Below are 113,277 nucleotides of genomic sequence, written 5' to 3'. Positions count from 1 at the left end.
GTGCGCGAGCGTATTCCGGAGCTGGCGGTGCTCAAGACCATCGGCTTCAGCGACCGCAGCGTGCTGGCGCTGGTGCTGACCGAATCGATCCTGCTGATCGTGATCGGCGGCACCCTCGGCCTGGGCATCGCCGCCCTGCTGATGCCGGGCGTGAGCGCGGCCAGCGGCGGCATCATCCAGCTGCCGACCGTGCTGCCGCAGACCTGGTTGGTCGGACTGGGGCTCATGATCGTGATCGGCGTGGCGGTCGGCTTGATGCCGGCGCTGCGCGGTATGCGCTTGAAGATCGTCGATGCATTGGCCGGCCGCTAAGGAGAAATCACGATGATTAAGTTCCTGATCAATGTCGGAATCGTGGTTCTGCTGCTCGCCGCGCTCGGCGTGTGGGTGTTCCTGCCCTGGTACGCCGTGCTCGCCATCGTCGCGGCACTGCTGCTGTGGCTGTTCCTGAGCAAGCGCGGCCAACAGACGCTGGCCGTGGCGGGCGTGGGCATCTCCAGCCTGCCGCAGCGCTGGGGTGCGTCCTCGGTGATCGTGATCGGCATCGCCGGCGTGGTCGGCGTGCTGGTGGCGATGCTGGCGATGGGCGAAGGCTTTCAGAACACGCTCAAGCAGACCGGCAGCGACGACACCGCGATCATCCTGCGCGGCGGTTCGCAGGCCGAGACCAACTCGGTCATCACCCGCGACCAGGTCCCGCTGATCTCGGCCCTGGCCGGCATCGCCAAGGACGGCAACGGCCGCGCCCAGGTCTCGCCGGAGCTGTCGCAAGTGATCAACCTGCCCACCGTCAGCGACGGCAGCGACGCCAATGCGCAGCTGCGCGGCGTCGGCAGCGAAGCCTGGTCGCTGCGGCCCAACGTCAAGATGGTGAAGGGCCGCAAGTTCGGCGCGGGCTTGCGCGAACTGATCGCGGGCCAGGGCGCGGCCAAGCAGTTCCGCGGGCTGGAAGTCGGCAAACAGATCGAGCTGGCCAACCAGAACTGGACCGTGGTCGGCATCTTCGCCGCCGGCGATTCGCACGACTCCGAACTGTGGGCGGACGGCGAAGTGCTGGCTTCGACCTACCAACGCACCGCGTTCCAATCGGTGACCGTAAAGTTGGCCGGCAAGGACGGCTTCAAGCAGCTCAAGGCCGCACTGGCCGCCGATCCGCGCCTGAAGCTGGACGTGCAGACCACCCACGATTACTACGCCAAGCAATCCGAGGGCCTGACCAAGCTGATCAAGATCCTGGGCACGGTGATCGGCACCATCATGGCGATCGGCGCGGTGTTCGGCGCGCTCAACACCATGTACGCCGCCGTCGCCGGACGCGCGCGCGAGATCGCGACCCTGCGCGCGCTGGGCTTCCGCGGCGTTCCGGTGGTGATCGCGGTGATGCTGGAAACCATGCTGCTGGCGCTGCTGGGCGGCCTGCTAGGCGCGGCCCTGGCCTGGCTGATCTTCAATGGCTATCAGGTGTCCACCCTGGGCGCGAACTTCAGCCAGGTGGTGTTCCAGTTCAAAGTCTCGCCGGAGCTGCTGTGGAGCGGCCTGAAGTGGGCGCTGGGCATCGGCCTGGTCGGCGGCCTGTTCCCGGCCCTGCGCGCGGCGCGACTGCCGGTGACCACGGCCTTGCGCGCGGCCTGAGCGCGCCGCCAACGGGTGACACGACGAGGCGCCGTTCGCGGCGCCTCGTTCGTTTTTGTGGGTCAGGTTCGCCGTTCCGCAGGCGCTTGCGCCGGGCCGGTATCGGCGGCGGCGGGAGGATCGGCTAGGCTGGCGCCACTCGATACACCCCGGGACCGCCGCGCATGGAAGCCGATCGCGACCTCACCCACGCGCTGCGCGTCCGACAGCTGCGCGGCCGGTTTCGACGCGGACCGTTTCTGGTCGGCACGATTCTTATCCTGGCCATGCTGGTCTTGTTCGTACCCGAACTGCTGAAAGGCCATTGGCGCACCGGCTGGCCGGCTCTGGTGTTCGCGTCGATCGGACTGTCGTTCCTGCCCCTGCTGCGTGCCAGCCTGCGACCCAGCCCCCATCTGACACTGGACGAACACGGCCTGAGCACGGTGTTCACCGGCGCGATCGTCTGGTCCGACATCGTCGGCCTGCACTTGTACACCTGCTACTCGCGGGCGAACTTCACGCTGAGGCCGCGCCACCACCTGCAGCTGTGCCTGCGCCGCCCCGAGCGCTATCGCGCCCCGTTCTGGATGAGACCGCCGATGCGCTCCACGCGCTCCGACTACGGCCTGATCTGGGTGCCGTTGAGCCTGTTCGACGTGGAGGCGCGAACGCTCTACACGCTGGCGGTGACCTTGCGCCGCGCCGATCCGGCGCCCTTCGTGGAAGGCTGGAACCCCGACATGCCGCTGGACGAGGTCGCCGCGCATCTGCGCGATCGCGGTCTCGCGCCTGTCGCGCTCAGCGGCGCAGCGCCCAGCGACGCGCCGCAACCCGCTGGACAGGACGCGGCCGCCTACGCGCAACGATTGCGCGAGTCGCAGGACTCGGGCGAACGCCGCGCCGCCTCCTACGAGCGCCAACATGTTCAAGGCCTACGCCGTGAGCGGGCCTGGCGCGCGGACGACATCGCGCGCCGGCGATCGCTAACCCGGGCCATGGTCGTCGCCTATCTGCTGCTGATCGTGGCCGGTTACTTCCTGATCGACTACATCGAATGACCCAACATGCCAGCCGCGGGATCGGCTAGGCTGGCGCCGATCGGGCAGCGGGGAGCGCCGCGCGTGCAAGAGCAAGCCGAACTCACGCAGATCCCATGCACGCAACGGCTGGATGCGCAGATGCACCGGACCAGCGCGCTGCTGGCCGCAGCCGTCCTGGGCATGCTGTCCACCTCGTTGCCGGGCGCGATGTTGGAAGGCAGATGGGGCGTGGTGCTGGTGCTGCTGCCGGTGTTGGCCGGGGCCTGGGCCCTGCTGCTGCCCTGGCTGATCGCGGTGCTGCACTCGGGGCCGCACCTGAGCCTGGACGAGCGCGGTTTACGCACAGTCCTGATCGGCGACATCCCATGGTCGGACGTGGTCGGCCTGAATTTGCGCACGGAACGCTCCACCGACGACGATGGCCCGCGCGTCCGCCACTACCTGGACCTGTGTCTGCGCCATCCGCAGCGCTATTCCGTCCCGTTCTGGATGCGGCAGTCCACGCCTGCGCCACACACCGACTACGGCCTGTACGCGCTGCCGCTGCATATGTTCGAGACCGATCCGCAAGCGGTCCTCGCGCTGGCGCTGCGGCTGCGCCGCGCCGATCCGGCGCCGTTCGTCGCGGACTGGTGTCGGGACCTGCCCTTGGACGAGGTCGCACGCGACCTGGACGAGGGGCGCGAGCGCGCCGAAGCGCGCGCTGCCGCGCACACCGTTCCGACCATCAGTGACGATCCCGCCATCGACTACGCGCAGCGCCTGCGCCTATTGCAGGACGCCGGCGAGCGCGAAGCCGAATCCGGTGCGCGCCGACGCGAGCGCGCGATGCAACGCGAACAAGCGCGTCGCAAAACCGCGGCGGCGCGACAACGCAGGGACTTTTGGATCGGCGGCACGATCGCGTTGGCGGCGATCGCGATCTGGTACTGGATGAAGGCCTGACCCCTCGCCCTCAGGCCACCTGCGCCGCCTGCCGCCGCGAGCGCCACGCGCCCTCGCCGGCGAAGATCAGCAAACCGATCCAGATGAACACGAAGCCGATCAGGCGCGAGCGGTCGAAAGGCTCGTGCAGTACCAGCACGCCGATCAGGAACTGCAGGGTCGGCGCGATGTACTGCATCAGGCCGACCACCGACAGCGGCACCCGCCGCACCGCATAGGCGAAGCCGATCAGCGGCAGCGCGGTGAGCGCGCCGGCCAGCACCAGCATCAAGCCGATGCCCAGGCCCCAGCCGTCGAGGAAACCGCCTTGGCCATGGCTTTCGCCCCACAGCAACACCGCCAACGCGGGCAGGAACAGATAGACGCTTTCGATGCCAAGGCCGGTCACCGCTTCCACCGCGACCAGTTTGCGGATCAATCCGTAGGCGGCGAACGAAAGCGCCAATCCGATCGCGATCCACGGCGCCTGTCCGTACTGCCAGGTCAACCAGCCCACGCCAGCCGCGGCCATCGCCACCGACAGCCACTGCACGCGGTTCATGCGCTCATGCAGCAGGGCCACGCCCAGCACCACGTTGACCAAGGGATTGATGAAATAGCCCAGGCTGGTTTCGATCACGTGGCCGGCGTTGACCGCCCAGATGTACAGGCCCCAGTTGAATGCGATCAGCACGCCGCTGAGCGCCAGCATCGCGGCTTTGCGCGGTTGCGCGAGCACATCGCGCAGCCAGGCGCCGCCCTGCTTCCACGACAGCCAGGCCGCGACCATGACCGCTCTCCAGACGATGCGGTGGCCGACGATTTGCAGCGAGGGCACCGCCTTGAGCAGGTGCCAGTACAGCGGCATCAGCCCCCACAGCACGAACGAGGCGGCCGCGATCCACAGCCCGCGCCGCCCTTCCGCCTGCGCGGCGTTCATGCCGGCGGCTCGTTCGGCGTCGGCGCGACCGGCGTGCGCGCGGCGCGCGCCTTGGCCAGGGTGATGATGACCACGCCGACCAGGATCACCGCCATCGCGCCCAGATCGTGCGAGCTGAAACGCTCGCCCGCGAGCAGCACGCCGAACAGCACCGCGATCGGCGGATTGACGTAGGCGTAGCTGGTGGCCAGCGCCGGACGCACGTGGTGCAGCAGCCAGATGTAGGCGGTGAAGCCGAAGATCGAACCGGCCACCACCAGGTACAGCAGGGCCCCGGTCGCGCCGGCGCTGGGCATCGCGCTCATGCGTTCGCCGGTGACCGCGGCCGCGCCCAGCATCCACACGCTGCCGGTCAGCATCTGCGCGCTGGCGGCCATGAACGGCGACGGCAGGTCCTGGTCGCGGCTCCAGATCGAGCCCCAGGCCCAGGCGATCGGCGCGACGATCAGGCAGACCAGCCCCAGGGTGGAACCCGACAGCGCGCTGCCGGCGTTGAGCCAGATCACGCCGAGGAAACCGATCACCAGGCCGATCCATTCGATCTTGGACGGATGCCGGCCGCGCAGCATCGCGAACACGCCCGCGAACAGCGGCATCGACGCCACCGCGATCGCGGCCAGGCCGGAACCGACCTCGGTCTCGGCCAGGTTCACCAGGCCGTTGGACAGCAGCACCATCCAGATCGACAGCACCCATAGCGTGCGCCATTGCTTGCGCGTGGGCGGGGTCGCGCCGCGCCAACGCAGCACGGCGTACATCAGCGCGCCGGCGATGAACATGCGCAGCGCGCCGAGGATGAAGGGCGGGTAGCTCTCCAAGGCGAAACGAATGGCGAGATAAGTCGAGCCCCACAGGATGTAGACCGAGGCCAGGGCCAGCGCGACCGCTATCGCGCCCGGGGCCAGTCTTGCTGCGGTGGGTGATGCGACGCTCATGCGGTGGTGATTCCGAGGGGAGGAAGGGAGAGGGGCGTATCGGTGGCGGGCGAGAAGCGGCGTCAGTCGGATCGGTGCACGCAGACCGCGGTGCGGCAGCTGCCGACGTTGCGGCGCACGGGGTCGTGGAAGGTATCGACGACGACGAAGCCGGCCTTGCGCATCATGCCAGCCGACCCCGCGTTCTCTTCGTGTCGTTCGGCATAGCACTCGCGCAGACCGCGCGCGCGCAACTGCGCCATCGCCTCGCGCAGCAGGCGCGCGCCGAGGCCGGCGCCGCGATGGTCGCGATGCACGACCGCCTCGCCGATGCAGCCGTGGCGCGCGCGTTCGCGGCCGGCGCTTTGGTAGCAGGCGAAGTCGTCGCTGTCGGCGTAGGTGATCGCCGCCACCAGCGCCCCGTCCAGACGGGCCAGCACCGCATCCACGCCGTCGCCGATCGCGCGCAGGTGCTGGGACAGCGCCGGCTCGGCGAGGTAGTTCCACGGATTGGGACCGTGCTCGCGGATCAGGGCATGGATGGCGGCGATATCCGCGCGCGCGGCCACGCTTACGGCGTAGCGCGCGAGGCCGGCGCGGACTGGGGGCAAGTGGGGGGCGAGGCGCTGCATGCGGCTCTTCGGGTGGTTCGACCCATTCAGACTAGCCGCGGGCGCAGACAGGCGATTGAAAATTCGCCCGCTTGAACGCAAAATTTTTGCATGGCCCGCGCCCCCCTCGCGCTCGACGAACTCGACCACAAATTGCTGGGGCTGTTGCAGCGCGACGCCTCGGCCACCCTGACCGCGCTCGGCGACGAGATCGGCCTGTCGCCCAGCGCGGTGCAGCGCCGCCTCACCCGCTATCGCAAACACGGTCTGTTGCGCCAGGTCGCGCTGCTGGACCCGATCGCCCTGGGCAGCACCCTGGCCGCGGTGTGGGTGACGATGGAGCGCGAATCGGCGAGCCGCCACGCCGCGTTCTACGCGCGCATGCGCGCCGCCCCCGAAGTGCAGCAGTGCTACGTGCTGGCCGGGCAGTGGGACTATCTGGTGATCCTGGCCACCACCGGCGTCGCCCATTGCCGCCAGGTCGCCGACCGGCTGTTCCTGGACGAGGGCAATATCCGGCGTTACGAAACCCATCTGGTGTTCGATGTGGTCAAGCATGGTCTGGAGCTGCCGACGCGCGATGCGCCGAAGGCGACGCGTCGGCGCAAGTAGGCTGGGGATGCGCAGGACGCGGTAGCCGGGTGGCTGCCAGTTGCGGTGTCTGCGGCGGCGAGTGGGTGACGCGATCGCGGCTCACGCCGCTCCCACAGAAGGCCCAAGCTGGGTTAGACGCGTCGTACTTGCTCCCTGTGGGAGCGGCGTGAGCCGCGATCGCCCTGCCCGCGCCAGTCCGGCTACGCCGCGCGTTCGCGCTGCAACAGCTTTTCCTTGAGCGGCAGACCCCAGCGGTAGCCGCCCAGCGAGCCGTCGCCGCGCACCACCCGATGGCAGGGCACCACCACCGCGACACGGTTGCCGGCACAGGCGCGCGCCACCGCGCGCGCGCTGCCGGGCGCGCCGATCGCCTCGGCGACCTGCGCGTAACTGCGGGTCTGCCCGGCCGGGATCTTCATCAGCGCGTCCCACACCTTCTTCTGGAAGGCCGTGCCCAGCAGGTCCACCGACACCGCATGGGCCTGACCGCCGAGGGTGTCGGCGACCGCGCGCAGGCGCGGCGCCAGGAACTCGTCGCGGCCGGCATCGACACGCTCGAGTTGGGCCTGCGGGAACTCGGCGCGCAGCTTGGTTTCCAGCGCCGCCGCATCGTCGCCCAGCTCCACCATGCACACGCCGCGTTCGGTGGTCGCCACCAGGGCCGTGCCCAGCGCGGTGCGCGCCAGGCTCCAGCGGATTTGCTCGCCGGCGCCGCCGGCGCGGTAACGCGCGGGGGTCATGCCCAGGCGCGCCGCGCCGCCCTCGTACACGCGCGAGGGCGAGCCGTAGCCGGCGTCGTAGAGCGCGGCGCTGACGTCGCTGCCTTCGCGCAACGCCGACTTCAGCGTGCCCAGCTTGCGTTGGGCCAGGTACTCGGCCGGGCTGATGCCGAAGCGCGCGCTGAAGCGGCGCTGCAGGTGCGAGGCGCTGATGCCGACGGCGCTGGCCAGATCGGCCAGGGTCGGCTCGCCGGCGTCGAGCAAGGCGCGGGCCTGGTCCAGCTTGTCCAGGGGCGTGAGATCGCGGATCGGGGTCATGGCGTTCATGGCCTGCAGGTTAGGGCCGCCGGCACGGGCGCGATATCCGATTCTTGCACCCCGCCCGCATCCGCGTCAGCGCGGGTTTCTGGGCCGTTCACCGACCCCGAAACGACGAAGGCGCGCCCTTGCGGGGCGCGCCTTCGCGATGCATCGCCGTCGCGGCGGGCTCAGTCGGCCCAGTGCCCCGGCTTGTTCGCGGTCGGCAGCACCTGCGCCGACAGCTGACGGTCGTCGTTGAGCAGACGCACCGCGTCGGCCAGGATCGTCGCGGACTCGCGCAGCAGCGGGTCAGGACGCTTCTCGGCGGCCTTCTCGCGCGCCACTTCCTGGGCCAGGTTGCGCTCGCTCGACTGCAGGCCGTCGTCGCCGTTGTCGTCGGCCAGCGGATCCAGGTCCAGGCCCATGGTCTTGCGCTCGGCCTGACGCTGCCGGCGCTTGGCGTCGTCGCGATCGCGCTCGGCGCGGCGCTCGGCCTCGTTGAGCGTGATCGACTTCTTGGCGCGCTCGGTGCGGAACTCGGTCACGTCCTGCGACCACCACTGGAATTCCTTGTCGGCGGCGACGCGGCTGTCGTGCAGCGCCGACAGCTTGGGCAGCAGCGGCGCGAAGTTGCCGTAGCGCACGTGCGGCACCGGCGCGATCTTGGTCCAGGGCAGCGCGTTGTCGTAGGTGCTCTCGCCGTACTCGCTGGCGTCGACCGAGGCCGGGAAGGCCAGGTCGGGCACCACGCCCTTGTTCTGGGTCGAGCCGCCGCTGACGCGGAAGAACTGGGCGATGGTCAGCTTGACCTGACCGAAACGCGGGCCTTCGTTGGCCGGCCAACGGTCCAGGTCCAGCATGTTCTGCACGGTGCCCTTGCCGAAGGTGGTCTCGCCGATGACCAGGCCGCGACCGTAATCCTGGATAGCGCCGGCGAAGATTTCCGAAGCCGAGGCCGAGCCGCGGTTGATCAGCACCGCCAGCGGACCTTCCCAGGCGATGCCGGAATCGTCGTCGCCGTTGACCTCGATGCGGCCGCCCGACTGGCGCACCTGCACCACCGGGCCGCGGTCGATGAACAGACCGGTGAGCTCGATCGCTTCGTCCAGCGAACCGCCGCCGTTGTAGCGCAGGTCCAGGACCACGCCGTCGACCTTGTCGGCGCGCAGCTTGGTCAGCAGCTTGCTGACGTCGCGCGTGGCCGAGGCGTAGTCGGCGTTGTTCTTGCGACGGCCTTCGAAATCCTGATAGAAGCCCGGCAGCTTGATCACGCCGATGCGCTTGGCCGGAGCGTCGCCCGCGGCCGGAATGGTGATGATCTCGGACTTGGCGGCCTGGTCTTCCAGACGCACCTTGTCGCGCACCAGCACCAGACGGTTGGGCTTGCTGTCCAGGCCGGCCTCGGCCGGGATCACGTCCAGGCGCACCTTGGTGCCCTTGGCGCCGCGGATCTTGGCGACCACGTCGTCGATGCGCCAGCCGATCACGTCTTCCATCGCGCCGCTGTCGCCCTGGCCGACCGCGACCACGCGGTCGCCGGCCTTGATCTTGCCGGAATTGCCGGCCGGACCGCCGGGCACGATCTCGCGGATCGCGACCACGTCGTCCTGCTTCTGCAGCACCGCACCGATGCCTTCGAGCGACAACGACATGGTCATGTTGAAGTTGTCGGCCGACTTCGGAGTGAAGTAGTCGGTATGCGGATCGATCGCGTTGGCGTAGCTGTTGACGAAGGTCTGGAACACGTCCTCGCTCTTGAGCTCGGAGAAGCCCTTGGCGAGATTCTGGTAACGCTTGTCCAGGGTCTTGCGGATGTCCTCGGGCTTCTTGCCGGCCAGCTTCAGGCGCAGCCAGTCGTTGCGCACCGACTGCCGCCACAGCGTGTCCAGCGCGGCGGTGTCGGCGGCCCAGGGCGCCTTCTCGCGGTCGTATTCGAAGCGGTCGCTGCCGTCGAAGCTGAAGATGTCCTGCTTGAGCAGCGCGCGTGCGTAGTTCACGCGTTCGTCGACGCGCTGCTTGAAGGTGGCGAAGATCGCGTACGCCGGGCTCAGGTCGCCGCCGCGGATGGCGTCGTCCAGCTTGGTCTTGTAGGCGTCGAACTTGGCGATGTCCTGGGCGGTGAAGTACTGCTTGCCCGCGTCCAGCGATTCCAGATAGCGCTTGTGCATGTCCGCCGACAGCGCGTCGTCGAGCGCGCGCGGACGGTAGGCGTAGCGACTGTCGGACAACACGCCGTAGACCAGCTTGGCGGCGGTGGCCTGGTCGGCGGTCGGCGCGTTGGTCAGGGCGTTCGGGGCGCCGCCCGCATCGGCACGCGCGAGCAGCGCGAGCGGGGCGGTCAGCATGAAGGCGAACAAAGTGGTCTTGGCGGTCATCGCGGGTGTCTTCATGGCCGAGCTTGGCCTAGGCGTCGAGGATGTAGCGGAATTGGACAAGCCCACAGTGCCGAAAGTTGCCGTGCCTGTCACGCGCGGCGGTAACGGTTTCGGGCATCCGGGGGCGGATGGCGTTCAGGTTCGCGAGCACAAGCGTTAGACGACCGTTACGAAGCCGCGCCGGCGCTCATCGAAATGAACGCAGGACGGGCCGGAATGGGGCTGACGGTCAGGGCGCGGCAGCGTCGTCGGCCAGCACCGCGGCCGCCTCGGCCAGCTCGGCATCGGCCTGCGGCGGCGGCCCCAGGCGCGCCAGTTCGGCGCGGCGCGCGGCCAGGTTCAGCGACACCGGACCGCGCGCGTGCGCGGCCAGGGCCTGCTGACGCTGCTGCCAATGTCGGAAGTCGCCGCCGGCTGCGGCACGCGTTTGGTGCGCCGACAGCAGGTTTTGGCGCGAAGCCGCGAGCGCCGGCCGGTAGCCGGGTATGGCGACGCCCTATCGTCGCCGGCGATCATACCCGGCGCGCCGAGCGCCGGACCGCGCGATCAGGCGGCGGCGAAGCCGGCTTCGATGGCCTGACGGTCGGCGTGGTAGGACGAGCGCACCAGCGGGCCGGAGGCGACATGGGTGAAGCCCAGCGCCATGCCGTAGAGCTCGAGTTCCTTGAACTCTTCCGGGGTCCAGTAACGCAGCACCGGGTGGTGGTGCGGAGTCGGCTGCAGGTACTGGCCGATGGTGATCATGTCGACGTCGTGCGCGCGCAGGTCGCGCAGCGTGGCCTGGACCTGCTCCATGGTCTCGCCCAGGCCCAGCATGATGCCGGACTTGGTCGCGACCTCGGGATGCTGGGCCTTGAACTTCTGCAGCAGGGTCAGCGACCACTGGTAGTCGGCGCCCGGACGCACGTTGCCGTACAGGTCCGGCACGGTCTCGACGTTGTGGTTGAACACGTCCGGCGGATTGCTGTTGAGGATCTCCAGCGCGCGCTCCATGCGGCCCTTGCCGCGGAAGTCGGGCGTGAGGATCTCGATCTTGGTGCGCGGGCTTTCGCTGCGCACCGCTTTGATGCAGTCGACGAAGTGCTGGGCGCCGCCGTCGCGCAGGTCGTCGCGGTCGACGCTGGTGATGACCACGTACTTCAGGCCCATGTCGGCGACGGTGCGGGCCAGGTTGGCCGGCTCGCTTGCGTCCGGCGGCTTGGGGCGGCCGTGGGCGACGTCGCAGAACGAGCAACGCCGCGTGCAGACCTCGCCCAGGATCATGAAGGTCGCGGTGCCGTGGCTGAAGCACTCGTGGATGTTCGGGCAGCTGGCCTCTTCGCAGACCGTGACCAGGCGGTTCTCGCGCAGCTTGGCCTTGAGCTGGGCGACCGAATTGCCGGAGGGAATGCGCACCCGGATCCAGGACGGCTTGCGCAGCACCGGCGCGTCGACGAACTGCACCGGCGAGCGCTGGATCTTGTCGCCGCCCAACTGCTTGGCGCCCGGGGTCATGGTGGTGGACTGCAGCACCGCCGGCGCGTCGGGCGCGCCACCGCTGACGACCGTGAGCGGGATGGTCTTGGAGGCGGGATCGGTCATGGCGCTGCGTGAACTCTTGTCGTTTGGCCCCCTCTTCCTGGGGCGGAAGAGGGCTGAGGTGAGGGCAGGCACCGCGACGATCGCGGCGGCTGGCGGATTCGCGCGCCCTCATCCGCCCTTCGGGCACCTTCTCCCGCATGCGGGAGAAGGGAAATCAAGCATTGGTTCCACTAGCGGAACTAATGACGTAAAGCGTGCTCCCGCGAACGGAAGCAGGGAAATCAGAAGCTCAACGGCTCGGCGGTTTCCACCGTCAGGCCGAATTGCCGGGCCAGCTGGTCCACCAGCACCGGCTTGACCGCGTCCAGCCCGGACGGGCCACCCAAGTCTACCACCGAGGTCACCTGCAACCCCTGGTAACCGCAGGGATTGATGCGCTGATAGGGCGACAGGTCCATGGCGATATTGAAGGCCAGGCCGTGGAAAGTGCAGCCGCGCCGGACCCGGATGCCCAGGGCCATGACCTTGGCCCCGGCCACGTAGACACCCGGCGCGCCGTCCTTGCGGGCGCCCTCGATGTTCCACTCGGCCAGGGTGTCGATCACCGCCTGCTCGATCCGGTCCACGTACTCGCGCACCCCGACCTTGAGCCGGCGCAGGTCCAGCAGCGGGTACAGCACGATCTGGCCGGGGCCGTGGTAGGTCACCTGGCCGCCGCGGTCGACGTGGATCACCGGGATATCGCCCGGCATCAGCACGTGCTCGTCCTTGCCGGCCTGACCCAGGGTGAACACCGGGTCGTGCTCGACCAGCCACAGCTCGTCGGGGGTGTCGGCATCGCGGGCGTCGGTGAAGGCCTGCATCGCGCGCCAGACCGGCTCGTAGGGCTGACGGCCCAGGTCGCGCAGCTGCGCCACCGGCGGGCCACGATCGCCGCCCAACACCGCCGCCACCGCGTCGATTACAGGGTCCACTTCACTTCCGGATGGTCGCGCAGCACCTGGTGGGCCAGGTCGTATTGGGCGCGGTCGGCGGCGCGGAAGCTGATCCGCACCGACACGTACTTGCCGCTGCTGGAATGCTTCCACTGGATGGTTTCGGCCTCGACCTCGATGCCGGCGTCCATCAGCAGACGCGGCAGTTCGCGCTCCAGCCCGGCCTCGGCCGTGCCCATGGCGCTGAGCTCGAAGGTGCCGGGGAACTGGAAGCCGTGATCGGGATTGTCGGAATGAATGTCCATGCGCGAATTATGGGTCCGTAGGGGGCCGAACCCAAGCAGGCGTAGGATGCCCTTTGAGGCCGGTTCCGGGAGGCTCGTCGGATGAATACAGCGTCGCTGTGGTGGGGCTTGCTGTTCGGCTCGATAGGCCTGGGCTATTTCATGTACGGCAAGCGCCAGGGCGCCCCGGTGCCGCTGCTGTGCGGGCTGGGCCTGATGGCCTTTCCGTACTTCGTCTCCAACAACTGGGCGATGGTGCTGATCGGGGCGGTACTGGCGGCGATTCCGTATTTCCTGCGGTTCTGACGATCGGGCCAAGCGCCGCATCGCGCACTCGGATACCCAGATTCCCAGCGGCATGGTCATTGCGCTCGCGCCGGCTGGCCGGCCGCCGCGCTCCTGTGCTCGCGGCAAGCACGCATGAGGCTTGTTAGGCTGGCGCCGACCCTTCTGGACCTGCGCATGGACCCGATCGAACAAGCTTATGCCGCCCCACGCAGCGCCATCGTCGTACCGGGCGCGCTGCAGCGGCCCAGCACCGCGTGGTGGCTGCTCTTCGCGCTGGTGGCGCTGACGGCGCTGGTGCTGGGATCGCTGGCGCTGCGGCTGGTGCTGTCGGGTTCGACCACCTCGCCTTATCGGCTGGTCGCGTTCACGTTTCCGTTGCTGCTGGGCTTGGGCGCGGTGGGCATGTACGGCTATATCCGCGTGCGGCGCATCGGGCCACGCTGGCTATGGATCAGCCATCTGGCGGTGTCATGGCCCCTGATGCTGATCACGGCCGGCTTGCAATTAACGATCCTGGTGGGCCAGGTCAGGGTGGGGGCCGTCTCCGGACTCTGGTCGGCCCTACCTCAACTGGTTTGGATCGTCGGCACGCTATCGCTCGGGTTGCCCTTGTTGCTCGCACTCGGCCGCTACATCTCGCGTTTCCCGCATCTGTGGGCACGCCGACCGATCGATTGACCGTTTCAGCATCGTTGCGGCGCCGGAGGGCCGACCGGCTGGGTAGCGCGCGCGCCGCGGTTTGCTAGGCTCGCCTGAACCGCCTGATACGTCGCCCATCGCGGGCGGCTCCTCAATGACGCCTGCCCATCTGCTCGTGTTGGACCTCGACGAAACGCTGCTCCACGCCAGCGCGACCGAGCTCGATCGCACGGCCGATTTTCGCGCCTGCGGCTATCACATCTACCGTCGCCCGCATCTGGCGGAGTTCATCGCCTATGCCCTGGCCCGCTTCGAGGTGGGTGTGTGGACCTCGTCCGGGCGCCGCTACGCCGATGCGATCGTGGCCGAACTGTTCCCGGCCCAGTCGCTGAGCTTCGTCTGGGCCCGCGAACGTTGCTCGATCACGCGCGACTGGACCACCGGCGAATACCTCAGCCGCAAACGCCTGAAGAAGCTCAAGCGCCGCGGCTATCGTCTGGAACGCATCATCGCGGTGGACGACACGCCGTCCAAGCATGCCTACAACTACGGCAATCTGATCCGCGTCGAGGAGTACCTGGGTCGCAACGACGGCGACGACGAGTTGCTGTGGCTGATGCGCTACCTAGATCGGCTGTCCCTGGAGCCGAATGTGCGCCGGATCGAGAAGCGACGTTGGCGGGAGCGGCTGCGGCAGGAAATGCCGGGCGGCGACGACTCCGGTCCGCAGCCGCATCGCGACGCTGGGATCGCGATCGCGGCTCACGCCGCTCCTGCAGAAAGCGGCTGAGCGCATCAACGCACATGCCGCGGTGCGGTCGCTTACTCCGAGTTCCGCCCTATCCTGAGATGTTGATTTCATACGCACGCAAAGTGCCATCAGATCCGCAGCTGAGACTGGCGCGCTACAACCCGTTAAAATGATCCGCGCGTATTTCAGAGTTCAGGGGAAATTTCATGTTTCGTCCGGTCGCGACGGGTGCCGTCGGTGCGCTCGCGCTTTGCTTGTCGTTCGCAACCATCGCCGCCGAAGGAGATACGTGGTCGGAGGTCAATATCGGCGCGGTTACTCAATCGAATCCTGACGAGTACGCGGTGACGATTCTGGCGATCGACGGCAGTCAGAACTTCAAGTCCAAACGCTCGTACAAAGTGGCGCCCGGTTTTCACTTGCTCCACATCGCCAGCACCAAGGCCGGACGGCGTGGCGATGTCACTTATCAGCCCTTCGCCATCGAAATGGCACCGTGCATCCGCTACGAATTGGTGGCTCTGCATGACAGCCAGATGAGCAACCGGCGCTGGCAGGTGGTGGTCAAGAACGAAAAGCCCATCGCCTCGTGCCGCCACGCAGAGGCAGCGCAGGCAGACGCCACGCCGCAGGAACGCTGACCCCACCCTTGCCGCATCCCACACAACAAAGCCGGCTGACGCCGGCTTCGTTGTTGATGCGTTAGAGCCGGATCACTCCGACTCCCACCACATCCAGAATTCGTCCCACAGGCGCTTGAAGAAGCCGCCCTCTTCGACCGCGCTGAGCGCGACCAGCGGGCGCTGAGCGATGACCTTGCCGTCCAGCACGACCTTGACGGTGCCCACGGCCTGACCCTGCTTGATCGGGGCGACCAGGGTCTTGTTGACGTCCATGCTGGGCTTGAGCTGGGCGTACTTGCCGCGCGGCACGGTCACCAGCAGCGGCTCGGCGACGCCGAGCTGGGCTTCGTCGGCGGTGCCCTTCCAGACCTTCTGCTTGGCGATGGACTTGCCGGCGTCGTAGAGGCGGTGGGTTTCGTAGAAGCGGAAGCCCCAGTTCAGCAGCGCCTGGCTATCGACGGTGCGCTGGTCGTCGGAGGTCGAACCCATCACCACCGAGATCAGGCGCTGGTCGCCGCGCAGGGCCGAGCCCATCAGGCAGTAGCCGGCGCCGGAATGGTGGCCGGTCTTGATGCCGTCGACCGACGGGTCGCGCCACAGCAGGCGGTTGCGGTTGGACTGCAGGATCGGACCGACCTTGAGTTCCTTGATCTTGTTGTACGAGTACGCGACCGGGAAATCGTGGATCAGCGCGCGCCCGAGCAGGGCCAGGTCGCGCGCGCTGGAGTAGTGGTTTTCCTGCGACAGGCCGTGCGGATTCATGAAGTGCGAGTTCTTCATGCCGATGCGCGCGGCGTACTGGTTCATCAGCGCGGCGAAGGCGTCCTCGCTGCCGGCGACGTGCTCGGCCAGGGCGATCGCGGCATCGTTGCCGGACTGCACCACCATGCCCTTTTCCATGTCCACCAGGGGCGCGGTCTTGTTGACCTCGAAGCCGGAGTAGCTGCCGTCGGTGGCCGCGCCGCCCTTGCGCCAGGCGTTCTCGGTCATCATCACCTGGTCGCTGTCCTTGATCTTGCCGCCCTTGAGCTCGGCGGCGATCACGTAGCTGGTCATGACCTTGGTGATGCTGGCCGGCTCGACGCGGGTGTCGATGTTCTCGCCGGCCAGCACGTTGCCGCTGGCCGCGTCCATCAGCACCCAGGCGCTGGCCTTGATCGCCGGCGGCGGCGGCACGGGCAGCGAATCGCTGGCCGGCGGCAGGGCCGCGGCGGGCTTCGGGACGGGCGACTGCGCGAAGACCAGGCCGGCGGTCGTGGTGACCAGGCAGGCCGCGGCGAACGCGGCAAGCGCGGCGGCGCGAGGGGTGAAGCGGGCTTTCATCGTTCAACTACTCCGGGGAGCCGGTCTCGTGCCGGCTTGGGCTGGGAATTCTAGGCTGGAGCCGCGCGTCCGGGGCGCTCCAGTTCGGCGGGGCCGGGCCTGCGCCCTCCCCGTGCGTTCGATGCGGCCGTCCCGGGCCGCGATCGACGGCGGGACGTCCTGCCCCGCGCCGCTCCGGACCAGTCCGGAGCGAGGTGTAGCTCCTGACGCGCTCAGTCGCGCACGCGCTGCGGCTGTCCGAAACCCAGACCGACGATGCGCGCGGCAAGTTCCGGCGCGGCGGCGGCCTGCAGCGGACCCACGCGCAAGCGCCAGACCTTCTGGCCGTTGGCGTTGCCGTCGAGCAGACGGGCCTCGTCGATGCCGGCGCTCTTGAGCATGCCCAGCGCGCGGTCGGCGTTGCTGCGCGCGCTGAAACTGGCGACCTGCAAGGTCACGTCTTGGCCGCGCGGCACCTCGTTGCGCTCGATCGCGGCGGCGACCACGGTCGCGGCCTTGTCCGGGCTCGGCGGCGGTGGCGCCTTAGGCGGCGCCGGCAACGCGGCGGCGGCGACCGCCTCGGCCTTCTGGCGCTTTTCCAATGCGCGCCGCTCGGCGCGGCTGAGCTTGCGCGGCGGCGCGTTCTCAATGCGCACCGCCTTGCCGGTGGCGACCCGGACCTGACGCGACTTCATCCAGACCTCGAACTCGTCGGCGGTCATGGTCTTGCCGTTTTGCAGCATGTCGAAGCGGTAGTCGCCGCCCGGCGCGGGCTTGCCCGCGGCCGCGGCCGGCTTGGCGGCCACCGGCGCCGGCTTGCCGGTGGCGATGCGCGTACCCGGCGGCAGTTCGCCGGCGCTGGCGCTGGCGACCGGGATCGCCGACACCAGACGGTCCATCGCGCTGGGCGCGGGCGGTTTGGCGGCGGCGAGCGGCGGCGGATTGTTGGCCGCGCTGGCGTACACCGGCGGCGGCGCTTCGCCCGGATGCAGCGCGCGCACCTCGACCCGGCCGGTGCCGCGCTGGGTGATGCCCAGCTTGACCGCGGCGGCGTAGCTGAGATCGATCACGCGACCGTCGTGGAACGGGCCGCGGTCGTTCACCCGCACCGTCACCGACTTGCCGTTGTCCAGGTTGGTCACGCGCGCGAAGCTGGGCAGCGGCAGCGACTTGTGGGCGGCGGTGAAGGCGTACATGTCGTACACCTCCAGGTTGGAGGTGCGGCGGCCGTGGAATTTCTGGCCGTAGTAGGAGGCGGTGCCGGTCTCGACGTAGTCGTCGTGGTTGTCGAGCACGCGGTAGGTCTTGCCCAGCACGCTGTAGGGCGAGCGGTTGCCGAAGCGCGAGCGCGGCTCGGCCACGATCTCCGGTTCCGGGATCGAATCGACGTCGGGCACGTGGTCCGGCGTGCTGTCGCTTACGCCCGGCGCGTACAGGCCGCCAGCGGTGTAGTTGCCGCGCGTGCGCGGATCTTCCTGTGCCGGGGCGTAAGGCGATTTCTTGCGTCCGCCCGCCGACGGCAGGCCGGCGCGGTGGACGCCGTCGCGGTCGGGCAAGGCGACCGACTGGGAAGCGGGTTTCCTGGGGGCGCTAGCGCAGGCCACCAGGGCCAGGGGCAGGATCGCGGCGATCAGCCGCTTCATGCCGGAGGCTGTCCGTTGCTGTTCGCGGCCAAGGGGTTCTCCCGTCCGGCGATCGCCTCGGACAACTGGTACACCGCCATCGCGTAGTGGGCGGAGATGTTGTAGCGGGTGATCGCATAGAAGTTGCGGAAGCCGAGCCAATACTCCGGCCCGGCGACGCCTTCCAGGTTCAACAGCGTCGCCGTTTCGGTCGGCGCGACCGTGCCCAGCGGACGGTAGCCGCGCACGGCCAGGTCGCTGAGCGGAATGATCGGATCCAGATTCCCGGGCTTGAAGTCCAACGCGTTGGCGTCGCGGTTGGCGCGCACCACGATCGGGCCGCCGCGCACCCAGCCGCCCTTCTTGACGAAGTAGTTGGCGACCGAGGCGAACACGTCGTCGAGATCGGTGAACAGATCCTTCTTGCCGTCGCCGTCGCCGTCGACGGCGTACTGGCGATAGCTGGACGGCATGAACTGGCCCCAGCCCATCGCGCCGGCGTAGCTGCCGGTCAGGGTGGCCACGTCCATCCCGTTTTCCTTGCCCATCGCGAACAACTGGCCCAGCTCGTCGCGGAAGAAGGCCTCGCGGCGGTTCTCGCGTTCGGCCTTGGCCGGATCGCCGGTGCGCGGATACGCGAATGCCAAGGTGTACAGGGCGTCGATCACCGGATAGCTGCCGGTGTTGCCGCCGAAGCTGGTCTCGACGCCGAGGATGGAGACGATGATCTCCGCCGGCACGCCGGTCTGGGCCTCGACCCGCGCCAACTGCTCGCGGTGCTCGGCCAGAAAGGCGCGGCCGCCGTCGATGCGTTTTTGGGTGATGAAGATCGGGCGGTAATCGCGCCAGGGCTTGGCCTCGGCCGGCCGCGACATCGCCGCGACGATGCCGTCGCGGATCTGCGCCTTGGCCAGCACCGACTCGATGTAGGCCGGGTCGATCGAATACTTGGCGGCGGTATCGCGCACGAACGCGGCTCGGGCCTGCTCGATCGGCATCGGCACCACCGGCGGCGGCAGGTGCGCGAGCGGATCGGGCTTGGCCGCCGGCGGGGCCGGGGCTGGCGCGGGCACCGAGGGCTGGGCGGCGGTCGGGGGCGGCGCCTGGGTGGCGCAGGCCGCCAGAGCGAGCGTGAGCGCGCAAATCGCGGCGCGGCGTACGGTGTTGGGGCGTCGAGTCATCGCCGCGAGGTTAGCACGCGAAAACAGCGGCCAAAACCGTGAATACGTGAAGATCGCGGCCGATAGTCAGGTTTTGTTGCTTAATCGGCGCGAGGACACGATGGCGTTGCTGTCCCTGCTCCCGCGTGCGGCGACCGAAGGGAGTGCAAGGCTGAGAAGGCGCCCGCAGGGCGGATGAGGGCGGCTCTGCCGGCGCTAGCGCCCGCCATGCACCGGGCGATGCGCGCGCACCGCCATCACCACGCCCAGGCCCGCCAGCAGCGAGACCGCCGAGGTGCCGCCGTAGCTCAGCAGCGGCATCGGCACGCCCACCACCGGCAACAGGCCGGCGATCATGCCGCCGTTGACGATCACGTAGACGAAGAAGGCCAGCCCCAGCGCGCCCGCGATCAGGCGCGAATAGCCGTCGCGCGCGTCCGCCGCGATCCACAGGCAGCGCCCGACCACGAACAGGTACAGGCTCAGCACCACCGCCACGCCCAGCCAACCGAACTCTTCGCTGAGCACGGCGAAGATGAAGTCGGTGGTGTGCTCGGGCAGGTAGTTCAGATGCGACTGCGAACCCTGCAGCCAGCCCTTGCCGGTCATGCCGCCGGCGCCGATCGCGATCTTGGACTGGATGATGTTCCAGCCCGTGCCCAATGGATCGGACTCGGGGTTGAGGAAGGTCAGGATGCGGTCCTTCTGGTACGGACGCAGCAGCCAGAACCAGGCCACCGGCGCGATCGCGGCGATGCCGCCGAAGGCCGCGCCGAACCACCACCAGGGCAGCCCCGCCAGATACAGCGCGAACGCGCCGCTGATGCCGACCAGCATCGCGGTGCCGAAGTCGGGTTGGAGCAGGATCAGCAGGGTCGGCACCGCGATCGTCACGCCCGCCACCAGCACCGACATGAACTTCGGCGGCAGCGCCTGGCGGTTGAGGTACCAGGCCACCATCATCGGCAGGCTCAGCTTGAGCAGCTCGGCCGGCTGGAAATAGAAGACCTTGAGGTCGATCCAATGGCGGCCGTGCTTGCCGGTGCCGATCGCCAGCACCAGCAACAAAGGCAGCAGCGAAGCGCCGTAGATCAGCGGCGTCCAGTTGCGCAGCTGCGAGGTCGGCATGCGCGACAACGCCCACATCGCGACCAGGCCGGCGCCGAAGCGCGAACCCTGCGCCAGCACCATGCGCATGGAATGGTCGCCCGCGCTGTACAGCACCGCCAGGCCGATCGCCATCAGCGCCAACAGGGCGCCCAGCAGCGGCAGATCGACCGTGCGCAGCGCGCGCGCGATCAGATCGAACAGCCAACGCAGAATCACCCTCACCGGCGCGGCTCCGGCGGCGTAGCGCCGTTGCGACCCGGCGGCGTCGCGCCGTTGCGATTCGGTTGGGTCGCACCGTTCTGACGCGACGGCGGCGCGGCGCCATTGGCGGGCACGGCGGCGGCCTGCGCGGCACGCGGCGGCGAGCCCGCGGATGCCGCAGGCGCCGGCGTGAGGGCCGCCCTGCCCCGCTGCGCGCTCACCGTAGGCGCATTCGCATGCCCCTTGGCCGCTTCGGCGGCCAAGGCCTGCGGGCTCAACTCACCCACCGCGAACGCGGGCGATACCGGCGCCGGCGTATTGGCGACCACGCCCTCTTCCGCAGCGGCTGCGGCCAACACAGCCTGCGCGGCCTGCGCGGGGCTCACCGCGACCGGCGCGCTCAGCGGCGCAATCGCGTTGTGCTCGGCGGGCTCCGGTTCCGGCATCTTGCCCAGCAGCCAGGCGTCGAAAATCTTGCGCGCGATCGGGCCGGCCGAACTGGCGCCGTAGCCGCCGTGCTCCACCACCACCGCGACCGCGATGGTCGGGTTCTGCGCCGGCGCATAGCCCACGAACAGCGCCTGATGGCGCAGGTGGTAGGGCAGCGAATGCGGGTTCATGCTGACGTTGCCGCGCCGGCTGATCTTCTGCGCGGTGCCGGTCTTGCCCGCGCTCTGATACGGCGCGCCGCGCACCAGGCTGGCGCCGGTGCCGCCGGGCAGCATGGTCCCGACCATGCCTTCCTGGACCGCGCGCAAATGCGCGGGGTTGTCGGTGATGCGGCTGGGCGCCGGCTGTTCCACCGCCGTCCACGGCGATTCGTAACCGTCGCGGCGCTCGCGCACCAGGTGCAGACGGCGCAGGTCGCCGCCGTTGGCGATCGCCGCGGTGCCGCGTACCAGTTGCAAAGCAGTCGCGATCCAATAGCCCTGGCCGATGCCTGCGATCACGGTCTCGCCCGGGTACCAGCCTTCCTTGCTGCGCTTGGCCTTCCACGCCGCCGACGGCACCACGCCGCTGTTCTCGCCGGCCAGGTCGATGCCGGTCGGCCCGCCGAAACCGTACTTGCGCATGTACTGCTCGAAACGGGCGATGCCCATCTCGTAGGCGAGCTTGTAGTAGTAGTAGTTCACCGACTGCGAGATCGACTTGCGCAGATCGGTCCAGCCGGCGCCGCCGTGAGCGTCGCGGTAACCGCGCTTCTGGCCCGGGATGTGGAACTCGCCGGTCGAGAACACCTTGTCGTCGGCGGTGCGCAGGCCGCTGTCCAGGCCGGCCAGGCCGATCAGGGGCTTCACCGTCGAGCCCGGCGGACCGCCGCCGAGCACGTTGCGGTTGAACATCGGCCGCGAGGGGTTGTCCATCAGCGCGCGGTAGTCGGCGCTGGAGATGCCGTTGACGAACAAATTGGTGTCGTAGCCCGGCAGGCTGACCATGGCCAGGACTTCGCCGGTGCGCGGATCCACCGCCACCGCCGAACCGTCGAAATCGCCGAACGCGGCCACCATCGCGCGCTGCAGGTCCAGGTCGATGCTCAGGCGCAGGTCCGCGCCCGGTTGCGCCGGCACGTGCCCGACCTGGCCCATCGGGCGGCCGTCGACGTTGGTCTCGATCTTTTCGTAGCCGACCTTGCCGCGCAGCGCCTCCTCGTAATAGCGCTCCAGGCCGGTCTTGCCGACGTGGGTGAGAGCGGCGTTGCCCTCAGCCATCGTTTCCAGGTCCTTGGTGTCGATGCGGCCGACGTAGCCGATCACATGCGACAGCACCTCGCCGTAGGGATAGCGCCGGTTGAGGTAGGACACCAGCTCCACGCCGGGGTAGCGCCAGCGGTCGACCGAGAAGCGCGCCGCCTCCTCGTCGCTCACGCGCAGCTTGAGCGTGATCGGCTTGAAGCCGCGGGTAGCCTTGCGCTCGTTCTCGAAGCGCTGGATGTCATCCGGCGACAGCGCGATCAGCTTGGCCAGCGACGGCATCCAGGTCTCGGTCTTGCCGGCCTCGCTGGGCGTCACGTCGATGCGGAACGCCGGCACGTTGTCGGCCAGGATCCGGCCCTTGCGGTCGTAGATCAGCCCGCGCCCCGGCACCACCGGCCGCAGCTTGATGCGGTTGGCATCGGAACGGGTGACGTAGTCGGCGTGCTGCAGCACCTGCAGGCGGTAGTACCAGAAGCCCAGGCCGATCACGCCCAGCAGCACGAACGCGAACGCGACCGCAGCGCGGCGGCGGAACTGGTCCGCCTCGGCCGCGGCGTTCTTCAAGGTCCGCTTCTTCAGCGGGTGCGGGCCGAACCAGCGGCGGCGCGGGCCCACGGCTCAGCGCCTCCGCCAGGTGCCCAGGCGCAGCGCGTCGAGCAGCAGGAAGATCAGCGGCCACAACAGCAGGCCCGACAGCGGCGCCAGCCAGAACGTGGCCGGCAGGGTCGGTTCGCCCAGGGCGACATGGATCGCGGCGGTCACGATGCGGTCGTTGAGCATCAGCCCGCCCACCCACAAGGCCTGCTGCCACAGCGGGAAGAAGCGCAGGCGCGCGCGGAAGCGCTGCAGGATGAAGGTCATCACCACCAGGCGCAGCGCCTGCTCGCCGAACAGGCCGCCATAGACCAGATCGCCGAGCAGGCCGATCGCGAAGGCGAAGCCCAGGCCGGCGCGGTCGGGATCCTCGATCACCCAGTAGGCCAGCACCAGCGCCAGCCAGTACGGGCGCAGCGGCTGCAGCGCCAGCGGCAAGGGCAGCAACCCCAGCAGCAGCGCGACGATCAGGCTGACCGGCAGCACCCAGTGTTGGCGGGTGCGGGTCATCGGCGCGGCTCGCTGGGCGGGGTGGAGGCAGGCGTGCGATTCGCGGGCGCGGTGGTAGCCGGTGCGCGATTCGGGCCGGCGGGCGCCGACGATGCCGGCGCGGTCGTGGCGGGCGCGGCGGTAGCGGGCGGGCTCCCAACCGGCGCGGCATTGGCCGGCGCCGAAGCGCCAGCGCCCGTCGTCGTGCCTGCAGCGGTCGTACCCGTCGCCGCGGGCGCAGTATCCGGCGCGGCCGCGCTGTCGAATTCCTCCGCGTTCACCGGCGGCGGCATCGACAGCAGCACCAGCACTTCGCGGCCGCGGTCCAGCTTGGCCGCCGGCTTGACGTCGCCGATCAGGAAGGCGCGGCTGTCGTCGGGGCGCAGCGCGGCGATGGTGCCGACCGGGAAGCCCGGCGGGAAACGCCCGCCCAGGCCCGAGGTCACCAGTTGGTCGCCGACCTTGACGTCGCTGGACAGCGGCACGCTGGCCAGGCGCAGGATGTCGCTGCGGCCGTCGCCGTACACCACCAGGCGCACGCCGTTGCGCGCCACCGCCACCGGCACCGCATGCGAGGGGTCGGTGATCAGCAGCACGTTGGCGTGCATGGGATTGACGCCGATGATCTGGCCGAGCAAACCGCCGGCGTCGATCACGCTCTGGCCGGTGCGCACGCGGTCGCGGCTGCCGGCGTCCAGCACCAGGCGCTGGCGGGTGGGGTCCAGGTCGATGTCGAGGATCGGCGCCAGCACCACGTCCAGGTTGCCGCGCTCGGCCGCTTCCAGCAGGCCGCGCAGGCGGGTGTTGTCGGCCACCAGGGTCTGCAGCCGCGCCATGCGCGCCTGGTTCACCAGCAGCTCGTTGCGCAGGCGGCGGTTGTCTTCGGTGAGTTGGCTCAGGGTGCCGGCATCGTCGTGGATGCGTTCGGCCACGCGCCCGGGCCAGCCGGCCACGGCCCACAGCGGCGCCACCATCACCCCGGCCTGGCGGCGCGCCTGGGTCAACCAGCCGCCGCGGTGGTCCAGCACGATCAGCACCACGGCCAGCGCCAGATAGGCGAGCAGGCGCAAGGTCCCTGCGACATCACCAATGCGGGCGGTGGTGGGAGGACCGGCGTAAGAGGGCATTGAGGCCGGGAATCGGGAATAGGGAATAGGGGATCGGAAAAGCGCGACGGAGCGATCTGGCGCCGTCGCCATCGTCCAAAGGGCTACTCAACCATCGAGCCGTCGATCGAGAACCGAGCCGACGGGAGCCGCTGTGCGATTCCCGAGTCCCGATTCCCGATTCCCGGCCTTACTCGGGAGCGAAGAACTCGTTGCCGTGCATGTCGACCAGCTCCAGCGCGCGGCCGCCGCCACGGGCGACGCAGGTCAGCGGATCGTCGGCCACCTGCACGTGCAGGCCGGTTTCCTCGCTGATCAGGCGGTCCAGGTCGCGCAGCAGGGCGCCGCCGCCGGTGAGCACGATGCCGCGCTCGGCGACGTCGGCGCACAGTTCCGGCGGGGTCTGCTCCAGCGCCAGCTTGATCGCCGAGACGATCCCGGCCAGCGGCTCGCGCAGCGCTTCCAGCACTTCGTTGGAATTGATCAGGATCATCTTCGGCACGCCCTCGGCGAGGTTACGGCCGGAGACTTCGATCGTGGCCGCCTTCTGCTGCGGGTAGGCGCAACCGATCTCGAGCTTGATGCGCTCGGCGGTGGCTTCGCCGATCAGGGTGCCGTAGGTGCGGCGCACGTAATTGATGATGGACTCGTCGAAACGGTCGCCGCCGATCCGCACCGAGGCCGAATAGACGATGCCGTTGAGCGCGATCACCGCGACTTCGGTGGTGCCGCCGCCGACGTCGACCACCATTGAGCCGCGCGCCTCGGTCACCGGCATGCCGGCGCCGATCGCCGCGGCCATCGGTTCCTCGATCAGGTAGACCTCGCGCGCACCGGCCTCTTCGGCCGATTCCTTGATCGCGCGGCGCTCGACCTGGGTCGAGCCGCAGGGCACGCACACCAGCACGCGCGGGCTCGGACGCAGGAAGCGCGACTTGTGCACCTTGCGGATGAAGTGCTTGAGCATCTCTTCGGTGTAGGTGAAGTCGGCGATCACGCCGTCCTTCATCGGACGGATCGTGGTGATGTGGCCCGGGGTACGGCCCAGCATCTGCTTGGCCTCGCCGCCGACCGCCGCCACCGTACGGTTGCCGCCGATCAGACGGTCCTGGCGCACCGCGACCACCGAAGGCTCGTTCAGGACTATCCCTTGTCCACGCACATAAATGAGGGTGTTGGCCGTGCCCAGGTCGATGGACAGGTCATTGGAGAACATGCCGCGAAACTTCTTGAACATCGGGGGATAGGCCGTCAAAAGGGAGGCAAGAAGAGGTTCGCTAGCCTAACGCCCGCCCCCCCTGCGAGCAAGGAAAAACAACGCTTTCCGACGCTTTTCGCCGTTAAGGGTCATCTACCGGGGCGGTCCCGGTGCGGGGTCGGTCCGAGCCTGAATAGGGGTCCCTCGCCGGGACCGGGCCGAATCCTGATTGCCGTCACAAACTGGCCGGACGGCCCCGCAGCGGCTACCCTACGCCGCCGGGCGGCAAAGGGCCGCCGTTTTTATGGCCGCTCCGCGCCCACCGGCGCTGCACCGAGCGGCTCTCAACATTGGGGTTTCAGCGATGTCTGCACTGATCTGCGGTTCTCTGGCTTACGACACCATCATGGTGTTTCCCGACCAGTTCAAGAACCACATCCTGCCGGACAAGGTCCACATCTTGAATGTGTCCTTCCTGGTTCCGCGCATGCGTCGCGAGTTCGGCGGCTGCGCCGGCAACATCGCCTACAACCTCAAGCTGCTCGGCGGCGATCCGATTCCGATGGCCACCGTCGGCCAGGATTTCGGCCCGTACCGCGAGTGGTTCGAAGAGCAGAACATCCGCCTCGACCAGGTCAAGGTGATCGACGAGTTGTTCACGCCGCAGGCCTTCATCACCACCGACCACGACAACAACCAGATCACCGCTTTCCATCCGGGCGCGATGATGCGTTCGTACGAGAACCACGTGCGCGACGTCGCCGGCGTCAGCTTCGGCATCGTCAGCCCCGACGGCCGCGAAGGCATGCTGCAGAACGCGACCGAGTTCGCCGAGGCCAACATCCCCTTCATCTTCGATCCGGGCCAGGCCATGCCGCTGTTCAACGGCGAAGAGCTGCGCCACTTCATCGAACAGGCCGACTACGTCACCGTCAACGATTACGAATCCAACCTGCTGCAGGAACGCACCGGCTGGAGCGAGAAGCAGATCGTCGAACGCGTGAAAGCCTACATCACCACGCGCGGCCCGCACGGCTCGCTGATCCACACCGCCGAGAAGACCTACGACATCCCGCCGGCGCACGAGCGCCGCGTGACCGATCCCACCGGCTGCGGCGACGCCTTCCGCGCCGGCCTGATCTTCGGCATCGAGAAGGGTTACGACTGGCTGACCATCGGCCGCATGGGCAACCTGATGGGCGCGCTCAAGGTCGAGCACCCGGGCACCCAGAACCAGCGTTTCGACTACGACGAATTCGCCGAGCAGTTCCGCCAGCAGTTCGGCTACGCGCTGTAACACCGCGCGACATCGCGCGCACGACGCGCGCACCAAGGCCCGCATCGCCTCCGCAACAGCGGGGAGCGCTGCGGGCCTTTTCGTTTGTGCACGCGCAAAGCCGCATCGGCACGCAGCTAGCGCCCGATACGAGCCGTAGAGCACGACGCCCGCACAAATCAGCGCGGACGCTGTCCTGTCTCCGCATCGAAATTCGATTTCCAAACCGATGCGCGGCACATGCCCATAGCGGTGCGCTGCATCCAAAGTCGTATTGCGATCCGCTACTGCGGATGCGCACTTACCAACCCGGCAGGGACCGCCATCACTTCTAGAGCAGCAGGTCGCGGGGGCGGGATGAGTTCCACTTACAACGGGCGCGTTACGCAAGCGCCGTGGTGGCGCGCAGCGCGCGGCAATGCTTTCGTCCAATGGCGACTGCGGCAATGCCGGCGGCGGACATGGTCCAGCCTGCTCGCCGTGCTGCTGCTCGGCAGCGCGGCCGCGCTTCCGGTATCGGCGCAGCAACGCGTGATCCTCAACCGCAACTTCATCCAGTTGAAGAACGGCGTCGATGGAGCGTTCGAGAGGGATTACACCACCAGCACCGCCACCTTCTCGCAGAACTTCTGCACGTCCACGAATTCATGCCTGAAGTACTTCAACGACGCACGCTGCGTGACCCCGCCCGACCCGCAACCCTCCTTGGGCTCGCAGCTGTGCGTGATCGCCTGGGAAACCACGGGCGGCCTGGTCACCCAAACCACCCCACCGGACGTGGTCGTACCGCCCGTGGGAAATGTCGGCCCGGCCGCGGGCGTAACCAACGGCAATATTTCGCACCCCATCCAGTTGGGCATCACCAACGGCTTGGCCAACCTCGAAGGTGCGCTGGTTCCCACGGGCAGCGCCGAACTCAACGCGCACGTGCCGGGCCGCATCTACCAAAACATCTGCCTGGCACCCGGCGAATCGATTCCGTTCACCTTCGAGCTGGCCGATCCGACTTCGACCGATGCCAATCTGGGCCCCAACACGGCCAGCCAGGCACGTATCGGCATCTGGCCCGCCAACAGCGGCTTTCCCGCCACGCCGATCAGCCAGTTCACCTCCCTGCCGACCAACACGGCAGGACCGCCCGCGCTTGCGACCTTCATCGCCGTCGGCGTGGGCCAAAGCCTGCCGGGGCCGACCACGGGCGGCATCTACCAGATCGGCCTGGAATCGGTGCTGCCTGCCACCAGCGCGTTCGGCAACTACATCCGCAACGTCAACATCACCCTGCAGCCCCTGGTCGACCTGGGCGGCGGCAGCGACCCCGCCTCCGATTCGCGCACCACCGAACCCGCGACCGGCGCCGCCACGGCACCCAAGCTATCGTTCCGCATCAACGGCCGCGTCCCGGCGCCTGGCATCACCATACCGATCAACCTGGCCACCGGCTCCACTGCCACGCCCGATACCGACTTCAACCTCAGCGCGCCGACCGGCCCGAACGGCGCGCCAACGTTGAGCCACACCGCGGGCAGCAACACCTGGTCGCTGCTCGTGCCCGCCGGCGACTATGCCGGCGGTCTGCATGGCCAGGCCACGGTCGACGTGACGGTGAACATCTTGGCCGATGGCGTCGCAGGCGAGGGCGCCGAGCAGTTCGGCCTGATCATCAACGGCGGCGGAGGCACCAGCGGCTGGCTCAGTGCGGACCCACTCTGCGACAACACGCGGCGGGAATCGTCGCGGACCTTCTTCATCGATCAGGCACCTCAGGTGGTGCTGAACAAAAGCACCCCGGCCACGACCGGCGGCCCGTTTACCTTCACCCTGACCAACACCACGCAGACCACCGGCACGGCCACCACCACCAGCACCGCCACGCCTACCCAGGTCGACGGCAACACCGCGCTCGCCGGCACCCAGGCCTACACCGTAGCGACGCCCGGCAATCCCGTGACCATCAACGAAAGCGCCCTCCCGGCCGGTTGGACCCTGGGCACGGTCGAATGCCGCAACGCCGCCAACACCGTCGTCGGCAGTCTGGCCACCAGCACCTACACCATTCCGGGCAGCGAAACCGCGCTCAACGCCACCCTCACCTGCAACTTCAGCAACAAGCGCAACGCCAACCTGTCCATCACCAAGACCAATACGCCGGGCGTCAACGGCGAGGTGGATCAGGCCAACGACGCCGTCGTTGCGGGCACGGCTACGGCCTATACCCTGCGCGTCACTAACAGCGGCCCCGGCTCGGTGACCGGCGCGGTGATCACGGACGCGCCAGGAGTCGGCATCGCCTGCCCTAGCGGCAACGCGGTGACGATCACCGGCAACGGCGCACCGGTGGGAACCTTCACGATCGCCGACCTGACCGGGACCGGCATCACCCTAGACACCCTGGCTAGCGGGCAAACCGCGGTGCTGAGCTTCAGCTGCAACGTGCAATAGGCGACTGCATACGATGCCCGAACCGGAGGGAGATCGTCCGCATCGCTGGTAGGGCGCAGTGACTACCGCGCCATCGCCAGGATTGGGAGCTGCGCAACGGCATGGCTCTCGTTCGCTCATCGCACCCTACGACGCACGAGTACAAGGCTCGTATAGCTACGGAATTCATGCAGAGCGCTTTGAGGCTCTTGTTGCTGGCGCGCGCCCAGCGATACGGACACTTAAAGCATGATCTAAAGGCATGGAATCTATGCGAAACCGATCCGCATTAGTGACTAAGCCGTGTCGTAATGTGTCCTATTCCACTGCGGTTGCGCGAGCTACTCTGTGAAGCTTGCATGCGCGTTAGAAGCACAGACCCTCGGAGCGCGCCGCGCTTCGGACCAGCCCGGAACGGCTGGCTGAAAGGAATACCTTCTGCCTCCATGGTCTGGTCACGTTGGGCCGACGAATCGCGCGGCGATCCGTGAGCGCCGAATCGGGCAGGCAGACAAGGCAGGGCAAACGCGCGTTCGGCGAGTTGAGTGGCCATCAGGGGGCATCATGTTCGGCAATGGTTTCTGGAATCTCGTGTTCAAAGGGCCTTACGCGATGGCCGCCGGCGCGCGCGAACGCGGAACGGCTCGCTCGCCGAGTGACATCCACGCGCAAGCTGCGACCGGCCGTATCGCCGACGACTGCCTGGATCGGCCTGTGCGCGATACATCGCGGCGCTGCGCCGTTCGCAAACATGTCTGGTTGCTCTGCCTGTGCTCGGCCGGCCTGCTACTGTCCGGCCAAACCAGCGCGCAAACCTGCAGTGCCTTGACGCCGGTAATCGCTCCCACCCTGCCCAGCGGCGTGGCGGCGCCCTGGAGCGAGACCATCGTGGCCGGAACGGGCTGGGGAAATGCCGGCGGCGGCGGCGTGACCCACACCGAGAATTTCGGCGGCAACGCCGGCAGCCTGAATGTGTTCAATTCCATGCAGCAAACGGTGGCCGGCGGCGTGACCGGTGGCAGCGATATCGTTTTTTCGGTGTCCTGGGCCAACGCCAGCGGCTCCAACGGGGTCAATGGAAATCAGGCCCGATTGGAAGTGCGCTACAACAACGTGGTCTATGCGACCTTCAACACATCGACGTATCGAGCGGCGGGCCCCCTCGCCCCGCCTGCGCCGTTCGCGAGCAACGGCGCCGTGCTGACCCTCGTTTCCGGCGACTGGAACGTTTCGGGCTTGCCCAGCATGAAGGTCTACCGGATCACCCTTCCCGCAGGCGTTGCGTCCGGCGCGGTATTGCAATTCCGCACCAGCCGCACGCAAAACGGCACCTCCGACGGCGCCACCGACGACTTCACCGTTCGCCTGGCCAATATCGAGACGCCCACGGTATGCCTGGTCAAGCAGACCAACCGCCAGGAGAGCGCCAAAGGATTCGTCTACACCACGGTAAATCTCGACGCCGACCTGATAACCGCAGGTATACAGGGCAATCCAACCGTCGTTACCTTGGCAGCCAATACGCCATCGACTTTCGACTCATGGGCCGACAATGGAACGGTCACGGCTTCGCTCGGTATACAACCGATGGTGGTGGCCAATCGGTTCCTGGACACCGGAATCACCGAAAGCGCATTCGGCGTGTACAGGGTCACCGCCATCAATTGCACCGGCTGGGCTATTGCGCCGACATATGACGTGGCAACGGGTGCCGTGCTCCTGCCGGCCAACAGCGTCATACCAGCCAGCCCGGTGACCTGCACCTACACCAACAGCCGGCCGCGCGTTCGACTGCAAAAGCAATTGCCGAACGGACGTATTGCCGCCGCCGACCAATTCTCGCTCAGCATCGCGGGAACGGAGACCGCGATCGCGGCGACCAGAACGGCCAACACCACAGGCAGCGGCAGCACGGCCAACGGCACCGCCGATTTCGCCAATGCCGATACGGCTGCCAACTACACCTTGTCCGAAACCATGGCGGCGGGCAGCGCCAGCGCGATCGGCGCCTACACCACCAGTTACAGCTGCACCAATGCCACCGCCGGCACTGCCACCGTTATGCCCAGCGGCAGTGGCAGCAGTTTCAGCCTGTTGGACCTGGCCGCGCTGGACGACATCACCTGCGTCTTCAGCAACCAGACCAGCTCTGCCGATCTGAGCATCACCAAGACCAACACGCCGGGCGTGAATGGTGAAGTGGATCAGGCTACCGACACGGTCGCTGCGGGCGGGACGACCGGCTATACCCTGCGTGTTACCAATAGCGGCCCTACGTCTATCACCGGCGCGGTGGTCCGGGATACGCCCGGAACCGGCATCACTTGCCCCGGCGGCAACGCGGTCACGATTACCGGCGACGGCGTGCCCTTGGGCACCTTCACCATCGCCAATCTGACCGGTGCCGGCATTACCCTCGGCACGCTCACGACCGGGCAAACCGCAGTGCTGAGCTTCAGCTGTAACGTGCAATAGGCTATCGCTACGGACAAGACTGAGGGGGCGCAGGCGACTGCGCCCTCTGCGTTTGCGGCCACCATCCAGAGGGGGCCCTTGGCGCCGTTTCTCTGAAACTCGTCAGTAGCTGGCCGGTCGCGGCACCGCCTATGGCTCGTCGCCCGTGTCGCTCAGGGGCAGCGGTGATCACCGCGCGCTCGCGAGGTCAGAAGCTGCCCATGGCGCATCCCACCTGTCGATGATGAGGCCGCGCTCCGAGCCCGCGCCAGATGGCGACCTCGGCATGTCCTGTCTCCCTACCGTTGCACGAATTTCGCAGTGGAGCCGCTAACCCCGCGATCTCGAACAGCCGCTGCACGACGGATGCCGGTCCGGTTCGCGTCTCCGTTCAAGCGCCCGCACCAACAATCCCTTCAAGAATCCCTTACGGAGCCGCATGGATACGAATCGCGTCGCGCGTGAAACACGTACATCGCCCCGGCACGTACGCGCAATCGCCATCCGCAGTCGATCGCCGCAGCGGTCACGTAGACGGGCATCCCTCTGGGCGCTCCCGCTGATGGCGGTCTGCATCCTGCTGGCGGCGCCCACGCACGCGCAAACCCTCGTCTATGAAGAAACGTTCGACAGCGGCAATGGGGCGATGGCGACGCCGCGGCTGGTCAATACCTATGTCGGGCCCGCGCCCAACAGTGTCGCCTACACGGCCGACCTTTCTTGGCTGACCGCTTGCAACGGCTGGGTGGCTGGATGGAATTCGCCCGTGGCGGCGGCAGTGCCGATCAGCGCGCCGCATTGCCAAAACCAGACCAACTGGAACTATGGCATGTCCATAGCGCAGGCGCTGGGCATGTACCGGGGGCAGACCGCAGCGGTCGCCCGCAACAATTTGGCGGTAACCGCCTATACGGCCGCTAATCCAATCAACGGCAGCGTGATCCTGCGCAATACGGTGGGGATTCCATTCCCGGCTATTCCGGCCGGCGGCAGCGGTCGTTTTGCCACGCTGCGCCTAACCGGTGCAGCCGTCAATTGCTTCGCCAACGCCCCGATCATGCAATTCCAGTATGTCAACGGCCTCAGCGAAACCGCGCTAGGCGCCTTCAACCTGTGCACCGACGGACAAAATCCGCAGACGATCATCACCGAAGCGCGGGGTGTGGCGCCGGCTCAATCCGCTCGTGTGGCGGACTATCTCCCCAATGGGGCCGGCGCCAACATATTGATCACCGGCACCACCATGACCTTCAGTGTCCGCAACTTGCAGCCGTCAGGCGCGGGCAACGACTGGGCGTTCGACAATTTCACCGTTCTCGATGTCAGCCCGACATTGAGCAAGTCGGTGCCCGGTGTTCGCTATGTCGGCGCGGCGATGCCGCTGACCTTCACCATCACCAATACCGCCGGTGACAATCAGGCCAAGATCGGCTGGGGCTTTACCGACAGCCTGCCTGCGGGTGTGGTCGTTGCGCCGACGCCCGGCGTAACGAATACCTGCGCCGGAACAGTGACTGCCACCGCGGGCGCGGGGACGATCTCAATCGCCAATGGCACGCTTGCTGCAGGAACAGTGGGCGGCACCGCCACCACTTGTACGCTCACCGTCAATGTGGTCAGCAACACAGTGGGCGTCTACAACAATGTGGTCAACAATGGCGATTCCACGGCGGACAACATCTCCAGCTCGACCGGCCTCAACCTGGCGCTGCAGACCGTTGCGATGGAATGGGTGGTCAACCGGCTGACGATTACCAAAATTTCTGTTGGCAACACCGCCAGTTTCGATTTCAGCGGCAACAACGGCATCGCCAACCACTCGATCACGACGACGGCCGCAGGCGCGCCAGGGACGGCGGGGGCGCAGCAGACGCTGACCGTCGCCAGCACGACGGCGAACACCACGATTACCGAAACCCTGCCGGCCGGGTGGGCGCTGACCGGCGCCGACTGCACCGGGCTGGCGGCTGGGCAGAGTGCTTCGTCGGCGGGTGCCGTTGTCACTATTCCCTTTGCCGGTCTGGCGCTGCAATCCGGCGGCCGCACTGTGCAATGCACGATCACCAATACCCAGCTGCAGGCCGACCTGAGCATCACCAAGACCAACACGCCGGGCGTGAATGGAGAAGTCGATCAATCGGCCGATACGCTGGCCTCGGGCGCCAGCACCACCTATACGCTGCGAGTCACCAACAACGGGCCCACCACCATCACCGGTGCGGTGGTCCGCGACACACCCGGTGCGGGCATTGCCTGCCCGGCCGGCAATGCGGTGACGATCACCGGCGCTGGCACGCCGGCAGGTGGGCCGTTCACCATCGCCAATCTGACCGGGGCGGGCATCACGCTGACTGCGTTGGCAAGCGGCCAGACCGCCATCCTCAGCTTCGCTTGCAACGTGCAGTAGGCGACCGATCGAGACCAGGCCCGCATCGCCGCCGGAATTTCCGGTGGGCGTTGCGGGCCGTTTCGTTTGTGGCGTGCGCGGAGCGATACAGGCCTGTGGACCAAGACTGACGGGCATCTATTTCTCAACGATTACGCAAGCTACCTTTGAAGCCTGCGTGCGCGCCGCTCGGATCGGTCGAGACCACGCTCGACGCGCTTCGGACCCGCCAGAATCTGCGGCCAGAGGTCTCCCGGCCTCCTGCGCCATCGCGCGAACGAATTGCGGAGCGATCCGCGAGCGAGGAAACGGACATCACCGTCCCGAGAGTCCGGAGCAGCACAACGGTGCGGTTCGCGTTCGCTCGCCACTCCCCACGGCTATATGACTGTTGAAGGGCCTGCCCCCCGGATTCCGCTTCTGCTGGGCCGTCGCAGTGCTATCGGCGATGCGCCCTATCGCACAGCGGCGGCTGCCCACATCACTCGTAGGGTGCGGTGATAACCGCACCGTCGCGAGGGTCTGGAGCTGCACTCATTCGGATCGCCCGATGAGGCCGGTACGAGGGCCGTGCGCCCGGTCCGGCTAATCCACGCCAAGCGCTCGCCGGCAAGTCGGGGCGCCATGCGCCGCTAAGACGGATCGCCGCAGGCAGCCCAAGGCGATGGCCGAGCTTAAGTCTCGCCTGGCCCCCATAACCCGCCCGGCCAGCCTGGGCGTGTCCTCGCGCAGCCCCTCCGCTGGCGCTCGGTCGAGAGCCATAGATCAGGTCGCTGCGGGTGCGTACTTGCGTGCACTAGGCAGACGTCTGGCTCGCGGAATCGGCGGCCTAGCCGACATCGGCGGCCCTCCCGGACACGACCTAAGCCTCCCTAGTGGAAAGTCACCACAGCAAGAGCGCTCAATTAGAGCCTAAATGGTGTCCTAATCCACAAAAGAGATGCGATTTACTCATGTGACCGGGCGGACTGAGTCCGCCCCCGCCCATGGAACCCGTTAGGCCAGAACATGAGCCCTCTAGCCGTCAGCCGTCGACCCGCACCCGATTACCCAGGCCATGCCGGTCGAGTCACCGGGTGTCCGGAGGCATGCGCTCCGTCAAGACAAGGAACCGGGCCGCGCACGCGGCATCCCGGTGCGGGCCCAGGAGCCGACGCGATGCGTAACCGTGGCGCAGGCCTTATGCGCGTCTGTTCGTGGCTGTTGCTGGCCTTGCTAGGCATATCCGGACTGGCGCAAGCGGAAACGCCGCTGGCCTGGACCGTCATCAATCCGGATTTGGGCTCAGCAACGGTCAACGGGACGACGATCGCCATTGGTGGCGACCAGGGCACCACGCCCTATGCGCTCGGCGCCATGACGGCCACCGGCGTTTACGGCAACCCGTATGGCGAAGTCATCGCCGGCAGGGGATCCGTGCGACTGGACATCGCGCCTCAAGGCACCACTCGCTTCATCGCTGTGACATTCAGCCGGCCGATCAACAATCCGATCCTGCATATCGAGGACTTGGGCATTTGGCGCGCCACCTGCACGGGGGTGAATTGCACCGCGAGGAGTTCGACGTCCATATGGCAGTTGACGTCCGCCACGGCAACCGGGGGCAGCGTCAACGCGCTGGCCGTGTCCGGCAACGCCGCTTTCTTCGTGGCTGGAAACACGGTCGGCGGCCCTTCCAACGGCACCGTCAACTTCAATTCCAACTCGCCGCCGACGGGCGGCTGTTCCGGCACCTTATTGGTCGGCTGCGGCTCGGTGATGTTCGTCGGAATCGGCATCACCCAGCTCTTCTTCACGATCACCTGGGCGGGCCCGGCACAAACCGCGTTCGCTGAAGGCATAAACATGACGGTCTCCATCCCCAGCGTTCCGCAAATGCAGGTGGTGAAGCGAGCGCTCGGCGGCACCGGTAGCTTCAGCTTTACCGGCAACAACGGATATCCGGGCGACACCGTCGCGGCTGCTACCGCGGGAGCCTTCGTGGACGGCACCAGCTTCCGGCTCGGTGCCGCAGGTGTCGATACCACCATCAGCGAGACCGCCGTCGCCGGCTGGGTCACCGGCGCGAACCCCACCTTCCTGTGTTACGACGGCGCGCGCGCGCCGCCACTGTCCAACCAGCTTGTATCGGCCACGTTCGATCCTGCCACTCGTACCTACACCATTCCTGGCAGTCAGATGGCGGTCAACAGCCTGATCCGCTGCCATTTCGACAACACCCGCACGGGCACGGTGACGGTCACTAAAATCTCCAATGGCGACGTCGGCAGCTTCAATTTCAGCGGCAGCAACGGCATCGCCAGCCATGCGATCACCACCGCGACCGCCGGTACCGGCGTGCAGGGCGCGGTGCAGACCTTGGCCGCCACGGGCACTCAGACCACCATCACCGAGGCGGCGCCCCCGGCCGGCTTCGTACTCACGGGCGTGACTTGCACGGGGCTCACCAACGGTGCGACGGCCACGTTCGACGCGCCCACCCGCACGGTCACGATCCCGTCCACCGGCACCGCGGCGGGCGCGAGCATCAGTTGCACCTTTACCAACTCGCGCCAGAGCGCCGACCTGAGCATCACCAAGACCAACACGCCGGGCGTGAACGGCAACGTCGACCAGGCTAGCGACACCGTCACCTCCGGCTCGCCGACCACCTATGAGCTGCGCGTCACCAACAACGGGCCCGATTCGGTGACCGGCGCCGTGGTGCGGGATACACCGGGCGCCGGCATCGCCTGCCCTGGCGGCAATACGGTGACGATCACCGGCGATGGCGTGCCTGTGGGCAGCTTCACCATCGCCAACCTGACCGGCGCCGGCATTACCCTCGGCACGCTTACGACCGGGCAAACCACGGTGTTGAGTTTCAGCTGCAACGTGCAATAGCGGCTAGCGAACGCCGCGATCGCTTGCGGCGACGCACCTTATACGCAGGGCGGCCGATGCCAGGCATCGCCGCCCTCCTCGCTAGAGGGTGGCCGAGGCCGCCCGGCGGACGGCACCGACCCATTAGCGATCGCGCTGCCGCGCCGTTACAGCGACCGCGGCGCGATCGCCTGCTGCTGCGGATCGGCCACGGGCGCGGCGGGCGTGCGCGATTCCTGCTCGCGCTTTTCGCCCAATGCGGCAGCCGCTTCGACCGACAAGCCGCGGCGCGCGTCGCTGGCGCCGACGCTGATCAGTTCGGCGCCGGGCTGACGATCGCGTGCGCTGGCTTCGGCCCCCAGGAACAGGCGGCGCTCGCCGTCGGCACCGGGACTGCCTAGCTCGACGTAGCCGATACGCGGCAGCCCGCGCAGTTCCGCGATGCCGGCCAGGCTTTGCGCGGTCTCGTTCACGGGCAGGCGCGCGTTCTCGGGCAAGCCTTCGTTGATGCGGCGGATGTGCGCTTCGGCTTGCGTGCGCAGGGTGGGATCGACCGCGATCGACTGTGTATTCCCAGCGGAGCGGCTGGCCACGCCGACGGACGGCGTTTCCTGCGACCCGTTCGCTACCTGGTTAGCCTCGCGGGACGCCTCCGCTTCGGCAAGCAGAGCCACATTCCTCTCCGCCGTTCGATCGCGCGACGCCGGTCGTGGGACCGATGGACCGTCGTACGCGAACGAAAGCGCCGCCCCCACCGCCCATTCGTCGCCATTGATCAAACCAAACCCACGCACGCCGATATCGCCGTTTTGGTATAGCGCGTCGACTCGATAGCGATCGCCTTGGCCTTCGGTACTGCTATACGTTCCCGACAAGCGGGCCGATTCCCTTGGGTTGAACTTGTGATCGAGGTTGGCACTGACCTGGAAGGTATCGCGACCAACACCGAGCCCAGCACCGATTTCGGTCCGCGATGTAAGCCCAGTCGCCACAACTGTGCTCCCGCCCAATTCCACTATCTCCCCATTTCGGACACCCGCATTCAACCTGAAGTTTTCGGCAGGGTTCACGTAAGTAGCGGATACCGCGTTGCTGCCGTCGGCCGTGTTGTTGCTGAAAGATACCGTGCCGGAAGCGTTCGCCGGCAATGGAAATCCCGCAGTCACTGCCTGCCTGCTGCCATCGGGGATCGCGGCGTAGCTGCCGCTCAACGAATAATCCTCGCTCCGCACCGCGACAAAAGCGCCATAGGTATCGGCTTCGGTGTTGACCGCAATGCCGCCAGACAAGGCCCTGGTGTCGTTGCCGGTACCCACACCGACGACCGTGGCGAAGTCCTGACCGCGACGACTGGTCGCGGCGCTCAAGATATCGGCGCCGACACTATTGCCGACGTAGACGTCCCGGATGCCCGTCTGGGGATTGCCGACAGTTGCACCCATCGAAACCGCGCCGGTGTCGGGATCAGTCTCGCGTATCTGGCCGCTGTAAATGGATTGACCGCTAGCGTTGAAGGTGTATCCGCCGGCGGATGCGTTGGCGGAACCCGGTAGGGGAATGCCAGGCCGGGTCATGCCCGCCAGCGGAAGACCGGGATTCAATATGTCGAGCGGTTGTGCCGCCGACCTGGGCCGTGGTGGCGTCGGTATCGCTGACTCGTCCGGGCGCTGCGCAGAGGACTGCGGCGCCGGTGGGCCGTAAACCTCGCTTGGGTTGCGCGCCGCCGTGCCTGTTTGCGCGATCGCGGGTTGTGGGGCCGCCGGATCCTGTCCCACACGCTCGTCGTCTTTGTCGTCAGCCATGGCACATCCCTGCCGTTACGATTCGAGACCATTTAGCTATCACGGATCAAATACCAACATCTAGACAGCAAGAGTCCACACTATTGCGGCCCAGATATCGCTAGATGCCTCGGAGAATTGCCCTTTGGACGTACTGTTTCCGCAGTTGACTCGCTCTAGCGCGGCCGAATGATGGCTAACAGGCCCTTGGGATCGGCTAGTAACTGGCATTAAAACTGTGCCAACGAGACCAGTGGCTGTGCAATTGGATTTGCGCAGGGGTTCGCTTTTTCGCGATCGCGGCTGACGCCGCTCCCACAGGAAGCGGGGGGGGAGGCGCGAGGATGTGTTGCAGAACCGCTCGATTGGGGTGGCGTCGTGAGTCGTGGGGGCGCGGTCGCGGCTTACGCCGCTCCTACCCCAAGGCGGTTCGCGGGAGGATGCGGGGTGCGTTTCGGCCCGTCATTGCCATCTGCATGAGCACACCGATGCCGTCAGCGTGAGCGCGGCGAGTCGATACCGCTTTTTCTCATCGCTCCCGCGTAGCGCGCTAGCGCGCGAACGCCGCGGCGTCGGTGTCGAATACGTTCAAGTCCACCGGTCCGTCGATGCCGCGCACGCGGCCGCGGTTGTGGTATTGCCACACCACCCAGTCGGCGCTGGCATCGGGCTTGCGCACGATCGCGCGCCGCCACAGCGCGCGCGGCGGCAAGTCGCGCTGATGCGCGGCAAGGAATTCCGGTGTGACGTAGAGCAAAGCCGGCTGGCCGTACGCGGCCTCGACCTGGCTCAGATAAGCGTCGAGCTCGCGTCGCAGTTGCACGCCGTCTGGATTGCGCCCGCAATTGCCGCCGAACTCCAGATCCAGCGCAGGCGGCAGATCGTGCGCGGACGGCGCGGCGGCGGCGAGGAAGTTGCGCGCCTGCTCGGCGCCCGGCTTGCACCAGGTGAAGAAGTGGTAAGCGCCGACCGCGAGCCCGGCCGCGCGCGCGTCGCGGCGGTTCTGGTCGAAACGGCGATCGCGGTGATCGCCGCCTTCGCTGGCCTTGAGATAAGCGAAGGCGACATCGTCTGCGGCGACCGCGCGCCAGTCGATCGCGCCCTGATGGTGGGACACGTCGATGCCGCGCAGCGGGTAACGAGCGCGATCGGGTTGCCAATGCAGGAACCATTGCCAGGCCAGTACCGCGCCCAGCAGCGCGATCGCGGCCAGGCCGGTCAGCGCGGCGGCGATGCGCCAGCCGCGTTCCTTCATTTCCAGCCCGGCATCTGGCTGGCGTCCAGGCCGCCGACTTCGAACACCGCGGTGCGGGTGCCGCCGGCCTTGACCGGGAACTCGATCGCGATCGTCTTGGCGCCGCGCACGGTGCGCCACAGCATGCGCTCGTCCTCGATGAACATCGCGGTGGCCTCGTCGGTCTTGGGACGGCTCGCGGCCACCGGCTTGGGCGCGGCGTCGTCGACCTTGAGCTTGACCTTGCAGCCGCCGTAGCAATCGAAATCGCCGGCCTGCAACACCAGATAGCTGCTGCGGCCCCACTCCGGATGATCGCGGAAGATCAGCCGCACTTCGCGCGGACCGCCGCCGTCGGTGTCGATGTGGTCCTTGGCGTAGAGCGCGGCCGAACGTTGCTCGCCGCCCGACAGCACCGGCTGGGTCTGGTACGACCACAGCGCGGCCAGGCGGCGCGTCTCCAACGCCTTGACCGCTTCGACCTTGGCCACTTCGTACTGCGCCTTGATGCGCGCGGCGGCCTGGCTGTTCGGGTACTGCGCGGTCAGAACGTCGCCGTGCGCGCGCGCCACGTCCCACTTGTTCAAGGCCACGGCGGCCTCGAAGGACTTGGCCATGTCCTCGGCCGCCTTCTCGTCGGTCGCGGCCTTGGCCGCGGCGGCGGCCTTGGGGTCTTCGGCCGGCTTGCAGGCGGCGAACGCGAGCGTGGCGGCGAGCAGCAGCATCGGAGTCCTGGCGTTCATCGGCGTGTCCCGTGTCGGTTCTTCGGATTCGTAGGGATGGCGGCTCAGTGCGGCCCGGCCAGCTGCGCGACCGCTTGCGCGACCGCGTCGGGCCGCTCCACCGGCGACATGTGGCCGCAGCCGTCCAGCAGCACCTGTCGCGCCTGTGGCATGCGCGCGGCGTACAGCGCCATCGCGCTGGCGTCGATCACCGCGTCCTGGCGGCACCATAGCAGCAGCGTCGGCTGGCGGATCCTGGCGGCTTCTTCGCCGGGCAGGAAGCGTTCCGGGCCGCGGCCGATGCGGTTGAGCACCGTCTGCTCGAACGCGGCATCGCGCTTGCGGCGCGCGATGTAGATCTCGTCGGCCGGCCACGGGATCGTCGGCTTGGCGGCGGCGTCGTAGAACACGGTGTCGAGGTAGCGTTGCAGGCCGGCGCCGTCGGCGACCGCGAAGGGATTGTGGCCGGCCAGCACCTCGACGCCGAAGCGGTTGTCGCGAAAGCGCACGCCGGCCGCGTCGAACAGACCCAGGCGATCGACCGCGCGCGGATAGCGCGCCGCGGTCAGGGCCGCGATGCCGCCGCCCATGGAATGGCCCAGCAGCACCACCTCGTTGCCGCGCGGGCGCGCCACTTGTTCGATGAAACGCGCCAGGCGCGCGCTTTGGGCGACGAAGCCGTAGTCGCCGCCGTCGCGGCGCTGGCTTTCGCCCCAGCCGGGAAGATCGGGAATCAGCAAGCGGTAGCGGCCGCGCAGCCGCTGTGCCAACGGGTACCAGTTTTCCTTGCTGCCGGTGAAACCGTGGACCATCACCACGACAGGCGCGCCGGCCGGCGCCTCGTCGTTGTAGGCGTAGACCCAGCGATGGTCGTCGAGCTTGAGGCTGTCGCGCGACAGGCCGGCGACGATGCGCTGGCGGTTGTAGTCGGCCAGCACCACGCGATAGGGATCGCGCCACAGCAGCGCGGTAACGGTCGCAAACAACGCGGCCGCCACGAGGGCGGCCGCGAGTCTGGCGCGACGCCAACGCATGGCGTCGCTTACTTGGCCGCCTGCGGCGCGGCCTTGGCCTTGGCGATCACCGCTTCGACCGATTCGGTCGTGATCGGGTGATAGCCGGGCTTGGCCTTGGCGAAGGTGTCCTCGGCCAGTTTCAGGCCGGCGGGCGTTTTCACCAGTTCGCTGTAGGTCGGCATGATCAGCTTGCGGCGGCCGATGCGCTGCAGGAACGCGGCGATGGCGGCGTCGGCCTGGGTGTAGCCGCTACGCACGGTCAGCGGATACCAGCGTTGCGCGATCTCGCCGTTGGGCGTACCGGTGAGCTTGTAGGCGGCGTCCAGGGCCTTGAGCTGATCGACGCTGAGCGTGTCGGGCATGCCTTCGACGAAGTGCACCCATTCCTGGGTCGACCACTTGGCGGTCGCGGCCTTGTCCGGCAAGGTGCCGGCGTCCAGCCAGGCCTTGCGCGCGGCGTCGATGGCGTCGAAGCGCGCCGACGGCGTCTGCGGCGCGTTGCTCGGGATGCCCGGCTCGTACAACCAGGCGTCGAACTCGGCCTGAGTGACCTTGCCCGGGTACTTGTCGAGCAGATTGGCCTTGGCGTAGTCGACGAACTGCTGGGTCGAGATGCTCTGGAACGCGAAGTGGTCGAAGTAGCCGCGCAGGAAGGCGTCGAAGTTGTCGCGGCCGAAACGCTGTTCCAGGAACTGCAGGAACCAGGCGCCCTTGGTGTAGACGGTGCCGGTGAGGTTGTTGTCCGGGTCGTCCAGCGCGCCGGGCTTGATCGCCAGCGCCTGCAGCGGCTTGTTGGCGTCGGTGAACTCGCTGCGCAGTTCGTTGCGCGAGATCAGGCTCTCCATGTCGGCGCGCTCCTTGCCGTAGAGCACTTCGACGATGCGGTTCTCGACGTAGCTGGTGAAGCCCTCGTTGAGCCAGGCGTCGTTGGAGGTGGAGAAGGTCACCAGGTTGCCGGACCAGCTGTGCGCGAGCTCGTGCGCGATCAGCGACACCAGCGACTTGTCGCCGACGATCGCGGTCGGAGTGGCGAAGGTCAGGCGCGGGTTCTCCATGCCGCCGTACGGGAACGAAGGCGGCAGCACCAGGATGTCGTAACGGTCCCAGCGGTAGGGGCCGTACAGCTTCTCGGCGGTCTCCATCATCTTCTCGGTGTCGGAGAACTCGGCCACCGCCTTGGGCGCCATCGCCGGCTCGGCCCACACGCCGCTGCGCTGCGAGATCGGCTGGAACACCAGGTCGCCGGCCGCGATCGCGAGCAGGTAGGACGGGATCTTCTGCGGCATCTTGAATTCGTAGTCGCCGTCGCGCGCCGCCTTGGGATCGTTGTCGGCGCTCATCAGCACCATCGCGTCCTTGGGCGCGGTCACGTGCGCGGTGTAGGTGAAGCGCACGCTGGGCGTATCCTGCAGCGGCACCCACGAACGCGCGTGGATCTGCTGCGACTGGCTGAACATGAAGGGCGTCTTCTTGCCCTCGGTCATCGCCGGGGTCAGCCACTGCAGGCCCGACGCGTCCGGCGAGGTCTTGTAGGTCACGCGCACGCGCGCGTTGCGCTCCGGCGTTTCGATGGTCAGCTTGCTGCCGAACAACTTGTCGGCCGGCGCCAGCGCGAACTTGAGATCGTCCCACTTGCCGTCGCTGCGCTCGCCGACGATCTTCTCGATGTTCAGGCCGCGCGTGTCCAGCACCAGTTGGGTCGCGGCCTTGTCCACCCAGTTCAGGGTGTAGGTGGCCGAGCCGCTGAGCTGCTTGTGCTCGAAGTCGACCGCCAGCTGCAGGGCGAGGTCGTCGATCCGGACCTTGTCCGGCTGGGCGTAGGAATGCGCGTCGACCACGGCAGGACTGGTCACGGCGGTCTCCGTCTTGGCGGCGGCGGGAGGGGCGGCGCCGTCGGCGGGCGTCGCGGCCTCGCGCGAACAACCCAGGGCGAGCGCGGCGGCGAGGCAAACGGTAAGGATCGAATAACGCATGGAAGGCCCACGGCAAGGGATCGAGCGTTCGAGTTTAGCGCCTAGTCCGCGCCGGGGGCACCGCACAGCATGGCGGTTCGCCCGGGCCCGGTCAGCGCCGGCCCCGCAACGCTGCTTTCCGCCGTGAGCCGCTGCAACAGTCAGTCCCGCGCGCCCGGCTGCGCGGGCGCGCGCAGGCGCCTAGCATCGGCGGCCTCCCTCCTACGGAACAAGACGATGACCCCTCTGGCAGGCAAAGTGGCGCTGGTGACCGGCGGCAGCCGCGGTATCGGCGCGGCCACCGCGCAGCGCCTGGCGCGCGACGGCGCCGACGTGGTGCTGACCTACGCCGCCTCGCAGGAGCGGGCGCTGGCCGTGGTCGCGGCGATCGAAGCCGGCGGCCGGCGCGCGCTCGCGATCCGCGCCGACAGCGCCGATCCCGACGCGGTGGTCGCCGCGGTCGAGCGCACCGTGGCCGAGTTCGGCCGCATCGACATCCTGGTCAACAACGCCGGCATCTTCATGTACGGCCCGTTCGAGGACGAGTCGCGCGAGAGCTTCGAGCGCGCGATCGCGATCAACGTGCAGGCGCCGTTCGCGGCCGCCCAGGCCGCGTCCAAGCACATGGGCGAAGGCGGCCGCATCATCACCATCGGCAGCTGCCTGGGCGAACGCGTGGGCGCGCCGGGCATGACCCTGTACTCGCTGACCAAGTTCGCCACCGTCGGCCTGAGCAAGGGCCTGGCCCAGGATCTGGGCGCGCGCGGCATCACCGCCAACGTGGTCCAGCCCGGTCCGATCGACACCGAGATGAATCCTGCCGACGGCGAAGGCGCCGAGCACCAGCGCGCCGGCCTGCCGCTGGGCCGTTACGGCGAAGCCGAGGACGTGGCCGACACGGTCGCGCACCTGGCCGGTCCGGGCGGACGTTTCATCACCGGCGCCGCGATCTCGGTCGACGGCGGCTTCTCGGCCTGAGCCGGCGATGACGCGCGCGGCGATGCTGGCCTGGGCGCTGCTGGTCGGCGCCGGGCTGCTAGAGATCGTGTGGGCGATCGCGCTCAAGCAAAGCGAGGGCTTCGCGCGTCTGTGGCCCAGCGTGATCGGGCTGACGTCCGCGGTCGCGAGCTTCGCGATGCTGGCACTGGCCCTGAAGTGGCTGCCGGTGGGCACCGCCTACGCGGTCTGGGTCGGCATCGGCACGGTCGGCGTGGCGATCGCGGGGATCGTCGCGTTCGGCGAACCCGCGACCGCGGCGCGGCTGCTGTGCTTGAGTCTGATCGTGGGCGGCGTGATCGGCTTGAAGCTGGTGCACTGAGCGCGCTGCGCCTGGGCGCGCTCGCGCGCTCAGGCTGGGCCGCTGCGCTTGAGGTAATAACCCGAGGCGGCAAAGGCTTCGTTGCCGGCGAGCTTGCCTTCCAACGTGCGCTGCACGTCGAATCCCTCCGAGCGGTACAGCGCTAACGCGGCTTCGTTGCCCACCAGCACTTCGGTGTAGAGGTCGCCCGCGCAGGCGGCCACGGCATGGCGCAGCAGCGCGCGGCCGATGCCCTGTCGATACGCGGGCGGGTCGCAGTACAGCCAGGTCAGCTCTTCATCCGAGTACGCGGCGAAACCCAGCACACGGCCGTCGACCTCGGCGACGACCACACGGGCGTCGAACAGGCCCTCGTTGTCGGCGGTCTGCTCCAGGCTCAGGTACGCGTCCATCAGGCCGCTGGCGCCCAGTTCGTCGCGACGCGCGGCGTCGTGGATCTCGCACAGTCGCGGCCAGTCGCTGTCGCGGTAGTCGCGGAGGTTCATGTCGGCGTTCCTGTCCTACGCGGCGACGCGGCGCGTTACCAAAAGATCACCCATAGCACGAAGGCGATCGCCAGCGAGGCGATAAACACCAGCGCGCCGATCAGGTTGAAACCGCCGGCGCAATCGCTGCAGTACTTTCCGCGCGACGGCGACGGTATCCACAGCCAAATCAAGGGCAGGAACAGCCACCACTGCACCGCCGATGCGGGGTCGGCGGGTTGTTCGTCGCACCACTTGCACAGGGCCATCGTCCCGCCTCCGGCGCCGGATTCAGACCTTGTAGCCGGTGTGGATCGCGACGATGCCGGCCGACAGGTTCTTGTAGTCGCAGCGCGCGAAACCGGCCTCGCCCATCATGCGCTTGAGCTCGTCCTGCGGCGGGTGCTTGCGGATGCTCTCGGCCAGGTACTGGTAGCTGTCGCTGTCGTTGGCGAACAGCTTGCCCAGCTTGGGCAGGATGTTGAACGAGTGGAAGTCGTAGATCGGCTTGAACCACTCGGCCTTCACTTCCGAGAACTCCAGCACGCGCGCCTGGCCGCCGACCTTGAGCACGCGCTGCATCTCGCGCAGGGCGGCGTCCTTGTCGGTGACGTTGCGCAGGCCGAAGGCGATGGTGACCAGGTCGAAGCTGGCGTCCGGGAACGGCAGCTTCTCGGCGTTCATCTGCACGTACTCGAAGCCGCCGACCTTGCCCATGTCGGTCATGCGGTCGCGGCCCACGCGCAGCATGGCGCCGTTGATGTCGCCCAGCACGATGCTGCCGCTGTCGCCGACGCGGTCGCGCAGCAGCAGGGCGATGTCGCCGGTGCCGCCGGCCAGGTCGAGCACGCGGTCGCCGCGCTTGACCTGCGCGGTGGACACGAAATAGCGCTTCCAGACCCGATGCACGCCCAGGCTCATCAGGTCGTTCATCAGGTCGTACTTGCCGGCGACCGAGGAGAACACCTCGCCGACCAGCTTCTGCTTCTCGCCCTTGGGCACGTCGCGGAAACCGAAATGGGTGGTGTCGTCGGGTTTTTGGGTCTGTTCGCTCATGGGCGGGATTATCGCATGGCGGTCGTGGGGCTTCCGGAAATGACGGCCCCGGCCACAACCGCACCAGCCCTCTCCCGTGCACGGGGGCAGCGCTTGCGAGCCACTGGCTCGCGCCGCACCGGGCGCCCGACCGCCATGCGGGCGGGCCGGGGCGTGGCTGGAATGAGGCAGCGCAAGCCCGCCTGCTGCGGCATCATCCTTCCATGAGCCATCCCCCTACCCTGCACTGGCAAGCCAAGCCCTACGCCGAACTCGAACGCGACGAGCTCTACGAGCTGCTGCGCCTGCGCGCGGAAGTGTTCGTGATCGAGCAGAACTGCGTGTATCTGGACCCGGACGGCAAGGACCGCCACCCCGAGGCCCTGCACCTGCTCGGCCGCGCGCCCGACGGTGCGCTCGCGGCCTATCTGCGGATCCTGCCGGCCGGGCTCAGCTACCCACAGGTCAGTTTCGGACGCGTGCTGACCGCGCCGGCGTTCCGCGGCCAGGGGCTGGGCGATCCCATGATCGAGGCCGCGCTGGCGGCGATCGCCGCGCGCTGGCCCGGCGCCGACATCCAGATCGGCGCCCAGGCCCATCTGCAGGGCTACTACGGCCGCCACGGCTTCGCGCCTTCGTCCGAGCCCTACGTCGAAGACGGCATCCCGCACATCGACCTGCTGCGCCCCGGCCGCGCCTGAGCCCGGGCACAGGCGGCCGATTCCGCCGTTCAGGACGTACGAATCCGCCGGTTCGGACGACCCGCGAGGCCGCCACGGCCACCCTGCAGCCTCCTGAATCCTGTGGAGGTGGCTTATGTCGGCTGGGACGGTCTGGTTGCGCCGGGGAGCGGCGCTGGTCTTCGGCCTGGGCTGCCTGGCGGTGGCGCTGTACGCGTTCACCTTCTTCTCCCGCGACAGCAACATCGGCAATCCGTTCGATGCGCGCTTCGCGGTCTCCGGCTGGGACGTGCCCGGGCATATCTTCGGCGCCGGGCTGGCCCTGCTGCTGGTGCCGTTGCAGCTGCTGGGTGGGATCCGCCGGCGCTGGCCGCGTTTGCACCGGCTCGGCGGCGGTCTCTATGCGGGCGCGATCCTGATCGCCGCGATCTCGGCGCTGTCGCTGGCGCGCCACTCCCAAGGCGGCGCGGCCAGCGGCTCGGGCTTCGCGCTGCTGGCGCTGGTGTGGGTGGCCTGCACCGCGGTCGGCATCCGCTACGCCCTCGTCCGCGACTTCGAACGCCACCGTCGCTGGATGTACCGCAGCGCCGCCCTGACCGCGTCGGCGGTGACCCTGCGGATCATGCTGGGGGTCGGCGCGGGCGCGATGCAGTGGCCGTTCCTGCCGGTCTACATCGCCGCGGCCTGGGGCTGCTGGACGTTCAACCTGGCGCTGTGCGAACTGCTGCTGCGCTGGCCGGCGATACGCGCGCGACTGGGCGCGCGCCGCGGCTACTCAAGCGGGGCCGCTCGCGGCTGAGCCCGCGTGGCGTTGGCGATAGGCGCTGGGCGTCTGGCCGAGCTGGCGCTTGAAGGCGGCGTTGAAGGTGGACTTGGAGGTGTAGCCGCAGGCGTAGGCGATGTCGAGGATGGTGCGCGCTTCGTCCGGATCGGCCAGACAGGCGCGCGCGGCTTCGACGCGCTGGCGGTTGATGTAGTCCCAGAAGTGGCCCTCGAAGCGGCGGTTGATCACCGCCGACACCAGGTATTCGGGGTAGCCGCTGCGCTTGGCCAGATGGCCGATGGTCAAGGCCGGCTCGCGGTACAGCTGTTCCTGCGCCATCAGCTGGGCCAGCCGCGCCTCGACCGCGGGGAAGCGCGGATCGTCGGCCGCGGGCTCTTCCGCCCTCGCCTCCTCGACGGACGCGGGCGCGGGCTCGGCCGCCACCGCGACCTGGCGCAGGCTCAGATAGCCGACCACGAACACCCAGCCCACCACCGCGCCGTAGATCAGCGGGTAGTCGATCCAGGGAATGCGCGCGAGCCACTGCACCACCGCGATGCACCAGATCACGATCTGCGAGACCGCCATCGCGTCGATCCAATGCAGCGACATGCGGTCGGCATCCGAACGCCGTTGCAGCAGGCCGCGCCGATAGCGGCGCACGCGCACCAGACCGGCGATCACATAGCTCAGGCTGTAGACGAACAGGCCGATGTCCAGCCAGGGCCGGCCTGGCCAGTAGCCGCCCTGACGCAGGTGCTCGAAGAACGCGCGCTGCTGCGCCGCGTCCTGCAGGAACACGCCGATGTTGGGCAGCAGCGACACCACGAAGCCGGCCAGGTGCACGAGGTCGCGGCGGTCCAGGCCGCGCGCCTCGGTCAGCGCGCGCACGTACAGATAGAACAGGCTGCCGTACAGGAACGGGAACAGGCCGACCAGGCGGTAGGCCTTTAGCAACTCCGGCGCCGGGCCGTGGAAGTACGCGGCCTTCACCGCCAGATCGACGCCGATCAGCGCCACCCAGCCCGCCAGCACCCGATTGGCCTGCGCGTTCACCGGCCGCCGCCATAGGGCGAGCGCCAGCAGCGCGGCCTGGCCGGCGCCGATCGCGAACACAAGGCTCCAGAAGATCATGCGGCGCGGAGGGTCGGCGTGGCGGCGGAGGCGTCGATTATGCCCGCGCCGCGGCTCTCGACCGCGTCGCGTGCGCGCGCCAGACTGCGCCTCTGTCTTCAGGAGCTCCGCATGATCGCCACCCCCGACTACCGCGCCCTGCTCGCCACCGCCGTCGCCGAGGCCCGCCAGGGCCTGGCCGAGGGCGGCATCCCGATCGGCGCGGCGCTGTACCACAACGACGGCCGCCTGCTCGGCTGCGGCCACAACCGCCGCATCCAGGAAGGCGACCCGTCCGTGCACGGCGAGACCGACGCCTTCCGCAAGGCCGGCCGGCAGCGCCGTTACCGCGACACCATCATGGTCACCACGCTGGCGCCGTGCTGGTACTGCAGCGGCCTGGTGCGCCAGTTCAACATCGGCACGGTGGTGGTCGGCGAATCGGTCAACTTCCAGGGCGGCGTCGACTGGCTGCGCGAAAGCGGCGTGGAAGTGATCGACCTCAACGATGGCGAATGCATCGACCTGCTCGGCGGTTACATCGCCGCGCATCCGGAGGTCTGGAACGAAGACATCGGCGAAGACTGAACGCGCTGCGCGAGCGCGACGCCCGTACGCGTCGCGCTTGCGTATCGAACTGGCTTGAGACCGCGATCCACCGTCATGCGACGGTGCTACCCTTGGCCGTGCAGGGGTGATCAATGGAATGGTGCGTCCATCCATGCAGCGGTACTCAAGGAGATTGAATGAACGTAATGCGTAAGCGCGCGCTGATCTTCGGCGCCATCGCCGCCGCCGGTCTGTGCGCGGCCCCGGCCTGGGCCGGCAGTTATCAGTGCGACAACGACCGCTCCGCCGGCCAATACCCCAATTGCAGCAACATGGGCGGCCACAACTACGTCTACCGCAGCGGCCAGGCCGGCGACTGGAACGGCGACGATCGGCTTAATTTCACCAACAGCGGCTGGTACGGCTACTTCTTCCCCGGCACCGACCGCTATTACAGCTTCTACGCCTGGCTCAACAACGCCGCCTTCACCGACGCCTACGCGCGCTACAACGTGATCAACACCGCCAACGGTTCGCAGCAGACCGCGGCCATCAACCAGAACACCGCGCCCGGTGGCTGGAATTACGTCGGCTACGGTTACGGCTATTTGTTCACCGTCACCCCTAGCGGCAACGGCCGCAACGGCGCCGACATCGTGCAGCTGTATTTCAACGGCCTGGCCGCGGCCGACGCCGCTCCACGCGTGACCGAAGCCGATCGCGATCTGAGCGGCCGCTGCGCCGCGGTGGCGCCGCAGGACGCGCGCGTCGCCGCCTTGCAGCAGCGCATGCTCGACGCCGTCGACCGCTACCGCGACGCGGCCGGCTCGGTGGACGTGCACTTCGGCAACAACGGCCAGGACGAAGCGATCGATTTCGAGGTCTCGCAATCCGCGCGCACCAGCTTCGTGCGCATCGCGCGCGACCGCGGCCGCGTCGAAGAGCATGTGAGCCGCGCCGGCACCACCCTCAGCCTGTATCCGCAGACCGCGTCCTATAGCGAAACCCGCACCCTGGACGCGCCCGCGCCCAGCGGCGCGCGCCAGTACCGCAACGCGCGCTGCGAGCCGGTGTTCGTGCACCGTCCCGATCCGGCCGGCGCGGTCGGCGCCGACGCGGTGCTGTCGCCGCAGAACTACGCGTTCTGGCTGTCCACCGAAGACGTGCGCATCGCCGGCCACCAACGCCTGCTCGGTCGCGACGCGACCGTGGTCGCCGGCAAGCACGGCGACTACCTGGGCCGCAAACTCGGTGCCGAGCGCTTCCGCATGTGGGTCGACAGCGATACCGGCGTACTGCTGAAGCTGGTCGGCAGCGACCGCCAGGGCAAGGCGGCGTATTCGATCGTGGTGCGCGACCTGCGCCTGGACAGCGGCCTCAAGCTCACGCCCTCGCTGGCCGCGCCGCAAGGCTGGACCCGGGTCGGCGAAAACTGATCGCCAGGCGGCACGCGAGCGCTTGCCCGCGTGCCGCTACACCGGCTTGAGCACCATCAGCCAGAAGATCGCGAGCACGCTGAGGAAGGCCGGCCAACCCAACCAGAACCACCAGCGCATGGTGCGGTGGTAGGCCGGCGGCAAGGGCGTGCCGTCGCGCGCCGCCGCCCGCGCCAAGTCGCGCGCGCGCAACTGCAGCCACAGCACCGGCAGCCAGCAGGCGCCGATCACGAAGAACAGCAGCAGCGCCGTCTTCAACCAGAACAACTCGAACGGCAGGCCCAGGGCATGCGCCAGCCACAGGCCGCTGAAGAACTGCACGACCACCGCCGGCGCGGTGAAACAGGCGTCTGCGATCACCACGGTGCGCGCGGTCTCGGCGATCACGCGCGCGTCGCCGCGCCGATGCGCGAGCCAGAAGAAGAACGCGATGCCCAGGCCGGTGCCGAACAATAGCGTCGAGGACAGGATGTGCAGCCACTTCACCCACAGATAGGCCATGCTCATCTCCGCTCCGCCAGCACCCAGGCCACCGCCAGCGCCGGCAGCACCAGCAGATTCTTGGCCAGTCCGCCCAGCGGATCCAGCCACAGCCCCGGTAAGGCCAAGCCGAACGCCAGGGTGTAGGCGGCCACGCTGAGCCCCATCAGGCCCAGGGCCCAACGCGGTCGCCAGCCGCTCGCAAGCCATACGGCCAGCACCAGGTCCAGCGTCGCGGTGATGCGCGCAAGCGCGACCGGCGCCAGATGCTGCAAGACCGAGCCCGATGCGAGCACGTCGATATCCGCCGCCGGCGCGGCCCATCCGGCCCAGGCCGACAGCAACCACAGCGCGACGATGGCCACGCGTAAGGTCGGCGCGAGGAAATACAGCTGCGCCTGCCAACGGTCCTGCACCTGGCTGGGATGCGCGGCCAGCACCTCGGCCAGCGCCCGCGGCGCGAAGCCGAAGGTCGCGCGCAGCCGCGCGTGCGCCTGCGGCGCGGTCACGTTGCCGCGCCGGAGCATGCGCCACATGGTCTGGCCGACCGGACCGTGTCCCAGCCATTCGCCGACCCGAACCTGCAGCGACACCAGGGCCTGCGGCACCTGCCAGACGCGCTGGCCATCGATACGCAGCCAGCGCCGCCACTGACGCTGGTAGTCGCGCAAGCTGATCGGCTGCGGACCGCCGACCTCATAGAGGCCGCGCGCGCCTTGGTCGAGCGCACGCGCGACCAACTCGCCCAGGTCCTCGGCCGCGAGCGGCTGGATCGGCCAATGCCCGTCGCCCGGCAGCAGCTGCGCGCCGGGGAACGCGGCCAAAGCGCGCAGCAGCGAAGTACCGCCGTACGAACCCGAGGTGGCGTAGACCACCGACGGGCGCAGCACGATCGCGTCCAGGGGCAAGGCCAGCAGCGCCTCGTCGAAACGGTGTTTGGAGGCGATGAATTCGCCATCCTCGGGGCGGCCCAGCGCCGACACCTGCACGTAGCGCGCGACGCCGGCGCTCGCGCAGGCGCGTGCCAGCGCGAGCGGCGCGTCGACGTGGATGCAGTCGAAACGCTGGCGGCCGACTTCGCGCAGGATGCCCGACGCATTGACCACCGCGTCGACGCCGGTCAGCAGCGGCTGCCAGTCCTGCTCGCGGGTCAAACGGGTGAGGTCGCAATAGCGCTCGTCCTCACCCAGGACACCGCCGCGACGCACGCCGCGCAGCACGCACCAGCCCGTGCGCCGCAACGCGGCGAGGATGTAACCGGCAAGGAAACCGTCGGCACCGATCACCAGGACGGTGCGCGCGGTCGCTGCGGAGTGGATGGCTGCGGACATGCGCCACAGGCTAACCGAGCGCGGCCAGGTGCGCGCAAGCGGCCACCGCGTCGCCGTCCGCGACGCGGTGGAGCGGTTAGGCGCCGCCGTCGTTCAACTGCGCCTGCAGTTCCCGCAGATAGGCCAGGCGGCTGCGCGCGGCGCGGTGCTTGAACCAGGACGTGGCCGCCGAGACCAGCACGCCGAGGCCGCCGCCGATCGCGCCGCCGATCATGCCGCCGGTGTGCATCGGGTTGGCGTGGTTCAGGCCGGCCAATGCGACGGCATAGACGCCCAGCAACAGCAGTACGCCGTACCAGGTGCCGTGGCGCCAGTAGCGCAGACCGCTGTGCACCCGGCCGATCTCCAACTCCAGCATGGCCGCGGCGTCCAGGCCGTCGTCGCGCAACTGGCGACGGCGCAGCCATAGCGACCACAGTTGGAAACCGATCGAGGTCGGAATCAGCAGGGCGAACACCAGCATCATCGGATCGGAAGCGTCGGTCTTGAGCATCAGCCAGACCAGCGTGGCCAGGCACGCCAGCGTGAGCGCCACTTCAGCGAGCAGAGCCCGGCGCAGGGCGCGGCCGCGCTTGCGGACCTCGGCGCGCAGGCGATCGACGTCGACCCCCGCGCTGGGCTGCGCGCGCCACTCGTCGCCCAGACTGCCCCAGTCGAAATTCGGGTCGCTCATGCCGATGCTCCCAGGCTGTCGCGCAGGTCCCGGCGCGCGCGGCTGAGCCGTTGCGCGACGGTGTTTTCTTCCAAGCCCAGCGAGTCGCCGATCTCGCGCAGGGAAAAACCTTCCAGGGCCAGCACGACCACCTGGCGCTGGCCCAGCGGCAGCTGCCGCACGGCCTCCAGCAGGTTGCGACGACGCTGTTGCGTCTCGGCGTGGCGCAAGGGGTCGTCGCCCGGATCGGGATGGCTTTCGTCGAGCTCGTCCTCGACCCGGCGGTGGCGGGCGAGGTAATCGATGGCACGGTTGTGGGCGACCCGGGCGATGAAGGTGCGCAGCGAAGCTTCGCCGCGCCAGCCCGGCAGGGCACGCCACAGCGCCAGGCTGATTTCCTGCAGCAGGTCCTCGCGGCGGCCGGGCTCGGACTGGTAGCTGCCGGCGATGCGGCTGAGCATGGGCCCGTGTTCGCGCAGCACGCCGTCGAAATCCGGCGCCACGGCCGCGCCGACGCGCGTGTGCGTGTCGGCGTCGCTGCCCTGCCTCGTTACCGCTTCCGCGGTGTTGTCCATACCGGTCTTCCTGGGTCCCCTGCCTGCATAGTCTGCCCGGGGCCGGAAAACCTGACACGGCGGCCGCAAGTCGCGGCCGCCGCGGTTCGGATCAGAGGATGTAGCGGCTCAGATCCGGGTCCTGGACCAGCTCGCCCAGGTGGGCGTCGACGTAGGCGCGGTCGATCGCCACGGCTTGACCACCGCGGTCGGGCGCCTCGTAGCTGAGGGTATCGAGCAGGCGTTCGAGCACGGTGTGCAGGCGGCGCGCGCCGATGTTCTCCTGGCGCTCGTTGACCTGGGCGGCGATCTCGGCCAGGCGATCGACGGCGTCGGCGCTGAAGGACAGCGTCACGCCCTCGGTGCGCAGCAGTTCGACGTACTGGGTGGTCAGCGCGGCCTTGGGCTCGGTCAGGATGCGCACGAAGTCGTCCTTGCTCAGCGCGCTCAGCTCGACCCGGATCGGGAAGCGGCCCTGCAACTCGGGGATCAGGTCGCTGGGCTTGGCCAGATGGAAGGCGCCGGAGGCGATGAACAGGATGTGGTCGGTCTTGACCGCGCCGTACTTGGTGCTGACGGTCGAACCCTCGACCAGCGGCAACAGGTCGCGCTGCACGCCCTCGCGGCTGACGTCGCCGCCGCCCACGTTCTCGGAACGCTTGGCGACCTTGTCGATCTCGTCGATGAAGACGATGCCGTGCTGTTCGCAGGCTTCGATCGCGGCCTCGCGCACTTCGTCCTCGTTGACCAGTTTGCCGGCCTCTTCCTCGATCAGCTGCGGGCGCGCGGCCTTGATCGTGAGCTGGCGCTTGTGGGTCTTGCCGCCCGACACCTGCGAGAACATCTGGCGCAGCTGCTGGCCCATCTCTTCCATGCCCGGAGGGGCCATGATGTCGACGCCGAGATTGACCGCGGTTTCGATTTCGATCTCGCGTTCGTCGAGCTCGCCGGCACGCAGCTGCTTGCGCAGCTTGGCGCGGGTGTCGTTGTCGGGGGCCTGATGGTCCTGCGCCGGGGTGTCGGCGCCGAAGCCGAAGCCGCCGGGAATGCGCTTGGGCAGCAGGGCGTCGAGGATGCGGTCTTCGGCGCGCTCCTCGGCCTGGGTGCGCACGCGCTGCTTGGCCTGCTCGCGGTACAGCTTGACCGCGGTGTCGGCCAGGTCGCGCACGATCTGCTCCACGTCCTTGCCAACGTAGCCGACCTCGGTGAAGCGGGTGGCTTCGACCTTGACGAAGGGCGCGTTGGCCAGCGTCGCCAGGCGGCGCGCGATCTCGGTCTTGCCGACGCCGGTCGGGCCGATCATCAGGATGTTCTTGGGCATCACCTCGTTGCGCAGATCCGGCGCGAGCTGCATGCGCCGCCAGCGGTTGCGCAGCGCGATCGCGACCGCGCGCTTGGCCGCTTGCTGGCCGATGATGTGACGGTCCAACTCCTGCACGATTTCGCGCGGAGTCATGGTGGCGTGGCTGTTGTCGGGTTTCATAAGGCGAGTAGTGAGTCCAGAGAAGTGAGTAGCGAGCGAAGGCCTGGGCGGGCGGAACAACGATGAGGACGCAGCGTTAGCTCACTCCTCACTCCTGTCCGCTCACTCCTAGCTCCTCCACCACCACGTTCCGATTGGTGTAGATGCAGACGTCGCCGGCGATGCCGATCGCCTCGGTGGCGATGGTGCGGGCGTCGAGTTGGGTGTGCGCCATCAGCGCGCGAGCGGCCGACAAGGCGTACATGCCGCCGGACCCGATCGCGATGATGCCGTCCTCGGGTTCGATCACGTCGCCGGTGCCGCTGATGATCAGCGAAGTTTCCCTGTCGGCGACCGCGAGCAAGGCCTCGAGCTTGCCCAGGCGGCGCTCGGTGCGCCAATCCTTGGCCAGTTCGACCGCGGCGCGGGTGAGCTGGCCGTGCTTCTCGAGCTTGGCTTCGAACAATTCGAACAGGGTGAAGGCATCGGCGGCGGCGCCGGCGAAGCCGGCCAGCACCTGGCCGTCGCGACCGAGGCGGCGCACCTTGCGCGCGTTGGACTTCATTACGGTATGCCCCAAGGTCACCTGTCCATCGCCGGCTACGGCCACGCGACCGTTGCGGCGCACCGAGACGATCGTGGTGGCGTGGAAGGTGTTGGGGTTCTGGCTGGGGTCCATACGGCCTCCGGGATACGAATTCCCTTGATGGGGCCGGCCGGCGCCGGCGCAAGGGGCTCAGGCGGCCACGGTCGCGTGCGCTTCGGTGCCCGGACGGCGCGCGGACTGCCGCTACTATGGGCCGCACGCCCACGATGCAAGCCCTCCCCGCCAGGACCTTCGCATGCGCTTCAGCACCCGTTTTTGTTCGACAACCGCGTCCCGCTCGCGCGGCGTCGGCGCTTGTTTCTTGCTCGCCGCGCTGGGCCTGTTCGCGGCGCAAGCCGCGAGCGCCGAGCGCGCCTTGGCGCCGGTCGAGGTGCGCAATCCCTGGGCGCCCGCGCCGGTGGTCGGCGGCGATGGCCGCACGCATCTGGCCTACGAACTGCATGTGACGAATTTCTACCGCGATACCGGCGTGCTGCGCTTGCGCCGCATCGAGGTGTTCGCCGACGGCGACACCCGGCCCTTGGCGAGCTACGAGGGTCAGGCGTTGGTCCAGATCGTGCAGCCCCGCCCCGCCGACGACGCCGCGGCGAGCGACAGCGTGCCGGTCGCCGCAGGCATGCGCGCGATCGCGTTCCTATGGCTGACCCTGCCGACCGATCGACCGGCGCCGCGCGTGTTGCGCCATCGCCTCGAATTCGTCGACGCCAAGGGCGCCCTCAACCTGGTCGACGGCGCGCGCGTCGTGGTCGACACCAAGCCGCCGGTGAAGCTGGGGCCGCCGCTACGCGCAGGACTGTGGCTGGCCGGCGAAGGCCCGGGCAATTCGCGCTCGCACCATTGGGGCAGCCTGGTCGCGGCCAACGGCCAGGTCACCATTCCGCAGCGCTATGCCTTGGATGTGTTCGGCCTGGACGGCAATGGCCACGTGCTGCGCAATGGCGCCATGGATCTGACCAAGAGCAAACGCGAGGACTGGATCGGCTACGGCACCGAGGTGCTCGCGGTCGCCGACGGCGTGGTGCGCGATGTCCGCGACGGCACGCCCGATCACGCGCCGCTGGAAGCGCAGCCCGAACCCGACTCGCTGACCGCGCACGGCCTGTACGGCAACTACGTGGTGCTGCAGATCGCCCCGGACGTGTTCGTGCATTACGCGCATCTGCAGCCCGGCAGCGTGGCGGTGAAGGCGGGACAGAAGCTGCACCGCGGCCAGGTATTGGGACGGCTCGGACAATCGGGCAACACCAACGGTCCGCACCTGCATATCCACGTGTCCAACGCCGCGACCTTCGAGGGCTCGGAAGGCCTGCCGTTCGTGTTCGATGCCTATGCATCGCCGGGTACCTGGACGCTGACCAACGCGATCGATCCAGACGCGAAGTTCAGCCCCGAGCGCGTCGAGCATCGCAAGCAGATGCCGCTGGACGGCGAGGTACTCGGGTTCTAGAGCGCCATCGCGCCCGCCGCTGAGTCTGCGGGCGCTGGCGGCCCGGCGATACAGGCGCGCCAAGCCTCGGCTTGCAGACGGTCGGCGATCACGCCCGGATCGTCTTTCGGTCTGCCGGTTCGGCGGGTCCGGATTTGCCCGGGACCCGTAGCGCTTACGCGCCTTCTTTGTCGGCCTTGCGCTTGGCGCGCGGATGCGCGGCGTCGTAGACCTTGGCCAGGTGCTGGAAATCCAGATGGGTGTAGATCTGGGTGGTGGCGATGTCGGCGTGGCCCAGCAGTTCCTGCACGCCGCGCAGGTCGCCGGAGGATTCGAGGATGTGGCTGGCGAAGGAATGCCGCAGCAAATGCGGATGCACGCGCTTGAACAGGCCCTGGCGCTGGGCGAGCTGACGCAGGCGCAGTTGCACCGCGCGCGGGGTGATCGGCGTGCCGCCGCGCCCCGGAAACACCGGCGCCTCGTTGACCGCGCCGGTGGACGCGTGCCATTCGCCCAGCGCCGTGCGCGCGTGCGAACCCAGCGGCACGCTGCGTTGTTTGTTGCCCTTGCCGAGCACGCTGACCAGGCCATCGGACAGATCCAGGTCGCGCCAACGCAGGCCGCATAGTTCGCTCAATCGCAGGCCGGAGGAATAGAACAATTCCAGCAGGGCGCGGTCGCGCAAACCCAGCGGCACGTCGGTCGGCACTTCGACCAGGGCCTTGGCTTCATCGGGATCCAAGACCTGCGGCAGTTTGCGCGGCGCCTTGGGCGCGCGGATCGCGGCGGCCGGGCTGGTGTCGATGCGGCCTTGCTTGAGCAGCCATCCGTAGAAACTGCGGCAGGCGGAGAGACGACGTTGCAGGCTCTTGGGCGTAAGGCCGCGTCGGTGTTCGGCTGCGATGAACGCGCGCAGCTGTTCGGTGTGCAGGGCCAGCGGATCGGCACCCTGGGTCTGCGACCAGTCGGCGAGCGTAGTCAGATCGCGGCGGTACGCGTCGAGCGTATGCGCGGACATGCGCCGCTCGACTTGCAGATGGGCGAGGAAATCTTCGATCGGTCCTGGGGACACGGGACACGGGCTCCGGGGTTCCGACGTGTGCATCGGAATCGTGGGCATCTTGCGATGCGGGGTGGAGGATGTCGAGGGAGGCGTGCGAGCGCGGTCGGGCGAGCCAGTCGAACCACGAAGTGCAGCCCCGCACGGCTGCCGGCTCTTTGGACGGGACGCGATCAAGCGTCGCTTGGCGCTTAAGTCACTGGATCCCCGCTTTCGCGGGGATGACGAGCTAAAAGCACCCAGGAGCGGGAGGAGCAAATCCCCCTCGCCCCCCTTTTCCAAAGGGGGAGGAAGAGCGGTGTTGCGGCGACGCGCTTAGTAGCGTTTCAAGGCCACCGTCAGCGACTCGCCCATCATGCGCAGGAACAGCGTGCCCATGCCGGGGAAGAAGCGGTTGGGGTCGCGGCTGCCGACCGCGACCAGGCCGATGCCGGGCAGCGGCAGCAAGGCGGTCGATTGGACTTCGTCGGCCTGCGCGCCGTACAGCAGGGCATGCTTTTCCGGTTGCAGGCGGCCGCACAGCGGTTCGCCGTCGGCCAGGCAGTCGCGGAACGGCTGCAGACGCACGTCGTCGGCGGCGATCACCTGCAACCACTCGGGCGCGTCCAGGCCCTCGACCGGCTGGAACATCACCAGGCGCACGCGGTCGCCGTTGAAATCCTCGGCCAGGGTCGCGGCCATCGCGCGCAGGGTGTCGCCGGCGCTGTTCTGGCGCATCAGGGCCAGGGTGAGCTGGTGCGTGCGCACCGACAGACGCTCGTTCTCCTGAGCGTTGCCGAACAGCTCCTGCAGACGCCGCGAGAGTTCGCGGTTCTTGTCGCGCAGCACTTCCAGCTGATAGCTCGCCAGCGAGGCGGCCGAGCCTTCCTCGCGCGGCACGATCAGGCTCAGGGCCAGATCGGGGAACTGCTGCAGGAAGCGCGGGTGACGACGCAGCCAGGCCGCGACCTCGTGCGCGCCCAGCTTGTCCAGGGTTTCGTTCATTGCGCCCATTCCCCCTCGTAGACGAAAGCGGCCGGTCCCGACATCGACAGCGGAGCGTCGTCGGACGGCCATACGATGCGCAGTTCGCCGCCGGGCAGGACCACGGCGACGTCGCGATCGACGCGGCCGCGCCGCATCAACACCGCGGCCGCGGCGCAGGCGCCGCTGCCGCAGGCCAGGGTTTCGCCGGCGCCGCGCTCGTACACGCGCAGGCGGATGCGCCCGCGCGACTCGACCTGGGCGAAACCCACGTTGACCGATTCGGGAAACGCCTCATGCGATTGCAGCAGCGAGGCGATGCTGTCCACTGGCGCGGCATCGACGTCGTCGACCTCGATCACCGCATGCGGATTGCCCATCGACACCGCGCCGAAACCGATCACGGTGTCGTGGATGTCGAGCACGTATTGGTCGCGCGCGCCCGGAAAGCCGCGCAGCGGGATCGCGTCGGGGTCGAAGCGCGGCTCGCCCATGCCGATGCGGTAATGCTGCTCGGACAGGCGTTCGACCTGGTGGGTGTCGAGCGGGCTGTCCAAGGCGAAGTTGCCCTCGCCCGCGGCGCCGTCGCGGACCAGCCAGGCGGCGATGCAGCGCGCGCCGTTGCCGCACTGTTGCGAAGAGGAGCCGTCGGAATTCCAGATCCGGTAGCTGGCGACCGAGCCCGATTCGCGCGGGTCCTCGACGGTGAGGATCTGGTCGCAGCCGGCGCCGAAATGGCGGTCGGCGAGCAGGCGGCAGTGCGCGGCGGCGGGCGGCGCCAGGCCGCCGCGCAGGTCGAGCACGACGAAGTCGTTGCCCGCGCCATGCATCTTGCTGAAACGCCGCATCTTCCGCTCCGCGCCGGGGCTCATCGGCCGCCGTCGGCCGGCGGGGTCGGATCGTCCTTGCCGTCGTCGGTCGAGCCGTCCGTGGGCGTGTCGGTGGCGGGTTCGGCGGCCGGCGGCTCGGCCGCCTTTTGCGGCTGCGACGGCGGCGTGGCCTCGGGGGCCATCTGCACCGGCACCTCGCCCGCGGGCTGGGCCGGGGCGGTCACCGGAACCGGCTTGGTGGGCAGGACCAGGGGGCCCTTGTTGCCGCAGGCCGAGACGGCCAGCGACAGCGCGATCAGACTCAGGACGATGCGTGCATTCATGGCCGCAGTGTAGCCCGCGAGCGCGACCGAACGAAGCTCAGCGCGACGGCGGTTCAGGTCGCGCCCACAGCCAGATTGCGACCACGGTCATGAAGCCGGTGCCGGTGGCCGCCATCCACCATTTCGGGGCGGTCAGGAACATGATCGCGGCGCAGGCCGACATCATGCTCACCGCCAGCCATTTGGCGCGCCGGCTGACCGCGCCGTGCGCCTGCCAGTCGCGGATCATCGGCCCGAACTGGCGGTGCGCGAGCAGCCAGGCGTGCAGGCGCTGGGAGCCGCGCGCGGCCGCGAACGCCGACAGCAATACGAAGGGAACGGTGGGCAGGCCGGGCACGACGATGCCGACGATGCCCAGGCCCAGGCTGGCGTAGGCCAGCAGCCACCAGGCCCAGCGGAAGCGGCTGGGACGGACCGGCGTGGGCTCCTCGGGCGGGGGCGGGATCGACATGCCGCCAGTATGCGACCGCGGCGCGTGCCGCGGCCGCACCGGCGATGCGTCAGTGCGTTGCGGTGGCGGCACCGCCGCCGGCCAGACCGAGCTGGCCGAGCATGAAGGCGAACATCTCGGAACGCTCGCGATACTGCTGGAAGCGGCCGGACTTGCCGCCGTGACCGGCTTCCATATTGGTGCGGAACAGCAGTGGGTAGGCGCCGGTGTTCAGATCGCGCAGGCGCGCCACGTACTTGGCCGGCTCGAAATACTGCACCTGCGAATCCCACAGGCCGGTGCCGACGAACATCGCCGGGTAGGCCTGCTTGGACAGGTTGTCGTAGGGCGAGTACGAAAGCATGTAGTCGTAGTACTTCTTCTGCTCCGGGTTGCCCCACTCGTCGTATTCGTTGGTGGTCAGCGGGATGCTGGCGTCCAGCATGGTGGTGACCACGTCGACGAAGGGCACCTGCGACAGGATCACGCGGTACTTGTCCGGCGCCATGTTGGAGATCGCGCCCATCAGCAGGCCGCCGGCGCTGCCGCCGTAGGCCGCGACGCGGTCGGGCGCGGCGTAGCCGGCCTTGACCAGGTAATCGGTGACGTCGATGAAGTCGGTGAAGGTGTTCTTCTTCTTCAGCAGCTTGCCGTCCTCGTACCACTTGCGGCCCATTTCCTCGCCACCGCGGATGTGCGCGATCGCATAGACCATGCCGCGGTCGAGCAGGCTGACGTTGACGACGCTGAAGCTGGGATCCATCGAGGCGCCGTAGCTGCCGTAGCCGTACTGCAGCAGGGCGGCCTTGCCGTTCTTCTCGAAGCCGCGCTTGTAGACCAGCGAGACCGGGATGCGGGCGCCGTCGCGCGCCGGCACCCAGACGCGCTCGGTCACGTACTGCGCGGCGTCGAAGCCGCCCAGCACGGGCTGGCGCTTGAGCAGGCGGCGCTCGCCGGTGTCCACGTTCAATTCGTAGACCGTGGCCGGCGTGGTCAGCGAGGTGTAGCTGTAGCGCAGCCACGGGGTATCGGCTTCGGGGTTGGACGACAGGCCCATCGAATACGCCGGCTCATCGGCCTTCACGAATTCCGATTCGCCGTTGGCCTTGAGGATGCGTACGCGCTCCAGCGCGTCGGAGCGCTCGGCCACGGCGGTGTAGCCCTGGAACAGTTCGATGCCCTCGATGTAGACGTCGTCGCGGTGCGCGATCCAGTCCTTCCAGTCCTTGCGCGAGGTCGAGCCGCTGGGCGCGGTGACGACCTTGAAATTGGTGGCGCCGTCGGCGTTGGTGCGGATCACCCAGCGGTCGCCGAAGTGGTCGGCGTCGTACTCGACGTCGCGCGCGCGCGGCGCCAGCACGGCGAACGCGCTGGGGTCGGCGGCGGGGGCGTAGCGCAGTTCGTCGGATACGGTGCTGCTGACGCCGATCACGATGTAGCGGTCGTCGCGGGTGCGGTCGATGCCCATGTAGAAGCTGTCGTCCTTCTCCTCGTAGACCACCGCGTCCTGCGCGACCGGGGTGCCGAGCACGTGCTTCTTGACGCGCTTGGTCAGCAGCGTCTCGGGATCGTTCTCGACGTAGAACAGGGTCTTGTTGTCGTCGGCCCAGACCAGGTTGGCGGACACGCCCTTGATCTCGTCGGCATAGGTCTCGCCGGTGCTCAGGTTCTTGAAGCGCACCGTGTACTGGCGGCGGCCGTTGGTGTCGTCGGCATAGGCCAGCAGCTGGTTGTCCTGGCTGATCTCGTAATCGCCGACCTGGTAGTACTTCTGGTCCTTAGCCATGGCATTGACGTTCAGCAGCACGGTTTCACCGGCAAAATCGCCGTCGGCGTTGGCCTTCTGGATCGAGGCGGCGTCCACGCCGGGGCCGTCCTTGCGGCGGGCGTAGATCGGGTAGTCCTGGCCGGTCTCGAAGCGGCTGTAGTACCAGTAACCGCGATCGCGGCTGGGCACCGAGCTGTCGTCCTGCTTGATGCGGGCGACGATCTCGTCGTACAGCGTGTTCTCCAGCGGCTTCAGCGCCGCCATCTGCGCGGTGGCGTAGGCGTTCTCGGCCTCCAGATAGGCCAACATCTCCTTGTTCTCGCGCTTGTCGTCGCGCAGCCAGTAGTACTCGTCGTTGCGCTGGGCGCCGTGCGGCGCCTTGACCACATGCGGCTTCTTGGCCACGTCGGGAGGCAACGGGGCGTCGGCGGCGGAGGCGTTGGGGGTCGTGGTCATCAGTAGCGTTGCGGCCAGCAGGAGGGAGGTCGGTTTCATAGATAAGGTCCGTTTGCGGAGAGCGCAATGGCCGGCGGGCCGCGAGCCGCCGCGGGGCATGCCTGGCTGGGGAGGACGGGCGCCGTGCGGCGCCCGTCGCTAAGGGCTTACTTGGACAGCTTGTCCCACAGGAAGGTGTAGGCCAGCGCGCTCATGTGCGCGGCCTGGGCGTTGTTGGCCGAGCCGCCGTGGCCGCCCTCGATGTTCTCGTAGTAGCGCACGTCCTTACCGGCTTCCATCATCTTGGCCATCATCTTGCGCGCGTGGCCCGGGTGGACGCGGTCGTCGCGGGTCGAGGTGGTGAACAGGGTCGGCGGATAGTCGCGCTTGGCGTCGAACAGGTGGTAGGGCGAGAAGGTCTTGATGAAGTCCCAGTCGGCGGTGTCCGGATCGCCGTACTCGGCCATCCAGGAGGCGCCGGCCAGCAGGTGGCTGTAGCGCTTCATGTCCAGCAGCGGCACTTGCACGACCACGGCACCGAACAGCTCCGGGTACTGGGTGAGCATGTTGCCGGTGAGCAGGCCGCCGTTGCTGCCGCCCTGCACGCCCAGGTGCTTGGGCGAGGTGACCTTGCGCGCGATCAAGTCCTGCGCGACCGCGGCGAAGTCCTCGTAGGCCTTGTGACGGTTGGCCTTCAGCGCGGCCTGGTGCCAGCGCGGACCGTACTCGCCGCCGCCGCGGATGTTGGCGACCACGTACACGCCGCCCTTCTCCAGCCAGCCCTTGCCGACGCCGCCGGAGTAGCCCGGGGTCATCGAGACTTCGAAGCCGCCGTAGCCGTACAACAGGGTCGGGGTGCTGCCGTCGAGCTTGAGGTTCTTCGGACGGACCATGAAGTAAGGCACCTTGGTGCCGTCCTTGCTGGTCGCGAAGTGCTGCTCGATCACGTTGTTCGACCCGTCGAAGAAGGTCGGCATGGTCTTCAGCGTTTCCGGCTGCTGGCCGAGCTTGGCCAGCGACAGCGTGGTCGGGGTCAGGTAGTCGGTGGCGGTCAGCCAGACGTCGTCGCTCTCGTCGTCGTCCACCGCCGACACGCCGATGCTGCCGAAGGCCGGCGCGCCGACGAACTCGCTGCGCTGCCAGCTGCCCGGAGTGAGCACGCTGAGCTTGTACTTCACGTCCTCCATGACGTTGAGCACCAGCTTGTTGCGGGTCCAGGTGGTGCCGGCCAGCGAGCTGCGCTCGGTCGGCTCGAACAGCACGGCGAAATCGCGCTTGCCGGCCATGAAGTCGTCGAAGCGGGTGACGATCAGGCTGCCCGGCTTATAGGTCTTGCCGCCGGCGCTGTAGGGCTCGCGCAGCTCCAGGGTCAGCCACTCGCGATGCACGCCCTTCTCGGCCGAGTTCGGCGCGTCGATCTTGGTCAGCTTGCCGTCGGCGCCGCGCAGGTAGAGCTCGTTGTTGTAGAAGGCGATGGTGCGCGAGACGAAGTCGCGCTCGAACCCTTCGGTGGGGTCATGGCCGGCGGAGATGTACATGTCCTCCGCGGTGCCTTCGTACACCACGGTGGCGGCGCTGAGCGGGGTGCCGCGCTTCCACTGCTTGACGATGCGCGGGTAGCCCGACGAGGTCATGCTGCCCTTGCCGAAATCGGTGAACACGTAGACGTTGTCGCGGTCGATCCACTGCAGGCCGCCCTTGGCCTCGGGACGGAAGTAGCCGTCCTTGACCCAGGTCTGGGTGCTCAGGTCGAACTCGCGGGTCACGTCGGCGTCGGCGCCGCCGCGCGAGAGCGCGATCAGGCAGCGCTGGTACTGCGGCTTGAGGCAGTCGGCGCCGTGCCAGACCCAGTTCTCGCCTTCGGCCTTGTTGAGCGCGTCCAGGTCGATCACGGTTTCCCAGGCCGGCTTGTCCTTGCGGTACTCGGCCAGGGTGGTGCGGCGCCACAGGCCGCGCTGGTGGTTCGCGTCCTTCCAGAAGTTGTAGTAGTGGTCGCCGATCTTCATCACGCCGGGAATCTTGGCGTCGGAGTCGAGGATGGCGCGGATGTCGGCTTCCAGCGTCTTGAAGGCGGGCGTGGCGGCCAGTTCGGCCTCGGCCTGGGCGTTGCGCTCGCGCACCCAGGCCAGCGGGCGCTCGCCCTGCACGTCTTCCAGCCAGGCATAGGGATCGGACCCGTCGGTCATTTTGGCGGCCTCCTCGGCGGCAACGGCGGTGGCGACCGGGGCCACCAGACCGGCGATGCCGATGGAGATCATTCCTACCGAAACGAGCAACGGCTTGCAGGCCTTGGACAGCGTGGACATCGGCGCTCCGCGAATACAGGGAAAGGCCGAACGCTAGCACAGGGCCCGACGGGCCCCGCCGTGCCCGAAGTCATGTGGGGAGGGTGTGCCGCGCTCGCGTTATGGCGGTTTCCGCGGCGTTTTCGGCGCAAATCCCATCCCCCTCGCGCGCGCCGGGGCGCGACTTTGCGCGTTGCGGCGCTTCGCGCCGGAGCGCTTCAGGCCGCGCGCGCGGCAGCGGCGCGCGCGAGCGGGCGGGCGCGGCGCCGGGCCTGGGCACCCGGCCGGCGGCGGCGCACGGGGACCGCGGCGGCCTGGTCCTGCGCGCGCCACGGCAGGCGGAAACGGTGCAGCGCCCACCAGGCGGTCAGCGGCATCGCCAGCAGCCACAGCGGTAGCCAGCCGATCTGGGCGCTGCTGGCGCGCGCGGCCGGCAGCAGCAACACCAGGACCGCGCCGATGGCGACGATGTAGCGCAGGGCCTGTTCGACGCGCGGGTCGATCGGGTCGACGGCGGAACGGGAGGAATCGAGACGGGCGACGGACTGGCGCATGGCGAGGGCTCCGGGTGGCGGGACCGGGCCTGGCGACCCGATGGAGCCACCTTGGGACGGGGCCGTCTCAGAGGCTGCGACCCTCGATTCGATCGGGTGCGAGGGGGTTGAGGCGGCGTTCGCGGCGCTGGGGCCGGCGCCGGCGCGCGGATGGCGCGGCGATGCGGTTCGCCTGTGGCTCACCGCATCCTACGGCCGCGCTTGACGCGGCTTTGGGGTAGGAGCGGCGTAAGCCGCGACCCGGAACTACGGCGCTGGTTGCAAGTTCGCCGCAGGTGGAAATCGCGGCCGCGGCTTACGCCGCTCTGACCCCACGGCCAAGGCCGGGGTTTCGCTAGTAGCCGGCCGCGTCCAGGGCTTTGTCGGCTTCCGCGCGGCCCAGTGCGATCAGTTCGCGCGCGCGCCAGAACTCGTAAAACTGGCAGGCGTCGCGCGGAATGCGGATCACCAGCTCGGGCGGGTCCAGGGCCAGGTGCACGCGCGCGATCTGGGCCTGCATGGTGTCCAACGAGCGCGCCATCAGTTCGCTGAAACCCAGCTCATGGCCGGCCGCGTCCGCGACCGGCGCCGAGGCCGCGTTCTCGCGGCGCCAGCGCTGGCCGAACCAGCGCCACAGGCGCGCGCTGCGGGTGTGCACGGCCTGGGCCTCGGCCTCATCGGCCTGGCGGGCGCTGTCGTCGCCGCCGTCGCGCCGCGCCGGCGTGCCGGGCGGACGCTGCGGCCAGCCGTGCATGTCCACCGCGATCAGGCGATGGGCGTCGGACAGCCGCGTCGCGGCGATCGGCAGCGGCGCCAGCAGGCCGCCATCGACCAGCTCGCGGCCATGCACTTCGTGAGGGGTGAACACGCCGGGGATCGCGATCGAGGCGCGCACCGCGTCCCACAGATCGCCCTCGCGCAGCCAGACTTCGCGTTGGCGCATCAGGTCCACCGCGACCGCGGTGAACGCGATCGGCAGATCCTCGATGCGCGGCTCGCCGGCCAGTTCGCGCAATGCCTGCATCAGGCGCTCGCCGCGGAACAGCGAGGCCTGGCCCAGCGCGGGGTCCAGCAGGCGCAGCATGTCGGTGCGGCTGAGGCCGTACAGCCAGTCGCGATAGGCGTCGAGCTTGCCGGCCGCGTACAGGCCGCCGACCAGGGCGCCACTGGAGGAGCCGGCGACCGCGACGATGTCGATCGAGCGCGCCTGCAGCGCCTCGATCACGCCGATCTGGGCCAGGCCGCGCGCGCCGCCCGCGCCCAGCACCAGCGCGACCTGCTCGTCGCTGCGGATGCGCGGAGCGTCGGCGCCTGCCATCAGCGGTCGTAGTTGGCCAGCGCCAGCGACAGCATGCTCTTGGCTTGTTCGCGCAGCACCGTCGGCTCGACGATTTCGGCTTCGCTGCCGTAATGCATCACATCCATCAGCAGCTCGCGGCCGGCGCTGTAGGGCAGCTTGAGTTCGTAGCGGCCGTCGGGCAGGAAGCGGCCCTGCTGCTGCGAATGCCAGTGCTCGTCGGCGACCCAGCGCGCGGCCTTGGCGCTGAACACGATGGTCGCCCAGCCCTTGGGGGTGCCGGAGAAGATGCCGTAGCTGGAGGCGAGGTGGCGGTCGAGCTCCTCGTCGGGCACGTCGCGCGCCTCGTTTTCGCCGATCCGCGCGCCGCTGATGCGGTCGACCGAGAAGCTGCGCAGCGCGTCGCGTTCGTGGTCCCAGGCGTCCAGGTACCAGTTTTCGCGGTAATGGGTCAGGCGCTGCGGCGACACGTTGCGGCGGGTGCGCTCGTCGGTGGAGCGCGCGCGGTATTCGAAGCTCAGCACCTTGCGGTCCAGCACCGCGGTGGCGACGTTGCGGAACGCGGTCTCGTCCAGGCGGCGGGTGCGGTGCGGAATCACCCGCACGCGCTCCACCGGCACCCGGCGGCCACCGGCGTGTTCGTCCAGCAGCTTCTCGATGCGGTGCTGCAGGGGCGCGAGCGCGTTCGACAGCACGCCGCCGCCGCTGCGCAGCAACAGCTGCTGCGCGGCCAGCAGCGAGTGCAGCTCCTCCGAACTCAGCCACAGGCCCGGCAGTTCGAAGCGGTCGCCTTCGCTGCTGTCGTAGCGGAAGCCGGCCTCGCCGTTGCCGACTACCGGCGCCATCAGGTAGTCGCGCAGATAGGCCAGGTCGCGATAGACCGTGGCGCGCGAGCATTCCAGGTCCTCCTGCAGGCGCTGCACGGTCACCGGATAGCGAGCGGCGGTCAGGATGCGGTGCAGGGCGTGGATGCGTTCGATGCGTTCCATGGCGATTCGGCGGCCGTGTCTGGCTGGTCGGGGGCGATTCCCGCGTTAAGCATGGCATCGGCCGATGCACGGCCGCTACTGCCGGATGGGCCATGAACGTGATCGGGTGCGCAAGAAGCTTGCTGTGCTTGGCTGTAACGCTGTCGCCGGCGGCGGTCTGGGCCGGCCCGCGCGAGGAGGTGACGGCCTCGATCGACAAATTTCTGGCCGCGCGCAGCTTCCACGCCAGCATGAGTTCGACCGGCGAGCGCCCGATGAGCAACGACATCGACTACGTCGCACCCGGCCGCTATCGCATGCGCATGGCCGGCATGGGCGAGCAGACCATCGTCGGCGACACCATGTACCTGAACGTGGGCGGCCGCAGCATGAAGGTGCCGCTGCCCAAGGGCACGCTCTCGCAATGGCGCGATCCGGCGCGCCTGGCCGAGAACGCCAAGACCATGAGCGTGACCGCGCTGGGCAGCGAAAGCCTGGGCGGGGTGGCGACGCGCAAGTATCGCGTCGACCATACCCAGCCGCAGGCGAGCAGCATGACCCTGTGGGTGGCCGGCAACGGCTATCCGCTGCAGATCGTGACCAGCGCGCAGCTGCGCGGCAAGCCGGTGGTCACCACCATTCGCTATTCGCGTTTCGACGATCCCGGCATCAAGGTCGAGGTTCCGAAATAGACGCAGCGGGCGCGGCATCGCGGCTAACGAGCGTTTAACCGGCGCGCACGCAAGATGCGTCGCCCCGGAACGGAAGCCGACGATGCGGACACGGACGTGGTGGGTCGAGCAGATCTGGATCGGCTCGATCGTGATCGCGGCGCATCTGCTGATGGCCCTGGCGCTCAACCGCTTCCTGCGTCTCGATGCGCCCGCCGCGAGCGCGCGCGAGGACGAGGCCTTGCAGGTGGTGTTCGTGAGCCCGCCGCGCGATACCCGCGCGCGGCCCCCTGCTGCGTCCAGCGCGCGCGTCGCACCCACGGCCGCACCCACGTCCACGGCCGCGCCCGCACCGCGACCGACACGCGCCCGGCCTGCGCCCGCGGCGACGCCGACGGTGGTCGCCACGCCGGAACCTTTGGCCGGCCGCCCGCTGTCGGCCGTCTATGTACAACAGGCGGGCCGCCTGCGCGAGCGCACGCCGCCTGGGCTGGAACCGCAGGCCGACGCATTCGCCAGCCGCAGCCCGCGCCTGCCCGGCGCTGGCGCGACCCTGGGCGTGCCGATGCGCGAGCCGATCAGCGCCGCGTCGGTGATCGAGAAGGTCGGCAGCCTGTTCGGCGGACGCAGTTCGCCGTGCCCGGACAACCGCAAGGACATCGCCGCGCTCGCGGTCGGCGGCGATCGCGCCGCCCTGGAGCGCGCGGTCGACTACGAGCGCCGCTACTGCCGCCCCTGAGCGCGCGCTCGCCGGAATCGGCGCGCGCAGGCACAATGCGCGCATGCCCGCGCCCGCTCCCAAAGAGCCAGTTCTGAACCTGTCGCCGTCGCCTGGCGACGAGGTCAAGACCACGACCTGCTACATGTGCGCCTGCCGTTGCGGCATCAAGGTGTGGTTGGCCGACGGCAAGATCCGCTACATCCAGGGCAATCCCGAACATCCGGTCAACCAGGGCGTGCTCTGCGCCAAGGGCTCGGCCGGGATCATGCAGCACTACTCGCCGGCACGGCTGGACAAGCCCTTGTTGCGCGTGGGCGAGCGCGGACGCGGCGAGTTCAAGGAAATCGAGTGGGACGAGGCGCTGCGGATCGCGACCGACTGGTTGGCGCCGATCCGCGAGCGCAACCCCGACGAGTTGGCTTTCTTCACCGGCCGCGATCAGTCGCAGGCGCTGACCGGCTGGTGGGCGCAGCAGTTCGGCACGGTCAACTACGCCGCTCACGGCGGTTTCTGCTCGGTCAACATGGCCGCTGGCGGCTTGTACACCCTGGGCGGTTCGTTCTGGGAATTCGGCGAACCCGACTGGGAGCATTCGCGCTATCTGATGCTGTGGGGCGTGGCCGAAGACCACGACTCCAATCCGATCAAGCTGGGCCTGGGCAAGTTGAAGGCGCACGGGGCCAAGATCGTCGCGGTCAATCCGGTGCGCAGCGGCTACGGCGCGATCGCCGACGAGTGGATCGGGATCCGCCCCGGCACCGACGGCCTGTTCGCGTTCGCGCTGATCCACGAACTGCTCAAGGCCGACCGCATCGATCTGGACTACCTGGTGCGTTATGCGAATGCGCATTGGCTGGTGATCGATAATCCGGGCGGCGCGGACGACGGTTTGTTCGCGCGCGACGGCGAAGGGCATCCCTTGTGCTGGGTGCGCGACCCTCACCCCGGCCCTCTCCCGCAAGCGGGAGAGGGAGCCGATACGCCGCACACGGCCGCCACGCGCGCGGCCGAAGCCGGCATTGTTCACGGCGCAACGCATACCGCCGAAGGATCCCCTCTCCCGCCTGCGGGAGAGGGACAGGGTGAGGGCCGCGCGCTGCGCGCCGACGCCATCGGCATCTCGCCCGCCGTCGTCGGCGAATACACCCTGCCCGACGGCCGCCGCGCGCGTCCGGTGTTCCATCTGATCGCCGAGCGCTATCTCGACCCGCAATACGCGCCCGATGCGGTCAGCGAACGCTGCGGCATTCCGGCCGATACCATCCGCCGCATCGCGCGCGAGCTCGCCGAAGCCGCGTTCGATCACCCGCTGACCCTGCCGATCGCCTGGACCGACGCCCACGGCCGCGAGCACAGCGAAATGGTCGGGCGCCCGGTCAGCATGCACGCCATGCGCGGCATCAGCGCGCACAGCAACGGCTTCCACACCTGCCGCGCCCTGCACCTGCTGCAGATGCTGCTGGGCGCGGTGGATACGCCGGGCTCGTTCCGCTACCAGCCGCCGTTCCCGAAGCCGATCGCGCCGCCGAACCGGCCCGGCAAGCTGCGCCAGGCCAACGGCGTGCTCGATGCCGCGCCGCTGGGTTTCGTGCATGCGCCCGAGGACCTGGTGGTCGACGAACACGGCCAACCGCGCCGCATCGACCACGCGTTCTCCTGGGCCTACCCGCTGTCCGCGCACGGCATGATGCACAGCGTGATCCGCAACGCCTGGGCCGGCGATCCCTACAAGATCGACACCCTGATGATGTTCATGGCCAACATGAGCTGGAACTCGGCGATGAACACCTCCGAGACCATAGGCTGGCTCACCGACAAGGACGACAGCGGCGAGTACCGCATCCCGCACATCATCTACGCCGATGCCTACGCCTCGGAAATGGTCGCCTACGCCGACCTGGTGTTGCCGGACACGACCTATCTGGAGCGGTTCGACGCGATCAGCATGCTCGATCGCCCGATCTCCGACGCCGACAGCGCGATCGACGCGATCCGTCATCCGGTGGTCGATGCCAAGGAACAGCGCGAGGGCCGCGACGTGCGCGGCTTCCAGTCGGTGCTGATCGATCTGGGCGCGCGCCTGGGCCTGCCCGGGCTGGTGCACGAGGACGGCAGCCCGCGCTATCGCGACTACGCCGATTACATCGTGCGCCACGAGCGCGCGCCTGGCGTCGGCCTGCTCGCGGGCTGGCGCGGCGAGCACGGCGATCTCGAAGCCAAGGGTCCGCCGAATTCGCAGCAGCTGGACCGCTACATCGAGCACGGCGGTTTCTGGCGCAGCCCGATTCCGGAGCACGCGCGCTATTTCAAAATGGCCAACCGCGGTTATCTGGACTGGGCGCAGAAGATGGGCTTCATCGGCCATGCCGACCCGATCGTGCTGCAGCTTTACTCCGAGACCCTGCAGAAGTTCCGCCTGGCCGCGCAGGGCCACGGCGAACGCCAGCCGCCCGAGCAGCACCGCGAGCGCGTGGCGACCTACTTCGACCCGCTGCCGATCTGGTACGAGCCCTTCGAGGGCGCGCAGGTCGCCGATTCGGCCAGCCGCTATCCGCTCAGCGCGGTCACCCAGCGGCCGATGTTCATGTACCACGCCTGGGGTTCGCAGAACGCCTGGTTGCGCCAGATCACCGCGCGCAATTATCTCTACCTGCATCCGGACACCGGCGCGCGCCACGGCATCGCCGACGAGGACTGGATCGCGGTGGAGTCGCACCACGGGCGGATCACGGTGCAGGCGAAGTTCGCCGGCAACGTGCAGCCCGACACGGTCTGGACCTGGAACGCGATCGGCAAGCGCAAGGGTGCCTGGCGCCTGGCCAAGGACGCGCCCGAAGGCCGCAAGGGTTTCCTGCTCAACCATCTGATTTCCGACATCACCCCGCGCGGCGACTACGCCAACGCCGACCCGGTCACCGGCCAGGCGGCGTGGTTCGACCTGCGCGTGCGCATCGAACGCGTCGAGCCCGTCGGCGAGAGCGCGCCGCAATTCCAGCCGCTGGCGCTGGGCGAGGCCGACAACCGACCGCTGCGCTACGGCGCGGAATTCCGCAACAAGGCGTCCCGATGAAACGATCCTTCCGCATGCTGGTCGGCTGGTGCTGCGTGGCGCTGAGCTTCGCGCTGGTGGTCCTGATCGGCGCCGGCATCTTCGACCCGGTCGGCAGCGTCGCCGGCCACGATTCGCTGACGCCGGTGCTGATGGGCCTGCTGCCCAGCGTGAGCTTCGGCATCGCGCTGTTCGCGTTGGGCGTGTGGCTGATCAGCACGGGGCGCAAGCGGTGACCGCCCTGCCGCCGCCGGGCAAGAAGAAGATGGGTCTGGTGATCGACCTGGACACCTGCGTGGGCTGCCATGCCTGCGCGGTGAGCTGCAAGGAATGGAACGCGGGCGGCTTCGCCGGCCCGCTGACCGACGAGCAGCCCTACGGCAAGGACCCCACCGGGGTGTGGTTCAACCGCGTGCACAGTTACGAGGTGGCGGCGGAGCCGGCATCGGGCGGCTGTGGTGGCGGCGCCGAGGCGGTGGCCCCGCAGCCGGCGATGACCCTGCACTTCCCACGCTCCTGCCTGCACTGCGAAACCCCGGCCTGCGTGACCGTGTGCCCGACCGGCGCCAGCTACAAGCGCGCCGAGGACGGCATCGTGCTGGTCGACGAGGACAAGTGCATCGGCTGCAAGCTGTGCTCCTGGGCCTGCCCCTACGGCGCGCGCGAGTACAGCCCGGTCGAAGGCGTGATGAAGAAATGCACGCTGTGCATCGACCGCATCTACAACGAACACCTGGAAGAAGCCGAGCGCCAACCGGCCTGCGTGCAGGCCTGCCCGACCCGCGCGCGCCACTTCGGCGACCTCGGCGATCCGGACTCCAAGGTCTCGCAATTGGTCGCCGCGCGCGGCGGCGTCGACCTGATGCCGGAACTGGGCTACAAGCCGACCAACCAGTATCTGCCGCCGCGGCCACGGCGCGCGGGCGAAACCGCCGCCATGCCGACAGCGCCCGAGGAAACACTCGACGCCGCCGCGCTGCCGCCGATGCTGCGTTGGCTGGACAGAGTGTTGTCTCGATGAGGCCGATGCCCCGCCGCGCGCTCGTCGGTACGAACGGTCGCGCGCGCCCGTCGCCGGCCTTACTTCCCACCCAATCGTTCCGCCGAACGCCGGTCCACTGATGCATCCCGCCTTCTCGGTCATCCTGTTCACCACCTTGTCCGGCGCGGGCTATGGGCTGCTCGCCTGGCTGGGCGCCCTGATCGCGAGCTCGCGCCTGCAGGCGCTGTCCTATGGCGAAGCCGGCGCCGGTTCGATCACGACGCTGGCGCTGCTGACGCTGGCGCTGGGTTTGCTGCTCAGCGTAATCGGCCTGCTCGCGTCCACCTTCCACCTGGGCAAGCCGCTGCGCGCCTGGCGCGCGTTCTCGCAGTGGCGCACGTCATGGCTGTCGCGCGAAGGCGTGCTGTCGCTGGCGACCTTCCTGCCCGCGCTGGCGTTGGCGGCGCTGGTGTGGAACGCCGCGGGCGGCGATGCCGACGCGCTCGCGCGGTTGGCGAGCTGGGGACGTGTGGCCGGCGCGGCGCTGGCCCTGCTGGCGCTGCTGACCGTGGTCTGCACGGCGATGATCTACGCCTCGCTGCCGCCGATTCCGGCCTGGCGCCATCGCCTAGTGGTGCCGGTCTATCTCGGCTTCGCCCTGCTCACCGGCTGGGCCCTGCTCGCGAGCCTGGCCGTCGCCACCACTCGCTACGGCCTGCCCGCGCCGACCCTGCGCTATCTCGCGCTGGCCCTGGGCGTGCTGGCGCTGACGACGGCCGCGATGAAGCTGCGCTACTGGCGCGCGATCGACACCACCCCGCTCACCGTCACTCGCGCCGATGCGGTCGGCCTGCCCGGCCGCGAGCTCAGCGTGTTCGAGCGTCCGCATACCGAAGACAACTATCTGACCCGCGAAATGGGCTACGTGCTCGCGCGCAAGCACGCGCGCAAGCTGCGCCTGATCGCGGTGCTCGCGTTCGCGGCCGTGCCGCTGCTGCTGGCGCTGCTGGTGTGGCTGTGGCCGGGCGCGGCCTGGCTCGCGTTCCCGCTGGCGGCGGCCGCCGCGCTGCTGGGCGCGCTGGTCGAACGCTGGCTGTTCTTCGCCCAGGCCCGGCACCTGGTCACGCTGTATTACTGAGGCTGCGACCGCGTTCCGACGCGGTCGCGACGGCGGTTCAGCCGGGGTCTTGGGACTGTAATCGTTTCCATGGCATCATCTTGGCACCTATTTGGCCCTGTTCACGACGATGTCCGGCTTGTTCGGGCTCGCCCTGTTGGGCGGCCCCCTCCTCACATTGCCGACCCTGCCGGTCTCCGGCGACCCCACGCTGATGGCGCTCGCGAGCGATCCGGCGCAGATGCGGCTGTACTGCTTTTCGACACGCTGCGGCGACGAGGAATGGCGGCTGGCGTTGGCGCCACCGCCGTCGCAGGCGCGCGATCTCGCCGCGCCCGCGACCCCATCGCGCCGACCGCTGCGCCTGCCGGGTTCGCAGCGCTACATCGGCCTGAGCGCACCGGCCGCCGCGCGCGAAAGCCGCGGCGCTTATTCCAACGATTTCCGCATCGGCACCCGGTATGGCCTGCAGGTGCTGCGCGACGGTCCGACCCAGCTCGGCCTGCAGTTCGGCGCCGGCTATCGGCTGGCGCCGCTGTACGACGACGGCATCAACCGCCCGGGCGCGGTGATGCGCGGCGAACTCAACTTCGGGCAGAAGATCGGCGATCGCGCGCGTTGGACCCAGCGCGTGTTCGTCGAGAGCGGACGCGGCGACACCTTCGTCAAGCAGTCGGTGCGGCTGGACGTGGCGTTGTGGCCGGATTGGACGCTGGAGACCGATTTCGCGATACGCCACGATTCCAACGGCGGCGGCGGCAGCGAATCGGCGGAAAGTTCGATCGAGCTGCGGCGGCGGTTTTGAGGCCGGGATTCGGCATTGGAGATTGGAGATTCGGTAATAAGCCCAATCCACCCGCTCTACGAATCCCGAATCCCTAATCCCGAATCACCGCTTTTATGAAATCGCCGGCGCCTTGCGCGAGCAGGGCTTGCGCGACTTCCAGACCCAGGCATTCGGGGGCGTCGCCGCGGCCTTCGCCGTGAGCGCGCACCTGCCGGCCGTCGGCGGCGCCGACCAGGCCGTCCAGGCGCAGGTGCTCGCCGTCCAGGCGCGCGTGCGCCGCCACCGGCACGTGGCAGCTGCCGTGCAGGGCGCGGTTCATGGCACGCTCGGCCTCGACGCAGGTGCGGGTGTCGGCATGATCCAGCGCGGCGCACAAGGCGCGCGTGGCCAGATGGTCGCTGTGGCATTCGATCGCGATCGCGCCCTGCGCCGGCGCCGGCAGCCACTGCGGCGCCTGCAGGCGTTCGCGCACGCGCGCGCCCAAGCCCAGGCGTTCCAGGCCGGCGACCGCGAGCACGATCGCGTCGTACTCGCCGGCGTCCAGCTTGGCCAGGCGGGTATTGACGTTGCCGCGCAGGTCCAGCAGTTGCAAATCCGGGCGCAGCGCGCGCAGCTGGGTCTGGCGGCGCAGCGAGGACGTGCCCACGCGCGCGCCCTGCGGCAGGGCGCCGATATGCGGGTAATGCGGGCTGACGAAGGCGTCGGCGTAGTCGGCGCGCTCCAGGATCGCGGGCAGGGCGAAACCCGGCTCCAGTTCCATCGGCACGTCCTTGAGCGAATGCACGGCGCAATCGGCTTCGCCCCGTTGCATCGCCACTTCCAGCTCCTTCAGGAACAGGCCCTTGCCGCCGATCGCGGCCAGCGAGCGGTCCAGCACCTCGTCGCCGCGGGTGCTCATCGGCACCAGCACCACCTCCAGTCCGGGGTGGGCGGCGCGCAGGCGGGCGGCGACGTGCTCGGTCTGCCACAGGGCGAGCGGGCTTTTACGGGTGGCGATGCGGAGACGGGTCATGGGGGAATTTTAGAAGCAAATCCCCCCCTAGCCCCCCTTTTTCAAAGGGGGGAACCGCAAAAGCAGGGAGAAGGCGGCGCCATCCACCATCAACGTATGCGCCTCCCCCTTTGAAAAAGGGGGATTGAGGGGGATTTGCTTTGCAACGGCGCAGGCCCGCCGCTCATGGTTCTCCGGGCTCACCACGAACAGCACTCGAAGCAGCCCTGCTTGACCTCCCCCTTTGAAAAAGGGGGATTAAGGGGGATTTGCTTTGCAGCAGCGCAGACCCGCCGCTCATGGCTCGACGGGCTCACCACGAACGGCTGCCGGAGCCACGGGCGGCGTTTGAGTCGCGAATTCCCGCGACCCTCATCGGAGCGCCCGCTACACACCCAGGCGCCGCCCCTTACAGATGCTTCAACGTCTCCCGCAGCGCCGACACGCAGCGCCGGCTGACTTCCAGCGGCTGCTTGCCGTGGCGCAGCACCGCCTGGACGTGGCCGTCGGGGCAGCGCTTGAGTTCGACGATCTCGTGGCGGGCGACCAGGCAGTTGCGGTGGATGCGCACGAAGCGCTCGCCGAACTCGTCTTCCAGCGACTTCAGCGATTCCTCGATCAGGTCCTCGCCGCGCGCGTGGTGGACGATCACGTACTTCTCTTCGGCATGCAGGTAGTGCACGTCCTCGATCGGGATCAGGCGCAGGCTGCCGCGCAGGCGTGCGCACAGGTGGGTGCGGCGCTGGCCCGGCGCGACCTCGCCGCCGCGCTCGCGGCCGGCGGCGAAGGTGCGCACGCGCTCCAGTGCGGCGCTCAGGCGTTCGGCGCGCACCGGCTTGACCAGGTAGTCGATCGCCTCGGCCTCGAAGGCCGACAGCGCGTGCGCGTCGTAGGCGGTGCAGAACACCACCGCCGGGCGCGGCTCGAACGCGGCCAGATGGCGCGCCGCCTCCAGGCCGTCGATGCCGGGCATGGCGATGTCCAGCAGCACCAGATCCGGCTGATGTTCGGCGCAGGCGTGCAGGGCGTGCTGGCCGTCGGCCGCTTCGGCCACGACCTCGACGCCGTGTTGCTCGGCCAGCAGCGCGCGCAGGCGCTCGCGCGCCAGCGGCTCGTCGTCGGCAATGACTATCCTCATTGCGCCCTTCATCGGTACAGCGCCTCCACCCCAGTCGGCACGTGCAGTTCGCACAGATAGTAGTCCTCGGCCCAGCCCGCGGTCATCCGTGCCTGCGGGCCATAGGCGTAGCGCAGGCGCTGGCCGATGCTGCGCTGGGCGTGGCGGGTGCCGTTGCCGGGGCCTTCGGTCGGCGCCGGGGCCGGATTGCGCACCCGCAGGGCCAGCATCGGCCCGCTGACGGCCAGCTCGATTTCCAGGGTGCCGCCGCCGGACAGGCGCGAGATGCCGTGCAGGACCGCGTTCTCGACCAGCGGCTGCAGGACCAGGCGCGGCATCGGCAGGGTCCAGGGCAGCGGCTCGTGCTTGCGCCACTCCACCCGCAGCCGGTCGCCCAGGCGCAGTTGCTCGATCGCCAGGTAGCGCTCGGCCAGCTCGACCTCCTCGGCCAGGCTGGAGTCGGACTCGCCGGCGCCGAGCGCGGCGCGGAACAGGTCCGACAGGTCCAGCACCGCGCGCTCGGCCACCACCGGGTCGCTGCGCACCAGGCCGGCGATGGTGTTCATGCTGTTGAAGAGGAAATGCGGCTTGATCCGCGCCTGCAGCGCGTCGACCTCGGCGCGCGCGCTGGCGCGCACCTGCGCCTTCCAGCCGTCGTTGACGTAGAGATAGCGCAGCACCACGCCGACCGCGAGCATGGTCACCGCCGCGGTGCCCAGGCTGAAACGCGCCAGCGTCACCCCGGGCGGCACTAGGCTGGCGCCGACGGCGTGGTCGATCGAATGGGTGATCGCGGCGAAGGTGGCGCCCAGCAGCGCCGCCGCCGCGGTCGCGATCACGCCGCCCAGGCTGGCCGGCAGACGCAGCAGGCGTTCGCGCGACACGCACAGCAGCACCGACACGGTCAGCGCCAGCCACAACGCGAAGGTGCTGCCGGAGACGAAGCGCTGCCAATCCCAGGGCGCGCCGCCGTCGGGCGCCAGCGCCAGCACGACCACGATCAGCTCGGCCATGCTCAGCATCACCACCAGCCGCGGCAGGCGGCACAGGTCCGGCAGCCAGGGTTCGCGCTCGCTGCCGGAGGCGCTCATGTTCAGGCCGCGAAGCGCCGCGACATCCAGTCGCCGAGGTCGCGGATTTCCTCCAGGCAGACCTGGTGGGCCATCGGATAGGCGTGCCAGTCCGGGCTCAGGCCGAGCGTACGCAGGCGCGCGGCGCTGACTTCGCCGGCGGCGAAGGGCACCACCGGGTCGTAGCTGCCGTGGGCCATGAACAGCGGCTGCGAACGCGCCGCGTCCTGGGTCTCGCGCGCCAGGCGATCGGGCATCGGCAGATAGGTCGACAGCGCGATCAGACCGGCCAGCGGCTGCACGCGGCGCAGGCCCGCGGCCAGGGCCACCGCGCCGCCTTGCGAGAAGCCGGCCAGCAGCACCCGCGACGCCGGCACGCCGCGCTCGGCCTCGCGCGCGATCAGGGCCTCGATCTGGGCCACCGATTCGTCGACGCCGGTTTCGTCGGCGCGGTGGTTGAGATCGCTGAAATCGCGGATGTCGTACCAGGCGCGCATGCGCACGCCGTTGTTGATGGTGACCGCGCGCACCGGCGCGTGCGGGAACACGAAGCGCAGCGCCGGCCAGTCGGGGCGCAGCAGCTCGGGCACGATGGGTGCGAAATCGTTGCCGTCGGCGCCCAGCCCGTGCAACCACAGCACGGTCCAGGCCGGCGCCGGGCCGGTTTCGTGTTCGACGGTGTCCAGCAGGGGGGCGGTGGCGGTAGTCATCGCCGCATTGTGCGCTGCCGCCCCGGCGAGCCGCCAGCACCGGCGTCACGGCGCCGGCTCAGCCCTTGGGCAGGCGGAAGCTCAGGGTGCGGCTGGTCGGTACGCGCTCGCCGCCGGCCTCGAAGCGCCAGCGCGAAACCGCGGCCAACGCGGCTTCGTCGAACACGCCCGGCGGCGTCGACGACAGCAGGCGCACCGCGGTCACGCTGCCGTCGGGCTGGATCACGAAGGCGATCTGCACGCTGCCCTCGATGCGTCGATTGAGCGCGCTGAGCGGATAGCGCGGCGCGGAATCGCTGATCAGGCGCGGCAACGGGCGCGTGGCGGGCGCGGCATTGCGCGCAGCGGGCGGCGTCAGCGGCGCGATGGCGATCGGTTCGGCGGCGGCGATCTGCGCTGCGGCCGCGCTCGGCGTCGCCACGGGCGGCGGCGCAACGGGCGCGGGTGCAGGCGTGGATGCGGACGCGGACGGCGGCGGTTTGACCGGGTTCGCCGATACGAGCGCGCGCTGTTGCGCCAGCCGCAGTTGCTCGGCCTGCTGCGCGTCCATGCGCTGGATCTGTTCGACTTGCGCGGCGCGCGCCGCCAGCAGGCTCTCGCGCAGGCGCGGCAGCGCGGGCGCCTGCGCGTCCACGCGTGCCAGCAGATCCAGCATGCGTTGCGCTTCGTTCAGCTCGCCGCCGGCCAGGGCTTGCTCGCCGGCGATCAGCACGTAGGGCTGCAGCTCCTGCAAGGCGCTGGCGACGGCGGCCTCGCCGGGCTGTTTGTCGCGCAAGGCCAGGTAGTACTCGACCGCGTTGTCGCCGGCCGGCGCGTACATGCGCTGGCTGCGCAGGGCCTGCGCGGCCAGCGTGCGCAAACGCTGCGCATCCAGGCTGGCCAGGGCCGGGCGCGCCGGCGCCACCTCCAGCGACGAGGAGGCCTGCAGGCTCTGCGGTGGCCGTTCGCCGCCGCATGCGGCCAGGCACGCCAGCGCGGCGACGACCGCACAGCTCCGAACCCACTTCATGGCACGCCCCCTGTAGACGAGGCGCGCAGTCTGGCCAGCGCATGTGACGGCCGTGCGGCACGCACTGTGCCGGGTCGGCGCAATTGTGTATCGCCGCACCGGGCCCGTACCCTAGCGCTCATGTCCGGCCTGCCGCCCCTGTCCTCGATCCTGCGCTGCCTGGTCTTCGGCCTGCTCATGACGATGGCCGTGGTCCGGCCCGCGCTGGCCTTCGCCGAGGAAGCGCGCGAGATCGCGGCGCTCGACGCCCAGAGCGAATCCAACCTGGGCGAGCACGGCCACGACCATCCGCCGGGCAAGCCCGGCGCCGGCGACGACAACGACAACCGCTGGCACTTGAGCCACTGCTGCGGCCAACAGGCCGCGATGCTGCCGCGCTACGAATTGCGCATGCTCGCGCCCGACGCGCGCGCGCCGATGCCGCCGCGCGCGTTCGCCTTCGTACCGGCACCGCAGCCGGTACCGTTCCGTCCCCCGATCGCGGGCTGAGGTTTACGCCGGCTGTGCCGGCCGCACCTTCCTGTCCCGATTCGGAGTACGTCCCCATGTGGTTGCGTCCAGCGGCTTCGGCCGTCCTGGCGGCTGCGCTGTGCTTTCCGGCACAAGCGCAATCGTCGCCCCCTGCTTCAGTCGCCGCACCTGCCGCCGCACCCGCCGGCGCGGCGGCGTTCACCCTCGACGATGCGCTCGCGCGCATCGACGCCACCCACCCCGACCTGCGCCTGTTCGGCGGCCGCCGCGACGCGCTCGCGGCCGAACTCGACCGCGCCGGCCAACGCCCGGCGCTGACCGCCGGCGCGACGCTGGAGAACGCGTTCGGCAGCGGCGAGCTCAGCGGCCTGCGCGGCGCCGAGTTGTCGCTGACCCTGGCCTCGGTGTTCGAACGCGGCGGCAAGCTCGACGCGCGACGCACGCTCGCGCAAAGCCGCATCGACGCGCTCGCCGTCGAACGCGAAAGCCGGCGCCTGGATCTGTTGGCCGAAGCGGCGCGCCGCTACCTGAATATCGTCGCCGCGCAGCGCCAACACGCGATCGCCGAACTCGACATCGGCCAGCGCCAACGGACCGTCGCCGCGGCGCGCCAGCGCCTGCAGGCCGGCGCCTCGCCGGAATCGGTGGTGCTGACCGCGCAGGCGGCGCTGGCGCGCGCCGAACTCGAGCGCGAACGCGCCTCGCAGCGTCGGCTCGCCGCGCGCCGGCACCTGGCGGCGCTGTGGGGCGAGCGCGATCCGGGCTTCGCTGCCGCCGCCGGCGATCCTCTGACGCTGCCGGCGATCCAGGACTTCGACGCGCTCGCCGAGCTGCTGCAGCGCAGCCCGGAGATCGCGCGCTTCGCCGACGAGGGCCGCATCCGCGAGGCGCGGCTGCAGCTCGCGCGCACCCAGGCGACGCCGGATCTGGAGTGGCAGTTCGGCCTGCGTCGCCTGCAGGAGACCGGCGACCAGGCGCTGCTGGGCAGCGTGGCCCTGCCCCTGGGGGCGTCGCGTCGCGCCGCTCCCGATATCCGCGCCGCCGAAGCCGAGCTGGCGATGCTGGGGATCGAACGCGAAGCCCAGGGCATGTCGCTGTATTCGACCCTGGCCGATGCGCACGGCCGCTACCAGGTCGCCGCGCTCGAGGTGCGACGCCTCAACGACGACGTGCTGCCCAAGCTCGCGCGCGCCGAAGCCGCGGCCGAACGCGCTTACCGCGCAGGCGCCATCAGCTACCTCGAATGGGCGCAGCTGCAGTCCGAGCGCACCAATGGGCGCAAGCAGCAATTGGAGGCCGCGCTCGAAGCGCAGCGCGCCCTGATCGAAATCCAGAGGCTCACCGGCGAGGCCTTCGTCGCCGCTCCGGCCGCCTCCACCGCACAAGGAACCGCCCCGTGAAGATCTCTCACTTCAGCGCCGCATTGGCCTTGACCCTGCTGCTGGCCGCCTGCGGCGGCGATCCGTCCGCGCAAGCCGAGCACGCCCACGAGGAAGGCGACGCGCATGCCGAGGCCGAAGCGCCGCGCAAGGGCGAGCACGGCGGCCGCGTGCTGGAAAGCAACGGCTATGCCGTGGAGTTGGCGATCGCCGAGGACGGCACGCCGCCGAAGTACCAGGCCTGGCTATACCGCGACGGCAAGCCGCTGTCGGCGTCCGCCGGCAGCGTCGAGGTCCGGCTCAAGCGTCTGGGCGGCGTCGCCGAGACTCATGCCTTGAAGCCCCAGGCGGACGGCAGCCTGATGGCCGCCAGCGTCGTCGGCGAACCGCATTCGTTCGACGTCGAAGTGACGGCCCGCATCGCCGGCACGGCCTTGCGTTGGGCCTATCCCAGTTACGAGGGGCGGACCCAGATCGCGGCCAAGGTCGCGCACGACGCCGGCATCCGCGTCGCGCCGGCCGCGGCCGGGGTGATCGCCGATGAGCACGAAGTCCAAGGCCTGCTCACTCCGGTCGAAGGGCGGGTCGCCAAGGTGGCGGCGCGCTTCCCCGGCCCGGTGCGGCGCTTGAACGCGAACGTCGGCGACCAGGTACGCGCCGGCCAGCCGCTGGCCAGCATCGAAAGCAACCTGAGCCTGACCACCTACACCGTCGCCTCGCCGATCGCCGGCGTGGTGCTCGCGCGCAACGCCGCGGTCGGCTCGGTGGCCGGCGAAGGCGCGGCGCTGTTCGAAGTCGCCGACCTGTCTTCGCTGTGGGTCGACCTGCACGTGTTCGGCGCCGATGCCCAACACATCCAGGCCGGCGTGCCGGTTACCGTGACCCGCATGAGCGACGGCGTCACCGCCGACACCACGCTGGAACGCGTGCTGCCCGGCACCGCCACCGCCAGCCAGAGCACCGTGGCGCGCGCGACCATCGCCAACGCCGACGGCCTGTGGCGGCCGGGTTCGGCGGTCAAGGCGCGCATCACGGTGGAGCGCCAGCCGGCCCAGCTGGTGGTGCCGCTGGCGGCGCTGCAGACCTTCCGCGATTGGGATGCGGTGTTCATCCGCCACGGCGACGTCTACGAAGTGCGGCCGGTCGAACTGGGCAAGCGCGACGCGCAACGGGTGGAGGTGCTTTCGGGGCTGAAAGCCGGCGATCAGGTGGTGGTCGAGCAGAGCTACGTGGTGAAGGCGGACATCGAGAAGTCCGGCGCTTCCCACGACCACTGAGGGCGCAACGGTCCGCCAGGCCTGTCGGCCAGCGGTCCGGCGCACGCCGCCGCGTCGTTCGCGATGCGCGGCCCACCCGAATACCGAGGAAACACTCATGCTCGAGAAAATCATTCGCTTCGCCATCGCGCACCGATGGCTGATGATCGCGCTGACGTCGGCGCTGATCGGCGTGGGCGTCTGGAGCTTCACCAAGCTGCCGATCGACGCCACGCCCGACATCACCAACGTCCAGGTGCAGATCAACACCGAGACACCCGGTTACTCGCCGCTGGAATCCGAACAGCGGGTGACCTTCCCCATCGAAACCACGCTGGCCGGACTGCCGGGCCTGGACTACACGCGCTCGATTTCCCGCTACGGCCTGTCGCAGGTCACGGTGGTGTTCAAGGACGGCACCGACCTGTTCTTCGCACGCCAACAGGTCGCCGAGCGCATCCAGCAGGTGAAATCGCAGCTGCCGGCCGAACTGGAGCCGCAGATGGGCCCCGTCGCCACCGGCATGGGCGAGATCTTCATGTACACGGTCGATGCCAAGCCCGATGCGCGCAAGAAGGACGGCACGCCCTGGACCGCGACCGACCTGCGCACCTTGCAGGACTGGGTGGTGCGGCCGCAGTTGCGCAATACGCCCGGCGTGACCGAGGTCAACACCATCGGCGGCTACGCCCGCCAGATCCACATCACGCCCGACCCGGCGCGGCTGGTGGCGCTGGGATTCACCCTGCACGACGTGGTCGCGGCCGTCGCGGCCAACAATCAGAACGTCGGCGCCGGCTACATCGAACGCAACGGCCAACAGTTCCTGGTGCGCGCGCCGGGCCAGGTCGCCGATCTCGATGCGATCCGCGACATCGTGCTGGACCGTCGCGACGGCGTGCCGATCCGCGTGCGCGACGTGGCCGAGGTCGGCGAAGGCCCGGAGCTGCGCAACGGCGCGGCGACCCAGAACGGCCGCGAGGTGGTGCTGGGCACGGCGTTCATGCTGATCGGCGCCAACAGCCGCGAAGTGGCGCAGGCCGCCGCCGAAAAACTGGCCGTGGCCAACAAAAGCCTGCCGGCCGGCGTGTCGGCCGCGCCGGTGTACGACCGCACCGCGCTGGTCGATCGCACCATCAAGACGGTGGCCAAGAACCTGATCGAAGGCGCCTTGCTGGTGATCGTGGTGTTGTTCCTGTTGCTGGGCAATTTCCGCGCGGCCTTGATCACCGCCGCGGTCATCCCCTTGGCGATGCTGTTCACGATGACCGGCATGGTCCGCGGCGGCGTGTCGGGCAATCTGATGAGCCTGGGCGCGCTCGACTTCGGCCTGATCGTGGATGGCGCGGTCATCATCATCGAGAACTGCCTGCGCCGCTTCGGCGAACTGCAGCATGCGCTGCAACGCCCGCTCAGCGACGAGGAACGGCTGGATACGACCGCGTCGGCGACCGCCGAGGTGATCCGTCCCAGCCTGTTCGGCCTGGGCATCATCACCGCGGTGTATTTGCCGATCTTCGCTCTCACCGGCGTCGAGGGGAAAATGTTCCACCCGATGGCCATCACCGTGGTGCTGGCGCTGACCGGCGCGATGCTGCTGTGCCTGACCTTCGTGCCCGCGTCCATCGCCCTGTTCCTGCGCGGCCGCGTCGAGGAAAAGGAAACCCGGCTGATGCGCTGGTCGCGCCAGGCCTACGAACCCGCACTGGCCTGGGCCTTGCGTCGCCGCGCCTGGGTGATCGGCGGCGCGCTGGCCGGCATCGCCTTGTGCGGCTTGCTGGCGACGCGATTGGGCTCGGAGTTCATTCCCAGCCTGGACGAGGGCGACATCGCCATGCATGCGATGCGCATTCCGGGCACCAGCCTGGAGCAGGCGATCAAGATGCAGGCCACCCTGGAAGCGCGCATCAAGCAGTTCCCGGAGGTGGAGCGCGTGTTCGGAAAACTCGGCACCGCCGAGGTCGCGACCGACCCGATGCCGCCCTCGGTCGCCGACACCTTCCTGATGCTCAAGCCGCGCGAGCAATGGCCGAACCCGCGCAAATCCAAGGCGCAGCTGGTCGCCGAGATCGAAGCGGCGGTCAAGCAATTGCCGGGCAACAACTACGAGTTCACCCAGCCGATCCAGATGCGCATGAACGAGCTGATCTCGGGCGTGCGCGCCGACGTGGCGATCAAACTCTACGGCGACGACCTGGATCGCTTGGTCGAAGTCGGCCGGCGCATCGAGGAGGTAGCCAAAGCGGTGCCCGGCGCCGCCGACGTCAAGCTGGAACAGGCGACCGGCTTGCCCTTGCTGACGATCGTGCCGGACCGGCAGGCGCTGGTGCGTTACGGCCTCAATCCCGGCGCGGTGCAGGACACGGTGGCGACGGCGGTGGGCGGCGAAGTGGCCGGCCAGCTGTTCGAAGGCGATCGCCGCTTCGACATCGTGGTTCGCCTGCCCGAGCGTCTGCGCCAGGATCCGGCGGCTCTGCAGGACCTGCCCATCCCGTTGGCCGGCAACGACAACGTCGACGAGTCCAGCCGCGCCGCCGCGTGGATGTCCGGCGCGCCGCAGACGGTGCCGCTGCGCGAGGTGGCGAAGATCGAGACCACCCTGGGGCCGAACCAGATCAATCGCGAAAACGGCAAGCGCCGCGTGGTGATCACCGCCAACGTGCGCGGCCGCGACCTGGGCGGCTTCGTCGGCGACCTGCGCCAACGCGTGGCGACCCAGGTCGAGCTGCCGACCGGCTACTGGATCGACTACGGCGGCACCTTCGAGCAGTTGATATCGGCCAGCCAGCGCCTGGCGATCGTGGTGCCGGTGACGCTGGCGATCATTTTCGCCCTGCTGTTCTGGGCCTTCGGCTCGGCCAAGGACGCGGCCATCGTGTTCAGCGGCGTGCCGTTGGCGCTGACCGGCGGCGTGATCGCGTTGGCGCTGCGCGGGATACCGCTGTCGATCTCCGCCGGCGTGGGCTTCATCGCGCTATCGGGCGTGGCGGTGCTCAACGGCCTGGTGATGATCGCCTTCATCCGCAAGCTGCGCGAGCAGGGCGACCGCCTCGACGACGCCATCGTCGACGGCGCCTTGGGACGCTTGCGTCCGGTGCTGATGACGGCACTGGTGGCCTCGCTGGGTTTCCTGCCGATGGCCTTCAACGTCGGCGCCGGTTCGGAAGTGCAGCGGCCGCTGGCGACGGTGGTGATCGGCGGCATCGTGTCTTCGACGCTGCTGACCTTGCTGGTGTTGCCGGTGTTGTATCGGTGGTTGCATCGGGATGAGGAGGCGGTTCAGAAGGCGACGCCTGCGCGCTGATACGGCGAGGCCCGCGTCGTGAGACGCGGGCCTCATTTGCAGTTCAGTCCGATAGTCGCTGCGATTGCGTCGCCGCGTTGCTTCCATCGCGGCTTACGCCGCTCCCACAGGGAGCAAAGGTGCTCCCGCAGCCGGTTCGCTACGCCGCCGGACAGGGACCGCCCGCATCGGCCCAGAGTTTGAACTGGGCGACGAACTCGTCGTGCGGCACCGGCACCGGCAGGCGGTTGCCGCCGGGCTCCCAGCCCCATAGCACCAGCTTGTCCTCGCTGACGTGCTTGAGCAAAGCGGCGAAGTCGCGGCCGCCGTTGCGCTTCTGGTCCTGGATCATTTCGCACAGCTGCTTGGGCGGCAGGCCGATCCAGGCCATCTTGCGATCCGGCGGCGGCAGCTGCCAATGCGGCGCGCCCGGCGGCGCGTTGGGGCCGTAGCTGGCGGGCAGGTTCTTCTCGCCGTGACAGGTCGCGCAGGGCAGGCCGACCGCGCCCTTGCCCTCGGGGCCGCGCACCACGCCCATCGCGTGCGGTTGGCCGTTGTCGAACTGCAGCGGCTGATCGCCGGGGATGTGGCAGTTCTGGCAACGCGGGTGCTGGAACACCTTCTGCACGGTGGCGAACGCGACCAGCGCTTTTTCGCGTTGCTCGGGGCTGGGGCGCGGACCGCAGGCGGCGAGCGCGAGGACCACACCGCAGATCAGCAGGATGCGCATGTCGTCGTCCTCCTCAGGCCTTGAGCCGCAGCGGCAGTTCGCGCAGGCGCTGCCCGGTCAGGGCGAACACCGCGTTGGCGACCGCCGGCGCGATCGGCGCCGTGCCCGGTTCGCCGGCGCCGCCCATGCGTTCGGTGCTGGGCACGATGTGAACCTCGACCTGCGGCATCTCGTTGAGGCGCAGCACCTGGTAGTCGTGATAGTTGGACTGCTGCACGCGCCCGTCCTGGAAACTCAGCGCGCTGTGCAGCGCCGCGCCCAGGCCGAAGGCGATGCCCGATTCCATCTGCGCGCGCACGCCTTCCGGGTTCACCGCCAGGCCGCAGTCGATCGCGCACACCACCCGGTGCACGCGGATCGCGCCGTTCTCCACCGAGACCTCGGCGATCTGGGCCAGGAAACTGCCGAAGGATTCGTGCACGGCGACGCCGCGCCCGCGCCCTTGCGCGGCCGGCGTGCTCCAGCCGGCCTTCTCAGCGGCCAGGTTCAGCGCGGCCAGATGACGCGGATGCGACTTGAGCAGCGCGCGCCGGTATTCGACCGGATCCTTTTTCGCCGCATGCGCGAGCTCGTCGATCAGGCTTTCCATCACGAAGGCGTTGTAGCTATGCCCGACCGAACGCCACCACAGCACCGGGATGCCGGTCTTGGGCGAATGCAGTTCGACGCGGTGGTCGGGGATGTCCTTCAGGTACGGCGAATCGGACACGCCCTCCACCGAGGTCGCGTCCACGCCGTTCTTGACCATCAGCGCCTCGAACGGCGTGCCGCCGATGATGGACTGGCCGACCAGGCGATGCTGCCAGGCCACCGGATAGCCCTGCGCGTCGACCGCGATGCGAGCCTGCTGCAGGTACATCGGCCGGTAGTAGCCGCCGCGCACATCGTCCTCGCGCGACCACACCGTCTTGACCGGCTTGCCCGCGGCCTTGGCGACCTGCACCGCTTCGGACACGAAATCCGAGTTGGTGGTGGCGCGCCGGCCGAAGCCGCCGCCCAGGAACATGGTGTGGATCTGCACCTGTTCGGGCTTGAGGCCGAGGATGCCGGCGGCGGCATGCTGGTCGCCGGTCTGGAACTGGGTGCCGGTCCAGATCTCGCAGCCGTCGCCGTCGATCTTGACCGTGCAGTTCAGGGGCTCCATCGGCGCGTGCGCGAGATAGGGCGTGTGGTACTCGGCGTCCAGGGTCTTGCCGGCCTTGGCCAGCGCGGCGGCGGCATCGCCGGCCTGCGCGGCGACGGCGCCCGGGGTGGCGGCGAGCTTGCGGAACTCCTCGCGCAGCTTGACCGTGTCCAGGCCCGCGTTCGGGCCCAGGTCCCAGTCCACTTTCAGCGCATCGCGGCCCTGCTTGGCGGCCCAGTAATGATCGGCGACCACGGCCACGCCGCTGGGCACCTGAACCACGTCGCGCACGCCCGGCACGGCCTTGGCCGCGGCGGCGTCGAAGGATTTGACGGTGCCGCCGAACACCGGCGCGCGCGCGACCACCGCGGTCAGCAGGCCGTCGAACTGCACGTCCATGCCGAACTTCGCGCGCCCGGTGATCTTCTCCGGCGAATCCAGGCGCTTGGTCGGCTTGCCGATGATCTTCCAGTCCTTGGCGTCCTTGAGCACCGGCGCGGCCTTCGGCGCCGGCAGTTTCGCGGCATCGGCGGCGAGCTCGCCGTAGCGCGCGCGTTGCGTGCCGGCCACGACCACGCCGTTCTCGGTGCGGATGTCCGCCTCGGCCACGCCGAAGCGCTGCGCGGCCGCCGCCACCAGCAGCTGGCGCGCGGTCGCGCCGGCCTGGCGGTAGCGGTCGAATTCGGACCAGGTGCTGGTGGAACCGCCGGTCATCTGCTGGCCGAACGCGGTGTGCGCGTAGGCCGGCGCGGCCGGCGCGTGTTCGACGCGGATCTTGGACCAGTCCGCATCCAGTTCCTCGGCGACCAGCATGGCCAGGCCGGTCCACACGCCCTGGCCCATCTCCGAATGCGCGATCAGCACGGTCACGCTGTCGTCTTCGCCGATGCGCAGGAAGGCATTGGGCACGAACGGCGCGGCGGCGCTGGCGGCGGCCGGCGCGGCCAGCGCGTAGCGGCGCGCGCCGGGGACCACGAAGCCGATCACCAGCCCGCCGCCGAGGACGGCACCGGCCTTGAGGAATCGACGTCGGGAAGGCTGAGGCACAGCGTTCACGGCACACCTCCGTTGCGAATGACGAAGCTCGCGGCGGCCGCGCGGCCGCGCGCGCGACTCAGGCCTTGCCGAGCCCCGCCGCGCGCTTCACCGCCGCGCGGATGCGCGGGTAGGTGCCGCAGCGACAGATGTTGCCGGACAAGGCCTGATCGATATCGGTGTCGGTGGGCGCGGGCACCTTGGCCAGCAAGGCCGCCGCCGACATGATCTGACCGGACTGGCAGTAGCCGCACTGGACCACGTCCAGCTCGGCCCAGGCGCGCTGCACCGGATGGCTGCCGTCGGCCGACAGACCTTCGATGGTGAGGATCTGTTTGCCTTCCACGGTCGATACCGGGGTCACGCAGGCGCGGCGCGGGGCGCCGTCGACGTGCACGGTGCAGGCGCCGCATTGGGCGATGCCGCAACCGAACTTGGTGCCGGTGAGTTGCATCAGGTCGCGCAGGACCCAGAGCAGGGGCATGTCGGGTGGGGCGTCCACCTCGTGCTCGCTGCCGTTGACATGCAGTTTCATGGATCCCTCGCGGCGGCTGGGGAAAGCCGAACATACGCCTGCGGCCGTGTTTACGCCATCCATGGCCGGCGCCCTGCAAGAAGCGCGCCTGTCCTGCGGCCGCCCGCATTGCAGGCGTCATGGCCAGACCGCATGATCGGGCGGTCGTCCGCGCTCAGGGATTCGCCGTGCCAGACGCTCCGCCCGTTGCGCCCGCCCTGCCCGCCGCCGGCGGCGTGCGCGGCACCCTGGAAGCCGCGGTGCGCGCGCAGGAACGCGGCGACCCGGCCAGCCTGGCCGTGGTCCTGGAAAGCGAGGGCTCGACCTACGTGCACCCCGGCGCGGCGGCCCTGTTCGGCGCGCGCGAGGGCCAGGTCGGCTGGCTCAGCGGCGGCTGCATCGAGCCCGAGATCGAGGAGCTGGCCGCGACCGCGGCGCGCTACGGCCGGGTCGAGTGGATGGACATCGACACCCGCAGCGACGAGGACCTGTTCGACGGTTCGGCGATCGGCTGCCGCGGCCGCCTGCGCCTGGCCCTGCTGCCGCTGGCCGCACTGCGCGAACTGCCGGCGCTGGTCGACGAGTGGCGGCGCGGTCACGGCGACCTGCGCCTGGACATCAACCTCAACGGCGCCATGCGCGTGCGCGTCGGCGGCGAGCACCAGCCCTGGACCCTGCCGGTGGCGACGCCCTCGTGGCTGGGCCGCGGCGCGACCGCCTGGCTGCTGGAGATCGCGCGGCCGCCGTCGGTGCTGGTGTTCGGCGCCGGTCCGGAATCGGCCTCGCTGCTGCCGCTGCTGCGCTCGCTGGGCTGGATCACCAGCGTGGTCGAGCGCCGCCCGCGCTGGACCGCCCAGGCCGCGCACGCCGACTACGCGATCGCGCGTGCCCCCGCGCAGGCGTTGGCGAGCGCGCGTCCGCACGACGCCGCGCTGGTCATGCATCATCATTTCGAACTCGACCGCGAAGCGCTGGAAGCCTTGGCCACGAGCGAGATCGGATTCGTCGGCCTGCTCGGGCCCCACCAGCGTCGCGACGACCTGTTCCGGGTGCTGCCCGAAGCCGCGCGCGCCGCGCTCGCGCCGCGCCTGCACGCGCCGATCGGGCTCAAGCTCGGCGGCGACGGCCCGGAAGCGATCGCGCTCAGCGTCGCCGCGCAGCTGCAGTCGCTGCGCCACGCACCGGCATGACGCATGCGGCGCTGGTGCTGGCCGCGGGCGGCAGCCGCCGGCTCGGTCGCGCCAAGCAACTGTTGACGCGCGACGGCGAACGCCTGATCCATCGCGCCGTGCGCCTGGCCGCGCAGACGGGACCGCAGCGCCTGTTGGTGGTGCTGGGAGCGCAGGCCGACGCCCTGCAAGCCGCGATCGCCGACCTGCCCGCCGAGGTCTGCCTCAATCCAAATTGGGAGCTCGGCTTGGCGAGTAGCTTGCACTGCGGCGCGACGGCCTTGGCTACACACGCCGGGCCCGTGCTGATCCTGGGCTGCGATCAACCGGCCTTGGAGTTGGAACATCTGCAAGCGCTGCTCGCAGGCGCGACGCGCGCGCGCTCGCAGTGCGCGGCGACCCGCCACGGCGATGCGCCGGGCATTCCGGCGGTGGTCTCAGGCGAACTGATGGCGCAGGCGCGTGGCCTGCACGGCGACCGCGGCTTCGGTGCGCTGCTCGCGCGCCTGCCGCCGGATGAACTGACCTGGCTCGAAGCCCCCGCCTTGCATTGGGACATCGACGTGGAAGCCGACGTCGCGCGCGCGGCCGCGGCCGGCTTGCTGGATCGTGGCGTATTGGATCGCGGCGCGAACGCCTGAGAGGCGCCCGCGCCGCCCGGAGCGCTCGTCCAACGTTCCGGGCGGCACGGGCTTCACGCGGGCCTAGGGGACCAGCGTGCCGAACACAGCCTGCGAGCGCGCGTCGTAGATGCGCAGCCACAGTCCATTGCGCGATTGCTCCGCGTAGCGCTGCGCCAGCGGCAGCACCGCTTCCAGTGCGGCTTCGGGGCTGAGGTAATCCTGCGCCAGTTCCGCGATCGCGGTGGTCAGGGCCTTGCCTCCGTTGCCGTTCCGCAGCTTCAGTTCGACGCGAAACATGGCGCTTCCTTGCTCTGAATAAGGCGTCCCCGGCCCAGCTCCGACAGTTCCTGTCTCGGCGTCCGTCTCCGTGGCGCGGCGTCCTGCCGGTGCCTAAGGCCGTGCTGTCGGGGACGAGCTCAATGTGCGCTTTTCGTGACTCAGATAACGTCATCCGAGCGCTCGATCGTTTGTAGGATTTTTCCTACCCCTCGCGCGCGGGCAATCCGTCCAGACGCGGCTGCAATTCCGCGAAGCCCGTGCGCATGGCGTCCAGGAATACCTTGACCCGCGCGCTGCGGCGCAGATCCGGATGGGTCAGCAGCCACAGGTCCGAGCGCAGCTCCGGTATCGGATCGCCGACCCGCACCAGTCGCTTATCGCCGTCGCACAGATGGCAGGGCAATACCGCCATGCCGATCCCGGCCGCGGCCGCGTCGCGCAGCGCGAGCAGGCTGTTGCTGCGTAGCACCGCGGTCTCGTGATAGCCGCGCTTGATCCCCCACTGCGCCATCGCGATATGCGACAGGCTGTCGTCCGGCACCACCCAATCCTGCTCGCCCAGGTCGGCGCCCGCGCGCAGTTTGAATTTGCGCGGCCGGTACACCGCCGCCGCGATCGTCGCGATCTTGCGCCCGATCAGACTGTCCGGCGGTTGTCCGCCGGGGCGCAGCGCCACGTCGGCTTCGCGGCGGCTGAGGTCGCGGGTGGCGTTGTCGGCGGTCAGTTCCAGCACGATGCGCGGATAGGCCTGGCGGAACCGCGCCAGCAACGGCGGCATCAGGCCGCTCAGCAGGGCCTCGGCCGTGGTCACGCGCAAGCTGCCGGCCGGGCGCGCGTCCAGGCCCGAGAGCCGGCGCTCGGTGGCCTCGATACGCTGCTCGATCTCGGCCGCCACCGCGATCACTTCCTCGCCGGTTACGGTCGCCGCATAGCCGTCGCGCGCGCGCTCGAACAGGCGCGCGCCGAGCTTACGCTCGATCTCGTTGATGCGCCGGAACACCGTGGGGTGGCTCACGCCCAGCCGCTTGGACGCACCGTTGAGCGAACCGGCGCGGCCGACGGCGAGGATGAAACGGTAGTCGTCCCAGGACAGGCGTTGTTCATTCATGCAATCACCGCTTGCATTCTTGTCGGAATGTATTTCACTGATGAACATCCTAACCTGCTCCGCAGACGCCCGGCACGGGCGCCGCCTTCCCCTAATGGAGCACGCACATGTCGCAACGCCTCGACACCAATACCCTGCTACCCAGCGGCCTCCAGGCCCTGGGCGCCCTGCACAGCGCGGTCGAACGCAGCGGCCTGGAAACCGCGCTGATCGACCTGATCAACGTGCGCGCCTCGCAGATCAACGGCTGCGCCTACTGCCTGTGGCTGCACACGCGCGAGGCCATGGCCCACGGCGAAACCGCCGAACGCCTGCAGTTGCTGCGGGTGTGGGACGAAGGTCCCTTCAGCGAACGCGAACGCGCCGCCCTGGCCTGGACCGAAGCGGTCACGCGCGTGGCCGACGCGCCGGTCGCCGACGCGGTCTATGCGCGCGCGCTGGCCGCGTTCGGCGAACAGGACCTGGGCGCGCTCAATTACGCGGTGATCGCGATCAACGCCTGGAACCGTCTGGCGATTCCGTTCCGCAAGACACCGCCGGCCACCCGCGCCGCCAACGCGGCATGAGGTTGAGGGGGCGAGTAACGACGGTTGGCGCGCCTCAGAATCGGTAGCGCGCCAGCCGCCCCAGCCGGCGCAGCCAGCTCCAGCGGTCGTAGGCGCGGTAGACCCAGCGTTGGCGCGCGGGCAGACCCAGCACGTCGGGGCGTTCGCTCAAGCGCGGCTCGTCGACGAAGGTCAGGCGCGGATGCCAGTCCTCCATCTCGCGCGGATCGTCGACGCCCCAATCGCCGAAGCGCGCGCCGGTGCTGCGGCCGACCCAGGAGCGCCGCAGCAGGCGCAGGGCGAAGCGGCTATAGATGTCGCACAACCATTCGCCGCGCGGGAAGCGGTCGATCACGCGCTTCACCAAGTCGCGCGCGTCGGCCTCCTCCAGATACGGGAACAGGCCTTCGCTGATCACCAGCGCCGGGCGGCCGCCGGCGATCGGCGCCAGCCAGTCCGGATCGGACGCGTCCACCGCCAGCATGCGGTAGCTGCCGTAACGCTCGGGCAGCAACTCGCGACGCAGTTGGATCACCTGCGGATAGTCGATATCGATCCAGTCCAGATCGGCGGGCGGATTGATCCGGAACACGCGCGTGTCCAGGCCGCAGCCCAGGTGCAGCACGATGGTGTCGGGATGCTGCGCCAGCCATTCGCGCGCCCACTCGTCCAGCACCTTGGCGCGCAGGGCGATGCCGGCGATCTGGCCGGTATTGAGCGGGAAGCGGCCGAAGTCGTAGTCGATCCGGCGCACGATCTCGTCGGCCAGTTCGTCGTGCAGCAGCGGCTGCGCCGAACGGTTGTCCAGGGCCTTGGCGTAGAGCGTGATCAACAGCGTCTGCTGGGCGCCTTGCAATTGCACGTGCTTCCTCCCGCCTAGCGACGGGGCCGCCGCCGCGCGTCCGTTCGCGTCGGCATTCGCCCCATACGCGATCTTGCGACGGCGCATGTGAGGATCAGGCGTAGACGCGGCAGCGGCATCCCGGACGGGTCGCGAGCGAACCACGCGACCGCATTGTCGGCTTCGCGCGATCGGCGTAGCATGATCGACAAGCCCAGGGACAGACCCGGGGCTACTCACCGTGAGGGAGCCTCATGGACTACGACTACCTGGTTTTCATCGGGCGTTTCGAACCGTTCCACAACGGTCATGCTGCCGTCGCCCGCCTCGCCCTGAGCAAGGCCCGCAAGGTCATCTTCCTGGTCGGCTCGGCCGATACCCCGCGCACCACCAAGAACCCGTTCACCGTGGCCGAACGCGCGGTGATGATCCAATCCGCCTTGGGCGACGCCGCCGAACGCTTGATCGTGCGTCCGCTGCGCGACCGTCTCTACAACGAAAGCCGCTGGATCGCCGGCGTGCAGCGCGCGGTCGCCGAGGCGATCGCCCAGGACGGCGGAGACGCGCAGGCGCGGGTGGGCCTGATCGGTCAGGACAAGGACACCTCCAGCTACTACCTGCGCGAGTTCCCGCAGTGGCAACTGGTCGACGTGCAGCACACCGCCACCCTGTCGGCCACCGAGCTGCGCCGCTATCTGTACGAGGCCAATCAGCTCGACAGCCACGGCGGCCTGATGCTGATCCGCGCCAACGTGCCCGGCCCGGTGTTCGACATGCTCGAGGCCTTCCGCAAGAACTCGCCGGCGTTCAAGCAACTGGTCGCCGAGCACCAGTTCATCGACACCTACCGCGCGGCCTGGGCCGACGCGCCTTACCCGCCCACCTTCGTCACCACCGACGCGGTGGTGGTGCATTCCGGCCACGTGCTGCTGGTGCGGCGCCGCGCCGAGCCCGGCAAGGGCCTGTGGGCGCTGCCCGGCGGCTTCGTCGGCCAGGACGAAAGCCTGCTCGACGCCTGCCTGCGCGAGCTGCGCGAAGAGACCCGGCTGAAGATTCCGCTGCCGGTGCTGAAGGGATCGATCCGCCACCAGCACGTGTTCGACCACCCCGAACGCAGCCAGCGCGGGCGCACCATCACCCACGCCTTCCATTTCGACTTCCCCAGCGGCGAGCTGCCCGACGTGCGCGGCGGCGACGACGCCGACAAGGCGCGCTGGATTCCGGTCAGCGTGGCGCTGGAGATGGGCCCGCAGCTGTTCGAAGACCACCTGCACATACTCGAGTTCTTCCTCGGCCGCGGTTGAACCGCCGGCCGCCCCCGCCGGCGGACAGACCGCCGGTCATCCCGACGCGAAGGAGCTTCCCGTCATGCAATGCCTGAACAACCTGCTGCTCAACACCGACAGCTACAAGGCCAGTCACTGGCTGCAGTATCCGCCCGGCACCGACGCCACGTTCTTCTACGTCGAATCGCGCGGCGGGGTCTACGATCGCACCGTATTCTTCGGCTTGCAGGCCATCCTCAAGGAATACCTGGGCAAGCCGATCAGCCACGCCGATATCGACGAGGCGCGCGATCTCTACGCCGCGCACGGCGAGCCCTTCAACGAAGCCGGTTGGCGCTACATCGTCGATCACCACGGCGGCCTGCTGCCGCTGCGCATCCGCGCGGTGCCCGAAGGCACGGTGGTGCCGACCCATCAGGCCCTGGTCACGATCGAATCCACCGACCCGCAGGCGTATTGGGTGCCGTCCTACGTCGAGACCCTGCTGCTGCGCCTGTGGTACCCGGTGACGGTGGCCACGATCAGCTGGCACGCCAAGCAGACCATCCGCCAGTTCCTGGAACGCACCAGCGACGATCCCGAAGGCCAACTGCCGTTCAAGCTGCACGACTTCGGCGCGCGCGGCGTATCCAGCGCCGAATCGGCCGCGCTGGGCGGCGTCGCCCACCTGGTCAACTTCATGGGCACCGACACCGTCGCCGGCCTGCTCGCGGCGCGCGCCTACTATCACGAGGCCATGGCCGGCTATTCGATCCCGGCCGCCGAGCACAGCACCATCACCAGCTGGGGCCGCGAGCACGAGGTCGACGCCTACCGCAACATGCTGCGCCAGTTCGCCAAGCCCGGCGCGATCGTGGCCGTGGTTTCGGACAGCTACGACATCTTCCACGCGATCCGCGAGCACTGGGGCAAGACCCTGCGCGAGGAAGTGATCGCCTCGGGCGCGACCGTGGTGATCCGCCCCGACTCCGGCGACCCGGTCGACGTGGTCCACCAGTGCCTGAGCCTGCTCGACGAAGCCTTCGGCCATACCGTCAACGGCAAGGGCTACAAGGTGCTCAACCACGTGCGCGTGATCCAGGGCGACGGCATCAACCCGACCAGCATCCGCGCGATCCTGGAACGCGCGACCAGCTACGGCTACGCCACCGACAACCTCGCCTTCGGCATGGGCGGCGCGCTGCTGCAACGCTTGGACCGCGATACCCAGAAGTTCGCGCTCAAGTGCTCGGCCGCGCGCGTGAACGGCGAATGGATCGACGTCTACAAGGACCCGGTCACCGACAAGGGCAAGGCCAGCAAACGCGGTCGCATGACCCTGCTGCGCCATCGCGAGTACGGCCACTTCAAGACCGTGCCGGTGCCGGCCGAGGCCGCGACGCTGGAAGATCTGACTCGGCCGGCCGGTTACGACGACGCCATGGTCACGGTGTGGGAGAACGGCCGCCTGCTGCGCGACTGGCGTTTCGACGAGGTGCGCGCCCTGGCCAACGCCGCGCGGCTGTAAGCGCGGGCGCCACGGGCCCGTTGGCGCGGCGTGCCAGCCGCGCAACGCTGCTTCTTCCCGGCGCCGATTGCGCGGCGCCGGGGCTGCGCGGACACTGCCGCTCTGGCCCGCGTGGCCTGCCGCCCGAGAGCCCGATGGACATGCTGCTGCACCTGATCGAAAGCTACGGCCTGCTTGTGGTCTTCGTCGCCGTGCTGCTGGATCAGGGCGGGCTGCCGGTGCCGGCCTACCCGCCGATCATCGTCACCGCCGCGATCGCGGTCGACCGCGGCGAGAGCCTGCTGGCGATCGTGCTGGTCGCCTCGGCCGCCGCGGTGGTCGCCGACTGGCTGTGGTTCCTGGGCGGGCGCCGGTTCGGCAATGCGCTGCTGAAGCTGATGTGCCGACTGTCGCTGTCGCCGGATTCCTGCGTGCTGATGACGCGCGGCGTGTACGCGCGCTGGGGCGCGCCCTCGCTGATCCTGGCCAAGTTCGTGCCCGGCTTCGCCGCGGTCGCGACCACCCTGGCCGGCGACACCGGCACCAGCACGCGCCGCTTCCTGCTGTTCGACGCGATCGGCGCGCTGCTATGGGCCAGCGTGGCGGTGGCGGTGGGCGCGGTGTTCCATCGCGCGGTCAACGACGTGCTCGAGCGCCTGGAAGCGCTGGGCCACTACGCGCTGCCTGTGTTGCTGGCGCTGATCGCGGCCTTCGTGGCTTACAAGTGGGTGCGCCGGCAGTGGTTCCTGCGCCAGTTGCGCATGGCCCGGATCACGGTCGGCGAGCTCTACCGCATGATCGAGGACGGCAGCGGCCCGACCATCCTGGACGTCCGCCGCGCCGAGAGCCGCGCCGAATCGGGCTGGATCCCGGGCGCGATCTTCGTCGCCACCCTGTCGGACGCGCCGTTGATACCGGCCGACGAAGTGATCGTCTATTGCGACTGTCCCAGCGAGGCCTCAGCAGCGGTGCTGGCGCAGGAACTCAAGCGCCGCGGCTACAAGCGCGTGCGCCCGCTCGCGGGCGGCTTCGCGGCCTGGGCGGCCGAAGGCCACGCGATCGCGCGCGACTGAAGACGCGCGCTCAGTCGGGCGCGCGCTCGTACAACTCCAGCGGCAGTTCGTCGGGGTCGGCGAAGAAGGTGTAGCGCCGGCCGGTGTATTCGTCCACCCGCACCGGCTCCACGCTCACGCCATGGCCCTGCAGGGTGCTCACCGCGGCCTCAATGTCGACCACCTCGAACGCCAGGTGGCGCAGGCCGCGCGCCTCTGGGTAGGACGGGCGCGGCGGCGGATCGGGAAACGAGAACAGCTCCAGCTGGCTGCCGTCGGGCAGGGCCAGGTCGAGCTTGTAGGAGTCGCGCGCCGCCCGGTAGGCCTCGGCGATCACCCGCAGCCCCAGCACCTGGGTGTAGAAGTGCTTGGAGCGCGGGTAGTCGGAGCAGATCAGGGCAACGTGATGGAGGGCGGAAATCCGCATGACGGTGGTCGCAATCGGGCGAGCCCCATTCTAGGGCGGGCATCGCCAGCTCGGTGCGGCCCCGCCTTCACGCCACGATCGGCATGCCGGTTCGACCGTGCCTGCGGGGCCGCGGCGCGGCCGCGTCGACATCGCCTGCACGACGATCTGAGACAATTCGGGCAGGACGAGCCGCATCCCCCACGACATCGCCCGACCCTGGTTCGAGACACTGGTCCAAACCACAGGCTGTCGCAATGCCGTCCACCCAACTCGCCGCCGACCTGACGCAGTCGCACCTGCGTTTCATCCGCCGCATCCGTCGCATGCGCAGCATCGGCCTGGGCTTGGGCATGCTGTGCGTGGGCTCGGGCCTGTACGCCACCGACGCGCCGGCGGCGGTGTGGGCGCTGCTGGCGTTCAACGGCCTGGTCTGGCCGCACCTGGCCTATTGGCTGTCGCGCCGCAATGCCCACCCCGACCGCTCCGAGTTCCGCAACCTGACCGTGGACTCGGCCATGGGCGGGGTCTGGATCGCGCTGATGCAGTTCAACCTGCTGCCCTCGGTGCTGTTGGCGGTGATGCTGACCATGGACAAGCTCAGCGTCGGCGGCCCGCGCTTCGCCTCGCGCGCGCTGCTGTGGATGATGGCCGCCTGCCTGATCGTGGCGGCCTTGAACGGTTTCGCGTTCGCGCCGCACAGCGGGCAGATGGAGATCCTGGGCTCGCTGCCGCTGCTGATCGCTTACCCGCTCACCATCGGCATCGCGACCTGGGAGCTGGGCCACAAGGTGCGCCTGCAGAACAAACTGCTGCGCGAGGTCGCGGTGGTGGATTTCGCCTCCGGCCTGGCCAATCGCCGGCATTGGCTGGAAGTGGTGCGCGGCGAGCTCGCGCGCCACCAGCGCACCCAGCGGCCGGCGACCTTGATGATGATCGACATCGACCACTTCAAGCAGATCAACGACAGCCAGGGCCACACCGTCGGCGACCAGGTCATCGAGGAATTCGCCGCGCTGCTGCAGCATTGCCTGCGCGAGACCGACACCGCCGGCCGCTACGGCGGCGACGAGTTCGCGGTGGTGCTGCCGGGCTCCGACCTCAACGAGGCCCAACACGTGGCCGAACGCGCCCTGGAGCGCGTGCGCGAGCGCCTGTTCGCGCAGGGCCTGCGCTGCTCGATCAGCATCGGCGCGGCCGAAGCCGGGCCGAGCACGCCCGACGCCGGGTCCTGGATCCGCAAGGCCGACAAGGCCCTGTACCGGGCCAAGGCCGCCGGCCGCGATCGCGTCGAACTGGCGCAATGATGCCGCCGCCTGGCGGATACTGGTCCCCTTCCCCACCGGATCGCGCATGACCGTCTACGTCGACGATGCCGTCTGGCCCTGGCGCGGCGCGCGCTGGGCCCACCTGATGGCCGATACCCTGGACGAATTGCACGCCTTCGCGCAGCGGCTAGGGATTCCGCGGCGCGCGTTCCAGAACAAGACCAGCGGCGCCCACTACGACGTCGACACCGCGATGCGCGAACGCGCGATCGCCCTGGGCGCGGTCGCGATCTCGCGCCATCGCGATCGCGAGCTGGTGCATGCGGTGATCGCCAACGCCAAGGCGCAAGGCCGCGGCGAGCGGCCTTGATCGGACGCGTCGCCGCGGCGAGCGGCCTTGCGCGCGCCTAGGACTTGAGCTTGTAGCCGGTGCGGAAGATCAGCCAGATCGCCAGCAGGCACAGCAGCAGGAAGGCCGCGGTCATGCCCACGCTGACCGCGATGCTGACGTCGGACACGCCGTAGAAGCTCCAGCGAAAGCCGCTGACCAGGTACACCACCGGATTGAACAGCGACAGCTTCTGCCACAGCGGCGGCAGCATGTGGATGGAATAGAAACTGCCGCCCAGGAAGGCCAGCGGAGTGACGATCATCATCGGCACGATCTGCAGCTTCTCGAAGCCGTCCGCCCAGACCCCGATGATGAAGCCGAACAAGCTGAAGCTGACCGCGGTCAGGACCAGGAAACCGACCATCCAGAACGGATGCGCGATCTCGAACGGCACGAACAGGCGCGCCGTGGCCAGCATGATCGCGCCCAGGATCACCGACTTGGTCGCGGCCGCGCCGACGTAGCCCAGCACCACCTCGACGAAGGAGATCGGCGCCGACAGGATCTCGAAGATGGTGCCGGTGAACTTGGGCATGTAGATGCCGAAGGAGGCGTTGGAGATGCTCTCGGTCAGCAGCGCCAGCATGATCAGGCCCGGCACGATGTAGGCGCCGTAGCTGATGCCGTCGATGGCGACCATGCGCGAGCCGATCGCCGAGCCGAACACGATGAAGTACAGCGAGGTCGACAGCACCGGCGAGGCGATGCTCTGCATCAGGGTGCGCCAGGTGCGGTGCATCTCGAAGTAGTAGATGGCGCGGATCGCGTAGACGTTCATGGCGTCGCTCCGCGCGCGCTGGAGCGCACCAGGCTGACGAAGATCTCCTCCAGCGAGCTCTGCGTGGTCTGCAGGTCCTTGAAGTCGATGCCGTGCTCGCCCAAGCAGCGCAGCAGCGCGGCGATGCCGGTCTCCTCGGCCTGGGCATCGAAGGTGTAGACCAGTTCCTGACCGTCGGCCGACAGCTCCAGCGGCAGCCCGGTCAGCGGTTCGGGCAGCCGTTGCAGCGGCGTCTGCAAGTGCAGGGTCAGCTGCTTCTTGCCGAGCTTGCGCATCAGCGCCGCCTTGTCCTCGACCAGCACGATCTCGCCGTGGTTGATCACGCCGATGCGGTCGGCCATTTCCTCGGCCTCCTCGATGTAATGCGTGGTCAGGATCACGGTCACGCCGCTGGCGCGCAGCGCCGACACCATGTTCCACATGTCGCGGCGCAGCTCGACGTCGACCCCGGCGGTGGGCTCGTCCAGGAACAGCACCTTGGGCTCGTGCGCCAGCGCCTTGGCGATCAGCACCCGGCGCTTCATGCCGCCGGACAGGGCCATGATCTTGGCGTCCTTCTTGTCCCACAGCGACAGGTCGCGCAGCACCTTTTCCAGATGCTGCGGATTGGGCGGCTTGCCGAACAGGCCGCGGCTGAACTTGACCGTATCCCACACGCTTTCGAAGGCGTCGGTGGACAACTCCTGCGGCACCAGGCCGATCTTGGCGCGCGCGGCGCGGAAGTCGCGCAGGATGTCGTGGCCGTCGACGCGCACCGTACCCGAAGTGGGATTGACGATGCCGCAGACGATGCTGATCAGGGTGGTCTTGCCGGCGCCGTTCGGCCCCAACAGGGCGAAGATCTCGCCCTGGCGTATCGCCAGATCCACGCCTTTGAGGGCCTGGAAACCGCCGGCGTAGGCCTTGGTCAGGCCGACGATGGAGACGATGGCTTCGCTGGACGCGCGGTCGGGCGCTGGCGCGGTCGAGGGCATGGCAACTCCGTCAGGATCGGTGCGACGACAGCGGGGCGGCGCCGGCGGCGCGGGATCCGCCGACCAGGTCGAGCGTCGCCACTCTACCCGACCCGGCGCGCACGCACTGTGCAGCGGACGGCGTCGCGCTCAGGCCGCGATCGCGAGTTCCTCGCCATGCCGCTGCGCGGCATGGTCCTGCAGCACGCGATCGAGCAGCTTGCGCTCCAACAGGGCCAGTTCGAACGGCAACTGCTCGGGCGTAGGCGTCGCTCGCGCGACCACGGGCGCGGGTTGCGGCAGCGGCGCCGTCCGCAGGCAGCCCATGCCATACAAGGTCTCGCGCACGGCGGTGTCCAGGTCGGTGCGCGGCTCCTCGCCGAGGAAGCCGAGCAGACGACGGTTGTCCAGCCGCACCGGCTCCATCCACAGCCGGCGCTGTTCGGCGATGTCGCGGAACATCGGCAGCAGCGGCGAACTCATGCGCAGCAGGGCCCAGGGGAAGCGCTTCACGCGCAGGCCGGCGCGCCCGAGCGCGCGCGCGATCGCCGCGGTCATGGCGCTGCCGTCGGCGTCCCAATGTCCGCCGACATGGAAACGCTCGTAGGCGTCCAGGCGCTCCTCCTGTTCGACCAGGCGCAGCATGGTTTCGGCCAGATCCGGCAGATAGCACCACTGGTGACCGATGCCGACGCGGCCGGGGTAGCGCACGCCGCTCACCGCGCGGCCGGGTTCGACCATGGCCTGGGCGAACCAACTGTGGCCGGCGTGCGGCCCGAAGTGGTCGCCGCTGCGCACGATCAGGGCGCGCGCGCCCTGCTCCACCGCGTCGCGCAGGCGCCGCTCCATCTCCACCCGCAACGCGCCGCGCCGCGTCTGCGGCTGCTGCGGCGCGTCCTCCGCCACCGACGCCGAGGGCGCGTAGTTGCTGGCGCTGCCCGGCAACAGCAGACGCGCGCGGCCGGCGATGGCGGCGTCCAGGCTGTGCTGCAGCATGCTCAGCGACTGCGTATCGCCGTCCTGGAACACGGACGGGTTCACCGCATGCACGATCAGCGACGCGCCCTTGGCGGCCTGCATCACGTCGTCGCGCTGCATCGCGTCGCCGCGCCACCAATAGATGCCGTTGCCGCGGCGCCCGGCCATGCGGCTGCGGTGCTGCAGCGCGTGCACTTCCCAGCCACGCTGGACCAGGCGCACCGCGACTTCTCCGCCGATGCCGCCGCTGGCGCCCAGGACCAGGGCGCGTCTGTTCGAGTTCATCCTGCCCTCCGTTGCCTGCGCCGGTCGCGACACGACCGGCCTGTGGCATACCTTGGCATCGCGGCCATGGCGGCGTAACTGACGAATGTCATCCGCTGCGTACGCAGGTCGCATGCATCGTGTGCGCGCCGTCGCGAGAACGATCGCTGCCGCACAGCACGCCCCGCGGACAGGCCGCACGCTCGCGCTAGGGCCGCATGCGCGAAGCGAGGCCGGGATCGGCTTGACGTTGGTTGGCGCCAGCGAGCGCGCTGGACCGGCCGCCGGAGTTTCCGTCGCCTGGTCTTGAGCGCCGGCCACCGGCACTACGCTTCCGGGCCGGGCGGCGGGCCGCATGAGCACGAGCCTGACGATGTCGCATCGCCGCGGCTTGCTGCCGGGTGTGTGCGCGACCGGCGCGTTTCTCGCCGACCGCCTGCGCGCGCCGGAGCCCGGCGCCCGATCGACGCGTCCCGATCAGCGGCGCGCGCCGCGCTCGATCAGATAGCGGCGTACGTCGTCTGTGCGCGCCTGATTCAGCGGCGAGCGCCACACCGGCGCCGCGCCCGCATGCGCACGCACCGCTACGCCCAGGTTGACGTCCGCGCCGCGTTCGACCAGGTAGGCGACCGCACGCGCATCGCCGCTGCGCGCGGCGTTGATCAGCGCGGTCTCGTCGTCTTCGACGATGGCGTCTATGTCCGCGCCGGCTTCGACCAGGCGGCGAACCACCGCTAGGTTGTCGCGCTGCGCGGCGGCCGCGATCAGGGCGTTGCCGTCGCCGCGCACGCGCAGGTCGACCTGGGCGCCCAGGCGCAGCAGCTCGGCGACCAGGGCCGGATCGCGCCGGCGCGCGGCCTCGATCAGGGCGGTGCCGTCGCCGGGCACGGCCGCGTCGACGTCGGCGCCGCGCGCGACCATGTGACGCAGCGCGGCGATGCGACCGGCCCTGACCGCGTCGATCAAGGCCGCGCCGTCCTCGGCGGCGGCGCTGGCCGGTTTCAGCAGCATCGAGGCCAACAGGCCCAGCACCAGCGCCGCATAGAGCGCGGCGCGAATCGGATAGCGGATACGCATGCGGGCAGCTCCGGAACTGTTGCGCTCAGCGGCGCGGGCGATTGGGGTCGTAGCCGGCGTCGATCAGCACGCGTTGCACCGCGCGTTGTTCGTCGGCCGTGGCGGCCTGGTGATACAGCTTCATCACCACGCCTTCGTTGGATGCGACCAGCAGGCTCTTCAGCACTTCCTGGCGCAGCAGCGGCGCGCTGCGCACGTTCGGATACAGGGCCAGCAGATCGCGGGTGGCGTTGGCGGTGCCCAGGGCCTGGATCGCGGCGATCCGGGTGCCCGAATCGGTGGAACTGTTGGCGACCTCGGCCAGCACCTCGCTTTGCCCGGCCACGCCCAGCGCCTGCAGCGCGCCGCGGCGCAGGCTCGCGTTCGAACTGCGGCGCGCGACCTCGGCCAGATCCTGGTAGCTGCCCGCCACGCCCATCGCCTTGAGCACCAGCAGCTTGCGATCGGCCTGCGGCACCGCGGCGTAGACCTGGCGCAGCTCGTCGCCGGCGTTGGCCACCGCCAGCATGCGCACCGCACGCTCGGACAGCAGCGGATCGTTGCCGCGCGCGACCACCGCCACCTGCGCCAGCGCGCCGGCGTCGTCCATCTGACTGAGCAGGAACAGCGCGCGTTGCTTCAGGCGCGGCGCACCGTTGCCGTTGAGCAGGGCCACCAGTTTCGGGATCGCCTGCGCGGGCGGCTGCCGCAGCAGCGCGGTCAGCGAGTCGTCGCCATCGACCACCGGCGCCTGGTTCCTGCCGTGCAGCAGCTGCGCGGCGTCGCGGTTCCAGCGGCTGCGCGGGAACTCGCCACGCAGGCGCTTGACCAGCGCGGTCGCCTCGTCGTCGCGGCCGGCGCGCATGAGCGCGTAAGCCTGCCAATAGATGGCCGCGTCGACCGCATCGGGCTCGCTCTGGCGCAGGCGCCGTTCGAGATCGGCGAAACGCAGTTGCGCGCCCCTCCAGTCGCCCGAGCCCAGGGCGCTGTGGCCCTGCCAATACAGGGCGTTCATCTCGCCGCCCGGATCCAGCGGCGCCGCCGCCAGGGGCGCGGCGAACAGCAGCGTGGCCAGGGTCAGCGCCGTCAGGCGCGGACGCAGTGGGATGTGGCGGATCATGTCGTCGCTCCTTCCTGCGCGGCGGCGCTGCCGCTGCGCTGTTGCAAACGCGCTTCGACCGCGCGCACCTGGAACACCAGATCGCTGCCGTCGACATAGTCGCGCAGCGCGTTTTCTTGTTCGACGCCCGCGGCGGGCGTTCGGTTAGCCAGTTCGATCAGGGTCGGCTCCAGCGAATGCAGGAAGCCGGCCAGCGCGCGGTCGCCGCGCTCGGCCGCGGCGGCGGCATAGAGACGGTTGTCGTCGACCAGATCGCGCACATAGGCCGGATCCATCGGCGCCAGCGCCCCGCCCTCGTTGTTGACCACGCTCAGCAACAGGCCTTCGGTGCTGCGCAGATGTCCGGCCACGTAGGCGTCGAGCACGCGGTCGGCGCGGTCGTTGCCGGCGCCCTCCGGCGCGCGCGCGGGCACGGGCGCGGCGGGCTGGGCCGCGACCGGCTCGGCCGGCGGCATCGGGTCGCGGCCTGCGAACGGCAGATAGATCGCCAGCGCCAGCGCCGCGGTCGCGGCCAGGCCGGCGCCCCAGGCGCGCAGACGGCGGCGTGGCCGCGCATGCGCGCGCGCGGTCGCGCGCGGCGCCGACGCGGTGGCCGCCGCCGGCGCCTCGGCCAGACGCGGCTGCAGGCGCTGCCACAGCCGCGCTTCCAGGTCCGGATCGTAGGGCGGCAGCGCGTCGGCGTCGGCCGCGGCCAACAGCTGGCGCAGGCGCTGATAGCGCGCGGCGAGCTCGGGCGAGGCGGCCAGCGCGGACGCGATCTCGCGCAGACGCTCCGGCGCCAGGCCGTCGCGGTAGTGGTACAGGATCAGGTCGTCGTCGCGGATGGACATGGCTTACCTCAAGGTTTCCAGTGCGTCGCGCAATTTGCGCACCGCGCGGAAGATGGCCTGCTTGCACTGGCCGGTATTCATACCCAGGGTTTCGGCGATCCGCTCCAGCGGTTCGCCTTCCCAATGACGCAGGACGAAAGCGGCGCGCTCGGACGGACTCAGGCGCTGCATCTGGCGGTCGATGCGCAGGCCGATCTGCACGCCGGAGGCGCGCGCCTCCGGATCCGGCGCGTCGTCGGGCAGCGCGGCCAGGAAATCCGCCCCTTCCTCGTCCTCCGGATGGGCGGCGGGGCCGTCCTGGCGATGGCGGGCGTCGCGGCGCAGTTGCTCCAGCGCCGCGTTCACCGCGATCCGGTGCAGCCAGGTCGAGAACGCGGCGCGGCCGTCGTAGCCGGCCAGGCCGCGCCAGGCCTTGTAGAACGCCTCCTGCACCGCGTCCTCGGCCAACGCGGCGTCGCGGGTGATGCGGAAGCACAACTGGAACAGCGGCCGCGCGTGCGCGTCCACCAGCCCGCGGAACGCGCGCTCGTCGCCGGCGCGTGCGCGTGCCACCGCCGATTGCGCTGCGCTGTCCAAGGGTGGGTCGCCGCCGTCCATCCCCTTAGGATGCACCCACCCCGCGATCGGTTAGCCCGGATGTGCGGGCGCCGTCCCCCGGCCTAGAACCGGTAGCGGATCTTGGCCAGCAGCTGGTCGGCGTCGCGCAGCCCCAGGGCGTCGTCGAACAGGGCGCCGCCGCCGATCCAGTCGCGCTCCTGACGCCGGTAGCCGCCGCGCGAATAGGCCAGGAACACGTCCGACTGCGGCCCCAGCAGATAGCGGTAGCGCAGCTGCAGGCCGAAGTTGTTGACGTCGAAGTCCGGCAGCGCCTGGCCGCTGGCGGCCATCCGGCCCGAAGGCTGCAGCCGGTAGCGTTGGCCGCGGCTGCCGCGCACCGCCACCCACTCCGACTTCAGGCGCAGCTCGTGGCGCTGGCCCGGGAACCAGCTCAGACCGAGGCTGGCGAAGTCGCCACGGCGCGCGTAGCGGCCGAAATTGCGCCCGCCTTCCCAGATCAGCCAGTCCTCGCCGCGGTCCGGGCCGAACTCGAACGAGGCGTTGAAGGCGTCGCTGGGATACCAGTTGGCGCTGAGCACCACTTCCTGGGTCGGGCGCGCGCTCAGCCCGCGCGGCGACAGTTCGATCGAGGCGCCCAGCGACCAGTCGCCGTAGCGGCGGCTGCTGTAGCCGACCTCGGCGTCGTAGCGGCCCGAGCGCCGCCACAGTCCGTTGCCGCGCGAGATCAGGTCGTCCGCGCCGTCGCTGATCAGGCTGGCCTCAAGGTAAATCAGGTCGCCGTTGCGGAAGTTGAGGTTGCCGCCCAGCAGCAGATAGGTCGGCAGACGGTCGCCGCGGTCGTTGCTGCGCGCCTGCAGTTCGGCCGACCAGCGCGCGCTGCCGAGTTTCGAGGCCGCATCCTCGATCCGGTGCAGATACACCGCGGTCGCCTCCATTTCGTTGAGGCTGGCGCGGCGCTGGAAACCGAGGTCGTTGAAGTCGAGCCGGTCGCCGAAGTGGGTGAGCTCCAACTCGTAGCGCCAGCGGTTCGACGGCGTCCAATTGATGCGCAGCCAGGCGCCGCTGTCGTCGCTGCTGCGTCCGGCCTGGTCGATGAAACTGGCCAGGGCCTGGGCGTTGACGATCAATCGGTCGTTCGGTTTCCAGCTCAGATCCAGCGCCTGCACCTGCGCCTCGCGATCGCGATGGGGCCGTTGCACCAGGCTGCCCAACCAACCCAGGTTCAGCCCCGGGCGCAGCGGGTACTGCAAGCGCGCCGCATAGAAATCGCGACCGGCCTCGCCGTCCTCGCTGGCCGCGAGCAGGCCGTAGCCCAGCGCGCCGACCGAACCGTTGAGCTTGAGCGCGGCGTCGATGTCGCTGGCGCCGGAGCCGTCGTCGGCGTCGCCGCCGATGCGGCGGGTGTGGATCAGGCGTCCCGCGTCGGGCGTGGTCAGATCGAAGATGCTCTGGTTCTCGGTGAAGAACGGGCGGCGGTCGCTGTAGAAGGTCTCGACCGCGTCGAAGTTGATCACCAGATCGTCGGACTCGACCTGGCCGAAATCCGGATTGACGGTGGCGCTGAGCTGGAAGATCGGCGAAGGCTTCCAGAACACATCGACGCCGGCGTTGTAGCGGGTGCGGCCGTCGATCAGGTCGTGGTGGGCGGTCAGGTAAGGCCAGAAGTGCAGCAAAGGCTTGCGGTACTGGGCGATTTCGATCGGCTCGAAGCCGGACACGAAACGCCCGCGCGAGGTCGCCACCGCCGGCGTGGCCTGGCGCTCGCCGTTGCTGCCCAGGGTGCGGCTGAAGTAGACGTTGATCTTGCGCGTGGCGGCGTCGGCGCCGCGCATGGTCGCCACCGACCACGGGATCAGCAATTCGGCCTGCCAGCCGGTGGCGGTCTCGCTCACCGCCCAGGACCAGTCGGTGTCCCAGTCCAGGTTCAGTACGTTCTCGTTGACGACCACGCCGTCCTGCACCGAGCCGGCGCGGTCGACGCTGAAGCTGTAGGCGGTGCGACCGTCGCCGTCGAAATCGATGCTGACGTTGACGCGATCGGCGGCGCGGTCCTGGTCGCGTTCCAGCCGCGGTTTGACCCGCGCGAACGCGCTGGACTGCTCCAGCTCGAACGCCACCGCGATGCCCTCCGGCGTGGACAGCAGGCGCGCCGTGGTGCCCGCGCCGGCGGGCGGCGCTTCCAAGCGGTAGGGCTCGGTGACCTTGAAGTCCTGATACGCGCGCGCCTGCTGCCACTGCGCCTCGTCGACCTTGCCGTCGATCGCGATGGCCGCCTGCGCGCCGCCGGCGAACATCATCGGCAATACCCATCCACCGCATGCCCAGGCATGCGTGCTGCGCTTACTCGTTGTCATCTCAATCCCGGTGCGTTGCGTCTACAGGATTGGATGGGATGCGGCGGCGGTGGTTAGCCGGGTTTCGCCCCGGCGCAACAGGCCTGCGCCGAGCCGTGAACGGCCAGGCGCAGGCGACGACGCGGATTACTGGACCAAGCCGCGGTTCTGTTGCTGGCCCTGCTGCCAACCCTGCTGGGTCGGCGTGGCCACATTCGCGATCTCCTGGCTGTTCTGCTGCAGGGTGCGGTTGAGCAGGTTCTGCTCGGGATGGAGCACCACGTCGCGCGCGCCGCTGAAGCCATGATCGCGCACCGCATACAGATTGCCTTCGTGACTCACCACCCGCGAGATGTCGGGCATGTGATTCTGCTTGGCGAACAAGGCCACCGACGAGGCCAGCACTTCCTGCTGCTGCGGCGCAAGCGCCTTGTACTCGGCTTGCACGCATTTGAGCGCGTTGTTGAACAGCGGATGATCCGGATGGCGCTGGTCGTTGAGCAGGATCGCCTGCGGCTGCTGCGGCGCGCCCAACGGCAGGCCGCCGAAGCCGCCTTCCTGCAGGCTGCCGATGCCGCCGTAGGTCTGGCGCATGGTGCTGCGGATCTGATCGCGCATGCTGGGGGACAGCGTCAGCTGATCCTCACGGTAGTCGCCGGGCATGGGCTTGATCTCGACCTTGTCGCGGTACTGGCCGTGCCGATCCAGTTCCCACTCGTGACCGCTGTTGGCGCTGCGGCCGACCAATCGCAGATTGCTGGTTTCGTTGTAGGCGTCCGCCGCATGGGCCTTGGTGATGCCGCCGTCCGGCGCGTACTTCATCATCTCCTTGGACAGGATCTCGAACGGCACCCGATGGTCGATGTCGAGGGCGTCGCGGGTCAGCAGCTGGCCGGAAGCGTCGCATTTGAACAGGTGCACGTCGCTGATCTTGCCGGTGGTCGGGCTCTTGATCTGCACCGTGGTCGCATAGGCCTGTTCCAGCTGCGCCTCGTACCACTTGCCGGCGACGCGGGCATCGAAGCTCAGACCCTTGCGCCCCTCATCGGCCGACCACGGCGTTTCCATGGTGGTCTTGTGGCGTCGCGCCAGATCGCGGTCTTCGTCGAACGCGGGATGGTTGACGTTGGTGTCGAAACCCAGGCGCTCGTCGACCCACTTCTGCCATTGCGGCGAGTTCGGCCCGTGGGTGGCGTAGATCAGGTCCGCGCTGTCGCGGGCGCGGTTCACCACCGCCGGCAGCATGCGCAGGTTGCCGACGTCGTTGTAGGCGTAGTGGGCATCGGCCTGATTATCGACGCCCTTGTTGACGCAGTGCTGCTTCCACGGCGTGACGTGATCGATGTCCAACGCGTCGATGCTGTGCCAGGTATCGGTGGTGGCGTTGTGGAACAGCGCGACCCGGCCCTGGTCGGTTTCGACCGGCTGCGCATACATGTTCTTGAACGCCCAGTCGTTGCGCATGTACTCGACGGTGGAGTCGTAGAAGGCCAGCGATTCGCGCGTGTCCTGACTGGTCCAGGGCGTGGTCTGCAGGCGACCGCCGTGCTGGGTCGGCTTCAGGTCCTCCCAGCTGACCAGGGTGACGTGTTGTCCGCTTTGCAGGGTGACGTCTTCGAAAGGCATGGTTGGGCTCCTTGGCGGTGACGCATCGGCGTCCTTGGCGGGCGGGCGGCGGGCGGACCCGTCAGTAAGTCATCGGTTGCTGCTGGCCCTGCCCTGGCGCGGGCGCCTTGGCCGGCGTGGGCAGCTTGTCGATAACGGAAGTGTTCTGCTCCACGGTGCGGCTGGCGGCCAGGTCGGCCCCCGCCGACGCGATCAGACGCCCGGGCGAATTGGGGTTCTGCACCACGAACAACTTGCCCTCGCTATAGGCCACCTGATCGATCGCGGTCATCTGGTTGGCCTTGGCCACCCAGGCCAGCGACGAGGCCGCGTTCTCCTGCTGGGTCGGGCCGAGCTTCGCGCCCGGCCCCGCCTGCAGGCACTTCAGCGCCTGCGCGAACAGCGGATGATCGGGATGGCGCGGGTCGTTCATCAGCGGCGCGGCCGCGACGGCCGCCGCGAACGCGGACACCGGGGGCTGCGTCTGCGCGCTGGGCTGCGGCGCGCCGAACGGCGCGCCGCCGAGGCCCGTCGCCGCTGCGGCCACCGTCGGCGACGCGGCGAACGAGGGCGTGGACGACAAGGGATTGAACACCGGCGTCGAGGGCGTGGACGACAAGGGGTTGAACGCGGGCGTCGAGAGCGACGGGCTCGCGGCCGCGGCCGACGCGGCCAGCGGCGGCGCCGCGTTCGAACGCGATTCGCTGCCCAGCCGCATCGGCGCGACTTCGTCGTCGATGAAATCGTCGAACTCGCCGGACAACTCCGGGTCTTCGTCGTCGCGGTAGTTGCCGAACTGGTCCAGCTCCCACTCGTGCGAACTGTTGGCGCTGCGCGAGACCAGGCGCAGGTTGCTGGTCTCGTTGAACGCGTCCAGCGCGTTGGCCTTGGTCGCCACGCCGCCCTCGGCGTACTTCACCATCTCCTTGGCCAGGATCTCGAACGGCACCTCATGGTCGATGTCGAGGGCGTCGCGCGTGCATAGCTGGCCGGACGCCGCGCAATGGAACAACGGCACCGCGGTGACCTTGCCGGTGGTCGGGCTGGTCATCTCGACGCTGCCGGCGTAGCTCTCCTTGAGTTGGTGGTCGAACCATTTGTCGAGCACGCGGGTGTCGAAGCTGAGGCCTTTGCGGCCCTCGCTGGAATCCCAATCCCGGCCGGTGGTGGCGACGGTGCGCCGCGCCAGGTCGCTCTCGGCGTCGTAGGCCGGATGGGCCGCGTCGGGGTCGAAGGCGAAATGCTTCTTGACCCAGGCCTTGGTCTGCGGGGAGTCGTTGCCGTGCTCCTCCAGCATGGTCTCGAAACTTTCGCGCGCGCGATTGACCGGCGACGGCAGCAGGCGCAGGTTGCCGACGTCGTTGTAGGCGCGGTTGGCGTCGGCGTAGTTGTCGACCTTGAGCGCGGTGAGATGCTCCTTCCACTTGCGCGCGTGATCGATGTCCAGCGCGTCGGCCGAATGCCAGGTATCGGTGGCGGCGTTGTGAAACAGCAGCAGATGCTTGCCGTCCTTCGACGCTTTGGTGGGCGACATGTGCTCGATCGCCCAGTCGTTGCGCATGTAGTCGATGGTCGACTCGTAGAAGCCCACGCCCTTGCGCGGATGGCTGGGGTTCCAGGCCTTGGCCTGCAGATCGTCGCCGTGCTGGGTCGGCGCCTCGTCTTCCCACTTCACCAAGGTGACCCGGCCGCCGCCGTGCAACTGGGTCGGAATGAACTCGTGCGCCATGCTGCCTCTCCCTGTCGATGAAACCGACTTCCGTGATGACTGGCGGATCGACGACCGGCGCTCGTCCCCAGGCGCCGGCCTTGCCCCGGCCGGATCGAGCTCACGGCGGGCACGGCGGCGAGGATACCGCTACTCGCCACCTCCATGACACTTTTAATCCACACATACCGTGGACATAAACGACGAGCGG

General features: G+C 69.1%; 102 protein-coding genes and 1 pseudogene (1 of these 103 cut by a window edge). 40 read left to right on the top strand and 63 right to left on the bottom strand.

Annotated features, from left to right (window positions below; translation table 11 throughout):
* From ASE35_RS08945 to ASE35_RS08930, 4 genes are all read left to right on the top strand, one after another.
* Positions 1-312, top strand: partial view of an FtsX-like permease family protein gene (locus ASE35_RS08945; RefSeq protein WP_057163624.1) — the end only. It extends 846 nt beyond the left edge of the window; 312 of the gene's 1,158 nt are visible here — the last part of the coding sequence; its start codon lies off the left edge, out of view; its stop codon occupies positions 310-312.
* Between the two features lie 12 nt (positions 313-324).
* On the top strand, positions 325-1,632 hold the full coding sequence (locus ASE35_RS08940; RefSeq protein ID WP_057163623.1) for an ABC transporter permease: 1,308 nt from the start codon (positions 325-327) through the stop codon (positions 1,630-1,632).
* 164 nt (positions 1,633-1,796) lie between these two features.
* The gene (locus ASE35_RS08935) at positions 1,797-2,672 is read left to right on the top strand and encodes a hypothetical protein (protein WP_057163622.1); all 876 of its coding nucleotides are present in this window, start codon (positions 1,797-1,799) and stop codon (positions 2,670-2,672) included.
* A gap of 120 nt (positions 2,673-2,792) precedes the next feature.
* Positions 2,793-3,599, top strand: coding sequence for a hypothetical protein (locus tag ASE35_RS08930; protein ID WP_057163621.1), 807 nt, complete (start codon positions 2,793-2,795; stop codon positions 3,597-3,599).
* Positions 3,600-3,609: 10 nt separating this feature from the next.
* On the opposite strand, the gene rarD is transcribed toward ASE35_RS08930, so the two are convergent.
* From rarD to ASE35_RS08915, 3 genes are all read right to left on the bottom strand, one after another.
* Positions 3,610-4,518 carry an EamA family transporter RarD gene (rarD, locus tag ASE35_RS08925; protein WP_057163620.1) on the bottom strand — a complete coding sequence of 303 codons (909 nt, stop codon included), beginning with the start codon at positions 4,516-4,518 and terminating at the stop codon, positions 3,610-3,612.
* On the bottom strand, positions 4,515-5,453 hold the full coding sequence (gene yedA / locus ASE35_RS08920; protein WP_057163619.1) for a drug/metabolite exporter YedA: 939 nt from the start codon (positions 5,451-5,453) through the stop codon (positions 4,515-4,517). The genes rarD and yedA overlap by 4 nt, the downstream gene beginning before the upstream one ends.
* A 62-nt stretch (positions 5,454-5,515) precedes the next feature.
* Positions 5,516-6,064 carry a GNAT family N-acetyltransferase gene (locus ASE35_RS08915; protein ID WP_082611198.1) on the bottom strand — a complete coding sequence of 183 codons (549 nt, stop codon included), beginning with the start codon at positions 6,062-6,064 and terminating at the stop codon, positions 5,516-5,518.
* Between the two features lie 90 nt (positions 6,065-6,154).
* Between ASE35_RS08915 and ASE35_RS08910 the strand changes: the two genes are divergently transcribed.
* A complete protein-coding gene (locus ASE35_RS08910) occupies positions 6,155-6,655 on the top strand; it encodes an Lrp/AsnC family transcriptional regulator (RefSeq protein ID WP_056178304.1) in 501 nt (166 codons plus the stop codon).
* Between the two features lie 182 nt (positions 6,656-6,837).
* Here the strand turns inward: ASE35_RS08910 and ASE35_RS08905 are convergent, their stop codons facing one another.
* The 5 genes from ASE35_RS08905 to ASE35_RS08885 all read right to left on the bottom strand — a co-directional run bounded on the left by ASE35_RS08905 (position 6,838) and on the right by ASE35_RS08885 (position 12,792).
* Positions 6,838-7,683 carry a methylated-DNA--[protein]-cysteine S-methyltransferase gene (locus ASE35_RS08905; protein WP_235570034.1) on the bottom strand — a complete coding sequence of 282 codons (846 nt, stop codon included), beginning with the start codon at positions 7,681-7,683 and terminating at the stop codon, positions 6,838-6,840.
* Positions 7,684-7,844: 161 nt separating this feature from the next.
* Positions 7,845-10,031 (bottom strand): carboxy terminal-processing peptidase, encoded by a 2,187-nt coding sequence (locus ASE35_RS08900; RefSeq protein WP_157489391.1) that lies wholly within the window; start codon positions 10,029-10,031, stop codon positions 7,845-7,847.
* A 546-nt stretch (positions 10,032-10,577) separates the two neighbouring features.
* Entirely contained in the window at positions 10,578-11,612 is a 1,035-nt protein-coding gene (lipA, locus tag ASE35_RS08895; protein WP_056178299.1) for a lipoyl synthase, read from the bottom strand.
* A gap of 221 nt (positions 11,613-11,833) precedes the next feature.
* On the bottom strand, positions 11,834-12,514 hold the full coding sequence (lipB, locus tag ASE35_RS08890; RefSeq protein ID WP_157489390.1) for a lipoyl(octanoyl) transferase LipB: 681 nt from the start codon (positions 12,512-12,514) through the stop codon (positions 11,834-11,836).
* Complete coding sequence (locus tag ASE35_RS08885) at positions 12,514-12,792, bottom strand: DUF493 family protein (protein ID WP_056178294.1); 279 nt, start codon at positions 12,790-12,792, stop codon at positions 12,514-12,516. The genes lipB and ASE35_RS08885 overlap by 1 nt, the downstream gene beginning before the upstream one ends.
* A gap of 81 nt (positions 12,793-12,873) precedes the next feature.
* Between ASE35_RS08885 and ASE35_RS08880 the strand changes: the two genes are divergently transcribed.
* The 4 genes from ASE35_RS08880 (at position 12,874) to ASE35_RS08865 (ending at position 15,090) form a co-directional block, all read left to right on the top strand.
* Positions 12,874-13,077, top strand: a complete 204-nt coding sequence (locus tag ASE35_RS08880; protein ID WP_056178292.1) for a hypothetical protein — start codon at positions 12,874-12,876, stop codon at positions 13,075-13,077.
* 156 nt (positions 13,078-13,233) lie between these two features.
* Complete coding sequence (locus ASE35_RS08875; protein WP_057163617.1) at positions 13,234-13,737, top strand: hypothetical protein; 504 nt, start codon at positions 13,234-13,236, stop codon at positions 13,735-13,737.
* A 115-nt stretch (positions 13,738-13,852) separates the two neighbouring features.
* The gene (locus ASE35_RS08870; protein ID WP_082611197.1) at positions 13,853-14,488 is read left to right on the top strand and encodes an HAD family hydrolase; all 636 of its coding nucleotides are present in this window, start codon (positions 13,853-13,855) and stop codon (positions 14,486-14,488) included.
* A 167-nt stretch (positions 14,489-14,655) separates the two neighbouring features.
* The gene (locus tag ASE35_RS08865) at positions 14,656-15,090 is read left to right on the top strand and encodes a hypothetical protein (protein ID WP_157489372.1); all 435 of its coding nucleotides are present in this window, start codon (positions 14,656-14,658) and stop codon (positions 15,088-15,090) included.
* Between the two features lie 72 nt (positions 15,091-15,162).
* Here the strand turns inward: ASE35_RS08865 and ASE35_RS08860 are convergent, their stop codons facing one another.
* The 8 genes and pseudogenes from ASE35_RS08860 to ASE35_RS08825 all read right to left on the bottom strand — a co-directional run bounded on the left by ASE35_RS08860 (position 15,163) and on the right by ASE35_RS08825 (position 25,587).
* Positions 15,163-16,395: a D-alanyl-D-alanine carboxypeptidase family protein gene (locus ASE35_RS08860; RefSeq protein WP_056178286.1), complete on the bottom strand. Its 1,233-nt coding sequence runs from the start codon at positions 16,393-16,395 to the stop codon at positions 15,163-15,165.
* A gap of 212 nt (positions 16,396-16,607) precedes the next feature.
* Complete coding sequence (locus tag ASE35_RS08855; RefSeq protein ID WP_057163615.1) at positions 16,608-18,017, bottom strand: septal ring lytic transglycosylase RlpA family protein; 1,410 nt, start codon at positions 18,015-18,017, stop codon at positions 16,608-16,610.
* The gene (mltB, locus tag ASE35_RS08850) at positions 18,014-19,177 is read right to left on the bottom strand and encodes a lytic murein transglycosylase B (RefSeq protein WP_057163614.1); all 1,164 of its coding nucleotides are present in this window, start codon (positions 19,175-19,177) and stop codon (positions 18,014-18,016) included. Before mltB ends, ASE35_RS08855 begins: the two co-directional genes overlap by 4 nt.
* Positions 19,178-19,372: 195 nt before the next feature.
* On the bottom strand, positions 19,373-20,488 hold the full coding sequence (gene rodA, locus ASE35_RS08845) for a rod shape-determining protein RodA (protein ID WP_057160289.1): 1,116 nt from the start codon (positions 20,486-20,488) through the stop codon (positions 19,373-19,375).
* A gap of 419 nt (positions 20,489-20,907) precedes the next feature.
* Positions 20,908-22,740 (bottom strand): annotated as a pseudogene (gene mrdA, locus ASE35_RS08840) (penicillin-binding protein 2); the annotation flags it as partial.
* 39 nt (positions 22,741-22,779) lie between these two features.
* The gene (gene mreD, locus ASE35_RS08835; protein ID WP_056178279.1) at positions 22,780-23,265 is read right to left on the bottom strand and encodes a rod shape-determining protein MreD; all 486 of its coding nucleotides are present in this window, start codon (positions 23,263-23,265) and stop codon (positions 22,780-22,782) included.
* Positions 23,262-24,314, bottom strand: a complete 1,053-nt coding sequence (mreC, locus tag ASE35_RS08830) for a rod shape-determining protein MreC (protein WP_235570033.1) — start codon at positions 24,312-24,314, stop codon at positions 23,262-23,264. Before mreC ends, mreD begins: the two co-directional genes overlap by 4 nt.
* Before the next feature lie 226 nt (positions 24,315-24,540).
* The gene (locus tag ASE35_RS08825) at positions 24,541-25,587 is read right to left on the bottom strand and encodes a rod shape-determining protein (protein WP_055908252.1); all 1,047 of its coding nucleotides are present in this window, start codon (positions 25,585-25,587) and stop codon (positions 24,541-24,543) included.
* Positions 25,588-25,912: 325 nt separating this feature from the next.
* Between ASE35_RS08825 and ASE35_RS08820 the strand changes: the two genes are divergently transcribed.
* The 5 genes from ASE35_RS08820 (at position 25,913) to ASE35_RS21165 (ending at position 36,968) form a co-directional block, all read left to right on the top strand.
* Positions 25,913-26,845, top strand: a complete 933-nt coding sequence (locus tag ASE35_RS08820; protein ID WP_056178275.1) for a carbohydrate kinase family protein — start codon at positions 25,913-25,915, stop codon at positions 26,843-26,845.
* Between the two features lie 219 nt (positions 26,846-27,064).
* Positions 27,065-29,266 (top strand): hypothetical protein, encoded by a 2,202-nt coding sequence (locus ASE35_RS08815; protein ID WP_162259043.1) that lies wholly within the window; start codon positions 27,065-27,067, stop codon positions 29,264-29,266.
* A 543-nt stretch (positions 29,267-29,809) separates the two neighbouring features.
* Complete coding sequence (locus tag ASE35_RS08810) at positions 29,810-31,720, top strand: DUF11 domain-containing protein (RefSeq protein ID WP_057163611.1); 1,911 nt, start codon at positions 29,810-29,812, stop codon at positions 31,718-31,720.
* A gap of 541 nt (positions 31,721-32,261) precedes the next feature.
* Positions 32,262-34,106: a DUF11 domain-containing protein gene (locus ASE35_RS08805; RefSeq protein ID WP_057163610.1), complete on the top strand. Its 1,845-nt coding sequence runs from the start codon at positions 32,262-32,264 to the stop codon at positions 34,104-34,106.
* A gap of 1,137 nt (positions 34,107-35,243) precedes the next feature.
* Positions 35,244-36,968, top strand: a complete 1,725-nt coding sequence (locus ASE35_RS21165) for a hypothetical protein (protein ID WP_157489371.1) — start codon at positions 35,244-35,246, stop codon at positions 36,966-36,968.
* A 146-nt stretch (positions 36,969-37,114) separates the two neighbouring features.
* Here the strand turns inward: ASE35_RS21165 and ASE35_RS21160 are convergent, their stop codons facing one another.
* From ASE35_RS21160 to ASE35_RS08770, 5 genes are all read right to left on the bottom strand, one after another.
* Positions 37,115-38,749: a hypothetical protein gene (locus ASE35_RS21160; protein WP_157489370.1), complete on the bottom strand. Its 1,635-nt coding sequence runs from the start codon at positions 38,747-38,749 to the stop codon at positions 37,115-37,117.
* 529 nt (positions 38,750-39,278) lie between these two features.
* A complete protein-coding gene (locus ASE35_RS08785; RefSeq protein WP_057163606.1) occupies positions 39,279-39,983 on the bottom strand; it encodes a GH25 family lysozyme in 705 nt (234 codons plus the stop codon).
* On the bottom strand, positions 39,980-40,687 hold the full coding sequence (locus ASE35_RS08780) for a hypothetical protein (protein ID WP_057163605.1): 708 nt from the start codon (positions 40,685-40,687) through the stop codon (positions 39,980-39,982). Before ASE35_RS08780 ends, ASE35_RS08785 begins: the two co-directional genes overlap by 4 nt.
* A 62-nt stretch (positions 40,688-40,749) precedes the next feature.
* A complete protein-coding gene (locus ASE35_RS08775; RefSeq protein ID WP_057163604.1) occupies positions 40,750-41,718 on the bottom strand; it encodes an alpha/beta hydrolase in 969 nt (322 codons plus the stop codon).
* 8 nt (positions 41,719-41,726) lie between these two features.
* The gene (locus ASE35_RS08770; RefSeq protein WP_057160281.1) at positions 41,727-43,673 is read right to left on the bottom strand and encodes a M1 family metallopeptidase; all 1,947 of its coding nucleotides are present in this window, start codon (positions 43,671-43,673) and stop codon (positions 41,727-41,729) included.
* Positions 43,674-43,889: 216 nt separating this feature from the next.
* On the opposite strand from ASE35_RS08770, the gene ASE35_RS08765 reads away from it, so the two are divergent.
* Positions 43,890-44,630, top strand: a complete 741-nt coding sequence (locus ASE35_RS08765; protein ID WP_056178255.1) for a 3-oxoacyl-ACP reductase family protein — start codon at positions 43,890-43,892, stop codon at positions 44,628-44,630.
* A gap of 25 nt (positions 44,631-44,655) precedes the next feature.
* Positions 44,656-44,970: a multidrug efflux SMR transporter gene (locus ASE35_RS08760; protein WP_056179893.1), complete on the top strand. Its 315-nt coding sequence runs from the start codon at positions 44,656-44,658 to the stop codon at positions 44,968-44,970.
* 29 nt (positions 44,971-44,999) lie between these two features.
* Here ASE35_RS08760 and ASE35_RS08755 read toward each other — a convergent pair whose 3' ends face one another.
* From ASE35_RS08755 to ubiE, 3 genes are read right to left on the bottom strand one after another with little or no spacing between them, the layout of a single operon-like run.
* Positions 45,000-45,455: a GNAT family N-acetyltransferase gene (locus ASE35_RS08755; protein WP_057163603.1), complete on the bottom strand. Its 456-nt coding sequence runs from the start codon at positions 45,453-45,455 to the stop codon at positions 45,000-45,002.
* Positions 45,456-45,490: 35 nt separating this feature from the next.
* Entirely contained in the window at positions 45,491-45,703 is a 213-nt protein-coding gene (locus ASE35_RS08750) for a hypothetical protein (protein ID WP_056178250.1), read from the bottom strand.
* Between the two features lie 22 nt (positions 45,704-45,725).
* Positions 45,726-46,490 (bottom strand): bifunctional demethylmenaquinone methyltransferase/2-methoxy-6-polyprenyl-1,4-benzoquinol methylase UbiE, encoded by a 765-nt coding sequence (gene ubiE, locus ASE35_RS08745; RefSeq protein ID WP_057160279.1) that lies wholly within the window; start codon positions 46,488-46,490, stop codon positions 45,726-45,728.
* A gap of 203 nt (positions 46,491-46,693) precedes the next feature.
* On the opposite strand from ubiE, the gene ASE35_RS08740 reads away from it, so the two are divergent.
* Both ASE35_RS08740 and ASE35_RS08735 read left to right on the top strand, forming a co-directional pair.
* A complete protein-coding gene (locus tag ASE35_RS08740) occupies positions 46,694-47,170 on the top strand; it encodes a GNAT family N-acetyltransferase (RefSeq protein ID WP_056178246.1) in 477 nt (158 codons plus the stop codon).
* A 115-nt stretch (positions 47,171-47,285) separates the two neighbouring features.
* Complete coding sequence (locus ASE35_RS08735; RefSeq protein WP_082611195.1) at positions 47,286-47,948, top strand: DUF2306 domain-containing protein; 663 nt, start codon at positions 47,286-47,288, stop codon at positions 47,946-47,948.
* On the opposite strand, the gene ASE35_RS08730 is transcribed toward ASE35_RS08735, so the two are convergent.
* Positions 47,925-49,046: a helix-turn-helix transcriptional regulator gene (locus ASE35_RS08730; RefSeq protein WP_057163601.1), complete on the bottom strand. Its 1,122-nt coding sequence runs from the start codon at positions 49,044-49,046 to the stop codon at positions 47,925-47,927. The genes ASE35_RS08735 and ASE35_RS08730 overlap by 24 nt on opposite strands.
* A gap of 111 nt (positions 49,047-49,157) precedes the next feature.
* Between ASE35_RS08730 and ASE35_RS08725 the strand changes: the two genes are divergently transcribed.
* Together ASE35_RS08725 and ASE35_RS08720 are read left to right on the top strand one after the other, a co-directional pair.
* A complete protein-coding gene (locus tag ASE35_RS08725; RefSeq protein WP_056178240.1) occupies positions 49,158-49,613 on the top strand; it encodes a nucleoside deaminase in 456 nt (151 codons plus the stop codon).
* A gap of 158 nt (positions 49,614-49,771) precedes the next feature.
* Positions 49,772-51,010 (top strand): hypothetical protein, encoded by a 1,239-nt coding sequence (locus ASE35_RS08720; protein WP_157489369.1) that lies wholly within the window; start codon positions 49,772-49,774, stop codon positions 51,008-51,010.
* Between the two features lie 36 nt (positions 51,011-51,046).
* Here ASE35_RS08720 and ASE35_RS08715 read toward each other — a convergent pair whose 3' ends face one another.
* From ASE35_RS08715 to hslV, 6 genes are all read right to left on the bottom strand, one after another.
* On the bottom strand, positions 51,047-51,517 hold the full coding sequence (locus ASE35_RS08715; RefSeq protein WP_057163599.1) for a DUF2269 domain-containing protein: 471 nt from the start codon (positions 51,515-51,517) through the stop codon (positions 51,047-51,049).
* Positions 51,514-52,821 carry an SDR family oxidoreductase gene (locus ASE35_RS08710; RefSeq protein ID WP_057163598.1) on the bottom strand — a complete coding sequence of 436 codons (1,308 nt, stop codon included), beginning with the start codon at positions 52,819-52,821 and terminating at the stop codon, positions 51,514-51,516. Before ASE35_RS08710 ends, ASE35_RS08715 begins: the two co-directional genes overlap by 4 nt.
* 76 nt (positions 52,822-52,897) lie before the next feature.
* Positions 52,898-53,494, bottom strand: a complete 597-nt coding sequence (locus tag ASE35_RS08705) for a hypothetical protein (protein WP_057163597.1) — start codon at positions 53,492-53,494, stop codon at positions 52,898-52,900.
* Entirely contained in the window at positions 53,491-54,048 is a 558-nt protein-coding gene (locus tag ASE35_RS08700) for a sigma-70 family RNA polymerase sigma factor (RefSeq protein WP_082611194.1), read from the bottom strand. Before ASE35_RS08700 ends, ASE35_RS08705 begins: the two co-directional genes overlap by 4 nt.
* 91 nt (positions 54,049-54,139) lie before the next feature.
* Complete coding sequence (hslU, locus tag ASE35_RS08695) at positions 54,140-55,483, bottom strand: ATP-dependent protease ATPase subunit HslU (protein ID WP_056179887.1); 1,344 nt, start codon at positions 55,481-55,483, stop codon at positions 54,140-54,142.
* Between the two features lie 115 nt (positions 55,484-55,598).
* On the bottom strand, positions 55,599-56,168 hold the full coding sequence (hslV, locus tag ASE35_RS08690) for an ATP-dependent protease subunit HslV (protein WP_056178231.1): 570 nt from the start codon (positions 56,166-56,168) through the stop codon (positions 55,599-55,601).
* 229 nt (positions 56,169-56,397) lie between these two features.
* Here hslV and ASE35_RS08685 point away from each other — a divergent pair, with 229 nt between their 5' ends.
* Positions 56,398-57,543, top strand: a complete 1,146-nt coding sequence (locus ASE35_RS08685) for a M23 family metallopeptidase (protein WP_162259042.1) — start codon at positions 56,398-56,400, stop codon at positions 57,541-57,543.
* A 154-nt stretch (positions 57,544-57,697) separates the two neighbouring features.
* Here the strand turns inward: ASE35_RS08685 and xerC are convergent, their stop codons facing one another.
* From xerC to ASE35_RS08630, 10 genes are all read right to left on the bottom strand, one after another.
* Entirely contained in the window at positions 57,698-58,627 is a 930-nt protein-coding gene (xerC, locus tag ASE35_RS08680; protein ID WP_200957015.1) for a tyrosine recombinase XerC, read from the bottom strand.
* Between the two features lie 270 nt (positions 58,628-58,897).
* Positions 58,898-59,566 (bottom strand): DUF484 family protein, encoded by a 669-nt coding sequence (locus tag ASE35_RS08675; protein WP_057163594.1) that lies wholly within the window; start codon positions 59,564-59,566, stop codon positions 58,898-58,900.
* The gene (dapF, locus tag ASE35_RS08670; protein ID WP_057163593.1) at positions 59,563-60,417 is read right to left on the bottom strand and encodes a diaminopimelate epimerase; all 855 of its coding nucleotides are present in this window, start codon (positions 60,415-60,417) and stop codon (positions 59,563-59,565) included. Before dapF ends, ASE35_RS08675 begins: the two co-directional genes overlap by 4 nt.
* Complete coding sequence (locus ASE35_RS08665; protein WP_056178221.1) at positions 60,414-60,698, bottom strand: lipoprotein; 285 nt, start codon at positions 60,696-60,698, stop codon at positions 60,414-60,416. Before ASE35_RS08665 ends, dapF begins: the two co-directional genes overlap by 4 nt.
* Before the next feature lie 37 nt (positions 60,699-60,735).
* Positions 60,736-61,149, bottom strand: a complete 414-nt coding sequence (locus tag ASE35_RS08660) for a YbaN family protein (RefSeq protein WP_056178219.1) — start codon at positions 61,147-61,149, stop codon at positions 60,736-60,738.
* A gap of 49 nt (positions 61,150-61,198) precedes the next feature.
* Positions 61,199-63,391: a S9 family peptidase gene (locus tag ASE35_RS08655; RefSeq protein ID WP_057163592.1), complete on the bottom strand. Its 2,193-nt coding sequence runs from the start codon at positions 63,389-63,391 to the stop codon at positions 61,199-61,201.
* Between the two features lie 107 nt (positions 63,392-63,498).
* Positions 63,499-65,589: a prolyl oligopeptidase family serine peptidase gene (locus tag ASE35_RS08650; RefSeq protein ID WP_057163710.1), complete on the bottom strand. Its 2,091-nt coding sequence runs from the start codon at positions 65,587-65,589 to the stop codon at positions 63,499-63,501.
* A gap of 245 nt (positions 65,590-65,834) precedes the next feature.
* Complete coding sequence (locus ASE35_RS08645; protein ID WP_057163591.1) at positions 65,835-66,170, bottom strand: hypothetical protein; 336 nt, start codon at positions 66,168-66,170, stop codon at positions 65,835-65,837.
* A 334-nt stretch (positions 66,171-66,504) separates the two neighbouring features.
* Positions 66,505-67,467: a patatin-like phospholipase family protein gene (locus tag ASE35_RS08635; RefSeq protein WP_057160265.1), complete on the bottom strand. Its 963-nt coding sequence runs from the start codon at positions 67,465-67,467 to the stop codon at positions 66,505-66,507.
* Positions 67,467-68,435 carry a YafY family protein gene (locus tag ASE35_RS08630; protein ID WP_057163589.1) on the bottom strand — a complete coding sequence of 323 codons (969 nt, stop codon included), beginning with the start codon at positions 68,433-68,435 and terminating at the stop codon, positions 67,467-67,469. The genes ASE35_RS08635 and ASE35_RS08630 overlap by 1 nt, the downstream gene beginning before the upstream one ends.
* 92 nt (positions 68,436-68,527) lie before the next feature.
* Between ASE35_RS08630 and ASE35_RS08625 the strand changes: the two genes are divergently transcribed.
* The 7 genes from ASE35_RS08625 to ASE35_RS08595 all read left to right on the top strand — a co-directional run bounded on the left by ASE35_RS08625 (position 68,528) and on the right by ASE35_RS08595 (position 75,759).
* The gene (locus tag ASE35_RS08625; RefSeq protein ID WP_157489367.1) at positions 68,528-69,106 is read left to right on the top strand and encodes a hypothetical protein; all 579 of its coding nucleotides are present in this window, start codon (positions 68,528-68,530) and stop codon (positions 69,104-69,106) included.
* 82 nt (positions 69,107-69,188) lie between these two features.
* Positions 69,189-69,824, top strand: coding sequence for a hypothetical protein (locus ASE35_RS08620; RefSeq protein WP_057163588.1), 636 nt, complete (start codon positions 69,189-69,191; stop codon positions 69,822-69,824).
* A gap of 43 nt (positions 69,825-69,867) precedes the next feature.
* Complete coding sequence (locus ASE35_RS08615) at positions 69,868-72,876, top strand: molybdopterin oxidoreductase family protein (protein ID WP_057163587.1); 3,009 nt, start codon at positions 69,868-69,870, stop codon at positions 72,874-72,876.
* Entirely contained in the window at positions 72,873-73,091 is a 219-nt protein-coding gene (locus tag ASE35_RS08610) for a hypothetical protein (RefSeq protein ID WP_157489366.1), read from the top strand. Before ASE35_RS08615 ends, ASE35_RS08610 begins: the two co-directional genes overlap by 4 nt.
* A complete protein-coding gene (locus ASE35_RS08605) occupies positions 73,088-73,876 on the top strand; it encodes a 4Fe-4S dicluster domain-containing protein (RefSeq protein ID WP_057163586.1) in 789 nt (262 codons plus the stop codon). The genes ASE35_RS08610 and ASE35_RS08605 overlap by 4 nt, the downstream gene beginning before the upstream one ends.
* Before the next feature lie 100 nt (positions 73,877-73,976).
* Positions 73,977-74,975: a DmsC/YnfH family molybdoenzyme membrane anchor subunit gene (locus tag ASE35_RS08600; RefSeq protein WP_057163585.1), complete on the top strand. Its 999-nt coding sequence runs from the start codon at positions 73,977-73,979 to the stop codon at positions 74,973-74,975.
* Between the two features lie 109 nt (positions 74,976-75,084).
* A complete protein-coding gene (locus tag ASE35_RS08595; RefSeq protein ID WP_057160260.1) occupies positions 75,085-75,759 on the top strand; it encodes a DUF481 domain-containing protein in 675 nt (224 codons plus the stop codon).
* 73 nt (positions 75,760-75,832) lie between these two features.
* On the opposite strand, the gene hemC is transcribed toward ASE35_RS08595, so the two are convergent.
* From hemC to ASE35_RS08570, 5 genes are all read right to left on the bottom strand, one after another.
* Positions 75,833-76,753, bottom strand: a complete 921-nt coding sequence (gene hemC, locus ASE35_RS08590; protein ID WP_056178193.1) for a hydroxymethylbilane synthase — start codon at positions 76,751-76,753, stop codon at positions 75,833-75,835.
* Positions 76,754-77,141: 388 nt separating this feature from the next.
* A complete protein-coding gene (locus ASE35_RS08585) occupies positions 77,142-77,870 on the bottom strand; it encodes a LytTR family DNA-binding domain-containing protein (protein ID WP_056178191.1) in 729 nt (242 codons plus the stop codon).
* A gap of 8 nt (positions 77,871-77,878) precedes the next feature.
* Positions 77,879-78,940, bottom strand: coding sequence for a histidine kinase (locus ASE35_RS08580; RefSeq protein WP_057163584.1), 1,062 nt, complete (start codon positions 78,938-78,940; stop codon positions 77,879-77,881).
* A gap of 2 nt (positions 78,941-78,942) precedes the next feature.
* Positions 78,943-79,629, bottom strand: coding sequence for a carboxylesterase (locus tag ASE35_RS08575; protein WP_157489365.1), 687 nt, complete (start codon positions 79,627-79,629; stop codon positions 78,943-78,945).
* A 58-nt stretch (positions 79,630-79,687) separates the two neighbouring features.
* Positions 79,688-80,638 (bottom strand): energy transducer TonB, encoded by a 951-nt coding sequence (locus tag ASE35_RS08570; protein WP_057163583.1) that lies wholly within the window; start codon positions 80,636-80,638, stop codon positions 79,688-79,690.
* Positions 80,639-80,758: 120 nt separating this feature from the next.
* On the opposite strand from ASE35_RS08570, the gene ASE35_RS08565 reads away from it, so the two are divergent.
* From ASE35_RS08565 to ASE35_RS08550, 4 genes are all read left to right on the top strand, one after another.
* The gene (locus ASE35_RS08565; protein WP_057163582.1) at positions 80,759-81,127 is read left to right on the top strand and encodes a hypothetical protein; all 369 of its coding nucleotides are present in this window, start codon (positions 80,759-80,761) and stop codon (positions 81,125-81,127) included.
* Between the two features lie 56 nt (positions 81,128-81,183).
* Positions 81,184-82,509, top strand: coding sequence for a TolC family protein (locus tag ASE35_RS08560; RefSeq protein ID WP_057163581.1), 1,326 nt, complete (start codon positions 81,184-81,186; stop codon positions 82,507-82,509).
* Positions 82,506-83,765, top strand: a complete 1,260-nt coding sequence (locus ASE35_RS08555) for an efflux RND transporter periplasmic adaptor subunit (protein WP_157489364.1) — start codon at positions 82,506-82,508, stop codon at positions 83,763-83,765. Before ASE35_RS08560 ends, ASE35_RS08555 begins: the two co-directional genes overlap by 4 nt.
* A 97-nt stretch (positions 83,766-83,862) precedes the next feature.
* The gene (locus ASE35_RS08550; RefSeq protein ID WP_057163580.1) at positions 83,863-87,048 is read left to right on the top strand and encodes a CusA/CzcA family heavy metal efflux RND transporter; all 3,186 of its coding nucleotides are present in this window, start codon (positions 83,863-83,865) and stop codon (positions 87,046-87,048) included.
* A gap of 139 nt (positions 87,049-87,187) precedes the next feature.
* Here the strand turns inward: ASE35_RS08550 and ASE35_RS08545 are convergent, their stop codons facing one another.
* Genes ASE35_RS08545 through ASE35_RS08535 form a run of 3 tightly spaced genes read right to left on the bottom strand, consistent with a single transcriptional unit; the run spans position 87,188 to position 90,450 of the window.
* Positions 87,188-87,757, bottom strand: a complete 570-nt coding sequence (locus ASE35_RS08545) for a hypothetical protein (RefSeq protein ID WP_056178176.1) — start codon at positions 87,755-87,757, stop codon at positions 87,188-87,190.
* Positions 87,758-87,770: 13 nt separating this feature from the next.
* Positions 87,771-89,936 (bottom strand): xanthine dehydrogenase family protein molybdopterin-binding subunit, encoded by a 2,166-nt coding sequence (locus ASE35_RS08540; RefSeq protein ID WP_057163579.1) that lies wholly within the window; start codon positions 89,934-89,936, stop codon positions 87,771-87,773.
* 58 nt (positions 89,937-89,994) lie between these two features.
* Positions 89,995-90,450 (bottom strand): (2Fe-2S)-binding protein, encoded by a 456-nt coding sequence (locus tag ASE35_RS08535; protein ID WP_056178173.1) that lies wholly within the window; start codon positions 90,448-90,450, stop codon positions 89,995-89,997.
* Between the two features lie 167 nt (positions 90,451-90,617).
* Between ASE35_RS08535 and ASE35_RS08530 the strand changes: the two genes are divergently transcribed.
* Together ASE35_RS08530 and ASE35_RS08525 are read left to right on the top strand one after the other, a co-directional pair.
* Complete coding sequence (locus ASE35_RS08530) at positions 90,618-91,619, top strand: XdhC/CoxI family protein (protein WP_162259041.1); 1,002 nt, start codon at positions 90,618-90,620, stop codon at positions 91,617-91,619.
* A complete protein-coding gene (locus ASE35_RS08525) occupies positions 91,616-92,239 on the top strand; it encodes a nucleotidyltransferase family protein (RefSeq protein ID WP_057163578.1) in 624 nt (207 codons plus the stop codon). Before ASE35_RS08530 ends, ASE35_RS08525 begins: the two co-directional genes overlap by 4 nt.
* A 63-nt stretch (positions 92,240-92,302) precedes the next feature.
* Here the strand turns inward: ASE35_RS08525 and ASE35_RS08520 are convergent, their stop codons facing one another.
* Together ASE35_RS08520 and ASE35_RS08515 are read right to left on the bottom strand one after the other, a co-directional pair.
* Positions 92,303-92,518, bottom strand: a complete 216-nt coding sequence (locus tag ASE35_RS08520; protein ID WP_056178169.1) for a hypothetical protein — start codon at positions 92,516-92,518, stop codon at positions 92,303-92,305.
* 184 nt (positions 92,519-92,702) lie between these two features.
* Positions 92,703-93,608 carry a LysR family transcriptional regulator gene (locus ASE35_RS08515; RefSeq protein WP_057163577.1) on the bottom strand — a complete coding sequence of 302 codons (906 nt, stop codon included), beginning with the start codon at positions 93,606-93,608 and terminating at the stop codon, positions 92,703-92,705.
* A gap of 107 nt (positions 93,609-93,715) precedes the next feature.
* On the opposite strand from ASE35_RS08515, the gene ASE35_RS08510 reads away from it, so the two are divergent.
* Positions 93,716-94,174, top strand: coding sequence for a carboxymuconolactone decarboxylase family protein (locus tag ASE35_RS08510; protein WP_056178165.1), 459 nt, complete (start codon positions 93,716-93,718; stop codon positions 94,172-94,174).
* Between the two features lie 34 nt (positions 94,175-94,208).
* Here ASE35_RS08510 and ASE35_RS08505 read toward each other — a convergent pair whose 3' ends face one another.
* Positions 94,209-95,015 carry a class I SAM-dependent methyltransferase gene (locus tag ASE35_RS08505; RefSeq protein WP_162250648.1) on the bottom strand — a complete coding sequence of 269 codons (807 nt, stop codon included), beginning with the start codon at positions 95,013-95,015 and terminating at the stop codon, positions 94,209-94,211.
* A gap of 233 nt (positions 95,016-95,248) precedes the next feature.
* Between ASE35_RS08505 and ASE35_RS08500 the strand changes: the two genes are divergently transcribed.
* The 3 genes from ASE35_RS08500 to ASE35_RS08490 all read left to right on the top strand — a co-directional run bounded on the left by ASE35_RS08500 (position 95,249) and on the right by ASE35_RS08490 (position 98,839).
* Positions 95,249-96,298, top strand: coding sequence for a bifunctional nicotinamide-nucleotide adenylyltransferase/Nudix hydroxylase (locus ASE35_RS08500; protein WP_057163576.1), 1,050 nt, complete (start codon positions 95,249-95,251; stop codon positions 96,296-96,298).
* A gap of 64 nt (positions 96,299-96,362) precedes the next feature.
* Positions 96,363-97,787: a nicotinate phosphoribosyltransferase gene (locus ASE35_RS08495; RefSeq protein WP_057163575.1), complete on the top strand. Its 1,425-nt coding sequence runs from the start codon at positions 96,363-96,365 to the stop codon at positions 97,785-97,787.
* A 134-nt stretch (positions 97,788-97,921) separates the two neighbouring features.
* Positions 97,922-98,839 carry a rhodanese-like domain-containing protein gene (locus tag ASE35_RS08490; RefSeq protein ID WP_057163574.1) on the top strand — a complete coding sequence of 306 codons (918 nt, stop codon included), beginning with the start codon at positions 97,922-97,924 and terminating at the stop codon, positions 98,837-98,839.
* Between the two features lie 10 nt (positions 98,840-98,849).
* On the opposite strand, the gene ASE35_RS08485 is transcribed toward ASE35_RS08490, so the two are convergent.
* Positions 98,850-99,245, bottom strand: coding sequence for a VOC family protein (locus ASE35_RS08485; RefSeq protein ID WP_057163573.1), 396 nt, complete (start codon positions 99,243-99,245; stop codon positions 98,850-98,852).
* A 236-nt stretch (positions 99,246-99,481) separates the two neighbouring features.
* On the opposite strand from ASE35_RS08485, the gene ASE35_RS08480 reads away from it, so the two are divergent.
* Entirely contained in the window at positions 99,482-100,531 is a 1,050-nt protein-coding gene (locus ASE35_RS08480) for a diguanylate cyclase (protein WP_057163572.1), read from the top strand.
* A gap of 46 nt (positions 100,532-100,577) precedes the next feature.
* Positions 100,578-100,862 (top strand): DUF4031 domain-containing protein, encoded by a 285-nt coding sequence (locus ASE35_RS08475; RefSeq protein ID WP_056178150.1) that lies wholly within the window; start codon positions 100,578-100,580, stop codon positions 100,860-100,862.
* A gap of 37 nt (positions 100,863-100,899) precedes the next feature.
* Here the strand turns inward: ASE35_RS08475 and ASE35_RS08470 are convergent, their stop codons facing one another.
* The 10 genes from ASE35_RS08470 to ASE35_RS21155 all read right to left on the bottom strand — a co-directional run bounded on the left by ASE35_RS08470 (position 100,900) and on the right by ASE35_RS21155 (position 113,087).
* Entirely contained in the window at positions 100,900-101,661 is a 762-nt protein-coding gene (locus ASE35_RS08470; RefSeq protein WP_056178148.1) for an ABC transporter permease, read from the bottom strand.
* Positions 101,658-102,635: an ABC transporter ATP-binding protein gene (locus tag ASE35_RS08465; RefSeq protein ID WP_057163571.1), complete on the bottom strand. Its 978-nt coding sequence runs from the start codon at positions 102,633-102,635 to the stop codon at positions 101,658-101,660. Before ASE35_RS08465 ends, ASE35_RS08470 begins: the two co-directional genes overlap by 4 nt.
* 129 nt (positions 102,636-102,764) lie before the next feature.
* Positions 102,765-103,877, bottom strand: coding sequence for an NAD-dependent epimerase/dehydratase family protein (locus tag ASE35_RS08460; RefSeq protein ID WP_082611187.1), 1,113 nt, complete (start codon positions 103,875-103,877; stop codon positions 102,765-102,767).
* 456 nt (positions 103,878-104,333) lie between these two features.
* The gene (locus ASE35_RS08455) at positions 104,334-104,933 is read right to left on the bottom strand and encodes an ankyrin repeat domain-containing protein (RefSeq protein WP_057163570.1); all 600 of its coding nucleotides are present in this window, start codon (positions 104,931-104,933) and stop codon (positions 104,334-104,336) included.
* 25 nt (positions 104,934-104,958) lie between these two features.
* Positions 104,959-106,032, bottom strand: coding sequence for a hypothetical protein (locus ASE35_RS08450; RefSeq protein WP_057163569.1), 1,074 nt, complete (start codon positions 106,030-106,032; stop codon positions 104,959-104,961).
* A complete protein-coding gene (locus tag ASE35_RS08445; protein WP_057163568.1) occupies positions 106,029-106,862 on the bottom strand; it encodes a hypothetical protein in 834 nt (277 codons plus the stop codon). The genes ASE35_RS08450 and ASE35_RS08445 overlap by 4 nt, the downstream gene beginning before the upstream one ends.
* 3 nt (positions 106,863-106,865) lie before the next feature.
* Positions 106,866-107,414, bottom strand: coding sequence for a sigma-70 family RNA polymerase sigma factor (locus ASE35_RS08440; protein ID WP_162250647.1), 549 nt, complete (start codon positions 107,412-107,414; stop codon positions 106,866-106,868).
* A gap of 107 nt (positions 107,415-107,521) precedes the next feature.
* Positions 107,522-109,717, bottom strand: coding sequence for a DUF5916 domain-containing protein (locus ASE35_RS08435; protein WP_057163567.1), 2,196 nt, complete (start codon positions 109,715-109,717; stop codon positions 107,522-107,524).
* Positions 109,718-109,900: 183 nt separating this feature from the next.
* Positions 109,901-111,379, bottom strand: coding sequence for an XVIPCD domain-containing protein (locus ASE35_RS08430; protein WP_056178133.1), 1,479 nt, complete (start codon positions 111,377-111,379; stop codon positions 109,901-109,903).
* A 61-nt stretch (positions 111,380-111,440) separates the two neighbouring features.
* A complete protein-coding gene (locus ASE35_RS21155) occupies positions 111,441-113,087 on the bottom strand; it encodes an XVIPCD domain-containing protein (protein WP_057163566.1) in 1,647 nt (548 codons plus the stop codon).
* Positions 113,088-113,277 lie beyond the last annotated feature (190 nt).

It is taken from the genome of Lysobacter sp. Root916, assembly GCF_001429785.1.
In the GTDB taxonomy this organism is placed as follows: Bacteria; Pseudomonadota; Gammaproteobacteria; order Xanthomonadales; family Xanthomonadaceae; genus Lysobacter.
Note: the sequence above shows the minus strand (reverse complement) of the source record. Positions and strands in the feature narration are given on the sequence as shown.

Excerpts from the sequence above, each read along its gene's own strand:
- ASE35_RS08940 (WP_057163623.1), top strand. The coding sequence starts at position 325 with ATGATTAAGTTCCTGATCAATGTCGGAATCGTGGTTCTGCTGCTCGCC.
- ASE35_RS08935 (WP_057163622.1), top strand. The coding sequence starts at position 1,797 with ATGGAAGCCGATCGCGACCTCACCCACGCGCTGCGCGTCCGACAGCTG.
- ASE35_RS08930 (WP_057163621.1), top strand. The coding sequence starts at position 2,793 with ATGCACCGGACCAGCGCGCTGCTGGCCGCAGCCGTCCTGGGCATGCTG.
- rarD (WP_057163620.1), bottom strand. The coding sequence starts at position 4,518 with ATGAACGCCGCGCAGGCGGAAGGGCGGCGCGGGCTGTGGATCGCGGCC.
- yedA (WP_057163619.1), bottom strand. The coding sequence starts at position 5,453 with ATGAGCGTCGCATCACCCACCGCAGCAAGACTGGCCCCGGGCGCGATA.
- ASE35_RS08915 (WP_082611198.1), bottom strand. The coding sequence starts at position 6,064 with ATGCAGCGCCTCGCCCCCCACTTGCCCCCAGTCCGCGCCGGCCTCGCG.
- ASE35_RS08910 (WP_056178304.1), top strand. The coding sequence starts at position 6,155 with ATGGCCCGCGCCCCCCTCGCGCTCGACGAACTCGACCACAAATTGCTG.
- ASE35_RS08905 (WP_235570034.1), bottom strand. The coding sequence starts at position 7,683 with ATGAACGCCATGACCCCGATCCGCGATCTCACGCCCCTGGACAAGCTG.
- ASE35_RS08900 (WP_157489391.1), bottom strand. The coding sequence starts at position 10,031 with ATGACCGCCAAGACCACTTTGTTCGCCTTCATGCTGACCGCCCCGCTC.
- lipA (WP_056178299.1), bottom strand. The coding sequence starts at position 11,612 with ATGACCGATCCCGCCTCCAAGACCATCCCGCTCACGGTCGTCAGCGGT.
- ASE35_RS08885 (WP_056178294.1), bottom strand. The coding sequence starts at position 12,792 with ATGGACATTCATTCCGACAATCCCGATCACGGCTTCCAGTTCCCCGGC.
- ASE35_RS08880 (WP_056178292.1), top strand. The coding sequence starts at position 12,874 with ATGAATACAGCGTCGCTGTGGTGGGGCTTGCTGTTCGGCTCGATAGGC.
- ASE35_RS08875 (WP_057163617.1), top strand. The coding sequence starts at position 13,234 with ATGGACCCGATCGAACAAGCTTATGCCGCCCCACGCAGCGCCATCGTC.
- ASE35_RS08870 (WP_082611197.1), top strand. The coding sequence starts at position 13,853 with ATGACGCCTGCCCATCTGCTCGTGTTGGACCTCGACGAAACGCTGCTC.
- ASE35_RS08865 (WP_157489372.1), top strand. The coding sequence starts at position 14,656 with ATGTTTCGTCCGGTCGCGACGGGTGCCGTCGGTGCGCTCGCGCTTTGC.
- ASE35_RS08860 (WP_056178286.1), bottom strand. The coding sequence starts at position 16,395 with ATGAAAGCCCGCTTCACCCCTCGCGCCGCCGCGCTTGCCGCGTTCGCC.
- ASE35_RS08855 (WP_057163615.1), bottom strand. The coding sequence starts at position 18,017 with ATGAAGCGGCTGATCGCCGCGATCCTGCCCCTGGCCCTGGTGGCCTGC.
- mltB (WP_057163614.1), bottom strand. The coding sequence starts at position 19,177 with ATGACTCGACGCCCCAACACCGTACGCCGCGCCGCGATTTGCGCGCTC.
- mreD (WP_056178279.1), bottom strand. The coding sequence starts at position 23,265 with ATGACCCGCACCCGCCAACACTGGGTGCTGCCGGTCAGCCTGATCGTC.
- ASE35_RS08825 (WP_055908252.1), bottom strand. The coding sequence starts at position 25,587 with ATGTTCAAGAAGTTTCGCGGCATGTTCTCCAATGACCTGTCCATCGAC.
- ASE35_RS08820 (WP_056178275.1), top strand. The coding sequence starts at position 25,913 with ATGTCTGCACTGATCTGCGGTTCTCTGGCTTACGACACCATCATGGTG.
- ASE35_RS08815 (WP_162259043.1), top strand. The coding sequence starts at position 27,065 with ATGCCCATAGCGGTGCGCTGCATCCAAAGTCGTATTGCGATCCGCTAC.
- ASE35_RS08810 (WP_057163611.1), top strand. The coding sequence starts at position 29,810 with ATGTTCGGCAATGGTTTCTGGAATCTCGTGTTCAAAGGGCCTTACGCG.
- ASE35_RS08805 (WP_057163610.1), top strand. The coding sequence starts at position 32,262 with ATGGCGGTCTGCATCCTGCTGGCGGCGCCCACGCACGCGCAAACCCTC.
- ASE35_RS21165 (WP_157489371.1), top strand. The coding sequence starts at position 35,244 with ATGCGTAACCGTGGCGCAGGCCTTATGCGCGTCTGTTCGTGGCTGTTG.
- ASE35_RS21160 (WP_157489370.1), bottom strand. The coding sequence starts at position 38,749 with ATGGCTGACGACAAAGACGACGAGCGTGTGGGACAGGATCCGGCGGCC.
- ASE35_RS08785 (WP_057163606.1), bottom strand. The coding sequence starts at position 39,983 with ATGAAGGAACGCGGCTGGCGCATCGCCGCCGCGCTGACCGGCCTGGCC.
- ASE35_RS08780 (WP_057163605.1), bottom strand. The coding sequence starts at position 40,687 with ATGCTGCTGCTCGCCGCCACGCTCGCGTTCGCCGCCTGCAAGCCGGCC.
- ASE35_RS08775 (WP_057163604.1), bottom strand. The coding sequence starts at position 41,718 with ATGCGTTGGCGTCGCGCCAGACTCGCGGCCGCCCTCGTGGCGGCCGCG.
- ASE35_RS08770 (WP_057160281.1), bottom strand. The coding sequence starts at position 43,673 with ATGCGTTATTCGATCCTTACCGTTTGCCTCGCCGCCGCGCTCGCCCTG.
- ASE35_RS08765 (WP_056178255.1), top strand. The coding sequence starts at position 43,890 with ATGACCCCTCTGGCAGGCAAAGTGGCGCTGGTGACCGGCGGCAGCCGC.
- ASE35_RS08755 (WP_057163603.1), bottom strand. The coding sequence starts at position 45,455 with ATGAACCTCCGCGACTACCGCGACAGCGACTGGCCGCGACTGTGCGAG.
- ASE35_RS08750 (WP_056178250.1), bottom strand. The coding sequence starts at position 45,703 with ATGGCCCTGTGCAAGTGGTGCGACGAACAACCCGCCGACCCCGCATCG.
- ubiE (WP_057160279.1), bottom strand. The coding sequence starts at position 46,490 with ATGAGCGAACAGACCCAAAAACCCGACGACACCACCCATTTCGGTTTC.
- ASE35_RS08740 (WP_056178246.1), top strand. The coding sequence starts at position 46,694 with ATGAGCCATCCCCCTACCCTGCACTGGCAAGCCAAGCCCTACGCCGAA.
- ASE35_RS08735 (WP_082611195.1), top strand. The coding sequence starts at position 47,286 with ATGTCGGCTGGGACGGTCTGGTTGCGCCGGGGAGCGGCGCTGGTCTTC.
- ASE35_RS08730 (WP_057163601.1), bottom strand. The coding sequence starts at position 49,046 with ATGATCTTCTGGAGCCTTGTGTTCGCGATCGGCGCCGGCCAGGCCGCG.
- ASE35_RS08725 (WP_056178240.1), top strand. The coding sequence starts at position 49,158 with ATGATCGCCACCCCCGACTACCGCGCCCTGCTCGCCACCGCCGTCGCC.
- ASE35_RS08720 (WP_157489369.1), top strand. The coding sequence starts at position 49,772 with ATGAACGTAATGCGTAAGCGCGCGCTGATCTTCGGCGCCATCGCCGCC.
- ASE35_RS08715 (WP_057163599.1), bottom strand. The coding sequence starts at position 51,517 with ATGAGCATGGCCTATCTGTGGGTGAAGTGGCTGCACATCCTGTCCTCG.
- ASE35_RS08710 (WP_057163598.1), bottom strand. The coding sequence starts at position 52,821 with ATGTCCGCAGCCATCCACTCCGCAGCGACCGCGCGCACCGTCCTGGTG.
- ASE35_RS08705 (WP_057163597.1), bottom strand. The coding sequence starts at position 53,494 with ATGAGCGACCCGAATTTCGACTGGGGCAGTCTGGGCGACGAGTGGCGC.
- ASE35_RS08700 (WP_082611194.1), bottom strand. The coding sequence starts at position 54,048 with ATGGACAACACCGCGGAAGCGGTAACGAGGCAGGGCAGCGACGCCGAC.
- hslU (WP_056179887.1), bottom strand. The coding sequence starts at position 55,483 with ATGACTCCGCGCGAAATCGTGCAGGAGTTGGACCGTCACATCATCGGC.
- hslV (WP_056178231.1), bottom strand. The coding sequence starts at position 56,168 with ATGGACCCCAGCCAGAACCCCAACACCTTCCACGCCACCACGATCGTC.
- xerC (WP_200957015.1), bottom strand. The coding sequence starts at position 58,627 with ATGCACACGTCGGAACCCCGGAGCCCGTGTCCCGTGTCCCCAGGACCG.
- ASE35_RS08675 (WP_057163594.1), bottom strand. The coding sequence starts at position 59,566 with ATGAACGAAACCCTGGACAAGCTGGGCGCGCACGAGGTCGCGGCCTGG.
- dapF (WP_057163593.1), bottom strand. The coding sequence starts at position 60,417 with ATGAGCCCCGGCGCGGAGCGGAAGATGCGGCGTTTCAGCAAGATGCAT.
- ASE35_RS08665 (WP_056178221.1), bottom strand. The coding sequence starts at position 60,698 with ATGAATGCACGCATCGTCCTGAGTCTGATCGCGCTGTCGCTGGCCGTC.
- ASE35_RS08660 (WP_056178219.1), bottom strand. The coding sequence starts at position 61,149 with ATGTCGATCCCGCCCCCGCCCGAGGAGCCCACGCCGGTCCGTCCCAGC.
- ASE35_RS08655 (WP_057163592.1), bottom strand. The coding sequence starts at position 63,391 with ATGAAACCGACCTCCCTCCTGCTGGCCGCAACGCTACTGATGACCACG.
- ASE35_RS08650 (WP_057163710.1), bottom strand. The coding sequence starts at position 65,589 with ATGATCTCCATCGGCATCGCCGGTCTGGTGGCCCCGGTCGCCACCGCC.
- ASE35_RS08645 (WP_057163591.1), bottom strand. The coding sequence starts at position 66,170 with ATGCGCCAGTCCGTCGCCCGTCTCGATTCCTCCCGTTCCGCCGTCGAC.
- ASE35_RS08635 (WP_057160265.1), bottom strand. The coding sequence starts at position 67,467 with ATGGCAGGCGCCGACGCTCCGCGCATCCGCAGCGACGAGCAGGTCGCG.
- ASE35_RS08630 (WP_057163589.1), bottom strand. The coding sequence starts at position 68,435 with ATGGAACGCATCGAACGCATCCACGCCCTGCACCGCATCCTGACCGCC.
- ASE35_RS08625 (WP_157489367.1), top strand. The coding sequence starts at position 68,528 with ATGAACGTGATCGGGTGCGCAAGAAGCTTGCTGTGCTTGGCTGTAACG.
- ASE35_RS08620 (WP_057163588.1), top strand. The coding sequence starts at position 69,189 with ATGCGGACACGGACGTGGTGGGTCGAGCAGATCTGGATCGGCTCGATC.
- ASE35_RS08615 (WP_057163587.1), top strand. The coding sequence starts at position 69,868 with ATGCCCGCGCCCGCTCCCAAAGAGCCAGTTCTGAACCTGTCGCCGTCG.
- ASE35_RS08610 (WP_157489366.1), top strand. The coding sequence starts at position 72,873 with ATGAAACGATCCTTCCGCATGCTGGTCGGCTGGTGCTGCGTGGCGCTG.
- ASE35_RS08600 (WP_057163585.1), top strand. The coding sequence starts at position 73,977 with ATGCATCCCGCCTTCTCGGTCATCCTGTTCACCACCTTGTCCGGCGCG.
- ASE35_RS08595 (WP_057160260.1), top strand. The coding sequence starts at position 75,085 with ATGTCCGGCTTGTTCGGGCTCGCCCTGTTGGGCGGCCCCCTCCTCACA.
- hemC (WP_056178193.1), bottom strand. The coding sequence starts at position 76,753 with ATGACCCGTCTCCGCATCGCCACCCGTAAAAGCCCGCTCGCCCTGTGG.
- ASE35_RS08585 (WP_056178191.1), bottom strand. The coding sequence starts at position 77,870 with ATGAGGATAGTCATTGCCGACGACGAGCCGCTGGCGCGCGAGCGCCTG.
- ASE35_RS08580 (WP_057163584.1), bottom strand. The coding sequence starts at position 78,940 with ATGAGCGCCTCCGGCAGCGAGCGCGAACCCTGGCTGCCGGACCTGTGC.
- ASE35_RS08575 (WP_157489365.1), bottom strand. The coding sequence starts at position 79,629 with ATGACTACCGCCACCGCCCCCCTGCTGGACACCGTCGAACACGAAACC.
- ASE35_RS08570 (WP_057163583.1), bottom strand. The coding sequence starts at position 80,638 with ATGAAGTGGGTTCGGAGCTGTGCGGTCGTCGCCGCGCTGGCGTGCCTG.
- ASE35_RS08565 (WP_057163582.1), top strand. The coding sequence starts at position 80,759 with ATGTCCGGCCTGCCGCCCCTGTCCTCGATCCTGCGCTGCCTGGTCTTC.
- ASE35_RS08560 (WP_057163581.1), top strand. The coding sequence starts at position 81,184 with ATGTGGTTGCGTCCAGCGGCTTCGGCCGTCCTGGCGGCTGCGCTGTGC.
- ASE35_RS08550 (WP_057163580.1), top strand. The coding sequence starts at position 83,863 with ATGCTCGAGAAAATCATTCGCTTCGCCATCGCGCACCGATGGCTGATG.
- ASE35_RS08545 (WP_056178176.1), bottom strand. The coding sequence starts at position 87,757 with ATGCGCATCCTGCTGATCTGCGGTGTGGTCCTCGCGCTCGCCGCCTGC.
- ASE35_RS08535 (WP_056178173.1), bottom strand. The coding sequence starts at position 90,450 with ATGAAACTGCATGTCAACGGCAGCGAGCACGAGGTGGACGCCCCACCC.
- ASE35_RS08525 (WP_057163578.1), top strand. The coding sequence starts at position 91,616 with ATGACGCATGCGGCGCTGGTGCTGGCCGCGGGCGGCAGCCGCCGGCTC.
- ASE35_RS08520 (WP_056178169.1), bottom strand. The coding sequence starts at position 92,518 with ATGTTTCGCGTCGAACTGAAGCTGCGGAACGGCAACGGAGGCAAGGCC.
- ASE35_RS08515 (WP_057163577.1), bottom strand. The coding sequence starts at position 93,608 with ATGAATGAACAACGCCTGTCCTGGGACGACTACCGTTTCATCCTCGCC.
- ASE35_RS08510 (WP_056178165.1), top strand. The coding sequence starts at position 93,716 with ATGTCGCAACGCCTCGACACCAATACCCTGCTACCCAGCGGCCTCCAG.
- ASE35_RS08500 (WP_057163576.1), top strand. The coding sequence starts at position 95,249 with ATGGACTACGACTACCTGGTTTTCATCGGGCGTTTCGAACCGTTCCAC.
- ASE35_RS08495 (WP_057163575.1), top strand. The coding sequence starts at position 96,363 with ATGCAATGCCTGAACAACCTGCTGCTCAACACCGACAGCTACAAGGCC.
- ASE35_RS08490 (WP_057163574.1), top strand. The coding sequence starts at position 97,922 with ATGGACATGCTGCTGCACCTGATCGAAAGCTACGGCCTGCTTGTGGTC.
- ASE35_RS08485 (WP_057163573.1), bottom strand. The coding sequence starts at position 99,245 with ATGCGGATTTCCGCCCTCCATCACGTTGCCCTGATCTGCTCCGACTAC.
- ASE35_RS08480 (WP_057163572.1), top strand. The coding sequence starts at position 99,482 with ATGCCGTCCACCCAACTCGCCGCCGACCTGACGCAGTCGCACCTGCGT.
- ASE35_RS08475 (WP_056178150.1), top strand. The coding sequence starts at position 100,578 with ATGACCGTCTACGTCGACGATGCCGTCTGGCCCTGGCGCGGCGCGCGC.
- ASE35_RS08470 (WP_056178148.1), bottom strand. The coding sequence starts at position 101,661 with ATGAACGTCTACGCGATCCGCGCCATCTACTACTTCGAGATGCACCGC.
- ASE35_RS08465 (WP_057163571.1), bottom strand. The coding sequence starts at position 102,635 with ATGCCCTCGACCGCGCCAGCGCCCGACCGCGCGTCCAGCGAAGCCATC.
- ASE35_RS08460 (WP_082611187.1), bottom strand. The coding sequence starts at position 103,877 with ATGAACTCGAACAGACGCGCCCTGGTCCTGGGCGCCAGCGGCGGCATC.
- ASE35_RS08455 (WP_057163570.1), bottom strand. The coding sequence starts at position 104,933 with ATGCGTATCCGCTATCCGATTCGCGCCGCGCTCTATGCGGCGCTGGTG.
- ASE35_RS08450 (WP_057163569.1), bottom strand. The coding sequence starts at position 106,032 with ATGATCCGCCACATCCCACTGCGTCCGCGCCTGACGGCGCTGACCCTG.
- ASE35_RS08445 (WP_057163568.1), bottom strand. The coding sequence starts at position 106,862 with ATGTCCATCCGCGACGACGACCTGATCCTGTACCACTACCGCGACGGC.
- ASE35_RS08435 (WP_057163567.1), bottom strand. The coding sequence starts at position 109,717 with ATGATGTTCGCCGGCGGCGCGCAGGCGGCCATCGCGATCGACGGCAAG.
- ASE35_RS08430 (WP_056178133.1), bottom strand. The coding sequence starts at position 111,379 with ATGCCTTTCGAAGACGTCACCCTGCAAAGCGGACAACACGTCACCCTG.
- ASE35_RS21155 (WP_057163566.1), bottom strand. The coding sequence starts at position 113,087 with ATGGCGCACGAGTTCATTCCGACCCAGTTGCACGGCGGCGGCCGGGTC.